Here is a 111,601-nt window from a genome sequence, read left to right as displayed (position 1 = left end):
CCCGGGGCAGTGGGCCGGCGGCTTCCAGGCCTGGGACCCCCACGGCATCTACACCGCCACCGGGCGCGGGGACTCTGCCGGGCGCCTGCTGAGGGTTCCGTCCGCCCGGCTCCGTGAGCTGGCCGACGCCTGGTTCCCGTTCGGCGTCCACATGATCAGCGGCCTGATGAACACGGTGCGCAGCATCGAGGCGCGCTCACGCGAGCGTGAGGCACTGGTCGCGCTCGGCACCCTGGCCGCGGGCCTGGCCCACGAGATCAACAACCCGGCCTCTGCCGCCACCCGGGCCGTGGACGCCCTCGCCGAGACCTGCGACGCGTTGCTGTCGTCGCTGACCGCACTGGCGAAGGGGTCGATCACCGCCGAGCAGTTCGTGCACCTCGACGACCTGCGCCGACAGATCGAGCCGCCGGCCGCGGCCATCGCTCCGCTGGAGCTGGCGGACCGGGAGGACGAGCTGTCCGACTGGCTGGTGGCGCACGGGGTCGCGCGGGAGTGGGAGGTGGCCTCGCACCTGGCCGCAGCGGGTGTGGACACCGCGTGGTGCGAGCGGGCGCTCGCCGTGCTCGGCGAGGCTCCGCTGGCCGCTGGTCTCGAGTGGATCGCCAGCTCGCTCTCGACCGCGGCGCTGCTCGCGGAGGTCAAGGAGTCGACCCGTCGCATCTCCGAGCTGGTCGCGGCGGTGCGGACCTATTCACAGCTCGACCGTGCCTCCGTGCAGCGGGTGGACCTCACCGACGGCCTCGACAGCACGTTGGTGATGCTCGGTCACAAGCTCAGCGAGGTCACGGTGGTGCGCGACTACGGCGCCGACGTGCCCGAGGTCGAGGCCACCGCCGGCGAGCTCAACCAGGTGTGGACGAACCTGATCGACAACGCCGTGGACGCGATGGCCGGCGTCGGGACGCTGCAGGTCTCCACCCGGGCGGTGGGCGACTCCGTGGTGGTCGAGATCGCCGACAGCGGCGCCGGGATGCCCGAGGAGGTGCGGGCCCACGCCTTCGAGCCGTTCTTCACCACCAAGGACGTCGGCCAGGGCACCGGCCTGGGGCTCGACCTCTCCCGTCGGATCGTGGTCGAGCGACACGGTGGCGAGATAACGGTCGAGTCCGAGCCCGGGCACACGGTGTTCCGCGTGGTGCTGCCGGTGCACCCGCCCACGACCTGACGCGCCCGGCGTACGGGCCCTCGGCCAGGAAGTCTCGGCTAGGACTGCGCCGGCACGGCGGCGAGCGCGCCGACACGTGCGAGCGTGTCGGGGCGCACGCGGTAGTAGACCCAGGTGCCGCGGCGTTCGGCATCGACCAGGCCGGACTGCTTGAGGGACTTGAGGTGGTGGGAGATCGTGGGTCCGGACAGGTCGAACGCGCCGGTCAGGTCGCACACGCAGGCCTCACCGCCCTCGTGGGAGGCGATCAAGGAGAAGAGCCTCAGACGCACCGGGTCACCCAGCGCCTTGAAGAGCGGGGCGAACTCGACGGCCTCGGCCTCGCCCAGTGGTGCGCTCACCAGCGGGCTGCAACACATCTCTTGTTTCGACATGCATCTATCTTGACAAACTTCGAAACAATGGGCAAGAGTGGTCATCTGGTTAGATGAACTTCAAAGCAAGGAGCTGTGATGTCACGAGTACAACTGGCCCTCCGCGTGGCTGACCTCGAGGGGTCCATCGCGTTCTACTCGGCACTCTTCGGCGTCGAGCCGGCCAAGCGCCGTCCCGGCTACGCCAACTTCGCGATCGCGGAGCCGCCGCTCAAGCTGGTGCTCCTCGAGGGTGAGGCCGGCAAGGACACGGTGATGGACCACCTCGGGGTCGAGGTCTCGTCGACGACCGAGGTCACCGACGCCCGCGACCGCTTCGTGGAAGCCGGCCTGGCGACGTTCGAGGAGAACGACACGGAGTGCTGCTACGCCCTGCAGGACAAGGTCTGGGTGCACGGTCCCGGTGCCGAGCCGTGGGAGGTGTACGTCGTCAAGGGTGACGCCGGCGCGATCGGCTCGTCGGCCGCTGCCCCTGCCCCCGAAGCCGGGGCGTGCTGCGGTCCCAAGTCCGCATGACCCCATCGCGGTCCACCGGCACCGAAGCTGCCCCCGCGCCGGTCGAGGAAGCCGTCGTCCAACGGATGTCGACCCTCGACCGGCTCCTGCCGGTCTGGATCCTGGCGGCGATGGCTGCCGGCCTGGCCCTCGGCGCGCTGGTCCCGGGCCTCGACTCCGCGCTGGCCTCGGTCGAGGTCGCGGGGGTGAGCCTGCCGATCGCCGTCGGCCTGTTGCTGATGATGTATCCGGTGCTGGCGAAGGTCCGCTACGCCGAGATGGGCCGGGTCACCGCCGACCGGCGGCTGATGGTCGCCTCGTTGGTGCTGAACTGGGTCGTCGGTCCGGCCTTCATGTTCACCCTGGCCTGGCTGCTGCTGCCCGACCTGCCGGCGTACCGGACCGGCCTGATCATCGTCGGCCTGGCGCGCTGCATCGCCATGGTCTTCATCTGGAACGACCTCGCCTGCGGTGACCGCGAGGCCGCGGCCGTGCTGGTGGCGGTCAACTCGGTCTTCCAGATCCTCGCCTTCGCCGCGCTCGGCTGGTTCTATCTCCAGACGTTGCCCGGCTGGCTCGGCCTGGCCACCACGAGCGCTGACTTCTCGGTGGTCGCGATCGTGCTGAGCGTGGCCGTGTTCCTCGGCGTACCCCTGCTCGCCGGCTTCCTCACCCGCCTGATCGCGGAGCGCCGCCGAGGTCGCGACTGGTACGAAGGCACCTTCCTGCCCCGGATCGGGCCGTTCGCCCTCTACGGACTCCTGTTCACGATCGTGATGCTGTTCGCGCTGCAGGGTGACGCGATCACCGGTGCGCCGCTCGACGTGGCCCGCATCGCGCTGCCGCTGCTGGCCTACTTCTTCGGGATGTTCGCGGTGTCCTGGTTCCTCGGGTCGCGACTGGGGCTGGGCTACCCGAAGACCGCCACGCTGGCCTTCACCGCGGCCGGCAACAACTTCGAGCTGGCCATTGCCGTCGCGATCGCCACGTTCGGTGCCACCTCGGGCCAGGCACTGGCCGGGGTCGTCGGGCCGCTCATCGAGGTGCCGGTGCTGGTCGCTCTGGTGTACGTCGCCCTGCGCCTGCGCCCTGCCTCCTCCGAACGAAAGGTCGCCTCGTGACCGCTCCGGAAGTGCTCTTCGTCTGTGTCCACAATGCTGGCCGGTCACAGATGGCGGGCGCCCTGCTCTCTCACCACGGTGGTGATCGTGTGCGGGTTCGCTCGGCCGGATCCGAGCCGGCAGACCGCCTGAATCCTGCAGTGCTCGAAGCGATGAACGAGCTCGGGATCGACCTGTCCGCGGAGGTGCCGAAGCTCTTGAGTGACGATGCCGTGCGTGCGGCCGACGTGGTGATCACGATGGGCTGCGGGGACGCCTGCCCGATCTACCCGGGCAAGCGCTACCTCGACTGGTCGCTGGACGATCCCGCTGGACGACCCCTTGATGAAGTGCGGGTAATCCGAGATGACATCGAACGACGAGTCCTGGACCTGATCGACGAGCTGTCCTCCACAGCCTGACCAGGGTCTGTGATCGAGCAGGGCCCTACGATCGCTGGTCGAGTGCCGGCGAGGAACGAGTCGGTGTATCGAGACTGCCGGCGATCGCAGATCGAGCCGGCCGAGGATCCGTGCAGGGTCCCTGGTCTCGGTGATCGAGCAGGCCGTGAGGGACGAGTGCACCCGTCGGGCCGGCGCAGAAAGGTTTTCAGAAAGTTTTCCCCAGAGCCCCGTTCTGGGCTGTTTCCGGGGGGTGGTTGTCGGTGGCCAGTGCTTGAGTGGTCTGCATGGAGACCTTCGTCGATGGCATGGACCCGGGCGGCACGTTGCTGTTCGTGGAGGATGCGTTGCGGTCTCGTCGTCAGGCGGAGTATGACGATCTGCGGTTGGCTGTCCTGTGGGCGGATTTCCATGCCGATGATCCGCGGGAGTGGCCGGTTGAGCGGCAGTTCCCGGGGATGGCGAGGCTGTGCTGGTCGGGGGTGTCGGCACCCCGCGGGTGCAGGACTTGTGTCTGCATGAGCTGGCGGTCAGCAGGCAGGCGCATCCGATGGCGACGCGGTGGTTGATGGCCGATGCGTTGGACCTGGTGCACCGGCTTCCGAGGTGTTGGGCGGTGGTCGGTGCGCTCGCGTGTGAGGCCTGGGTGGCCCGCAAGGTCGCGAGGCTGACCCGGGACCTGTCCGAGGGCGAGGCGGCGGGTGTCGATGCTGCGGTGGCCGTGGCGTTGGCGGGGGAGCAGCCTTCGGTGGTGTTGGAGGTGGCCGAGGCGAAGGTGATCGAGGCCAACCCGGGGTTGCACGAACGCAAGGTCAAGGAGGCCCGGGAGCGCAGGTTCGTGAGCGTGGGGCGGATGGATGCGGCGGGGTTGCGTCATGTGATTGCCCGGGTCGAGCACGGGGATGCGGTGTGGGTGGATGCGTTGCTGGACCGGGTCGCTGACATCTTGGCGGTCGAGGATGAGGCGGCACGGCTGCCGTTGCGGTCCAAGGACGCCCGCCGGTCGGTGGCGTTCGGGTGGTTGGCGAGGCCGGCGGAGCTTCTGGCGTTGTTGCTGGAGCATGCCGAGGACCCGGACCCCGGTCCCACCGAGCACGACGCCGAGGACGAGGCCCGTGCCGACGAGAGCGACCACGACGCCGCCAGCGCCGACGGTGGCGAGGTCGACGACGTCGGCGGTGACGACGGTGTCGGCGGTGGCGAGGACAAGAACAGCGACGCCGCGAGCGTGGACGGCAGTGGCGCTGGCAACGGTGACGAAAGTGACGACAGCGGTGACGACAGATGACTGCCGCGTAGGCGAACCAGACCCCGAACCAGACCCGGGACCCTGGCCCGACCCGGGTGCTGATGTCGATCCCGGTCCGGGGCCGGACCTGAGTGCCGAGCCCGACGACGAGGTCGAGCCCGACGACGCGTCCGCGCCGCCGGACGAGGCGGGGTCGTGGGCGGGGTCGTGGACCCAGTCGTGGGCCGCAGCCTTCCCGGCCCACCTGCTCGAAGTCTTGAGGAACCTGGATCCGGCGAAGCTGCGCCCGCAGGCGGTGGTCTACGTGCACCTGCACCAGGCCGCGTTGGCATCGAGTCACCCGACCGGGCGAGGGTGCGTGGTGAAGGTCGAGGACGGCGGACCGGTGCTCCCGAAGCACCTCGGGTCGATGTTGAGGTGCGTTGGTGAAGGTCACCGAGGTCGTCGACCTCAACGGCATCACCCCGGTGGCCTCCTACGTGATGCCGCAGTGGCTCAAGGAGCAGGTGCAGCTGATCAGCCCGAGGACGGCGTTCCCGCACTCCACCACGATCAGCCGGGCTGTCGACTACGACCACGTCGAACCCTTCCAGCACCGAAGACCGGGGAGCAGTGCGCCGCCGGGGCAGACCGGGTTGCACAATGCTGCCCCGCTGGGCCGGAGCCAGCACCGGGCCAAGACCCATGCCGGCTACACGGTGCGAATACCCGAGCCGGGCACTGTTGTCTGGCGAACCCCACATCAGCGTTACCGGCTTGTCGATGCCACCGGAACCACGGTCATCAACGAGACACTGGGCCGAGCCCTCTTCGGACCCTCACGCCTCGAACAAGGCCTCGCGCTGACCCTCGCCCACCACGACCCCGCCGCCTGAACCGCTGGCTGAACCATGCGGAGACGGGTCGATGCCGCTGGCAGTCAGGGCCAGGGAGGGCCGTCGAGGCACGCCGACGCCACGAGGAGACGGTGACCGCTGATCCAACCGGCCCCCGTCACGTCAGCCGGGTGATGGCGTGCCTGACGGCACCCAACGGGCTCGACAGCACCGGCACGTCGAGGTCGGTGAGGAGCGGTTCGGCTGCGGCCATGCTGGCCTGGGCGAGTACGACGACATCGACTCGACCGGCCAAGTTCCGTGCAGCTTCGGCGACCCGTCGCAGGTAGGCCTCGGTGTTGCCGGCCTCGAACTCGACCCACGCACCTTCAGCCAGCACCAGCTCGATCAGCGGGTCGCCGCCAGCATCCAGGGCCTCCTCCCGAAGCAGGGCCTCGGTGGATTGCAACGTCGACTCGACGGCGGCCACGACTCCGATGCGAGACCCGGCCGCCGCGCCGGCCGTGACCGCCACGGCGACCGCGACCGCAACCGCCGCGCGAGCCATCGGGCGGTCGACCCGGAACGTCGAGGCATCGCCAGAGACCTGCTCGGCGAGGCCGCCGATCGTGGAGCAGGTGCAGACGATGACATCTGCGCCGCGGTCTCGCAGTTCATCCAGTCGGGCTGCGACATCGGTGGCAACGGAGGCGATGCCGTGCGCGCGAGCCCGGTCGAGCAAGGTCTCGTCGACGACGTGTTGCGTCGCGACCACCGCCGACTCCTGGTGGGTGAGTCGATCGAAGGTCGCCACGTGCACCGCGGCCGTGTGCAAGAACCCGATCGTCATGGCACAGACGCTGCCACAGGCATCGGGACGACAGATCGACGTCTCAGCAGGAAACCGGCGGGGCTGCAGCAGCGATCCGAATGGGGAGCTGTGCGCCGAAGGCGTGCATCTCGGGGTGGCGTGGTCCCCTCGGGAGGTCAGCGGCGCAGCCGCAACCAGACCAGGGCCACGACATAGCTGACTCCGCCGAGCGCTCCGAGCTGATAGTAGGGCGAACCATCCTGACCGCGCGCGATCTCGACCATGAACATCACGATCACGGAGATCAGGATGGACATGCCAGCGAACAGGCTGGCACCAGCGTCGATCCTGTTGATCCGCTCGTCCCTGCGGTCGAGCAGTCCGGCCACCGTCTCGCTGTGCCGACCGGCCCACACGAAGGCAGCGCCCACGGCCAGCATGAGGGCCAGACCGAAGACTCCGAAACCGATCTCGTCGCCGACGATGCCGGCGACCAGGTAGCCGATTCCGATCGCAACGGCGGTCACCGGCACCAACCAGCGAACCAGTGGTGTGCGGGATTGAGTGGGGGCGTCATGAGTCGACATCGAAGACCTCCTCGACGGTCGTCCGGAAGAACTTGGCGAGTGCAATCGCGAGCGGCAGTGAGGGCAGGTAGCGGCCCTTCTCGATCGAGTTGATCGTCTGCCGCGAGACGCCCAGCGCAGTCCCGAGGTCGGCCTGGGAGAGGCCTTCCGCGGATCTGAGCGACTTCACGACGTTGCGCACGTGTCAAGGGTGCTTGACATTCACTGTCATGTCAAGCGTCCTTGACATGACCGCAACCCGACGACAGGCGTAGTCAGCCCGGACCGTTCGGATGGGTGAGGTCATACGCGCGCCACACCTTCTGGGGCACGACCATGCGCCACGCGTCGACCACGAACTCGCGGGCCTCGGTGGGATCGAGGGTGGCCAGGTTGGCGTGCACCCAGTTGAAGCGCAGGTCCGACTCCCGGGGCAGGTGGAACCTGTCGGGTTCGCCCCCGACCAGCGCGTCACGCTCCTCCTTCGGGAACCCGAAGCCCATCACCGTCTCGTCAAGCGAGAACGCGACATACACGATCTGCTTGACCCGGAACTTGAGCTGCCCGCGCACGAAGACCTCCTGGGAACGCTCCAGCTCGGAGCCCAGGTGCCGGACGTCCTCGACCACCGCCATGGCTGACTCGGGCCCCGTCGGTCAGCGCAGTCGCAGCGTGGCGACGCGGCCGTTGCCGCCGGCGGCCCAACACGTGTGACGGACACAGTCGAGCGTGTGGAAACCCGTCTCGGCGAACTGCTCCCAGCTGAGCCCGCCGTCCCGGCTGATGCTGCTGCCCATCACGTCGCCGGACTCACCGACCACCACCAGCGTGTCGCGGTGACCCTGAATCCAGGCAGCATCCTCACCGAGGCGGGCCAGGTCGCCGGCGTTGCTCCACTCGGAAGCATCGGACGTGCGGGCCGTGGCGTCGGCACCGTCGGTCGGGGCGGCGAAGTCGCCACCGACGGCGATGCCCTCGCGCGGCGTACGGAAGGCCAGGCCGAAGACGCCGGCGGCCTCTCCGGCGGGAATCGTGGAGTCGTTCGCCTCCCAGGTGCGTCCGAAGTCCGTCGAGTGGAACACGTGCGACGCGTCACCGCCCGAGCCGAACCAGGCGCTGCGGCCCTTGATCACCAGGCAGTCGCCGCTGGCGGAGTAGTTGAACTCACCGGTGGAGTCGGGCATGCCCTCGTCGGAGAGAACCTCCCATGACTGGCCGCCGTCGTCGGTGGCGAGGATGCGGAACGTGCCGTCGACCGGGTCGCTGACCGCGAGACCTCGCTTGCCGCCGGGGTAGAAGTCCATGCAGTTGTAGAACGCGGTCTCCTCGGTGTTGCGGAAGGTCTCGGTCCACGTCACGCCACCGTCGGTGGTGCGATAGATGCGCGAGGCCTCGCCCGGTCCGATCGCCAGCACCGAGGCGGTGCTGGCGTCCTCGGCCTCGACGTCACGGAACCCCAGGCCCTCGGTGCCGGGAGGGCTGACGTCCTGCCACGAGTCACCGCCGTCGGTGGAACGGAAGATCCTGCCCGGGCCACCCTCGGTCAGGCTGCTCCCGGCGATCCAGGCCGTGTCGGGGCTGACCGCGTCGATCCCACGGAAGCTCTGGTCGGCGTCGACGACGGACTCGTTCCACGTCGGATCGGCCGCGGGTGCGGCAACCGGAGCCGCCGTGGCCGGCGCGCCGAGCGGGAGTGCGGACAGGACGAGGGTGATGGTTCCGAGAAGGATACGCATGCTTGGCACCCTGCCCCCCCGGACGGACCCTGTCCAGAGGGACCGGGCCACGAACCGATGATTCCGGCGGTCCGGCGCGGTCAACCCACCATGGCTGAACTGATGATCGACTACATCACCTCGCTCGACGGCTACGGCGCCGGCGAGGGCTGGCCCGGATTCTGGGGGATGGAGAGCCCTGAGTACCTCGCGTGGCTGGGCGAGCAACCGGAGCACACGCACCTGATGGGCGCCACCACCTATCGACTCATGTCGGGTTTCGCGGAGGCGGGCGAGCCGGGAACGGACGGCATGGCCGACCTGCGCAAGATCGTGTTCTCCTCCACCCTGACCGAACCGCTCACCTGGCCCAACACCACCTTGGTCGCGACCGATCCGGTGCAGGCCGTGCGGGCGATGAAGGCCACCGAGTCCGTGCCGATGGCCACCATCGGCAGCCGCATGCTCTGTCGCACCCTGCTCTCCGCGGGGTTGGTCGACCGGTTCCGGGTCGTGGTCTTCCCGGTCATCACCGGCAGGACCGGACGCGAGCGGATCTATGACGACTATCCCGATGTCGCCCTCGACCTGACCTCGAGTCGCACCTTCGAGGGCGGGCTGCAGCTGCTGGAATACGTGCCGCGGCTCCTGGACGGCCCGCCCGGCGGCTGACGCGCCCGCTCGGCACCACCTAGTCTCTCCCTTGTGGAGCCCATGATTCGCGCTGCCAGCCTGCGTGGGTTCGCGCCGCTCGTCACCGAGCTCGGCGGCAACGTGGACGCGCTCCTCGAGCGGTTCGGCATCAGGCGCGAGGTGCTCCTCGACGAGGACGGGCTGATCTCTATCACCGCCCACGACCGGATGCTCGACGCCGCTGCCGACGAGCTCGAGTGCTGCGACCTCGGCCTGCGCCTCGCCGAGGGACAGGACCTCGGCATCCTGGGCCAGCTTGCGGTGGCGATCGAGGCCTCGCCGACCGCCGTCGACGCGTTGGAGTGCGCCTCACGGTTCATGTTCGTGCACAGCCCGGCGTTGAGCATCAGCCTGGGCGCCGACCCGTGGGGCGATCCCGACGTGGTGGCCCTGACCTATCGCAAGGACCTGCGCGAGTCGCCGTACTCTCCACAGGCGATGGAGCTCGGCATCGGGGTCTTCCACCGGGTCGCCACCAACCTGATCGGGAACGCGGCGGGGCTGCGCACGGTCGAGCTGCCGCACCAGCCGATCTCCCCGGTGAGCCGCTACCTCGACTTCTTCGCGGCCGACGTGAAGTTCGGCCGTCCGGCTGCGGCGCTGCGGGTGGAGGCACGTGCCCTCGACGAGCACTTCGCGAGCGCCAACGACAGCATCCGTCGGATCGCGATGGACCACCTGGCCGCGCAGTATGCCGACCCGTCGCGCCTGGTCTCCGCGCAGGTGCGCGGTGCGCTGGCCGGGAGCCTGCACACCACCGCACCCGCGATCGCGAACGTGGCGCGCCTGCTCGCGATCCACCCCCGGACCCTGCAGCGACAGCTCGCCGCGGAGGGGACGACCTTCGAGCAGGTCCTCGACGACGTACGCCGGAGCGCGGCGCGGCGCTTCATCACCACCACCGAGCTGCCGCTGGGCCAGGTGTCGGCGATGGTCGGCTTCGCCGAGCAGTCGGCCCTCAGCCATGCCGTCCGGCGGTGGTTCGGGATGAGCCCTCGCGAGCTGCGACGCGCGGAGCCTGTCGTCGGCGCGTGAAGTTGTCGCGTTGGGACAAGTTTTTGCCGGGATCGCGCTGCACGCTTGACCGCGCACGGTCCAGTTCTGAGCAGGAGAGCAGCGATGACGAAGACAGCACAGGCCACGTCAGCCCCGGCCGATTCAGCGGATCTCGCCGCCATCGGCGCGCGCACGATCCCGGAGTTCGACGGCGTCCACGACGTCTGGCCACGCGGTGAGCGACTGCGCGCCGTCCGTGAGGCGGCCACCGCCTACAAGGCCCGCTTCAAGGAGCAGGGCCAGGTCCGCGCGGTGAAGTCCGTCGACATCGCCGCTGCGCCCTACCCGGTCAACTACGCCTTCCACGACGCCGTCTCCATCCCGACGCTGCCGCTGATCTCGATGATCAACCGGATGATCGTCGTGCAGTACGACGACTGGAACGGCACGCCGCGCACCCTGGTCTTCGAGCCGACCATGCCGGACGGCTCCGCCGAGGCCCCGTTCTACAGCAACCTGCAGAAGCTGATGGACAAGATCCCCGGCAGCAAGCTCGCCGAGAAGCTCATGCTCAAGTACTACAACGAGCCGAGCGACGTGCTGCGCCAGCTGGGCCTGGCTCCTGAGGACATCGACTTCTGCACCTTCGACCACCTGCACGTGCAGGACCCGCGGATGATCCTCGGCTCGACCGAGGTGATCGAGGGCGAGACCGCGCCGCGCCAACCGCTGTTCGGTGACGCCAAGATGCTCGTGCACTCACGCGAGCTGGCCACCCTGCAGTCGCTGCACCCGATGCAGTGGGCGTGGTACGTCGACGGTGGCCTCGGCGGCGTCGACCCCGACAAGTTCGCCACCTTCGACGGTGACATCGAGCTCGGCCCCGGGATCGCGTTGCTCTGGACGCCCGGGCACACCGACGGCAACCACTCGCTGGTGATCAACACCCCGGACGGCGTGTGGGTCTCCTCCGAGAACGGCATCTCGCTCGACAACTGGCAGCCCGAGCTGTCGAAGATCCCCGGTGTGAAGCGCTACCACGAGCAGTTCGGTCGCGAGATCTGCCCGAACGCCAACACCCTCGAGGACTCCCTCGACCAGTACGACTCCATGATCAAGGAGAAGAAGCTGGCTGATCCCTGCAAGGACGACCCCCGCTGGCTGCAGATCCTGCCCAGCACCGAGATGGTGCCGTGGAAGCGGTTCTGGCCGGTCGTGCCCACCTATCTGCACGGTGGCATCGACTACGGCACGATCACCGCGGACCCGCGTTGAGTGGCGCTGTGAGCAGCGAGCGCAGGGGCGCCGTCGTCACCGGCGCCGGGCGAGGACTCGGCAAGGAGATCGCCCGACTGCTCGTCGACCGCGGCCACCAGGTCCTGGTCACCGACGTCGACGAGGTGGCCGCCAAGGCAGCCGCCGACGAGATCGGTGGCGGTGCCACCTCGCGCGCGGTCGACGTACGCAATCATGCCCAGGTCGAGGCGGCCCGTGACGAGATCGTCGGACGCGCCGGCGGGTTGGACGTCTGGGTGAACAACGCCGGCGTGCTGGTCACCGGCCCGGCCTGGGAGCAGGACGAGGCCGCGCGGAGGCTGATGCTCGAGGTGAACGCGATCGGCACCATCAACGGCACGGTCGCCGCGCTGGAGGCGATGCGCGGCAAGGGCGGCGGTCACATCGTCAACATCGCGTCCCTGGCCGGGATCACCGCAGTGACGGGCGAAGCGGTCTACGCAGCCTCCAAGCACGCGGTGATGGGCTTCAGCCTGAGCACGGTGGCCGACCTCAAGGCGGCCGGCGTCAAGGACGTCGACATCTCCTGCGTGTGTCCCGACGGCATCTGGACGCCGATGCTCCACGACAAGCTCACCGACCCGTCGGCGGCCCTCTCGTTCTCCGGCAAGCTGCTGCAGCCCGACGAGGTCGTCGACGCCGTGCGCAGGACCCTCGACAAGCCGAAGCTGGTCGCGATCGTGCCGAAGTGGCGCGGGCTGGTGGCCCGGGCCGGGGACTTCATCCCGGAGTTCGGTGTCGCCGCCGTGCCGCTGGTCGTCGCGCAGGGGCGTCGTGCGCAGAAGAGGATGCTGGCCAAGCAGGAGCAGGCATGAGCGCCACGGCCCACGAGTGGATCGTGCCGCACTCGGACGAGACCGACGTACGCCGCCCCCTGCTGCCGAGCGAGGACCCCTTCCACGATGCGCCGGGTGACCTGGCCCGGTTGAGCCCGGGCACGATCATCCGCAGCCGCCAGGTGCGGGTGGGCTTCCTCGGCCTGATCCCGCAGCGTGGCCTGACCGCCTGGCAGCTCGCCTACCGCAGCACCGACCTGCACGGTCGACCCGAGGTCGCCGTCAGCACCGTGATCGTGCCCCGTCGTCGTGACGAGGCGCGTCCCCAGGGACTGATCGCCTACCAGTGCGCGATCGACGCGGTCGCCGACCGCTGCTTCCCGTCCTACGCCCTGCGCCCCGGGGCGCGCTCCTGGGGAGCACTGCCACAGCTCGAGCTGATGCTGATGGCCTCGCTCCTCGAGCGCGGCCACGTGTTGACGATCGCCGACCACGAAGGACGTGGCGGCTACTTCGCCGCCCCGCGTGAGCCCGGCTTCCGGACCCTCGACGGGATCCGTGCCGCCCTCGCGTTTCCTGCCCTGGACCTCGACGCGGACACCGACGTGGCCCTGTTCGGCTACTCGGGAGGTGGCATGGCCACGGCCTGGGCCGCCGAGATGGCGCCGACCTATGCCCCGGAGCTCTCCGTCGTGGGTGCCGTCGCGGGTTCCCCCGTGGGTGACCCCGGGCAGGCCTTCATCAAGCTGAACGGTGGGCTCAACGCCGGCCTCCCGGCCCTGGTCGTGGCCGGCCTGCGCCACATCTACCCCGGCCTCGACCGGGTGATCAAGGAGCACGCCAGCGTCGACGGCATCCGTCGCCTCGACGCTCTGGAGGAGCAGACCACGGTCGTCGCGGTCGCCACCCACGCCTTCAACGACTTCGACGACTACCTGGACTCACCTCTCGCCGATGTCCTGGCCACGCCCGAGATCCTGCACGTCTTCGACGACCTCAGGCTGGGCAGCCACGTGCCGCGGTGTCCCTTGCTGGTGGTGCAGTCGGTGAACGACCAGATCATCGACGTCGACGAGGTCGACACCCAGGTTCGTGCGTACCTGGACGAGGGCGCCGACGTCCGCTACGTGCGGGATCGGTTGAGCGAGCACCTCAGCCTGATGGTGCTGGCGATGCCGGTGATGATGGAGTGGATGGAGCAGCGCTTCGAGGGAGCCGACATCGAGAACGGCACGGAGACCGTGACGTCAGTCGCGCTCTCACTGCGCGCGTGGGCCGGCTTCGCGCGGATGCTCGGCGCAGCCGCGAAGACCGTGGTCGGTCGCGCCGGGTGACGCGCGCAACGTCACACCGGGCCCGGTTCTGCTCCGCGAGCTGGGGTGCGGCAGACTGTCCGCGCTCCACAACCACCGACTGCTGGGACACGTGATGAACAACCCTGACGTGCTCGAGGACATCGCCACGTTCGTCGACGAGATGGCACGGCCGACCGACTCTCTCGACCTGACCCCGCCGGGCCCGCGCCTCTGACGCGCAACTGGGTTCCTACCGGTTGACCCGGCTCCACCACTCGACGATGCGGTCGACCACCTGCCTGCTCCCGCGGGCCCAACCGATGTGGTCGTTGCTGTTGTCGGGCAGGACGTCGTCGTTGCGGTAGTGCCACCGGGTCACGGCCTCGCGCTCGAAGAGACGCTGCGCGAAGGCGTCGACCGAGCCGACCGGTGCCATCGTGTCGTCCTCGAGGCTGATCACCAGGGACGGCGTGGTGACCCGCTTGTCCGAGCGGTACGGCGTTCGTCCGGTGAGCACCATCCGGCCCCACTCACGCATCATCGTGCGTGCACCCGGTGCGCCGAACGCCGGCTTGGGCAGGTGGCCGAACAGCGTGGTGAGCACCGGCACGATCAGCCCGCCCATGACCACGAGGTGCGGCCCGCCGAAGGGGTGGTGGCGGTGGTGGGGAAGCGAGGCACCGACCGTGATCACGCCGTCGACCGGAGTGCGGTTGAGCTCGTGGCCGACCACCAGCTGGCCGCCGAGGCTGTGACCCAGCAACTGCACCGGCCGAGCCGGGTGCTCGGCACGCGCCTTCGCGACGGCGTCCTCGATGTCGTCGATCTCGTCGGCATACGACCAGTCGTGCTCGCGCGAGGCGCGTCGGCCGTCGGCCTCGAAGCCGCGTCGGGTCAGGGCCTGCGCCGCCCAGCCTCGTGACTCGAGCTCCTCGACCAGCAGGCGGTAGTAGCCGGAGCCGATCGCCATCGCGGGAGAGATCAGCACCACGGGCGCGGTCACGGATTGTCTCCACTGCTCGACCTGGTCACGAGGCCCAATTGTGCCGGAGGCCGAGGTCACTCGCTGATCGGTGCCGCGAGCTCGGTGAGAACGCCCAGGGCCCGCACCAGCACAGGGCTCTCGTCGCCAGCGCGGGTGGCGGCGACGAGCTCGGAGTCGGGGACGTCGGCCAGGGGCAGGTAGACCACGCCGGGAACCGCCAGTGCTGCCGTGGGCTCGGGCACGACCGCGATGCCCAGTCCGCCGGCCACGAAGGTGACCAGGGTCGAGGTCTCCGCCACCTCGTGCGCGACGACCGCAGTCAGGCCGGCCTCCCGGAACATGTCGTGCACCAGCCCGCTCATCACCGACCGGCCGGCACCCGCGTGCACGATGAGCTCCTCGTCGTGGAGGTCCTCGAGCCGCAGCTCGTCGCGCGCTGCCAACGGGTGGTCGTGGGGGACGGCGGCCCACATCCGCTCCTGCCGGATCGACGTGAGGGAGAGACCGGCCGTGTCGGCCGGACGCCGCATCACGCCGAGGTCGAGACTGCCCTCCCGGAGTGCGTCGACCTGGTCGGGCGAGAGCATCTCTCCCCGGAACGCGAACTCGACGTCGGGCAGCTCGGACCTCATCCGTCGGGCCAGCTGCGGCAGCAGCGAGTAGGTGGTCGACCCGACACAGCCGACGACGAGGCGACCGAGGCGACCTGCCGCCACCCTGGCGGCACGGTCGCCGGCGGTGTCGACCGCGGCCAGGATCTCCTGCGCATCCTCGAGGAAGGCGACCCCTGCCGCAGTCAGCTCCACCCGGCGCGTCGTACGCCGTAGGAGGGCGAAGCCGAGCTCGTGCTCGAGCTGCTTGATCGTCTGCGACAGCGGCGGCTGAGCCATGTGCAGGCGTGCGGCGGCACGGCTGAAGTTCAGCTCCTCGGCGACGGCCACGAAGTAGCGGAGATGACGCAGGTCCATCGACACATACTCCCAGCGTCTAGGTGAGGTCGCAAATAGATACTTCCCCTATGACTCGGCACTGCCTACCGTCGATGTTTCACGTGACCGGAACCACACACGAGCAGGAGACCACGATGGACCTGGCTGAACGCGTCGCGCGCCTGGAGGATCTCCACGAGATCGGCCAGCTCCGCGCCCGCTACTGCCAACTTCTCGATGACGGGCACTGGGACGAGCTCGCCGAGCTCTTCACCGAGGACGGCGCCTTCGTCGGTCTCTCCACCGCCCGTGGTCGCGACGAGCTGCGCACCTTCTTCCCGACCCTCCAGGAGGGTTCGCTCGAGGCGTGGTGGCACTTCAGCAGCAACGAGACCATCGACCTCGACGGCGACGAGGCCACCGGCCAGACCTGGCTCGACCAGCCCTGCGTCGTCGACGGCGTCGCCCACATCGCCGCCGGACGGTACGCCGACCGGATGCGCCGCTGCGACGACGGCCGTTGGCGCTTCGTCGAGCGCAAGGTCACCTTCTTCTTCTGGTCCCCGCTCGCCACGGGCTGGGCCAGCGGTCGCTTCGACCACGAGGCGGCACGTGCTGCCGCCGACCCGCGCACGCTCGAGCGTCGCGCCGACCACTGACCCATCCCTTCACCGGAGAGCCAGATGACCGACATGATCAACGACCGCCTGCCCGAAGGCGTGACCCAGAAGAACCCGGACCGGAAGACCTTGGCCAGGGTGGCCGGAGCCGTGCTCATGGGCTCGGCCCTCGAGTGGTACGACTACTTCCTCTACGGCGCGGCCTCGGCGCTGGTCTTCAGCGTGGTCTTCTTCCCCAGCGAGAACCCGTCGGTGTCGCTGCTGCTGGCGATGGCGACCTTCGGTGCCGGCTTCGTGGCCCGCCCCTTCGGCGCCATCGTCTTCGGCCGCATCGGTGACAAGTACGGGCGTCGTCCCGCCCTGGTTGCCACGCTGCTCCTGATGGGACTGGCGACCGCCTGCATGGCGCTGATCCCGTCGCACTCCGTCATCGGTGTCTGGGCCCCGGTGCTGCTGGTGCTGACCCGCCTGCTCCAGGGCATGGGTTCGGGTGCCGAGTACAGCGGTGCTTCCGTCTTCGCGGTCGAGTACGCGCCCGACAACCGTCGCGGGCTCTACGGTTCCCTCTCCGCGGCCGGCGTCTACCTCGGACTGGTCCTCTCGTCGGCCGCCATCCTGCTGATGACGGCGATCACCACCGAGGCACAGTTCATCTCGTGGGGTTGGCGGGTGCCGTTCCTGGCCAGCCTGGTCCTCGTCGGCCTCGGCCTGTGGATCCGCATGCACCTCGAGGAGACCCCCGAGTTCGAGCGCGAGGTCAGCGACACCGAGCCCGAGGACCGCGCCCCGCTGACCACCCTGTTCCGCAACGAGTGGCGCACCATGGTGCTGGTCGGTGGACTGGTCGCCGCCCCGCTCGCGCTGAGCCACCTCTACCAGGTCTTCGCCCTGTCCTACCTCAAGGAGCGCGGGTACGACGCCTCCGTCGGCAGCTTCGGCCTGATCGTCGCCGGCATCACCGTGATGGTCGTGGCGCCGATCGCCGGACGCGTCTCCGACTCCGTCGGGCGACGTACGGTGCTGATGGTCGGAGCCGGTTTCGCGATCCTCTTCGCCTTCCCGTTCTTCTGGCTGGTCAACACCGACCAGCCGGGATGGGCGATGGTGGCCCTGGCCGTTGCGCAGGGTGGCAGCGTCGGCATCGCCTTCGGCGTCCAGGGTGTGCTCCTGGCCGAGCTGTTCAGCACGAAGTCGCGCTACAGCGGGGCCGCGATCAGCCGCGAGGTGGCCGCGGTGGTGTTCGGCGGGTTCGGACCGTTCATCGCGGTCGCCCTCTCGACTGCGGCCGGTGGCGCCTGGTGGCCGGTGGCGCTCTACGTGATGGGGCTCGGCCTGATCACGATCACCGCCGGTTGGAAGGCGCCCGAGACGGCGCGCACGGCGCTCTCCGACTGATCCGACCGTCGCGCCGCCTCAGCCGCGGGGCAGGTTGCGCATGTTGCTGCGCGCCATGCTGACCGCCTCGCCGGCCCCCTTGTTGAGCACGATCTTGCTCATCGCGGTGGCGAAGCCGAGGACTTGGCCACCCTTGATCCTGGGTGGGATGGACAGGGCCTGGGGGTCGGTGATGACCTCCACCAGGGCCGGCCCGTCGTGGGCGAAGGCCGCCCGGTAGGCGTCCTCCAGGTCCGTCGGCCTGACCACTCGCCGGGCGTGGAATCCCATCGCCTCGGCAACGGCCGCGTAGTTGGTGTCGGGCACGTCGACCCCGAAGTCCGGCAACCCCTCGACCAGCATCTCGAGCTTCACCATGCCGAGGGTGGAGTTGTTGAAGACCACCACCTTCACCGGGATCCTCAACGACGCAGCGGTGACCAGCTCACCGAGCAGCATCGACAGCCCACCGTCACCGGAGACCGAGATGACCTGGCGACCGGGGTGGCTGACCTGGGCCCCGATCGCGTGCGGGAGCGCGTTGGCCATGGAGCCGTGCAGGTAGGAGCCGATCAGGCGGCGGGTGCCCAGGGGCCTGATGTAGCGGGCTGTCCACACGTTGCACATGCCGGTGTCGGCGGTGAAGATCGCGTCCTCGTCGGCGACGTCGTCGAGCACCGAGGCGGCGTGCTCGGGGTGGATGGGGATGATCTTGTCGACCTTGCGGGTGTAGGCGCCGACCGCCTTGTTCATCAGCTTGTCGTGCTTCTTCAGGATCCGGTTGAGGAAGCGGTCGCTCGTCTTCTCCTCGACCAGCGGCATCAGGGCGCGCAGCGTCGGCAGCACGTCGGCGTGGACGGGTACGTCGACCTCGGTGCGGCGTCCGATGTGCTCGGCCGTGCGGTCGACCTGTGCGGTGCGGGTGTCGGGCAGGAACTGGTCGTAGGGGAAGTCGGTGCCGAGCAGGATCAGCAGGTCGGCGTCCTCGATGCCCTCGGCGGCCGCGCCGTAGCCGAGCAGGCCGGTCATGCCGATGTCGTAGGGGTTGTCGTACTGGATGAAGTCCTTGCCGCGCAGGGAGTGGCCGATCGGCGCATTGATCCGTGCGGCCAGCTCGATCACCTCGTCGTGGGCGCCCTCGACACCGATGCCGGCGAAGATCGCCACGCTGTCGGCGTCGTTGATCGCGTCGGCGAGTGCTTGGAGGCTGGCCGGCGACGGGGTGAGCGATCCCGGCTCCAACGGGCGGCACGAGGGTGTCGGGGCGGTGGCCTCGAGGTCGGCGATGTCGCCGGGCAGGGTGACCACCGAGACGCCCCGCCTGGCCACCGCGTGCTGGATCGCTGAGTGCACGACCCGGGGTGCCTGGTCGGTGGTGCTCACCATCTCGGAGTAGACCGAGCACTCGTTGAAGATCCGGTCCGGGTGGGTCTCCTGGAAGAAGCCGCTGCCGATCTGCACGCTCGGGATGTGGGAGGCCAGGGCGAGGACGGGCGCGCCGGAGCGGTTGGCGTCGTACAGGCCGTTGATCAGGTGCAGGTTGCCCGGGCCGCAGGAGCCGGCGCAGACCGCGAGCTTGCCGGTCAGCTGGGCCTCCGCGGAGGCCGCGAACGCGGCGGCCTCCTCGTGGCGCACGTGCACCCAGTCGATGCCGCCACGGTCGGCACCACCACTTCGTCGAACGGCGTCGACGATCGGGTTCAGGCTGTCGCCGACGATCCCGTAGATGCGGCTGACGCCCGCGGACTGCAGTTGTTCCACGAACTGGGTGGCTAGCTCCTTGGCCACGAGGACCTCCTGGTGCTGGGCAGCTGGATTCCCGAGTATGTCCCGTTGTCCGGTGCACCGCGAGGGCGATCGACCGCCGGAAATGGGGAACGGTGCCTATTCCTCGGTCGCGACGGCGCCGATTCACTGGGGGAATGGAGTTGGCCGTGTCGGTGGGGATGCTGTGTGCTGCCATCGGCTTTGCCGTGGGGCTGGCGATCGGACGGGGACGCCAGCCGCGCTGGGTGGAGAAGGGCAGCTTCGTCCACCGGGTCTCGATCGGCTTCGCCACCCTCGACCGCCTCGACGCACAGCTCCTCCGCTTCGAGGTCGAGCCCGGGTCGAGGCTGTCGGGCGTCGAGGTGGGAGAGGTCCGGCTGCCGCCCGGCTCCGCGGTGTCCCTGGTGACGCGCGGGAAGGAGGTGTTCGTGCCGACTTGGCGCGACACCCTGCGCACCGGCGACCACGTCCTCGTGGTCGCCGCCCGCGACCAGGTGGGAGAGGTCGAGGACCGGCTGAAGTCGGTGAGTCGCTTCGGCCGGCTGGCGCACTGGTACGCAGCCATGGAGCCCACCAACTCGGCCGAGGCACTGGGCGTGCCGAGGAGAACCGCGTGATCCTGACCAGCGCCGCGCTCTCCATCTTCATCGTCACCTACGCGCTGATCGCCACCGAGCGGGTGCACCGTGTCGCCGCCGCACTCGGCGGCGTCGCAGCGATGACGACGATCGGCCTGATCGACGCCAACTCGGCCTTCTTCAACCACGAGACCGGGATCGACTGGAACGTCATCTTCCTGCTCTTCGGCATGATGGTCATCGTCGGTGTGCTGAAGCAGACCGGTCTCTTCGAGTTCCTCGCCCTGTGGGCGGCGTACAAGTCGGGCGGCGAGCCCTACAAGCTGCTCGTCCTGCTGGTGCTGGTCTCCGCGACCGTCGCGCCGATCCTCGACAACGTCACCTGCGTGCTGCTGGTCGCACCGGTCACGCTCTCCGTCTGCCGGCAGCTGGGGCTGCCCTCGGCGCCGTACCTCATCTCGCTGATCCTGGCCTCCAACATCGGGGGCACGGCGACCCTGATCGGTGACCCGCCGAACATCATCATCGGCAGTCGCGCGGGCCTGAGCTTCGACGACTTCCTGGTGCACTCGCTGCCGCTGACCGTCATCCTGCTGGCCGGGTTCATCGTGATGGCGCGCTGGTTGTTCCGCAAGGACCTGAGCGCTCCGGTCGACGTCAACGGCGCGCTCGGGGACCTGCGCCCACGGGACGCGATCACCAACATGCGGATGCTGGTGCGGTGCCTGGTCGTGCTCGGCGTGGTGATGGTGGCCTTCAGCCTGCACACGGTGCTGCACATGGATCCCTCGACCGTCGCGATGATGGGCGCCGGTGCCACGGTCCTGGTCTCGCGCACCGAGCCGGAGGAGTTCCTCGAGGAGGTGGAGTGGGGGACCCTGGCCTTCTTCATGGCGCTGTTCGTGCTGGTCGGCTCACTGGTGCAGGTCGGTGTGATCGGCCGGGTCGGTGAGATCGCCGCCGAGGCGATGGGTGACCGGGAGCTGCTCGCCTCGACGGTGCTGCTGTTCGGCTCGGGGATCGTCGGCGCGTTCGTCGACAACATTCCCTACACGACCGCGATGGTGCCGATCGTCGAGGACATGGTCGCCAGCGGTCCGCACGAAGGCGCGGAGAGTCCGCTGTGGTGGGCGTTCGTCTTCGGGGCCGACCTCGGCGGCAACGCCACCGCCGTGGCCGCTGGTGCCAACGTGGTGGTTCTCGGCATCGCCGCCAAGGCCGGGGAGCCGATCACCTTCTGGCAGTTCACCAAGTACGGCATCGTCACCACGGTGGCCACGCTCCTGGTGGCCTGGGTCTACGTCTATCTCCGCTACTTCGCGCTGGCCTGACGGCCCGCGCGGGCGAGCCTCACGGCCGGCGCGTCAGGACAGGACTTCGTAGTCGTCGGCGACGAAGCGGGCCTGCCTCTTGTACTCGACGCCGAGGAGGGGCCAGTTGGTGGTGATCCGTCCGTCGGCCTGGCGGTACCACGACGTGCACCCTGCCCACACCGAGCCGGACAGCTCGCGCTGCACGCGGTCGTCGTACTCCTGCTCCACGGAGGGTTTGACGCTCAGCGGGGCGCCGACGGCGACCATCCGGTCGACGTAGTCGCGCAGGTGGCGCGCCTGCGCCTCCAGGAAGTAGATCACCGAGCCACCACCGGTGTTGGTGTTGGGGCCGTACATGATCACCAGGTTGGGGAACCCCGGCACGGACAGGCCGTAGTAGGCACGGGCGCCCGCGGACCAGGTCTTGTGCAGGTCGGCACCGTCGACGCCGGTGAAGGTGATCGGCGCGAGGAACTCGGTGGCCTTGAAGCCGGTGCCCCAGATGAGCACGTCGGCGGGATGGTGCGCGCCGTCGGCGGTGACCACGCCGTCGGGCACGATCTCGCTGATCCCGTCGGTGACCAGGTCGACGTTCGGCTGCGCCAGGGCGGGGAGGTAGTTGTTGGAGAACAGGATCCGCTTGCAGCCGATCGGGTAGTCGGGCCACACCTTCTCGAACAGACCCGGCCTCGACCTCGTCTGCCGCTTCATGTGCAGCCGGCTGGCCTTCTCGATCACCTTGGCCAAGGGCTTGGAGTAGACCCAGGCGACGCTGAGGGTCTCGACCACGCCGTACCAGGTGCCCCGCTCGGCGAGCTGGGTGAGGGGGAGCTTGGTGAACACCCTGTGGTGGCGCTCGCTGAACTTCCGGTCCGGCCTCGGGATGATGTACGGCGCGGAGCGCTGGAAGACGTCGAGGTGGGCGACGTCGGGCTGGATCGCCGGGATGAACTGGACTGCGCTGGCGCCGGTCCCGATGACGGCCACGCGCTTGCCGGCGAGGTCGACGTCGTGGTTCCACTCGGCGGAGTGGAACGACTCGCCGGCGAACGACTCGCGCCCGGGGATCTTCGCGAAGCCTGGGCGGGAGAGCTGCCCGACGGCGGGCACCAGGACGTCGCACTCGAGGCTCGAGCCGTCGTCCACCGTGACGGTCCAGGTGCGACCGCCCTCGTCGTAGGCCGCAGCGGTGACCTCGACGCCGGTGCGCAGGTGGCGGCGCAGGTCGTGCTTGTCGGCGACGTCGCGGATGTAGTCGAGGATCGCGGGCTGGCGCGAGAAGCGGTGCGGCCAGCGCGGGTTGGGCTCCCACGAGTAGGAGTAGAACGGCGACGGCACGTCGCAGGCCGCGCCCGGGTAGGTGTTCTCACGCCACACGCCGCCGACGTCGTCGCCCTTCTCGAGGATGACGAGGTCGTCGTACCCGGCCTTCTTCAGCTCGACTGCGGCGGCGAGCCCACCGAAGCCGGCTCCGATGATGACAATTCGTGGTGACACGCGTGGCTCCTGGCTCGATTCGCTGCTCTCCCCGGGTCAAGTACGCCTGCTGGCGGCGCGCGCGTCAACTTGCTCGAATGTGATGCGCGCGACACCGGCTGTGGTCATGATGGTGTCCATGCTGAGCACGATGCAGGACGAGCCCCTGTCCCTGGCCACGATCCTCCGCCACGCGATGACGGCGAAGGCCGACTCGGAGGTGGCCACCTGGACCGGCTCCGGGGTGCGCCGGATGACCTACGGCGAGATGGGCAGGCAGGCCGGGCGACTCGCCAACGGCCTGCGTGACCTGGGCGTCGAGCAGACCGATCGGGTCGCCACGTTCATGTGGAACAACAACGAGCACTTCGTCGCCTACAACGCGGTCCCGGCCATGGGTTCGGTGCTGCACGCGCTGAACATCCGGTTGTTCCCGGAGCAGCTGACCTTCGTGGCCAACCACGCCGAGGACAAGGTGGTCATCGTCGACGGCTCGCTGCTGCCCCTCTTCGGACCGCTGCTGCCCGGGCTGAAGTCCGTCGAGCACGTGATCGTGGCCAACGGCGACGCCAGCGCCCTGGAGGTGCCGGCCGGGGTCACCGTCCATGCGTACGACGAGCTGCTGGCCGCGCAGTCCGAGGAGTTCGACTTCCCGGTCGTCGACGAGCGCATGGCGGCGGCGATGTGCTACACCTCCGGCACCACCGGGGAGCCCAAGGGCGTGGCCTACTCGCACCGCTCGAGCGTGCTGCACTCGATGCAGGTCTGCACCACCGACGGCATGGCGCTCTCCGAGCGGGACGACGTGCTGGCGATCGTGCCGATGTTCCACGCCAACGCCTGGGGCATTCCGTACGCCGCCCTGATGTGCGGTGCGTCGCTGCTGATGCCCGACCGGTTCCTCCAGCCCGAGCCGCTCCTCGCGATGATGGCGGCGGAGAGGCCGACCTTCGCGGCGGCTGTGCCGACCATCTGGACCGGGGTCCTCGGCCAGCTCGCCGCGCATCCGCAGGACATCACGCACCTGCGGGAGGTGATCGTCGGTGGCTCGGCGGTCCCGCCGTCGATGATGAAGGCGTTCGACGACGAGCACGGAGTCCGCGTCCTCCACGCCTGGGGGATGACCGAGACCTCGCCGCTGGGCTCGGTGGCCCATCCTCCGGCCGGGGCGACCGACGAGGAGGCCTGGGACTTCCGGATCAGCCAGGGGCAGTTCGCGGCGTCGGTCCAGGCCCGGCTCATCGACGACGACGGCAACGTCGTGCCCCACGACGGTGAGTCACTCGGTGAGCTCGAGGTGAAGGGGCCGTGGATCGCCGGGTCCTACTACTCACCGGACGACACGGTCGTGGAGCCGGAGAAGTTCCACGACGGCTGGCTGCGCACCGGTGACGTCGGGAAGATCACCGCGAACGGCTACCTGACCCTCGTCGACCGCTCGAAGGACGTGATCAAGTCGGGTGGGGAGTGGATCTCGTCCGTCGACCTGGAGAACGCGGTGATGTCCCACCCGGACGTGGTGGAGGCGGCGGTCGTCGGTGTGCCGGACGAGGCCTGGGACGAGCGTCCGTTGGTGGCGGTCGTGCTCAGCGAGGGCGCCAGCGCCGACGCCGAGGGCCTGCGCGCCTCGCTCGCGGACCGGTTCGCGAAGTGGCAGCTCCCCGAGCACTGGGCCTTCATCGACGAAGTGCCCAAGACGAGTGTCGGCAAGTTCGACAAGAAGGTGATCCGGGCGCGCTACGCCGACGGTGAGCTCGAGGTGGTCGAGCTCGACGGCCCGACCCCCAGCTCTCAGACCGCGGCGACCAGCTGAGCCTCGGCGGCGTCGAAGTAGTCCAGCAGGGCCGCGACAGCGCCCTCGTGGTCTCCGGCGGTGAGCAGCTCGAGGATCGCCCGGTTGTCCTCGAGGTAGGGCTGGTGGAACTCCTTCGGAGCGGCCATCGCGTGGAACACGAGGCGCAGCTCGGCCAGCAGGTGCCGCATCGTCTCGTCGACGCGGGGGCTGTCCGACAGCGCGGACACCGCTTGGTGAAAGGCCATGTTCGCGGTTCCGACACCGTTCCAGTCATCGGCCCGGGCGGCCTGCTCACCCGAGACGACGGCTCGGCGGACGGCCTCGAGCGGGGCGCCACCGAGCCGGCCGAGCACAGCGCCTCGGCGGATCGCGCCGCACTCGATGATGCGGCGGAAGGCATAGAGGTCGCGCACGTCGTCGGCGTCGAGCCTGCGGACGAACACGCCGCGGTTGAACTCGTGGGTCAGCAGGCGCTCATGGGTGAGCAGCCGGAACGCCTCGCGCAAGGTGTTGCGGGAGACGCCGAGGGCGGCCCCGATCTCCTCCTCGGACAACCGGGTGCCGGGCAGGAGCCGGCCCTGGGTGACGTGGGACCGCAGCACGTCGGCGACGCGCGCGGCCGTGCTCGCACGCCCCAGTGAGGCGCGCTCGGCGCCGAGCTCCTCCATCCATCCTGCGGTCATGCGAGCAGTCTAGATCAAAATGGGTATTGACGAATTGTTGAACAATCCCTCATTCTGGTGTGACCCCGGTCTCTTCCGACCGGCTACCGTCGAAGGTGAGGAACCCGCAATGAACGACACCACGACAAACGAACCCACCGGCCGTCCGGTCGCGGGCGGCGCCCGCGCCGCTGCCGGCAAGGGCGCCCTCCTCGGCGCCATGTTCCTGATGGCGACCAGCGCGATCGGTCCCGGCTTCATCACGCAGACCACGGTCTTCACCGAGCAGATGGGCGCGGCCTTCGCCTTCGCCATCCTGCTCTCGATCCTCGTCGACATCGCGGTCCAGCTGAACGTGTGGCGCGTGATCGGTCTCGCCGGGATGCACGCCCAGGACCTGGCCAACAAGGTCATCCCGGGCGCCGGCTGGTTCCTGGCAGTCCTGGTGTTCCTCGGCGGCCTGGTCTTCAACATCGGCAACATCGGCGGCACCGCGCTCGGCATGAACGCGATGTTCGGCCTCGACGTGAAGGCCGGTGGCGCGATCTCCGCGGTCATCGCGATCGGGGTCTTCCTCAGCAAGCGGGCCGGCGTCGCGATGGACCGCATCGTCGTGGTCCTGGGCGCGGTGATGATCGGCATGGTGCTCTTCGCCGCGATCGCCTCCGACCCGCCTGCCGGAGATGCGCTGAAGCAGACCGTGCTCCCCGACGACGTCGACTTCCTGATCATCACCACCCTCATCGGTGGCACCGTCGGCGGCTACATCACCTACGCCGGCGCGCACCGACTCGTCGACTCCGGCATCACCGGCCCCGAGCAGGTCAAGATGATCAGCCGAGGGTCGATCACCGGCATCCTGGTCACCGGTGTCATGCGTGCGCTGCTCTTCCTGGCGATCCTCGGCGTGGTCGCCGGCGGCGTGGCCCTGGGTGACGACAACCCCACCGCGACTGCCTTCGAGCACGTGATGGGCGACGCCGGCGTGCGGATCTTCGGTGTCATCCTCTGGGCGGCCAGCATCACCTCCGTCGTCGGTGCGTCCTACACCTCGGTGTCGTTCTTCTCCGGCGCGCTGAAGGGCTCGGACCGCAAGCGCAACTACGCCGTGGTCGCCTTCATCGCGGTGTGTGCGGTGGCGTTCCTGGCACTCGGCAAGGCGCCGGTCACCCTGCTCGTGCTCGCCGGGGCCCTCAACGGCCTGATCCTGCCGGTCGGCCTGGCCGTGATCCTGTGGGTCGCGTTCCGGCGCTCGGGCGACCTGCTGCACGGCTACCGTTACCCCCAGTGGCTCCTGGTCGTCGGCGTCCTGGTCTGGGCCCTGACGATCTACCTGGGCTGGGAGAGCCTGGGTGGCATCAAGGAACTGTGGTGATGAGCATGCAGACGATCGACGTCAACGCTGACCTCGGCGAGAGCTTCGGCCGCTGGACCCTCGGCGACGACGACGCCCTGCTCGAGATGGTCACCAGCGCCAACGTGGCCTGTGGCTTCCACGCCGGCGACCCCTCGGTGCTGCGGCACTCCTGCCAACGCGCCGCCGAGCGCGGTGTCGCGATCGGGGCACAGGTGGGCTACCGCGACCTCGCCGGTTTCGGTCGCCGCTTCATCGACATGGAGCCGGCCGCGCTGACCGACGACGTCCTCTACCAGATCGGTGCGCTCGAGGCCTTCGCCCGCGTCGCCGGCAGCCGGGTGCGCTACGTCAAGCCGCACGGCGCGCTCTACAACGCGATCGTGCACCACGAGGAGCAGGCCGCCGCGGTCGTCGAGGCGGTACGCCGCTACGACCCGACGCTGCCTGTGCTCGGGCTCCCGGGGTCGGCCTGGCTCCGGTTGGCGGAGGAGGAGGGCCTGACGGTCGTCCGGGAGGCGTTCGCCGACCGGGCCTACAACCCCGACGGGACGCTGGTCTCGCGCCGCGAGCCGGGGGCCGTGCTCCACGACTCGGACCAGATCGCCGAGCGGTGCGTGCGGATGGCCACCCAGCACGAGGTGGAGGCGGTCGACGGATCGATCATCGAGGTCACCCCCGACTCCCTGTGCGTCCACGGCGACAACGCCGAAGCCGTTGCGACCGCTGAGCGGGTGCGACAACGCCTCGACGAGGCGGGCGTGGCGGTCCGCCCCTTCGTCGACCCGGGCGAGGAAACGCCATGAAGCTGTTCCCCTGCGCCGACCAAGGACTGCTGGTCGAGCTCGACGACCTCGAGCAGGTGCTCGCCCTCTACGCCGAGCTGGTCGACACCCCGCCCGAGGGCGTCGTCGACCTGGTGCCGGCAGCCAACACGCTGCTGCTCCGGACGGACCCGGCGCGCACCGACCTCCAGCGCGTGGCGAAGGCCGTCCTCGAGGCCGAGCCACGACCCGGCACCCGACCTGACGTCGGCCACATCGAGATCCCGGTGACCTACGACGGCGAGGACCTGGCGGACGTGGGTCGACTGACCGGCTTGGGCGAACGCGAGGTCATCGAGGCCCACACCGGACAGGAGTGGACGGTCGCCTTCTGCGGGTTCGCCCCGGGCTTCGGCTACCTGGTCGGCACCGACGACCGGCTCCACGTGCCGCGCCGCGACAACCCTCGGACGAAGGTGCCGGCCGGCGCGGTCGCGCTGGCCGGGGAGTTCACCGGCGTCTACCCGCGGGAGTCCCCGGGAGGCTGGCAGCTGATCGGGCACACGACGGCCACCGCCTGGGACCTCGACCGTGATCCGCCGGCACTGCTGGTCCCCGGCATCCGTGTGCGCTTCGTGGAAGCCTAGGACCATGTGCACTCTCAAGGTCGTCGCCGCGGGGCCCCTGTCCACCGTCCAGGACCGGGGTCGGCCGGGCCTGGCTGCCCTGGGGGTCGGCCAGTCGGGTGCTGCCGACCGTCCCTCCCATCGACTGGCCAATCGACTGGTCGGCAACGACGAGGACGCGGCCGTGATCGAGGTGACCTTCGGTGGCCTGGAGCTCCGCGCGGAGGGAGGCGTCTACGTCGCCCTGACCGGGGCGCCGTGCCCGATGGTGGTCCGAGCGCCCGACGAGCAACCGCGCACGTTCGCGGCGTACTCCGCGGTCTGGGTGCCGGACGGTGCGACACTGAGCCTCGGCGTACCGTCCAGCGGGCTGCGCAGCTATCTGGCGGTGCGCGGAGGCATCGCCGTCCCCGAGGTGCTGCAGTCGCGCTCCACCGACATGATGGCCGGCATCGGTCCCGACCCCCTGGCCGCGGGCATGCGGCTGCCCGTCGGGGCTCCGGCCGGCAACCTGCCCGAGACCGACCTGGCGCCGGTCTGCCCGCCCGAGGCCGCCGACATCGTGCTGCGTGTCGTCGACGGTCCGCGCGCGGACTGGTTCACCGAGGACGCGCTGGATGCGCTGGTCGGCGACAGCTACAAGGTGACCACCGACAGCAACCGGGTGGGCATGCGGTTGTCCGGGCCCGAGCTGACGCGCTCACGGACCGACGAGCTCTCCAGCGAGGGGATGGTGTGCGGTGCCTTGCAGGTGCCGCCGACCGGGCAACCGACGCTGTTCCTGGCCGACCACCCGGTCACCGGCGGCTACCCGGTGGTGGCGGTGGTGCTGTCCGCCGACATCCCCAAGGCCGCCCAGGCTCGTCCCGGACAACGGATCCGGTTCGTGCGCGTCGCGACACCGGGAGGCGATCTCGATGACTGAGCCCCGGGCCCCCCGCGACCCCGCGACGCTCTCGCCGACCGCGGCGCGCGGGCTGTTCCGCGCCGGGTTGCGAGTGCCCACGTCGGGCTGGAGCGCCGGCTTCACCCAGGCCAACCTGATCGCGCTGCCGCGCGACCTGGCCTACGACTTCCTGCTGTTCGCCCAGCGCAACCCGAAACCCTGCCCGGTGCTCGAGGTGACCGAGCCCGGCGAGGTCGGTGCCGCGATCTTCGACGGCGACCTGCGCACCGACCTGCCGGCGTACGTCATCTATGAGCACGGTCGGCCGGTCGCCGAGGTCGCCGATGCGACCGCCTTCTGGCGCGACGACCTGGTCGCGTTCCTGATCGGTTGCTCGTTCACCTTCGAGGCCGCGCTGCTCGAGGCCGGCGTTCCGGTGCGACACCTCGAGCAGGGTCGCAACGTGCCGATGTTCCGGACGTCGATCGACTGTCGACCGGCGGGCTCGTTGACCGGACCGCTCGTGGTCTCGATGCGACCGGTGCCGGCGGCCCAGGTGGCCACCGCGGTTCGGGTGACCTCGCGCTACCCGGCCGTGCACGGGGCGCCGGTGCATGTCGGCGACCCGGCCGCACTCGGCATCAGTGACCTCGCGACGCCCGACTTCGGCGACGCCGTCGACGTCCGCCCCGGCGAGGTCCCGGTGTTCTGGGCCTGCGGCGTCACGCCCCAGGCCGCGGTGATGGCGTCGCGCCCTGCCTTCGCGATCGGGCACGCGCCCGGACACATGGCGATCACGGACGCGCGCGACAGCGACCACCTCGTCCCCTGACCGCTTCGGGCCGTGGTGCAACACTGGGCGGGTGGCTGGCCAGAAGCAGACCACCCGGAATCAGACCACAGAGTCGTCCGGGTCCTTGCTCACCGTGATCGTCGCGCTGGTGGCCAACGCCCTGGTCGCGGTGGCCAAGTCGGTGGCCGCCACCGTGACCGGATCGGCAGCGATGCTCGCGGAGGCGGCGCACTCGTGGGCTGACACCGGCAACGAGGTGTTCCTGCTGTTCGCCGAGCGGGCCGGTCGGCGCCGGGCCGACGAGAGCCACCCGCGCGGATACGGCAGGGCGACGTACGTCTGGTCGTTGGTGGCTGCCTTCGGCCTCTTCGCCGCAGGCTCCGTGGTCTCGTTGTGGCACGGCATCACCGAGCTCACCGGCGAGGCCGAGGCCCCCGACTACGTGATCAACTACGTCGTCCTCGGCGTGGCCTTCCTGTTTGAGGGGACCTCGCTGGTCCAGGCCACCCGACAGGTGGTGGGGGAGGCGAGCAGCTGGGGCATGCGGCCACTGAAGTTCGTGGACCGAACCTCGGACTCCACGCTGCGCGCGGTGTTCATGGAGGACTCCGCCGCGATCCTCGGCCTGCTGCTCGCCGCCGGCGGCATCGGGATGCACCAGCTGACCGGCGACCCGGTCTACGACGCCATCGGCTCCATCGCGGTCGGTCTGCTGCTCGGCGTGGTGGCGATCTTCCTGATGCGCCGCAACATGGACTACCTGCTCGGGCAGGAGATCTCGCCCGAGCTCGAGGCGCGGATCCTGGCCACCCTCAAACGGCGCCCGGAGATCAACCGGGTCAGCTACCTCCACGTGGAGTACGTCGGCCCGCACCGGTTCTTCATCGTGGCCGCGGTCGATCTCACCGGAGATGACCGGGAGACCGAGCTCGCGATCCGGCTGCGGGCCCTGGAGGCCGAGCTGGAGCAGGAGACCATGATCGAGGATGCCGTGCTCACCCTTGCCGTCCCGAGCGAGCCGACGCTGTAGTCCGCGACGCGGACTCAGCGCCAGCCGAGCTCGGTAGCGACGTGGCGCATGATGTTGTCGAGCACCTGGGCGTTGTAGTCGACGCCGAGCTGGTTGGGCAGGGTCAGCAGCAACGTGTCGGCCGCGGCGATGGCCTCGTCCTCGGCCAGGTCCTTGACGAGCTGGTCCGGCTCTGCGGCGTACGACTTGCCGAAGCGGGCCCGGCCGCCCTCGAGGTGGCCGACCTGGTCGTGGCTGGTCGCGTCGCCCCCGAAGTACGCACGGTCCATCGCGCTGACGAGGGGGAAGATGCTGCGGCTGACCGACACCCGGGGCTCGCGCTGGTGGCCGGCGGCCCGCCAGGCGTCGCGGAACATCTGGATCTGCTCGGCCTGCAGCTGGTGGAACGGCACTCCGGTGTCCTCGGTGAGCAGCGTCGAGCTCATCAGGTTCATCCCCTGCTGCGCGGTCCACACGGCGGTGGCCCGGGAGCCGGCGCCCCACCAGATCCGGTCGCGCAGGCCCGGTGCATGTGGCTCGAGACGCAGCAGGCCGGGTGGGTTCGGGAACATCGGTCGCGGGTTGGGCTGGGCGAAGCCCTTGCCCTCGAGCTGCTCCAGGAACACGCGGGTGTGCTCCCGGGCCATCGCGGCGTGGTCATCGCCCGCCGGCTCGTGACCGAAGTGCCGGAAGCCGTCGATCACCTGCTCCGGTGATCCGCGGCTGATGCCGAGCTGCAACCGGCCACCGGAGATCAGGTCCGCGGCGCCGGCGTCCTCGGTCATGTACATCGGGTTCTCGTAACGCATGTCGATCACGCCGGTGCCGATCTCGATCCGGCTGGTGCGGGCGCCGATCGCGGCCAGCAGGGGGAACGGCGAGGCGAGCTGGCGGGCGAAGTGGTGCACCCGGAAGTACGCACCATCCGCGCCGACCTCCTCGGCCGCCACGGCCAGGTCGATCGACTGCAGCAGTGCGTCGGAGGCCGTACGCACCTGGGACTGGGGTGAGGGGGTCCAGTGTCCGAACGAGAGGAAGCCGATGTTCTTCATGTCAGGCACAACAATCTGCGGCGCTCGTTCTTCCCGCCCTCAGAGACCAGGACGCCGGTAGGTCAGGTGGGTGACGTGCGGTGTGTGGCGCACGGAGGTCGCCTCCAGCGCGATCTGCGGCACCCCGGCGAAGACCCGGGACCCCTGGTCTCCGGCGGTGAACGGCACGACGTGCAGCCGCAGCTCGTCGACCAGGCCGAGGGCCAGGCACTGGTTGAGCGTCTCGGCACCTCCGGTGACCGACACGTTGCGACCACCGGCGGCCGCCTTCGCCTGCGCCATCGCCGACTCGACGCCGTCGGTGACGAAGTGGAACGTCGTGCCGCCCTCCATGGGCAGCGGTTCCCGCGCGTGGTGCGTCACCACGAAGACCGGGCCGTGGTACGGCGGGTTGTCACCCCACCAGCCCCTCCACTCGGGGTCGTGCTCCCCCCTGGTCGGGCTGAACATGTTGCGACCCATCACGAACGCGCCGGCGTCGGTGATCGCCGCGACCTCGTCCGCATTCTCCTCGGCGTGCTCGAACATCCAGGTGTGCAGGTGCTCGACGGGGAAGTCGCCGAACGGCTTCTCGAGACGCTGGTTGGGCCCGGACGCATAGCCGTCCAGGGTGACACCGATGTCTGCGTGGACGATGCCCATGCCTGCTCCTCGGGTTGATGATCCGTTGGGGATGAGACCAGTGTGCCGCCCAGGAATCATCGGCCACCCGGCATGCGGCACGCTTGTCCCATGAGCGCGTGTGGCTGCAACAGCTGTGGTGACCCGGGGACGGACCCGGCCGGTCAGGCACTGGGTGACCGGTTGGCCGACTGGTTGAGCGACCTCCAGCTGGGTGAGCACCTGGCCGAGGCCGGGTTGCCGACCTACGTGCGTGATGCTGAAGGACATGCCCGCTGGACCGACCCGGCCACCGGCAAGGCGATGACGACTGCCCAGCTCGAGGGGCTCGACCGGCAGCTGCACAGCGACGGCAGCGACCCCGAGCACGCGGTGCCGGTGGCGTTGCTGCAGCTCCGACGTCGCGCGCAGGTGCGCGCAGAGCTCGTGGCCAGCGAGTGGTTCACCTACGAGGGTCTGGCCGAGGTGCGTGGGGCGACGGTGAACGCGACCCGCTTCGCGGTGCACAGGGCGAACGCCGACCACACGTTGCTGATCGTCGCCAACGACGAACGCACCCTGGTCCCCGCTTTCCAGCTCACCTCGGAGGGCGAGGTCCGGCCCGAGGTCGTGCCCCTGCTCCGGCCGTTGCTCGCCGCCGGGATGGACGCGTGGAACGCCTGGGCCTGGCTGACCCAGCCCGCCGCACTGCTCGGCGGCCTGGTCCCGGAGCGGGCTGCCGCGGACCCCGAGGAGGCCGAGCTGGCCGCGCACGCCGCCGTACGCCTCGCCGAACGGGTCGCCGCCGACACCTGAGGTGGCGCGCCGTGGCGCACCTTGCGCGGTGCAAGAATGCCGACATGGCCGCGACTGGTGAGTCCCTCTACGGCAGGCTGGTGCACGCCGAGGGTGACGTCGACGCCGGCATCGACGAGACCGCGCGCCCGCACGTCGCCCGCAACGGCCTGCGCCAGATGGGTGGCCAGGCCATGCAGGGCATCGGCGACCAGGTGGTCAACGCCAAGACCGTGCTGCCCTGGCTGATGGCGACCGTGGGTGCCCCCGGCGTCCTGCTCGCCTTCCTGGTGCCGGTGCGCGAGGCCGGGTCGATGCTCCCGCAGGCGGCGATCACTCCGTGGGTGCGCCGCCTGCGCTCGCGCAAGTGGGCCTGGGTGGCCGGAGCCGCGGCCCAGGCATTCGGTGCGTCGGGGTTGGCCCTCGTGGCGCTGAACCTCGAGGGCTGGCCGGCGGGCCTGGCCGTCATCGTGGCGCTGTCGGTCTTCGCGGTGGGCCGCGCGCTCTGCTCGTTGGCCAGCAAGGACGTGCTCGGCCGCACCGTCCCCAAGGGTCAACGAGGCCAGATCAACGGCGTGGTCACGATCCTGTCTGGTGCCTTCGCGCTGGCGCTCGGGCTCGGCCTGGAGCTGTGGGGAGGAGACGTCGGGGCCGGCCTGCTCGCCGCGCTGCTGCTCGGAGCCGCCCTGGCCTGGGTGGTCGGCCTGGTCGTCTACGCAGGCGTCCACGAGCCCGAGTCGACCCCCGACGAGACCGACCAGCGATCCGGCTGGGCGGCCCAGGCGTGGCAGCTGCTCCGGGACGACGCGACCTTCCGCCGGTTCGTGCTGGTCCGCGCCCTGCTCCTGGTGTCGGCGCTCAGCCCGCCGTTCGTGGTGGCCATCGGGGTCGCCAACCAGGGCAGCTCCCTCTCCGGCCTCGGCCTCTTCGTGATCGCGCAGGGTGTCGCGAACCTGATCGGTGGCCGGATCTTCGGGCGGCTGGCCGACAAGTCGTCACGGTTGTTGATGGTGTGGTGCGCGGTGGCCGCCTGCGCGCTCACCACCGGGTTCCTCCTGCTGTTGCTGGTGCCTGCCGCCAAGGAGTCGTCGTGGCTCCACCCGGCGACGTACCTGCTGCTGGCGCTGGTGCACCTCGGCACCAGGCTCGGCCGCAAGACCTACGTCGTGGACATGGCCGAAGGCGACCGGCGCACCGAGTACGTCGCCGTGTCGAACTCCGCGATGGGCGTGCTGCTCCTGGTGGCCGGCGCGCTGACCGCGGTGCTGTCGATCTGGGGCAACGTGCCGGCGCTGGTGCTGCTCGTCGTCCTCGGCGTGATCGGCGCGCTGCTGGGGCGCTCCCTTCCCGAGGTCAGCGCCCGCTGAGACCCGGGATCGAGCCGGTCACTCCTCCTCAGCCTCGGCGTGCCGCTCGCGCAGGCGGGCGCGGACCTGGTCGGGCGTGTAGGAGCGCCGCTCCCGCTCCTGGCGGGCGATCACCGCGCCGGTCGCCGCAACGCCGGCCAGCCCGGCCATGCCGAGCCACTTCACCCATCGCTTCGCCATGCCGGGAACGATAACCGGGATGCAGACCGGGCACACTGGTGCCGTGCTCGACATCGACGAAGCCGTCAACCTGACCCGCACCGGAGACCTGTGGCTGTTCCGTGGGCGTACGGCGACCGATCGCGCCATCCGGACGCTGACCAATGCGCCGGTCAACCACGTCGGCGTGGCGATCGTCATCGACGACCTGCCGCCGTTGATGTGGCACGCCGAGCTGAGCAAGAAGCTGCTCGACCAGTGGAGCGGTGGCCACCACCGCGGCGTACAGCTGCACGACCTCAAGCAGGCGCTCACCCAGTGGCGCGACGTCTACGGCCAGGCCTCGTGGCTGCGACAGCTGGCTCCCGAGGTCGGACGTGCCGAGGAGAACGCTGCGCTGCGCACCGTCGCCCGCCTCGACGGGGTCTCCTTCCCGAGCACGGCGAAGCTGGCCAGCCGTTGGCTGCGTGGTCGCGACGCCTACGTGCCGCGCAGGAAGCGTGGCCACCGGGTGCGTCCCGAGGCCGCGTTCTGTGCCGAGGTGGTTGCCGAGACCCTCATGGAGATGGGCATCCTGCTCGACGACCGCAAGGCGACCTGGTTCGACCCCGGCACGTTCTGGAGCGGTGCCTACCTCCCGGTTGCCGAGCCCTGGTCGTACGGCGGCGAGGTGCAGGTCGGACCGGAGCCGGAGGGGGCGGCGCCGAGCAGCCGGACCCGGTGGCGCTGATCCGGGCCCGGATCGTCCGGAACCGGCCCTAGCCTCGTCGGCATGACCACGAACGACATCCCGTGGGAGCCCCCGCTCGCCGGCACCGAGACAGACCACCTGCTCGGCGCCCTCGACCGGCTCCGTGCCACGTTCCGCTGGAAGACCGACGGCCTCGATGCCGCCGGACTGGCGCAGCGGATCCCCTCGTCGACCCTCACCCTCGGCGGGCTGCTGAAGCACCTGGCCGCCGTGGAGTACTTCTACTTCAGCACCCGGATGACGGGTGGCCCGATGGCCGGGCCGTGGGACCCCGCTGACTGGGAGGGTGGTGACGACTGGGCCTTCACCTCGGCTGCGGATGACGCTCCGGCGCAGCTCTACGCGTTGTGGGACGGCGCCGTGGAGCGCTCCCGCGCTGCGGTCGCCTCGATCCTCGAGCACGGGGACATGGACCAACCCGTGCACATGGGCACGCCGGACGGCGCGCGGGCCAACCTGCGTCGTCTGGTGTGCGACCTGGTCGAGGAATACGGCCGCCACACCGGCCACGCCGACCTGCTCCGGGAGGCGGTCGACGGTCGTGTGGGCGAGGACCCGACTCCGGGTTGGTCCCCCCAACCGTGATCCGCAGGCCCTAGCCTGACCGGCATGACCGACGACGCACTCCTCGACTTCGACCAGGAAACCTTCACCGACGGGGGTACGACGCACTCGGTCCACCGCTCGGGCAGCGGCCCCGCGGTGCTCGTGATCGCCGAGATCCCGGGCATCACGCCGAAGGTCCTCGAGTTCGCCCGCACGGTGCGCGCCGAGGGCTTCACGGTGGTGCTGCCCCACCTGTTCGGTGCCCCCGGGCGTGATCCGAACCCTCCGGCGCACGGGTGGACCGGCACGGTGGCGACGGGCGTGCGGGCCCTCGGCCGGGTCTGCATCAGCCGGGAGTTCAGCCTCTTCGCCCCGGGGCGGACGTCGCCGGTGGTGACGTGGCTGCGGGCGCTCGCCGCCCGGGAGCACGAGAGGTGCGGCGGACCGGGCGTCGGCGCGATCGGCATGTGCCTGACCGGTGGCTTCGCGCTGGCGATGGCCACCGACGAGCGGATGCTGGCGCCCGTGCTCTCCCAGCCGTCACTGCCGTTGACCCTGCTGCCCGGACGCAAGCGGGGGACCGACATCTCGCCCGAGGACCTGGCCGTGGTCAAGCAGCGTTGCCTGGCCGGTGACCTGCAGGTGATGGGCCTGCGGTTCCGTGGCGACAAGCTGGTCTCCGACGAGCGCTTCGCCTGGCTGCGCGACCAGCTCGGTGACGCGTTCGTCGCGGTCGAGCTCGATGACGAGGACGCCAACCCCGAGGGGTTGCTGCCGCCGCACTCGGTGGTGACCGAGCACCTCATCGACGAGCCGGGCTCGCGCACGCGGGCCGCGCTGGACGACGTGCTCGACCTGTTCCGGAAGAAGCTGCTGGCCTGAGTCAGGAGTAGCGGTGGCTCTTCTCCGCGTGGCCGTGGGGGCGGGTGCAGGTGCGTCCGCCCATGTTGCGGTGGCCGCAGAGCTCGCCGGCGGCCGCTGGGTCGGAGGCCGTGGTGGCGGGCGCAGCCTTCTTGGCGGGCTTGGCCTTGGCCTTCCCGGCCGGCTTCGGCGCGGCCGCATCCGGTGCTACGGGCGCGCGGGTCGGCGTCCTGGTCGCGCCACCGGCCCCCTTGGCCCGCGCCTGGGCGGCTTCGTAGCGGGCCTCGCGCATGGCGCGAAGGTTGTCCATCTTGCTCATCGTCGGATCACGCTGGAGATGGTAGTCCCCGTCACCGACAGGCCCCACAGCGCTGGGAGCGGATTGGCTAGGCTCCGGCGTCATGAGTGTCGCCTTCCCCGAGCACGTCGACCTGCTGGACCTGCACGGTCGGGCCGCGGTGGCGAGCCTGGGCCAGCTGCACCCCGGTGACCGGGTACCGCCGCGCGACGCGAGCGCCCGTGAGGTCGGCGACGACCACTGGGCCACGCTCGAGGTGTGGGCGTGGTCGTTGGAGAATCCGACCGGGCACTGGAGCGCCCGCGACGCGCCCGACACCCCACCTGACCTGGCCGCCCTGGTGGCCAGCATCGCGACCCAGCTCGACCGACTGGAGTCGGTGCTGTCGGCATCGGGGCCGGACGCTGCGATCGACTACTTCGGGGAGCCAGGCACCTTCGCCCAGGTGGCCAGGCTGCTGGCCCACGAGGCGATCACCGTAGCACGGGCGGTGAGCATCGCCGCGGGTCGCCAGTCGCCGGCACTCTCCGCCGCGGTGGCGGCCGACGGCGTCGACCAGGCGCTCGGGCACTGGGAGTCACCCGAGGCGAGGGCGACCTGGCTTCCCGCGACCGTCGCCGTGCGCGCCACGGACATCGAGGAGGCCTGGCACCTGCAGGCGAGCCGGGCGCGCGTGGGCACGGACCCCGAGATCCGACTGGTGCCGGCGGTGCCGGCCGACGCCGTGGTCGAGGGCCGCGCCAGTGACCTGCTCCGCTGGTTGCACGGATTCACCGACGTCGGCGAGGCGGTGACCATGTCCGGCGACCGCGAGGCGCTCGTCGTGGTCCGATCGGCGCTGATGCATCCGGCACCGCAGGCGCCCAGGCGGCGTCGTCGCTGGTTCCGCTGAGCCGTCAGGAGTCCGTGCGGGCCAGGAACTCCAGCACCCGTTCGGTGAGCAGGGCTGCCGCCTCCGCGTCGTACGACGACAGCGAGCTGTCCGCGAACAGGTGCGCGGAGCCGGGGTAGAGGAAGTAGTCGGCACCCAGGGCCTCGAGCTCCTTGGCGGCGGCGCGGTCGAAGTCCTCGAACCAGGGGTCGTCGGTCATCGCGTGCACCTGCGCGGCCAGGCCGTCCGGCCAGGCCCCGAACTCGGCCGGTGGGATGGCGCCGTGGAGACTGAGCAGGCCGCGCACGCCCTGCCGGGACTGCGCCAGCCTCTGGGCCGGCGGGACGCCGAGGGAGAAGCCGCCGTAGACGGCCGCAGCGGGCAGCGCCTCGGCAGCCGCGAGGGCTCGATCGGCGACGACCTGGAACCCGGTCTCCCGGGCGAAGCCCACCCCCTCCTCGATGTCGTCGAAGGTGTGGCCGTCGTAGGAGTCGGGGGTGTGCACGGTGTGGCCGGCCTCGCGGAGCGTCTCGGCGAAGGAGAGGACGCCGTCGGTCAGGCCCTGGGCGTGGTGGAAGAGAACGATCATGCGACCACTGTGCACCCGGTTGCGGACGATCAGCGTCCGGTTGCCGCCAACATGCGCTCGGCGACCTCGCGAGCGACCGCGCGCACGTCGTCGCACCCCACGATGCGGTAGGGCACCGGGAGGGTGGCCAAGGACTCGGCATACATCCACGGGTTGCTGGTCGACCCGGTGAGGCGGGTGTGGGAGTCGTCGACGGCCTCGAGCCGGCCCAGGGCGCGCGGGAACCAGAAGGAGCCGACCGGTGCGTCGACGACGACCTCGACCTCGTGCTCCCAGCCGGCCGACAGGTGCTCCTCGAGGAGGCCGACCGGGTCCAGGTCATCGGGGGGCACGAAGCCCTTCTCGAGGGTGGTGACCGAGCCGACCCGGTCGACCCGGTAGGCGCGCAACGCGTTGGCGCGGTGGTTGTGGCAGAGCAGGTACCACCGCCCGTGGCGCACGACCACGGCCCACGGATCGACCGTCGCCTCCCAGGCGGCGCCGGCCTCGGACCGGTAGTCGATGCACACCTGTCGTCGGTCGGCGCAGGCCTGCACCAGCACGGTCACCGTCTCGGGGTCGGGTCGCGCGGCGCCACGGTCGGGCGCGGCCGCGGCAGTGCGTCGTACCGCCTCGGCCTGGGCAGCCACCGCAGCGGGCAGCGAGCGGATGATCGTGCCGAGTGCGCTGCCGACGAGGTCGTCGGGGTCGCTGGCCTGGTGGTGCCCGTCCAGGACCGCCATCACCAGGCCGAGCGCCTGGGCCGACGAGAACCGCAACGGCGGAAGCCGAAGCCCTCGGCCCACCCGGTAGCCGCCGTAGGGTCCGCGCTCGGACTCGATCGGGATGCCGGCCTCACGCAGCAGCGCGACGTAGCGCCGGGCCGCGCGCGAGGAGACCCCGAGCTCGTCGCCGAGGCGGTCCGCGGTGATGCCGGGATGGTCCTGGAGCACGTCGAGGCAGCGCAGGGCCCGGGACGTGGGGCTGGCGTCGGATGCCATGCGCGGCCTCGATTCCGGCTGAGTCAATGGGGAAGGCAGATGTCCGGAATCGACCCTAGTCTCGCTTCATGACGACCGACACCGTCCGAGACGACATCACGATCCGCCCCGCCCATGGCCTCGCCCCGAGCGTGCTCATGCGCAAGGACCTGCCCGGATGATCCACGAGCTGACTCGGGAGCAGGCCCGGCGCATCGCCGTACGAGCCCAGTTGTTGACCGAGCCCCGGCCGGTCGACCTGCTCGAGGTGGTGCGCCACCTCGCTCTCGTGCAGTCCGACCCGGTCAAGGTGGTCGCCCCGAGTGCGGACCTGGTGGCCTGGAGCCGTCTCGGGTCGTCCTACGTGATGGGCGACCTGGAGGCACTGCGCGTCGCGGGGAGCCTGGTCGAGCTCGACATGATGCTGCGCCCGGCGGAGGACATCGCGTTGTTCCGGGCGGAGATGGCGGCCTGGCCCGGCCCGGGGCCGTTGAAGGAGTGGCAGGAGGGCATCCGCGACTGGATGCTGGCCAACGACGAGTGCCGTCGCGACGTGCTCGGGGCTCTCGCCGCTGACGGGCCGCTGCCGGCCAGCAAGCTGCCCGACACCACGATCGCTCCGTGGGAGTCGAGCGGGTGGAACAACGACCGCAGCATGCGCAAGCTCCTCGACCTGATGGTGGGGCGCGGGGAGATCGCGATGGCCGGCACCGAGGGTCGCGAACGGCTGTGGGACCTGGCCGAGCGGGTCCACCCGGCCACGGGGACGGTGCCGCTCGAGCAGGCTGTCGCCGAGCGCGACGTACGCCGCCTGCGCGCCCTGGGCATCGCCCGACCGAAGTCGGCGAGGACGCCGAACGAGCCGAACCACGTGGGTGGAGCGGGGGCGCCAGCGGCGATCGAGGGAGTGAAGGGAAGGTGGCGGGTCGAGCCCGAGCTGCTCGACGGCGACTTCGCCGGGCGGACCGCGCTGCTCTCGCCGATCGACCGGTTGGTGATCGATCGCAGACGGATGGGAGAGATCTTCGGGTTCGACTACCAGCTGGAGATGTTCAAGCCCGCGGCCGAGCGACGGTGGGGCTACTGGGCCATGCCGATCCTGCACGGCGACCGGTTGGTCGGAAAGCTCGATGCCACCGCAGACCACGAGGCTGGTGTGCTGCGCGTCGACGCGGTGCACGAGGACGGCGCCTGGACCCGCAGGATGCGTTCGGCGGTCGACGACGAGATCTCAGCCCTGGCCACCTGGTTGGCCCTCTCGGTGATGCGCGGAGTCCTACCCGGGGAGCGACAAGGCAGGTGAAGGCCGCCATGATGGTTGGCTGACTTGCCAGGAGATCAGCCCCGCCGCAGCTCTGCCGGACTGAGCTCCTTGGTGAACCGGTGGCAAGGCGTCGCGATCGGCCCGTCCGGCCCCCGTGACCCGTGGTCGAAGATGCCCTCGTCGATCCAGCCCTGCCCACGGTAGAAGGCCTGGGCCCGGTCGTTGCCGGGAACCACCGCCAACCACGCCTTCGCGTGGCCCGCAGCGGCGATGCGCCGCTCGGCGTCGTTGAGCAGGGCGACCGCGATGCCGCTGCCACGCTGGTCGGGGTCGACGTAGATCTGGTCGACGGCGTCGTCCGCGGTCATCACGAACCCGACGACCTGCTGGTCGACCACGGCGACCGTGGTGTGCGGGATCCGCTCGGCGGCAACCTGGCTGAAGTACTCGCTGGGCCGGGCCGTGAGCAGCTCGTCCGGCACCCGGTCGACATGGGCCTCGGCCCAGCCGGGTTCCCAGATCGCGGCGATCGCGGCCACGTCGGTGGGCGTCGCAGCGCGGAGCTCCAGGGTCGACAGGTCGGGGTGGAGCACCGAGTCGGGGTCGACGATCTCGACACTCACGCCGTCGCCGCGCAGTCGTCGGACGACCTCCTCGAGCATCACCCGGGACACGTCGTCGGCGTCACTGACCATGCTCAGGTCGAAGCGCACCCGATCGGTCTCCACGTGGGCCTCGCTGACGGCGCGCACCACGGTCTCCGTCCCCGCAAAGCGCAACGGGCCCTGCAGCCGGTAGACCGTCGTGCCCCCGTCGTCGGTGACGAAGTGGCGCCGCAGCGTGGCCGCGTGGTGTGCCGCGACGTCCATCATGTGCAGTCCCATGTCGGCCGAGAGCCGCTCGAAGACCTCGACGCCGCGCACGCTGTGGCCGTGCTCGTCGAGGCGCGGCGAGAACGCCGCGAGGCCGACCTGCCCGGGCAAGGATCCGAGGATCCCGCCGCTGACGCCGCTCTTGGCGGGGATGCCCACGGTGGTCACCCAGTCGCCGGCGGCGTCGTACATCCCGCAGGTGGTCATCACGCTGAGCACCTGACGGATCACGTCCCGTGAGAAGACCTCCTCGCCGGTGATCGGTTGCACGCCGCCTCCGGCGAGGGTGGCGGCCATCAACGACAGGTCGCGACAGCTCACCCGGATCGCGCACTGGCGCACGTAGCCGCGCACGGCATCGACGGGGTCACCGTCCATCACCCCGACCGCCTTGAGCATGTGACCCATCGCCAGGTTGCGGTGGGAGGTCGACCACTCGGAGGTGAACACCTGCTCGTCGATGCTGAGCTGTCGGCCGGCCAGGCGGCTGAAGAGCTCGAGGATCCGGTCGACGCGCTCGTCGGAGTCGACGCCGGGCACCAGCGAGTGGGTCAGGATCGCGCCGGCGTTGATCATCGGATTCTCGGGGCGCCCGGTGTGCTCCTCGAGGGAGATCGCGTTGAAGGCCTCCCCGGAGGGCTCCACGTCGACCTTCTCCAGCACCGCTGGCAGCCCGATCGAGGCGATCGCCAAGGCATAGACGAAGGGCTTCGACATCGACTGCACGGTGAACTCGGAGTCGGAGTCGCCTGCGCTGTAGACCATTCCGTCGGGGGTGGCCACGCAGGCGCCGAGCCGGTCCGGGTTCGCCGCCGCGAGCTCGGGGATGTAGTCGGCGACCTGTCCGGCGTCTGCACGGCACGTGCTGAGCACCTCGGCCAGGTAGTCAGGAATCGGGGAGCGCATGCCCCCACCGTACGGACGGTGGTCGGCGTACGGTCGAGGCATGGACATCCGGATCAAGCGTGCGTACGACGACCCGGCCACCAACGACGGCACCCGTGTGCTGGTCGACCGGGTCTGGCCGCGCGGTGTGGCCAAGGCCGATCTCGACCTCGACGACTGGAACAAGGACGTCGCGCCGTCGACCTCGTTGCGCAGGTGGTACTCCCATGACGCGGAGAAGTTCGAGGAGTTCGCGCAGCGCTACCGCAAGGAGCTGGACACCCAGGACGGCCGGGCGGCGTTGCAGGCGTTGAAGGCCTCGGTGACCGGCAAGCGGCTGACCCTGGTCACCGCCACGAAGGACGTCGAGCACAGCCAGGCGGCCGTGCTGGCCGAGCTGCTGGGTGCTTGACTCCTGCGCATGACTCCCGAGCTCCTGCGCGGTTCGCGCGCGCACCTGGCGCCGGTTGCGGTCGCGCTGCTCGTCATCGGGTTGGCTGCCGGGTGCGGCTCCGCGGAGACCTCGCCACCGGACTCCGGTTCGTCGGCCTCCGTCGCGTCCGCGCCGACCTCGTCCTCGACTCCCTCGGTGGTTGAGGAGGGCGAGGCGGTGGTTGAGGAGGGCGAGGCGGTGGTTGAGGAGGGCGAGGCGGTGGTTGAGGAGGGCGAGGAACGAGCCCGTCTCGAAACCAGAGCCCGTCCCGAAACCAGAGCGCCGTCGGCCGGCACGCTCCAGGGCATCGACGTCTCCCACCACCAGGGTGCGATCGACTGGGACCGGGTGGCCGGGGACGGCATCGACTTCGCCTACCTGAAGGCCACCGAGGGCGGCGGCTTCACCGACGACCGCTTCGTCTCCAACGCATCGTCCGCGCACCGGGCCGGGCTCAGGGTGGGCGGCTACCACTACTACACGTTGTGCTCACCGCCCGAGCCCCAGGCGGCGCACTTCGTCGACGTGCTTGCGCAGGCCCGGACGGACCTGCCGCCGGTGGTCGACCTCGAGCTGATCGGCAACTGTGACCCGCCACCCGACAGGGCCACGCTCCGAGCGGACGTGGAGACCTTCGTCGACCGGGTCGAGGACGCCACCGGCACGGAGGTCGTCGTCTACTTCCACCCCGACTTCGAGGTGCACTACGCGATGGTCGACGACCTCGACCGCCGGCTGTGGGTGCGCCGCGTGGGAAGCACGCCACCACCGGGGGACTGGTTCATCTGGCAGCGCGACGACGCCGGGTCGGTGGACGGGGTCAGCACGCCGGTCGACCGCGACGTGATGCGCCCCTGAGTGGCCCGCCCGCGAGCGAGGGCGTACGACGGCACAGGTGTCGGGCTCCGAAAATGGCTCGCCCCGTGTCAGCGTCGACCGGCAGAATGGGGCAGTGACTTCCCCGGACTCCCTGACGATCCGGTCGTTCTGGGCCGCGTTGCCCACCTCGGGCCGGTGGCTGCTGAGCTCCACCGTCTTCCAGGTGCTCGGTCGCGGCCTGACCCTGCCCTTCACGGTGATCTACCTGCACGAGGTGCGGGGGCTCTCGCTCGACGTCGCTGGGGCGATGATGGCGCTGGCCTTCGCGGTGGCGCTGCTGCTGACCCCGGTCGCCGGCGACCTCACCGACCGGCTCGGTGCCCGCGTCATGGTGATCATCGGCAGTGCCGCGCAGAGCATCGGCATGGCGATCCTGGCCTTCGCCGACGACGTCCCGCAGGTCGTCCTGGCGATGGTCTTCGTCGGCATCTGCAACGCCGGCGGCTGGTCGGCGTTCAACGTGTTGATCTCGTCCATCGTCGACGGCCCGGTCCGGGTGCAGTACTTCGGCATCAACTTCGCCCTGGTCAACCTGGGCATCGGGTTGGGCGGTGTGGTCGGTGGTGTCTTCATCGACGTCAACCGGCCGGAGACGTTCACCACGATCTTCCTGGTCGATGCGGCGTGCATGCTGATCCCGATCGCCCTCATGCTCGGGCCGTTGCGCCACGTGCACGGGCGCAGCGAGATCCCCGAGGCCGAGGTCGGCGTCAGGGTCAGCTACCTCAGCCTGCTGCGCCGTCCGGGAGTGCTCCACCTGTTCCTGATCGGGCTGGTCTTCGCGTTCATCGGCTACGGCCAGATGGAGGCCGGCTTCCCGGCCTTCGCGCGTCAGGTCAGCGAGGTCTCGACGCGGGTCATCGGCTGGGCGTTCGCGGTGAACACCGTGGTGATCGTGGCCTTCCAGTTCCTGGTGCTCCGCAAGATCGCCGGCCACCGACGCACCCGTGTGGTGATGGTGATGGCGGCCATCTGGGCGGCCTCGTGGCTGCTGCTCGGCGCCACCGGAGCGTTCGCCGGCACCCTCACCGCGGCCACCATGGTGCTGGTGTTCCACGCCCTCTTCGCCAGTGGCGAGACGTTGCTGCAGCCGACCCTGCCGGCGATCACCAACGACCTGGCGCCGGCGCACCTGCGCGGCCGCTACAACGCGCTGTCCTCCGCGTCGTTCCAGCTCGGTGCCATCCTGGCGCCGCTGCTGGCCGGGTTCCTGCTGCGCCACCACCTCGGCAGTGTCTTCATCGGGGTGCTGGTGGCAGGGTGCGCGGGCCTGGCCGTGGTCGCCCTGCGCCTGGAGAAGCAGATCTCGCCCGAGGTCAACGGCATCACCGAGCCGGTGCCGCCACCGGTCGCTGCGCCCCTGCAGGCCGACGGACCCCTGGCCTGATCGAGGGTCGCCGGACGCTGACCACCGCCCTGCTCCGGCGAACTGCGTCATGGCCGGCGGGTTCACCCGTCCCATGGGCATGACTCAGAAGATTCGGGAGAGCCATGTCCTCGCCGTGCTCCAGCGCGAGCGCCTGATCCTGGCCGGCGCGGCCGCCAACCTGGGAGCCATCGCGATGGTGGTCCTCCACCACGGCTGAGCCCACCTTTCCGGCGGCGTTATCGTGGCGGCATGCCCACCACGACTGCACTGCAAGCCGCCTCCGCCGGCGCCCCGTTCGAGATCACCGAAGTCCCGGTCCGCGACCTGCGCGACGACGACATCCTCATCGACATCCAGTTCGCCGGCATCTGCCACTCCGACATCCACCAGGTGCGGGAGGAGTGGGGGAAGGCGATCTTCCCGATGGTCCCCGGCCACGAGATCGCCGGTGTCGTCGCAGCCGTCGGAGACGGTGTCACCAAGCACAAGGTGGGCGCCCGGGTGGGCGTCGGCTGCATGGTCGACTCGTGCGGCGAGTGCGAGTACTGCAAGGACGGTGAGGAGCAGTTCTGCACCAAGGGTGCCGTGATGACCTACAACGGTCGCGGCTACGACGGTGAGGAGACCAAGGGCGGCTATGCCCAACAGGTCGCCGTCGCCGAGCGCTTCGTCTGCTCGATCCCCGAGGGCATCGGTCTCGACGAGGCCGCCCCGCTGCTGTGCGCCGGCATCACCACGTGGGCGCCCCTGAAGCGCTGGGGCGTCGGCCCCGGCAGCAAGGTCGCCGTGGTGGGCCTGGGCGGGCTCGGCCACATGGGTGTGAAGTTCGCGGTGGCACTCGGCGCCGAGGTGACCGTGCTCTCCCGCACCGACGCGAAGGCCGACGACAGCCTGGCGCTCGGTGCGACCGTGCACGTCGCGACAGCCGACCCGCTGAAGCTGAAGAAGCTGCGCGGCACCTTCGACGTCGTCCTCAACACGGTCTCGGCCGACCTCGACCTCAACCACTACGTCGCACTGCTCAAGCCGATGGGCACGCTGGCCAACGTCGGGATGCCGCCGTCACCCTTCTCGATCCGTCCGAGCTCCGTCATCCAGGGTTCGCGCGTGGTCGCCGGCTCCAACATCGGTGGCATCCAGGACACCCAGGAGATGCTCGACTTCTGCGCGGAGAAGGGCATCGGTGCCTCGATCGAGACGATCGGTGCCAGCGAGGTCGGTGCGGCCTACGAGCGCGTGGTGGCGGGCGACGTGCGCTACCGGTTCGTGATCGACACCTCCACGATCACGGCCTGAGGAATCCGGCCTGAGGAATTCGGCCTGAGGAATTCGGCCTGAGGAATCAGGCGCCTCAGAGGTGGTCGGGGACGATGAAGGCGTCCGGGTCCTGACGGATCGGCATCGCCTTCACCCCGGCCTCGACCATCGACGCGGTGCCCTTGGTCAGCGCCTGCTGCTTGCGTCGCGACAGGCCGTCCCACGCCCCCGGCTGCCGGTGGTCCATCAGCTTCCGGGTGCCCTCGACCGACGCCTCGGCGTACTCCTCGGCAGTGAACTGCGGCGTGGCCCCGACCGTGGGTCGCTCCGGCAGCGCGATCAGCGCGGTCAGGATCATCTCGCCGGCGGCCGCGCGGTGGTGGTACTTGTCGATCTTCGGCAGGTCGCGCCAGGCCTCGTCGTGGTTGCGCTTCAGCGGTCGTGACGCCCGGAACAGCAGCTGCCCGACGGCGTCGACGGCTGCCGTCATCTCGCGTTCGGTGAACTTCATGGGGACCAGTCAACCAGCCCACGGATGTGGGACGGTTCCCTATCATCGGCAGTGTGAGCCTCGAATCCCTCGGCAGCCTCTCCGAGCTGCAGGACATCCAGCGGTTGCACGCCCAGCTCACCCGGATGCTGATGGAGTACAAGTTCGGCATCGACGAGATCACCACCAAGATCGAGATCCTCCAGGAGGAGTTCACCCACCTCCACGACTACAACCCGATCGAGCACGTGTCGTCGCGGGTCAAGTCGCCGGAGAGCATCTACGCCAAGGTCCAGAAGCGGGGCTTCGACCCGTCCCTGGAGTCGATCCGGGAGAACGTCACCGACATCGCCGGGGTCCGGGTCTCCTGCAGCTTCACCTCCGACGTCTATCGGGTCTTCTCGATGCTCAGCTCCCAGTCGGACATCACCCTCCTGGAGGTCGAGGACTACATCGCGCACCCGAAGCCGAACGGCTACCGGAGCCTGCATGCCCTGGTCACCATCCCGGTGCACCTCTCGGACCGGGTGGTCGACGTGGTCGTCGAGCTGCAGCTGCGCACCGTGGCGATGGACTTCTGGGCCAGCCTCGAGCACAAGATCTACTACAAGTACCAGACAGCCGTGCCCGTGCAGCTGCTCGACGAGCTGAAGAGTGCCGCGGAGACCGCGGCCAGCCTCGACGCGCAGATGGAGCGCCTGCACAAGCAGACCCACCAGCTCGACGTCTAGGGCTGCTGCCACTCCTCGCGCAGGACCGCGTAGAGCAGTCCGTCCATCCACTCACCCGAGCGGTGCAACGAGTCCTTGCGGGTGTGCGCCTCGCGGCGCATGCCGAGCCGCTCCATGAGTCGCCACGACGCGGTGTTGTCGGCGAAGCACTCGGCCGTGATCCGACGGAGCCCGAGCTGCTCGAAGCTGGCGGTGATCAGGGCGGCGACCGCCTCGGTGGCACAGCCCTTCCCACCATGGTCGGGGTGCAGGCACCAGCCCAGCTCGGCCTGGGTGGCGGCGGCCTGCTCCCGGACCTCCACCTGGGCCCACGGATCGTTGACGTGCAGCATCAGGTCGCCGATCACCTCGAGGTCGCGCTCGATGACCAACGTGAGGTCCAGGGAGGACGGACGCCGGAACAGGTCGACGTACTCGTCGTGGTCGGCTGGTGCCCGGGTGATCCAGTGGTTGACCTCCGGCAGCCTGCGGAAGGGCCACGTGGTCTCGGCGTCCTCCCACTCCGCCGGCCGGATCAGCAGACGCTCGGTGTGCAGCGGCCACCGCATGCGGTCGAGAACGCGTTCCATGCCAGCCATCATGCCGAGCCGCACAACTCATTTCCGGTTGCTGTCATGATCAGGACTGTCATGATCAGGACCATGCGCACCCTCGCTGCTCTCGGAAGCTCGCTGTTGTTGCTCGTGCCGGCCGCCTGCTCCCTGGGCGGTGAGGACGAGGACGCCCGGACGACGGCGGATGCGCTGGCCGCGGGGCTCACCGCGAAGAAGCTGGACGACGTGCCGTTCCGCGACACCGACCCCACCGACGCCTATGCCGCGGTGATCGACGGGCTCGGTGACGCACCGGTGGAGGTCAGCGCCGCCGACCCCGAGCTCGACGGAGACGCGGGGAGCGTCTCGCTGACGTGGACCTGGGACATCTCCGGCAACGAGTGGACCTACCGCTCGAGGGCGCAGCTGGCCAAGGACGGCGAGGACTGGCAGGTGGTCTGGGACCCGTCCGTCGTCGAGCCGTCGCTCGAGGACGGTGAGGTGATCGAGGTCGACACCTTGTACCCCGAGCGCGGTGCCATCGTCGGACCGCACGACACCCCGATCGTGGTCCGCCGCGATGTCGTGAAGCTGGGCCTCGACAAGTCGACGTTGACCAAGGAGCAGGAGCTGGTCAGCGCCCGAGCCATCGCGAAGGTGCTCGACATCGACGTCGCCTCCTTCGTGGAGCGGGTCAGGGCAACGGGCGAGAAGGCCTTCGTCCAGGCCTTGGTGCTGCGCCGGCAGGACGCGGCGAACCTGCCCCCGACGTACGGCGAGAACAAGGGCGCCGTGGCCATCCCTGCCACCCTGCCCCTGGCCCCGACCAAGGAGTTCGCCGCGCCGATCCTCGGCTCGGTCGGCGAAGCCACGGCGGAGCTGATCGAGAAGTCCGAGGGACGGCTGCGGGCCGGTGACCTGACCGGCCTCTCCGGGCTCCAGTCGCGCTACGACGAACAGCTGGCCGGCACGTCCGGCGTCCAGGTCGAAGCGGTGAAGGGCAAGGGGACCGAGCGGGAGCTCTTCTCCACCGAGCCGGTCAACGCCGAAGACCTCCACCTCACCCTCGACACCGACCTGCAGCTGAAGGCGGAGCAGATCCTCTCGCAGACCACGCCGGCCAGCGCGATCGTGGCGCTCGACCCGCAGACGGGCAAGATCCTTGCGGCGGCCAGCGGGCCGGGATCGAAGGGACTCAACACCGCCACCTATGGGCAGTACGCACCCGGGTCCACGTTCAAGGTGGTCACCGCGCTCGCCCTGCTCCGCAACGGACTGACCCCCGACTCGACGGTCCCGTGCACCGCCACGCTGTCCGTCGACGGCAAGTCGTTCAAGAACTACGACGACTACCCGGCCTCACACGTGGGCGACATCCCCTTCCGCGACGCGTTCGCGCAGTCCTGCAACACCGCCTTCATCGCCGAGCGGGAACGGCTCGGCAAGGACGACCTCGCGGAGGCCGCTGCCGCGCTCGGCCTCGGTGCCGACCACGACCTGGGCTTCCCGGCGTACTTCGGGCAGGTGCCGGAGGCAGCCACCGAGACCGAGAAGGCGGCCGACCAGATCGGGCAGGGCAAGGTGCTGGCCTCGCCGATGGCGATGGCCGCGGTCGCCGCGTCGGTGAGGTCGGGGCACACGGTGCTGCCGAAGCTGATCGTCGGTCACGACGTCGACCAGGTCGAGCCCGAGGTGCCCCTGACCGACGCCGAAGCGGGCCAGCTGCGGGCGTTGATGCGTGGCGTGGTCACCGACGGGTCGGGCTCGTTCCTGGCCGGGATCCCCGGCGAGGTGATGGCCAAGACCGGCACGGCGGAGTACGGCACGGGTGACCCGTTGCCCACCCACACCTGGATGATCGCCTCCACCGACGAGCTCGCCGTCGCGGTGTTCGTCGAGACCGGTCAGTCCGGATCTGCCACCGCCGGCCCGCTGCTCGAGCGCCTCCTGACCGAGCGCTGACCTGCCCCGGGTGCAGCGCCGACCCTCCGGGTCAGCGGGCCCGGAAGTGCTGGAAGTCGGGCTCACTGAAGTCGCCGCCCCACTCCCAGCCGACCCGGCTGAACGCGCGGTGCACCACGTCGTTGCGGGTCACCACGCCGGGCGGCACCCGCGCACCCTGTGACCGGTCGAGAGCCGCGAACTCGCGACCTGCGGCCGGCTGGACCGACCCCGGCCTCAGGTAGGGGTTCTGCTTCGGGTTGATGTCGATCGCCGCCCCGTAGGCGTGGTCCGACCACGCCGCCTGGCCGTCCACCCGTCGGCAGTTGTAGCCCGAGGTGTTGTTGGCCGCCATCGATGCCGCGTCGCTGCCGCCGAAGGCAGGCACGGGCCGCATCCGCTCGATCGGGAACCGAGCGGCGTACAGCTCACGGAACACACCGACCACGTCGCGAGCGAGGGCTTGGTGGATGATCAGGTTGCCGTGCCGCGAGATCCCGTCGAAGTCGACGTAGGACACCCGAACGCGGCGCAGCTCGGACAGCGCGACCGGGCAGCCGGGCGCCTGGTCGGCGCGCATCCGGCCCAGCAGGGCGCCGTCGACGCGATCGATCGTGGCGGTGTAGGGCGTGAGGTCCTCGTCCGACCCGGGCGGCGCGGCCAGACCCGTGCAGGAACGCAGGGCGCGCCAGGACGCCACGGCGCTGGCCTCACGGGCGCCGGCCAGGGGCGCAGGTTGCCCGCCCTGGTCCGGGACTCGGGCGGCGGTCCAGTCGTCGCCGACCACCTTGCCGTCGCGGACCTGCACCTGCAGGACACCGGTGAGCGGTTGTCCGGCGTTGTACCAGTGGAAGTTGCCCAGCCCGAAGGCCACGTAGGTCGAGCCGAGCATGCCGGCGCCCTGGAGGGTGTGGGTGTGGGTGCCGACGATGATGTCGGCGCCGGCGCGTGACAGCGACTCGGCCAGGGCCAGCTGTCGGGGGTCGGGGCAGCTGGCGTACTCAGTGCCCCAGTGCAGGTAGACCACCACCACGTCCCCGCGCCCACCGGCTCGTCGGACGGCCTCGAGAAGTGCTGCGGGTCGGTCGGCGCGGGCGTCGGCGACGCCCGGGCCGGTGCCGGCTGCCCAGACGGGGTTCGCCCCCTCGCGGGTCGAGGCGTCGGCGCCGAAGAACGAGAAACCGGTGCCGCGAACCGTGACGCGGTGTGGTGTGAGTGCCCGGTCCAGGTCCTTGCCGACGCCGACGACTGCGACCGGGGCGCGACGGGCCGCACGCAGGGTCTGCCGCAGCCCGGCGGCACCGCGGTCGGCACCGTGGTTGTTGGCCACCGTCACCACGTCGACGCCGGAGCGATCGAGCAGGTCGAGCGCCGCCGGCGAGGTGGAGAACCAGTAGCGGCGGTCCGCGCGCTCGAGCTCCTTGGGGTCCGGCGCCGGATTGCCGGTGACGATCGCACTCTCGAGGTTGACCATCGCCACGTCGGCCAGGGTGAGCTGTTCGCTCATCGCGCCGAGAGTGGAGCCGGGGTCGTCGAGCAGCCGGGCCAGGTCGCCGGGGAAGTGCACGTCGCCCGCGAAGGCGAGCGTGACGAGGCCGGAGGTGTCGTCGGTGAGCGCCACGGAAGGGGTGTCCTGCTCGGAGGCGTCGAGGTTCCCGCCGTCACACCCGGTTGCTGTGCTCAGCACGGCCAGGCCGACGACGGCAGCAGCCCATCGCACCACGCTCTTCATCGGATCGTCCTCATCACCAGTGTCCTCCTGCTGACCTGACGCTGGCGAGGGGCAGAAGGTTGCCGATCAGCGACCGTTGGCGCTGAAGTGCTGGTAGTCCTTCAACGTGTTCCAGCCGCCGCCCCAACCCCACCCGATCCGGGCGAACGCCCGCACGACGGGACCGTCGGCGCTGATCATCCCGGGGCGCAGGTCGCCGCGGTCGAGGTAGGACGAAGCGAGCTCGGGAAGCACCAGGTCCCCCTTCAGGTAGGGGTTCTGGAACGGGTTCAGGTCGATCGCCAGGCCGTAGGCGTGCTGGCTGTACGACGTCCCGCCGGTCGTGGCGCGACAGTTGAAGGCACCCGTCCCGTTGCCGTCCCCGGTCGGCTCGGCATCACGCTCGGCGACCGTCGTGACGGTCATCTGCTCCAGCGGGAAGTCGGCGTCCCACAGGTCGTGGAAGACCTGCACCAGGTCGTCGTCGACGGCGCTGTTCACCAACAGCTCACCGGTGTGCCGCGCGCCGTCGAAGCCACGGAAGGTCAGGCGGACCCAGGACAGCTCGTCCGCTGCCACGGGGCACCCCGCAGCCCACGTCGAGCGGTCGATCACCCGAGCCGGCGCGGGATCCGTGACCACGGCCCTGAAGCCGGTGCCCGGCAACATCGGCACCGAGTCGGGCAGCGTGAACCGGCGATGGCGCAGCACCCGGGGCGTGGGCCGTTGCTCACCGAACCCGGCGGTGGTGGTCGGAAGGACTCTCCTGCCGAGCCACGGTGGGGGCACGGTGCCGGGGGCGGGCGCTGCGGGCGCCCCGGGGGCGGCCGTGGGTGTCGTCGAGATCGACGAGGTCGGTCGCCCCAGTGGGGTCCCGTTCGGTGCGTCGTTCGAACATCCGGCCAGCGATCCGGCCGTCGCAGCGGCCAGGAACGCTGCCGCGAGGACCCGCCCGGGATGCATGCATCCAGACTACGACCGCGGACGATGGCACCACGCTGGGATGATGGCGCCATGGATGCCGCCGGACGACCCTCGCAAGGTGACCTGGTGGCCAGGCTGCGCGCTGCCGGGTGCGTGTACGCCGAGGAGGAGGCAGCGGTCCTCCTCGAGGCGGCGGACGAGGGTGGCGACCTCGAGGCCCTGGTCGGGCGGCGGGTGGCGGGTGACCCACTGGAGCACGTGGTGGGCTGGGCCGAGTTCTGCGGCCTGCGGGTCGGCGTCTCCGACGGGGTCTTCGTGCCTCGTCGACGCACCGAGGAGCTCGTCGATCGCGCCGTCCTCCTGGCGCCACGAGCCGGGGTGGTCGTCGACCTGTGCTGCGGTACCGGAGCGTTGGGGCTGGCGTTCGCGGCGCGGGTGGAGATCGACGAGCTGCACGCGGTCGACGTGGAGCCGCGGGCCGTCGCGTGCGCACGGCGCAACTTCGAGGCGTGGTCCCGACCTGCCGGGTCCGTGCACGAGGGTGACCTGTTCGAGGCGCTGCCCGACGACCTGCGTGGGCGGGTCGACGTGCTCCTGGCCAACACGCCGTACGTCCCGACCGAGGAGATCGCCCTGCTCCCGGGAGAGGCCCGCGACCACGAGCCGACCGTGACGCTCGACGGGGGTGAGGACGGGCTGGACGTCGCCCGACGGGTCGTCGACGGTGCGCGGGAGTGGTTGGCACCCGGCGGCTGGGTGTTCATCGAGGCCAGCGACCGCCAGTCCTCGACGTTGCGGGAGCACATGGAGCGGCGGGGACTGACCGCCAGCATCCGTGACTCAGTGGTGGCCGGGAACCGGCGCCCGGCCGGGCCATTGTGACCGCGGGCACCGCGCTCTAGTCTCCGAGAGGTGGAGACCTTCGACTACGTCATCGTCGGTGCCGGCAGCGCCGGCGCCGTGCTCGCGAACCGGCTGACCGAGGACCCCGGCACCACGGTCCTCCTGCTCGAGGCCGGCCCGCCCGCCGATGCGGACGAGATCTCGGTCCCGGCCGCGTTCGCCACCCTGATCAAGACGCGTTGGGACTGGAACTACCGCACCGCCGAGCAGAAGCAGCTCCACGGGCGACGCACCGACTGGCCGCGGATGAAGGCGCTCGGCGGCTGTTCGTCGATGAACGCGATGATCTACATCCGCGGCAACCGGCTCGACTACGACACCTGGCGTGACGAGTACGGCGCCACCGGCTGGGGGCACGACGACGTGCTGCCCTACTTCGTCAGGGCCGAGAACAACGCACGCCTCGGCGGGCCGCTGCACGGACAGGACGGTCCGCTCCACGTCGAGGACCGCCGCTACACCCACGAGCTCACCGAGGCGTGGGTCGACTCCGCGGTGGCGAGCGGCTTCAAGCCCACCGACGACTTCAACGGGCCCGAGCAGGAGGGGGCGGGGCTCTACCAGGTCACCCAGCACAAGGGGCGCCGCTGCTCGACCGCGCGGGCCTATCTCGACCCGGCCGCCGACCGCCCGAACCTGACCATCCGCACCGGAGCCCTCGCCGAGCGGGTGCTGATCGAGGGCGGCCGGGCGAAGGGCGTCGCCTACCTGACCGCGCAGGGGGCGCAGACGGCCTTCGTCGACGGCGAGGTCATCCTGAGCGGCGGGGCGATCAACTCGCCGCAGCTGCTGATGCTCTCCGGCGTCGGCCCGGCCGCGCACCTGCGCGAGCTCGGCATCGACGTGGTGGCCGACCTGGCCATGGTGGGCGAGAACCTGCATGACCATCCTGCGGTTCCGTTGGTCTTCCACACCACCGGCACCACCGACCTGGCCGACTTCAACAACCTGTCCAACTTCGTGCGGGCCAAGGCGCGCGGCACCGGACCACTGGTCTCCAACGTCGGCGAGGGCGGAGGCTTCTGGAAGAGCCGCGACGACCTGGCCGCCCCGGACCTGCAGGCCCACGTCGCACCGTGCGGATTCTGGGACAACGGCCTGCACGAGGCCACCACCCGCAAGGTCACCGTCGCGCCGACGCTGGTCAACGTGGCCAGCCGGGGCCACGTCCGGCTCCGCTCGGCCAATCCCCGGTGGCACCCCGAGATCGATCCGAAGTACTTCGACGACCAGGCCGACCTCGACGCCATGGTGGCCGGGGCCAAGCGACTGCTCGAGACCACGCGCACCGGTCCACTGGCCTCGTTCATCGCGGGTCCGGCGATGCCGGGGACCGACGACCCCGACAACACGCAGCTGGTGGAGCACATCCGCACGCTGGGGCAGACGCTCTACCACCCGGTCGGCACGTGCGCGATGGGAGACGACGAGCGCTCCGTCGTGGACCCGGAGCTCCGGGTGCGCGGGGTCGACGGCCTCCGGGTGGTCGACGCCAGCGTGATGCCGATGGTGCCGCGCGGCAACACCAACGCCCCCACCATCATGATCGGCGAGAAGGCTGCCGACCTGATCCGCAACCAGGAGGACCGATGACCGACAAGCTCGAATCACTCAACCCGATCACCGGCGACGTGGTCGGCACCTACCCCATCGACGACGCGGAGTCGATCGCGGTCGCCGTCGACCGGGCCCGGGCGCTCCTCCCGTGGTGGGTCTCCATCGGGTACGACGGCCGCAAGGACGTGCTGGCCCAGTGGCGCGGCGTCATCACGCGACGGATGGCGCAGCTGGCCCAGGTCGTGCACGAGGAGACCGGCAAGCCGCACGCCGACGCGATCCTCGAGATCGGTCTGGCCATCGACCACCTGGCCTGGGCGGCCGGCCACGCCAGGAAGACGCTGGGTCGCCGCAAGGTCAACCCCGGGCTGCTGATGTCGAACCAGATTGCCGAGAAGGAGTACAAGCCGCTCGGTGTCATCGGGGTGATCGGCCCGTGGAACTACCCCGTCTTCACCCCGATGGGCTCGATCGTCTATGCTCTCGCGGCCGGCAACGCGGTGGTCTTCAAGCCCAGTGAGCACACGCCCGGGGTCGGCCAGTGGCTGGCCGACAGCCTCTCGGAGGTGCTGCCCGACCAGAGCCTGCTCACCTGCGTCCACGGCGTCGGTCCGACCGGGGCGGAGCTGTGCCGCGCCGACATCGACAAGCTCGCCTTCACCGGCTCGGCCGCGACCGGGAAGAAGGTGATGGCCACGTGTGCGGAGAACCTCACGCCCGTGGTCATCGAGGCCGGCGGCAAGGACGCCATGCTGGTCGACTCCGACGCCGACCTGGTGGCGGCGGCCGATGCCGCCGCCTGGGGAGCGTTCTCCAACGCGGGCCAGACCTGTGTCGGCGTGGAGCGGGTCTACGTCCACGAGCAGGCGTACGACGAGTTCCTGGCCGAGCTGACCAAGGCCAGCACGGGGGTGCGAGCCGATGTCGGGGCCCAGCTCGGGCCGATGACGATGGAGAGCCAGGTCGGTGTCGTGCGCAGCCACATCGAGGATGCGTTGTCCCGCGGTGGCCGTGCGGTGATCGGTGGCGCGGCAGCGGTGGGCGACCGGTTCATCCAGCCGACGATCCTGGTCGACGTGCCCGAGGACTCGCTGGCGATCACGGAGGAGACCTTCGGTCCGACGGTCACCGTGACCCGGGTCAAGGACATGGACGAGGCCGTCGAGCTGGCCAACGGCGGCAGGTACGGCCTCGGTGGAGCGGTCTACAGCAAGAAGCGCGGCGCCGAGCTGGCCCGACGGCTCCGCTCCGGGATGACCTCGGTGAACTCCGTGATCGCCTTCGCCGGCGTGCCGTCGCTGCCGTTCGGTGGTGTCGGTGAGTCCGGCTTCGGTCGGATCCACGGGGAGGACGGCCTCAGGGAGTTCACCTACACCCACTCCACCACCCGCCAGCGGATGAAGCCGCTGCTCAACCTGACCAGCTTCACCCGGGGTGAGAAGGAGGAGACCGCGTTCGCCACGCTGCTGACCGCGCTCCACGGACGCGCCTCCCAGGTCCGCGGAATGTCCGACTGAACCGACCGTCGCTCCACACACGACCACCGGTTCTGGCAGTCTGTGGGGCATGTCCAGGAAGCCACGGCACCGCGGCCGCACGCCAGCAGCCTCTGCTGCCGTGCAGAAGTACGCCGCGCAGCAGCCGGGCCTGCAGGCGATCACCAAGCAGTATGTCGGCCTGATCACCCACATGCTCGACGACGCCGGCATCAACTACCTGAGCGTCACCGGACGCACCAAGTCGGTCGCGTCCTACGCCGGCAAGGCCGAGCGGCTGGCCGACGACGAGGACCCGCTCACCGAGATCACCGACATGATCGGGGTCCGGGTGATCACCTACGTGCACGCCGACGTGGCGGCCGTGGCCGACGTGCTCGGCGACGAGCTGGTGGTCCTCGACGACCGTGACCTGGGCCAGGAGACGGCCAACGAGGGGCGGTTCGGCTACTCGAGCCGCCACGTCCTGGCCACCGTGCCGGACGACGGCCCGGGTCGGCTGCGGGGCCACAACGCGTCGGTCCAGATCCGCACGGTGCTGCAGCACGCCTGGGCCGAGTTCGAGCACGACATCCGCTACAAGGGCAAGATCCCCGAGGAGCACGCCCCCGACCTCGACCGCCGCTTCACCCTGGCCGCCGGGCTGATCGAGCTGGCGGACAAGGAGTTCTCCCGGATCCGCGACGTCCTCCGGGCCACGGTCACCGAGGAGCGCGACGAGACCGACGAGCAGGACCCGCGCATCGACGCCAAGGAGCTGGCCACCTTCCTCGGCACCCAGTACGCCGACGTGGGTTGGTCCCGCACCGACCACTACGCGTGGATCTCGGGGCTGCTGCTGGAGCTGGGCATCGCCTCGCTCGACGAGCTCTCCGGGCTGCTCACCTCCATCGACACCGAGTCGATCGACGCCCGGATGGGCTACAAGTATCCCGCCGGCGCCGTGCGCCGACTCGACGACGCGCTGCTCGCCGTCTTCGGTGCGCGCTACGTCGGCCTGCACGGCAATGCCCACCGCGTCGAGCTGTTGCGCGCTCGCCTGGAGAAGCTGCGCGCCGACCTCCCCGACCTGCCCGACCCCTCCGACCACCCCGTCCCGAGCCCCGACCCCGAGTAACGCCGTGTCCACGTCACTCCGCGGGTGTCCGGTTGCGTGCGAAGTGACAACAGCCCCGCGGACGTGAGCTCACCAGGGGCTGGGCTTGAAGTCCTTCACGAAGCAGCCGTAGATGTCCTCGCCGGCCTCACCCATCACGATCGGGTCGTAGACCCGGGCCGCGCCGTCGACCAGGTCGAGCGGTGCGTGCCACCCCTCGGCGGCGATGCGCAGCTTGTCCTGGTGGGGGCGCTCGTCGGTGATCCAACCGGTGTCGACGGCGGTCATCAGGATCTGGTCGGTCTCGAACATCTCGCCGGCACTGGTGCGGGTCATCATGTTCAGCGCGGCCTTCGCCATGTTGGTGTGCGGGTGGCCGGCGCCCTTGTAGCGCCGGGAGAACTGGCCCTCCATCGCCGACACGTTGACGACGTACGCCCGGCGGGCTCCGGCGGCCACGGCGGCCCGCATTGCCGGGCGCAGGTTGGAGACCAGCAGGAACGGTGCGATCGAGTTGCAGAACTGCACCTCGAGCAGCTCCAGGGGGTCGACCTCGTCGACGACCTGGGTCCACGAGTTGTTGGTCTGGGTGTCGGGCAGCAGTCCGCCCGCGTCGACGGCGGTCCCGGCCAGGTGCGCCTCGAGCGAGGCGTTCCCGGCGGAGAGCGCCAACGCGGTCAACGAGGCCGCGGTGTGCGCGGCCCGCGCGTGCTCGATCGACTCACCTTCGTGCTGGGCGACCGCATCACGCTCGAGAGCGCCGGCGATCGCGGCCGGGTGGGCCTCGGAGATCCGGTCGAAGGAGACCATCTCCGGGAGCTCGCGGTCGCTCGGCAGGGGAGCCGACTCCATCTCGACGAGCTGGCTGTAGGCGCCCGGTGACCGGCGCACGGTCTGGCAGGCGTTGTTGATCAGGATGTCGAGCGGCCCGGAGGCGGCCACGTCCTCGGCGAGCGACACGACCTGGGTGGGGTCGCGCAGGTCGATGCCGACGATCTTGAGCCGGTGCAGCCACTCGTCACTGTCCTCGAGTGCGGAGAACCGGCGTACGGCGTCCTTCGGGAAGCGCGTCGTGATGGTGGTGTGCGCGCCGTCGCGCAACAGCCGCAACGCGATGTACATGCCGATCTTGGCGCGGCCGCCGGTGAGCAGCGCGCGCTTGCCGGACAGGTCGGTGCGCTGGTCGCGCTTGGTGTGGGAGAACGCGGCGCAGTCGGGGCACAGCCAGTGGTAGAAGGCGTCGACCAGGGTGTAGTCGCGCTTGCAGATGTAGCAGCCACGCGGCTTGAGCAGCTCGCCGGCGAAGTCACCCGTGGTGTTCGAGACCAGCGGGATGCCTTGGGTCTCGTCGTCGATCCGCATGCGTGAACCGGTCGCGGTGGACTCGATGACGGCCCGGTCGGCGGCCGCCTCGGCAGCCCGCTTGCGCAGCCGGCGGGTCTGCTTGAGCGCCTTGTACATGTGGGAGGCCGCGTGCTTGACCGTGGTCACGTCCGGGTGGTCGCTGGGCAGCTCGTGCAGCTGGTCGAGCACCCTGACCGCGATCGCCAGCTCGTCGGGGTCGATCGCCTCGCGCGTGGGGGAGGCGTCTTCGGCTGGCTTGGTCACCGCCAGATTGTAGGCCCCCGTCCAGTAGCGTCCTACTTCGTGCTGAGAGCCCTGGTCGCCGACACCGAGCCGCTGCGCAACGACCACTTCCGGCGGCTGTGGGTCGCGAACATCATCACGGTCATCGGCGCCCAGCTCACGGTGGTCGTCGTGCCGGCCCAGATCTACGCGATCACCGGCTCCTCGGCGTACGTCGGTCTCACCGGCGTCTTCGGCCTGGTCCCGCTGGTGGTGTTCGGCCTGTGGGGCGGTGCGCTCGCCGATGCCGTGGACCGGCGGCGGCTGCTGATGATCACCACGGTCGGCCTGATCGTGACCAGTGGGTTGTTCTGCCTGCAGGCCGCCGTCGGCAACCGCGACGTGTGGCTGCTGCTCGGGTTGTTCTCCCTGCAGCAAGCGTTCTTCGCGGTCAACCAGCCGACTCGGAGCGCGGTGCTGCCCAAGATCCTGCCGGCACGGCTGCTCCCCGCGGCCAACTCGCTCAACATGACGGTCTTCATGGCCGGCGCGATCGCCGGACCGATGGTCGGCGGCGCGCTGATCCCGGTGCTCGGCTTCGCCTGGCTCTACCTGGTCGACACGGTGACCCTGTTCGCCACCCTGTTCGCCGTGCTGGCGCTGCCCGCGCTGCCGATCGAGGGCGTCGTCCAGGCACCCGGGCTGCGGTCGGTGATCGACGGGTTCAGGTACCTTCGCGGTCACAAGGTGCTGATGATGAGCTTCGTCGTCGACATCATCGCGATGGTGTTCGGCATGCCCCGCGCCCTCTTCCCCGAGATGGCCAACACCGACTTCGGTGGTCCTGCCGACGGTGGGCTCGCCTTCGCGTTGCTCTTCGCGGCGATCCCGGCCGGCGCCGTTCTCGGGGGCGTGTTCTCCGGTTGGGTCTCGCGCGTGGAGCGCCAGGGACGTGCCGTGATCATCGCGATCCTGGTCTGGGGTGCCGCGATCGCCCTCTTCGGGATCTTCGTGGGTCTCGCGAACGGCAGTGGCGGCCTCATGCTGGCTGGTGCGGTGGCGATGCTGATGGTCGGCGGCGCGGCCGACATGGTCTCGGCGGCGTTCCGGCAGAGCATGCTGCAGAGCGCGGCCTCCGACGAGGTGCGCGGCCGGCTCCAGGGAGTCTTCATCGTGGTGGTCGCCGGCGGCCCACGCATCGCCGACGTCGCCCACGGAGGCGCCGCAGCCATGGCCGGTACGGCGACCGCGGCCGCCGGCGGAGGCATCCTCGTGGTGGTGCTGACGATCGGGGCAGCGCTGGCGGCACCTGCGTTCGTCCGTTATCGGCTGGCCCGCCCCGATCCCGTGTGACGCGGTGTCCCTCGACATGGGTGCCACATGCAACTAACGTGACCCCACCTGACCAGGAGGTGTGATGGCCGACACACGATGCGACATGACGCACCGTGCCTACGAGTTCGCCCTCGGTCAGGGCCTGGGATTCTGGGAGCGCAGTGCCACCGTGGTCCGGCCGTCGTCGTCGACCCCCGGTCGCGCCGGTCTGCGGTCCCGGTTGGTCGGTGGACGCAAGCAGAAGTCGGGCGACCTGGTGCTGCACACCTTCGACGGTGGCCTCGTCGTCGAGAGGCGCAAGGGCGGCGTGCTCGGCGCCGCCTACGACGCGGTCACCGCAGGACTCCTCGACATCGACCCCAGTGGTGTGGCGTCCTCGCCGGCGCTGGCGCTCAACCTCACCTTCGACGGGAGCCGGACGCTGCTTCTCACGGAGTCCGCGACCTGCCCGGTCGACGAGCTCCTGGAGCTGGCGGGGCGTTGCCGCGCCTGCTCACGGGCACGGGTGGAGCACCGGCAGGTCATCCAGGCGTTCGGTGAGCCGGACTGGATCTGACCGGTCGGGTTGCGCGTCGGACCTCCCGCGGCCGGGGGCGGCCGGTCTCGTAGGCTCCGGGCATGCGGATCTGGTCGCTCCACCCCGATCAGCTGGACGTGCGGGGCCTGGTCGCGTGCTGGCGCGAGACCCTGTTGGCGCAGAAGGTGCTGCGCGGCCTGACCCAGGGCTATCGCAACCACCCCCAGCTGGTCCGGTTCCGTGCCACCGACGATCCGGTCACGGCCGTGGCGACCTACCTGCACGGTGTCGCCGACGAGGCCGACGCGCGGGGCTACGGCTTCGACCGCGGGCGGGTGGTGGCCCCGCGCGACGACGCGCTGCGGATGCCGGTCACCGACGGCCAGGTCGCGCACGAGTGGCAGCACCTGCTCGCCAAGCTCGAGGTGCGTGACCCGGCACGCCACCGGGCCCTGCTCGCGCGCACCCCTCGGGTGCACCCGGTCTTCGACGTACGCCGGGGGCCGGTGGAGCCGTGGGAAGTGGTCCGGTGACTCACTCCTCCGGAGGAATCACCGCACGGACCCGCGTGACGAACTCACCGAAGTTGGCCATGAACCCGCGGAGGAACTCCTCGGTCTCGGCGTCGGTGACCGTGCCGTCATCGGTGATGAGTCCGTCGGTGAACTTGATGTAGGCCTCGGGAGCGTTCATCTGCGGGGAGTCGCAGAAGCTCAGCACGCTGCGCAGGTTCTGCTGGGCGACGGCGGTGCCGATGTTGCCGGGTGAGGCGCCGATGACCGCCGACGGCTTGCGGGAGAAGGAGTTCTGGCCCCACGGACGGCTGGCCCAGTCGATGGCGTTCTTCAGCCCACCGGGGATGTCGCGGTTGTACTCGGGCGTGACGAACAGCAGGGCGTCCACTCCGGCGACCTGCTCCTTGAGCGCTCGCGCGGGCGGTGGGTAGTCGCCGTCGAGGTCACGGTTGTAGAGAGGGAGGTCCTTGATCGGGATCTCCTCGAACGAGAGGTTGTCGGGGGCCAGCGGGATCAAGGCGTTGGCGAGCCGCCGGTTGATCGAGTCCTTCGAGAGGCTGCCGACCAAGAAGCCGACCTTGTGCACTGTCATTCCAGTTCCTCCATCAGTCGCTTTGTCCGCTCCGAACAGTCCTCACCATGCCGAAGAGGCGGGATGAGCACAATGTCCCGCATGTCGGCATGGACGCGCGGAGGCCCGTGGGCCTCGGGTCACTCGGTCGGCTCGAGCGTCGGCTCCACGGATCCGGACGGGTCGACCTCGTCGCTGGGCACGTCTCCGGCGGCCTCGTCGGGCGTGTCGAAGCCACACTGGCGGGTCTCCTGCTTGACCTGCTTGGTCAACCGGGACTTGCCGGCCTCGTGTGCTTCGGCCACGGTGCCCTCGAAGATCCGGCCGTCCTTCGATTCCAGGTTGACCGCGGAGGCGTCCGCGCAGAGGTGGAAGACCTCGCCCGACTTGGTCCAGTAGACGAGGTTCTCGCCGGTGATCTGCTCGACCTGGTTGGTCTCCTCGGTGTACTGCTCGACCGACGGCGCGTCCCACTCGACCCCGAACAGGGTGGCCACCACCATCACCGCGATGCCGATGCCGCCGGCGACGGCCTTGTCCTTCTTGTCCAGGTCGCCGTTGAGGAAGATCATCACGATCAGCGGCAGGAACGCGACGACGGTGACGATCGCGCCGAGCTGGTTCTGCACGAAGAACCGCACGGTCTCCTGACGTGAGGCCGGGTCGAGCCGGTTGGCCTTCTTCCACAGGAAGGAGCCGCCCATGGCCAGGGCACCGATCACCACGATCAGCCCGATCAGGACGATCATGTTGACGTCGTCCTGCTTCAGCACCCAGAAGATGCCGAGGAGCTCGCCGGCGATCGCCAGCGCCCACAGGGCTGCGGCCACCAGCCGGAACGTGGTCGCCTTCTTCCTCGCCCCGGCCGACGGCTTCCAGCTGGGGTCGATCTCCGGGACATCGGCCTCCCCGCGGTGATCGGAGCCACCCGGGGAACGCGGAGCGCCGGTCGACGGGGCCTTCTTCTCGGCCCGGACGATCTTCTTGCCGGACGACGACTTCTTGACCATGGGGGCTCCCGGGATTGCGGCGAGGGCGATTTCGCCCAAATATCCCACGACTACAGGTCGATGGCGCGGTTCACCCACGTCGACGTGACCACCATGCCCACCTTCTCGTAGAGGGACAGTGCCCCGGTGCGCGAGTCGGTGCTCAGCTCGCACCGGTCTGCGCCGTGGGCGCGGGCCTGGGTGAACGAGTCGGCCAGCAGTGCCTGGGCGAGTCCGCGCCCGCGCACGTCCCGGCGTACGGCGAGGCGCTCGACGAACGCGCACTGCTGCGCCATGACCAGCGAGGAGACCCCGACCACCGAGCCGGCCGGGTCCACCGCGACCCGCAGGTGCCAGGGTCGGAAGCCCGGTCGCTGCACCACCTTGGCCAGGAAGTCCTCGAACGGGTCGCGCTCCCGGTCCGACCACTCGAGGAAGGCGTCCTCGACGACGGTCCACGCGGCCCGGTGGTCCTCGTCGGTGGCCGCGCGGATGGTGTGGCCCTCCGGCAGTGGCCGCGGTGGGATCGCGGAGCCGGTGGGGAGCTCGAGGATCCACGAGCTCCAGCGCACCCGGAAGCCGAGGGTGGCCAGGAGGGTGTCTGCGGTCGACCCCTGCGGGACCGGCATGCCCACCACCGACGCACCTCGCGATCGGGCGGTGGCCACGACCCAGTGCGCCAACCAGGTGCCGACCCCGCGGCCGTGGTGGTCGGGGTGCACTGCGGCGTCAGCCCGGTCGTGGCCGCCGAGCTCGGCATAGCCGAGGAGTCGGCCCGACTCGAAGACGCCGATCGTGCTGGTGGCCAGGTCGAAGCTGGGGCGCCGCCAGTCGCTGACGATGTCAGCCAGCTCGATCGCCGCCTCCCCGGTCGCGGCGACCTCGTCGGCCGCCATCGCATCGGTGACCGACTGCGCATCGTCGAAGGACAGGGCTCTGGTGGTCAGGCCCGGGGGAAGTTCCATGCCCGGATTGAAGCCCTTTCGGGCCGGGTGCCGCATCCCATTTTGTCGGTATCCGTCCCAGGTGCGAGACATCAGGTGCACCTCGGCCCGGCGAAATGCCGAACCGGCCGACTCCGAGACGGGTCGGCCGGTTCTGCGCGATGGTCACCGTGCGTCAGTGACGCACGGTTCGGATCACGCGTTCTTGATCGCGGAGACGTCGAACTTGAGCTTGACCTTCTCGGAGACGAGCACGCCGCCGGTCTCGAGCGCGGCGTTCCAGGAGAGGTTCCAGTCCTTGCGGTTGACGGCGACCTCGCCCTCGAAGCCCACGCGCACGTTGCCGAACGGGTCCTGGGCGGAGCCGGTGAACTCGAAGGGCACGGTGACGGGCTTGGTGACGTCCTTGATGGTCAGGTCGCCGGTGACGTTCCAGTCGTCGCCGTCGGCCTCGACCTTGGTGGAGACGAAGGTGATGTTCGGGTACTGCTCGACGTCGAAGAAGTCGCCCGAGGCGAGGTGGCCGTCGCGGTCGGCGACGCCGGTGTCGAGGCTGTTCACCGCGATGGTCAGCTCGACCTTGGAGTTGGCCGGGTTGGCGGCGTCGACGACGGCCTTGCCCTCGAAGTCCTTGAACGCACCGCGGACGGTGGTGACCATCGCGTGCCGGGCTTGGAAGCCGATGTAGGTGTGGCTGGCGTCGATCGTGTAGTCGCCGGAGATGTCGGACAGTGCGCTGGTGCCGGCGTCGAAGACGGGCTCGGCGACGGCGGTGGACTTGTTGCGGCTGAAGATGCTCATGGTGGTGGGCTCCTGAAGATGGTGATGGTTGGGGCTTTCATTGAATCTTCAACTACAACACTGCCGGACTCATTCCTGAATGGCAACGAATGTGAGCCACTTCACACGATGGGGTGCTCGAGCCATCGGCTTCAGCGCAAATGCGTGACTTGGGCCATACCGGCGTCGTAAGGTCGCCGAACGCTTGATGGTTGTCAAGATTTTGATCGATTCCGAGAAGCGGGCGGCACGGCGACAGGAGATCTCCGATGATCGAGGTGCACCAGCGCGACAGCCTGCGCTCGGTCGTCGTCGGAACGGCGGCGAAGGCGGTGGCCCGACCGTTCATGCGCTGGTTCCCGGTCAGCGGCCCGATCGCCCCCCTGCGCCACAGCATCGACCTCGGAGCCCGGCTCGCCCCGCGCCATCGCGACACCCGTCACGAGACGATCTCCGGCGAGGGCTGGACGGGCGAGCTCGTGGCGCCCAGGGGCGCCTCCTCCGGCCCCGGGGCGATCGTCTACTTCCACGGCGGCGCCTTCGTGTTCTGCGGACTCGCCACCCATCGCCGCATCGTGGAGCACCTCGCCCTGCGCACCGGCCTGCCCGTGCTCAGCGTGGCCTACCGGCAGCACGACAAGGCGCTGGTCGACCAGAGCATCGCCGACTGTGTCGACGCCACCAACTGGATGGTGGAGCGGGGCTTCGACCCGGACCAGCTCGTGCTCGCGGGTGACTCGGCCGGCGGTCACCTGGCCTTCGCCGTCGCGCTCGAGGCGGCTGGCCAAGGCATCGCGCTCGCCGGTGTGGTCGGCCTGTCGCCGTGGTTGGAGTTCGACAACACCGAGCGCCGCAACCACGAGAACGCGCGGCGTGACCACTACATCCCCTCGCGTCGCCTCGACGCCATCGCCCGCCTGGTCACGGGCAAGCCGATCCACGACCCCGCCATGTCGCCGGTGAACCGCGACCTCGCCAAGCTGCCGCCGACGATGATCATCTGCGCTGCCGACGAGATCCTTCGCTACGACGCGGAGCTGATGACGCAGCGACTGCAGCGTGCCGGGGTGTCGGTCACCACCCACATCTGGGAGGGCCAGGTGCACGCCTTCCCGGTGCTGGGTGACCTCCTCCCCGAGAGCAGTGGGGCGATCGACCTCGTTGCCGACTTCGTGCAGCAGCGGATCGGCTCCCGTCCGCGCCTGCGCGCAGTGGCCGACCTCGCGGTCTGAGGTCTTCGCGTCCTCGACCGGCGACCTCCTCAGCCGGCGGCGGTCCAGTCGGCCCGGGAGAGGAAGACGAACTGCGCCTTCTTCTCCGGCATGGCGACCTGGGGGCCGACCTGCATGTCCAGCCTGCCCAGGATGTTGAGCGACTTCTCGTTGCGCACGTCAGGCTCGAGCACCACGCGCTGCACCTTCGGGTCGGAGAACACCCAGGTCGTGAGGTGTGCGAAGAGGGCGTCGGTGAAGCCTTCCGGGCGCTTGCCGGGGCCGATCAGCAGGTGGACGCCGATGTCACCGGGCAGGCGGTCATAGAACTGGCCGATCTCGTCGACGGCCGGGTCGTAGGTCTGGAACAGTGCCCACGGTTCGTCGTCCCAGCAGACGAGGTGTGCCGCCAGGTGGTCCTGCTCGTCGATGTAGGCGTAGATCTCCTCGACCTCGGCCACGGAGCGGTCGAGCATGCCCCAGAACCGGGCGCGCTCCTCGGTGACCCACCGGTGCAGCAGGGCGCTGTCGGTGGCCGGGTCGACGGGCCGAAGGACAATCCGGGCGTTGAGAGTGGTCGTCATCGGTCCTGTTCCGTGGTGGTTCTCGAACGACGGGCGGCGTCCTCGCGGAGCACCTTCCAGTCGGTGGTGACGGGGAGCAGCGTGCCGCTGGCCCAGGCCTCGAACTGGTCGGCCTCGTGGGGGCTGCCGGGGACGCCGCTGCTGCCGAGGGGGACCGCCCAGCGGCTCCGGTCGCGATCAGCCAGGTCCCAGACATATCGAGCCACCGGCCCACGGACCGCCGTGTCGGTGCCGGGGATCCAGCCGTTGGCGGCGACCGAGCTGGCGTCGCCGGGCAACGGCACCCCGGCCACGGGCACGGCTTCGTCGTCGAGGCCGAACTGAGCCAGGCCGGTCAACGGCCCGAAGCCATGGCGCTCGCCCCACGGGCGGACGTCCGTGGCAGCCGCCTCGAGCGAGGCGCGCAGCAGTGCCGGCACGTCGATGTCGAGCTCATGCCCGTGCACGAGGAGTTGTGGGATGGACTGACCGACCCGGGAGGCAGTCGAGAGCCACGGCCGGTGCATCACGCCGTGGACATCGACGTCGGCCAGCCTCTGCAGCGGCCCGGTGCCGCACAGATGGTGCACGAACTGCTCGCGCACAGCGTTGAAGACCGCGGCGCCGGGGCTGTCGACGGCCATCTCGAGGTCCCAGGCCGCCAGGGTCCCGCGCAGCAGCTCCGCGGTCGGTGAGACCTCCGGGAGCGCGGCCAGGGCCTCCAGCAGGGCCTCGGCCCCGAGCTGGCGGACGTCGGTCAACGGCCGGATCGCGTCGTCGGCGCTCCAGTCGTCGCGCTCGTCCAGCAGCTGGCTGATCCGGTCGGCTCGCCAGGGCTCGGCGAAGTGACTGCTGATCGCGTCGTACGCCGGCGTGGTGCGCTCGTTGGCGGTGACCACCCGGCCCTGGTCGCCGGGGTCGACCACGGGCATCTCGTCGACCCAGCCGGTCCACACGTGGCGGGGCTCGGCTGCGGGCACGATGCCGAAGCGGTTCGCGAGGTCGCGCTCGGGCACCCTGCCGGCCACGCGGTGCCGCACGACGCCGGCCGTGTCGGCGACCACCCAGTTGTTCAGTGGCTCCACCCAGTGCTCGAGGGCCGCCTCGACCTCGGTGACGCTGCGGGAGCGGAGCAGGGGCAGCAGGGCGCCGAAGCCGAGGTCGCCCAGGGCGTACGACGCCGTGCGCAACGCGACCGGCTGGTCGTCGAAGACGATCGGTCCGCGCTCGGTGACCACGACCTCGATCACCTCGGGCTCGTCGTCGAGGACGTCGATGGTCTCCTCACGCACCTCGACCGGTGCCCAGCCGTCCGGGCCCAGGGCCGACAGGACGCCGTCGCGGACCTCGAGCTGCTCGGCGTACAGGTCCTGGTAGTCGCCCATCGCGTTGGTCAGGCCCCAGGCCACGGAGCCGGTGTGGCCGAAGTGCTGGATGCCCGGGACACCGGGGAAGGTGAACCCGACGACGTCGAAGTCGGGGCAGGCCAGGTGGGTCTGGAGGTAGACGTTGGGCGCCTCGAAGACCCGGTGCGGGTCGCCGGCCACGATCGGTGAGCCGGTGGCCGTGCGTGCACCGGTCAGCGCGAACGCGTTGGATCCTGCGGCCGCCGGCGGCTCGACCGACAGGGCGCGCAGACCGGCGGGGCCGAGTCGCCGCGCGACGCGGTCGCGCCACAGCTTCGAGGGGTAGGAACCGAACTGCACCTGCTGCACGAGGAAGACGCCGAGCGGGGTCCACGGCATCCAGCGCCGGTCGCGGAACGCCACGTTGATGCCGTCGGTGAAGGCGACCAGGAAGTCACGGGTCTCGTCGTCGACGGTGTCGAACGCGCGCTGGGCCAGCGCGTCGATCCCCGCACGACGCGAGAAGCGGTCCCACTCGAGCCCGGCCGGACCGAGGTGGGCCGCGGTCCCACCCTCGCTGCGCAACCTCTCGAGCTCGATCTGGGCCGCCCGGGCCCGGGCCATCTCGTGCCCCTGCGCGAAGGCCAGCTCCTCGAGCGAGTCGGCCCTGATGTGCGGGATGCCGAAGGCGTCGTGGATCACCTCGGAGCTCATGAGCCGGGCCTGCACAGCGGTGGGGTGTTCACGTCCCAACCCTTCCAGCACCCACGGGATTGGCCAACTCTCCAGCGAACATCAGGGATGCCGCCTGGTCGGCCAGGTCCACCATCTGCAGGGTGTTGCGCAGCTGCAGCCGGTTCAGGCAGCTGTGCCGGAACGTGGCCCGGGTGAGGTCGTGCCTCGCGGCCGCGTCAGCCAGCTCGGGGTGGTCGGCGAGGTGCCGGTCGAGGCAGGCCCGCACCTCGGACCAGAAGGCGGACCCGGGGAGGACACCGTCCTCGTCGAGGATCGTGGCCAGGTGTCGGAAGAAGCCGTCGAAGACGTCGGTGTGGATGGCCAGCGACTGCTCGTCGACGGGGACCGAGGCCCGGATCCGCTCGACCTCGGGCGGCAGGGCCAGGTCTCCCATCACGGCGACCTCCTCCCCGATGTCCTTCATGAACATCGCCACCGGTGTGTGGTCGCGGATCACCATGACCAGGTTCTCCCCGTGGGGCATGAACGCCAGGTCGTAGCGCAGGAGGCAGTGCACCAGGGGACGCAGGTAGGCGTCGAGATAGCTGCCCAGCCACTCCTGGGGACTGCGCCCGGACGCGGCGACCATCGCCGACGCCAACGACGACCCCTTGGCGTCGCGGTGCAGCAGCGAGGCCATCGTGGCCAGGCGTTCGCCATCGGCCAGCTTGGGCAGTGGGCTCTCGCGCCACAGGGCGGCCAGCATCTTCTGGTAGGGCGAGGTGGCACCCAGGGCGTGGAACGCGTCGCCCGTGTAGCCGATCGCAGCGCACTCACGCAGCACCCGGAAGCCCCGTGCCCGCAGCTCCTCGTCGCCCGCGACCAGGTCGTGCACCCAGTCGTTGATGGCCGGCGTGACCGCCATGTACTTCGGGGAGAGCCCTCGCAGGAAGCCCATGTTCTGGATCGCCAGTGCGGTCTTCACGTAGTGCCGCTCGGGCGCGCTGGTGTTGAAGAACGTGCGGATCGACTGCTGGGCGCGGTAGTCGTCGTCACCTTCGCCGAGGAACACGATGTCGCGCCGGGCCACGTCGGGCGCGAACGTGATCGTCACGCGGTTGATCCACTGCCAGGGGTGCAGCGGGAGGTAGAGGTAGTCCGCCGCGGCGAGACCGAGGTCGGCCAGGGCAGTCGCGAAGCGACGCAGCGTCCCCGCACCCAGCTCGTCGCGGTAGAGGTCGTCCTCGGTGAGCCCGCTGCCCAGCGACAGGGCGGCCAGCGAGCGGCGTACGGCCACCCAGACCAGTCGCACCGCGCTGCCCGTCTCCGGGGCGTACGCCGCGTAGTCGTCGCTGCCGTAGCCGATCCGGCCGTTGTTGGCCACGAATGCGGGATGCCCTTCGGTCATCGCCGCCTCGATCTCCTGGTGGTCGGCGTGCAGCAGCTCCTCGACGGTGGTCGTGGAGTGCTCGAGCTTCCACGCGCACGACGCCAACGTGCTGGCCACCTCCTCGAGATAGGTCGGCAGCAGCGCGTCGGGGATCCCCAGCACCGGCGCGAACTCGACGAGGAACTGCTGGACGTCGAGCGGACGCTCCTCGTCGTCGACGGTGCGGACGAGAGAGTCGCGGTCGATGCTCCAGTGCTCCAGCTCGTGCCGTCGCGCGACGAAGCCGTAGCGCACCGAGCCGTCCGGGGAGTCGAGGGAGAACGTGGTTCCACGTGGAACCGGCGTCAGCAGCCGTTCGTGGGAGAACTCCGCAATCGCCTTGCAGACGAGGGATCTCTGCGCCGCTGCGAGGTTCTCGGGGGTCAGGTGGGAGACGTCGACGTTCATGCGGGGGCTCCCAGGCGTGCGGCGGCGTAGGCGGAGCGGGTGCAGGAGGACAGTGCCGCGGTCTTGTGGCCGAGGTCCACCTCGCGCTCGACCACGAAGCCCGCGCCGGCGTTGATCGTTGCGATCTTCTCGTTGCGCACGTCGGGCTCGACGACCACGCGCTGCACGGCGGGGTCGTCGAAGCAGAAGTCCATCACTGCGCGGAAGACGTCGGTGGTGAACCCCGGCCGGTGGGCCGACGGAGGTGCCACCAGCACGTGCATGCCCAGGTCTCCTGCGACGACCTCGGGCAGGCCGGCGAGGGGTCCGTGGCGCGGGTCGTAGGTCTCGGCGAGGAACTGGGGCACCCCGTCGGCCCGTCCCAGCCAGGCGTGGTGGTGTGGATCCGCGGTGATCGCGTCGTACTCGCGGGCCACCTCCTCGAGGGTGGCGCCCTGCATCTCCCAGAAGACGGAGCGCGGATGGGTCACCCACGCGTGCAGCAGCGGGAGGTCCCGCTCGACGGCCAGTGGTTCGAGGGTGAGCCTCATCGGGTGCCTCCGGGGTGTCCGCCGCGCAGGTGGTCGGGGACGCCGAACTCCTGGAACGCGATCCGCTTCTCCACCGGGTAGACCTCGCGGCCGAGCATCGCTGCGATGATCACCGAGTTGCGGTGCGCACCCATCCCGAGGTCCGGTGCGACGAAGCCGTGCGTGTGCTCCTCGGCGTTCTGCACGAAGATCTCGTCGCCGGCGCTGTCGATCGCATGGGTCGACGAGGCCAGGAAACGACCGTGGTCGTCCCAGCGGATCCGGTCGCGGACGGGGGAGAGGAACGCCGGCACCTCGCGGCCGTAGCCGGTGGCGAGGACCAGCCCCTGCGTCTCGAGCGAGAAGTGCTCGTCCTGCTCGACGTGGTGGAGCTCGAGGCGGGTGCCGCCGGCCACGTGCTCGGCGCCGGTGACGGCGGTGTTGGTGACCAGGGTGGTGCGCGTGCCGCCCTGCACCTCACGGCGGTAGAGCTCGTCGTAGATCGCGTCGATCGTCTCGGAGCTGATGCCCTTGTAGAGCGAGCGTTGCTCCCGCAACAACGTGTCGCGGACACCGGGCGGGAGGTCCTGGAAGTACGCCGAGTACTCCGGTGACGTCAGCTCCAGGGTCAGTTTGGTGTACTCCATCGGGAAGAAGCGGGGCGATCGGGTGACCCAGTTCAACGTGTAGCCGTGCTCGTCGATTCCGGCCAGCAGGTCGGCGTACACCTCGGCGGCGCTCTGGCCGCTGCCCACGACGGTGATCGACTCGAGCCGCTGCAGCTCTGCCCTGCGGTGGAGGTAGTCGGCCGAGTGGCAGGTGACCGTGCGCTCCTCGTTGGTCGAGCGGCCCGCGAGGAACGAGCGGGTTGTGTCGAGACCCAGGACCCCGCGCGCCACCTCCGGGACGTAGGGCTGGGTGCCGGTGCCCAGCACCAGCCGGCGGCCACGGTGGACCTCTCCGCCGGCGGTCGTGACGACGTACGCCGTGCCGTCGTGCTCGACCCGGGTGACCGGGGAATCGAAGCGCACGGAGTCGAGGCGTTCGGCGGCCCAGCGGCAGTAGTCGCTGAACTCGCGGCGCAAGGGGTGGAACGACTCGCGGATGTAGAACGGGTAGAGCCGCCCGACCTCCTTGAGGTGGTTGAGGAACGAGAAGCGCGAGGTCGGGTCGGCCATCGTGACCAAGTCGGCCATGAAGGGCACCTGGAGGGTGGCGTCGTCGAGCAGCATCCCCGGGTGCCAGTCGAAGTGGGAGCGGGCCTCGAGGAAGATCCCGTCGAGGTCGTCGATCGGGTCGGTGAGAGCAGCCAGGCCGAGGTTGAAGGGACCCAGGCCGATCGCGACGAAGTCCTTCATCGGTCCGCCCCCATCAGCATCTCGGCGCCCGCGGCGCGTACCTGGTCGACGATCCCGAGGATGTCGAGGGCGGTGGCCAGCGGGTTCAGCAGGGTGAACTTGAGCCAGACCTCGCCGTTGACCTTGGTCGAGGCGACCATCGAGCGACCGCTGGCGAAGAGCGCCGAGCGGATCCGGGTGTTCAGCTCGTCGACGCGGGTGGGATCCAGGTGGTGGGGGCGGTAGCGGAAGACCACCGTGCTCAGGGTGGGCTCGGCGGCCACCTCGACGTCGGCGCAGCGCACCAGCGCGGCGTGCACCTCGCCGGCCAGGTCGATCACGGTGTCGAAGTAGTCCCCGATCGTGTCTGGGCCCATGATCCGCAGGGTCAGCCACAGCTTCAGGGCATCGAAGCGCCGCGTGGTCTGCAGGGACTTGTCGACCTGGTTGGGGTGCGCTGCGTCCTTGGGGTTGAGGTAGTCGGCGTGCCAGGTGACCGGGTGCAGCGTCGCGGCGTCGCGCACGATGATCGCGCTCGCGGAGACCGGCTGGAACCACGTCTTGTGGTAGTCCACGGTCACCGATTCGGCCCGCTCGATCCCGCCGAGCAGGTGCCGGCGCCGTTGCGAGGCGAGCAGCCCGCCGCCGTAGGCCGCGTCGACGTGGAACCACGTGGCGTAGGCGTGGCACAGGTCGGCGACGTCGTCCAGTGGGTCGATCGCACCGAAGTCGGTGGTGCCCCCGGTGGCCACCACGGCCATCGGCACGAGGTCGTCGGCCACGCAGCCGGCCAGGGCGTCGGCCAGTGCCGAGGCCTGCATCCGGTGCTGGGCATCGACCGGGATGCAGACCACGGCGTCGTCGCCGAGGCCCAGCAGCCGTGCTGCCTTCTGCACGCTGAAGTGGCCGTCGGTCGAGGTGAAGATGCGCAGCCGGTCGAGGCCGTGCGAGGCGGCACGGTCACGGGCCAGGTGGAGGGCCTGCAGGTTGGACTGGGTGCCGCCGCTGGTGAAGATGCCGTCGGCGGAGCCCTCCGGGAACCCGATGCGGTTCGCCGTCCAGTCGACCAGGTGGCGTTCCATGAAGGTGCCGCCGATGCTCTGGTCGTAGGTGTCGAGGGAGGAGTTCACCGACGAGACGAACAGCTCGGCGACCAGTGCGGGGATCACGATCGGGCAGTTCAGGTGGGCGGCGTACCCGGTCTCGTGGAACCAGACGGCGTCGTCGAGGTAGAGCTTCGACATCTCCGCCAGGGCGGCGGCGGTGTCGCCCAACGGTGCGTCGAGGTCGACGTCGGCCACCAGCTTGGCGGCGAGCTCGGGGGCCGTGCCGTTCGACGGGCCGGTGACGGAGCGCAGCTGGCGGGACAGGTGGTCGATGCCGGTGAGCAGCGAGGTCGCCCAGGCGTCGGAGTTGATCGGGTGGAACAGGTGGTGCGCGGAGGCTGATGGGGTCACCGCGAACTCCTTCCGAGAATAAGGTTAGGCTTACCTTAGTGACCCGGACGGGGCGTTTGTCGAGGGGGTGGGCATGTGACGTGGATCGCATCGAGGCCGCTCGACGGTCGCGCCATACTGGCGCCATGACGGCGTCGCGGCTCTCCACCTTCAGCCATGCGGGACTCACCTTCGACGTGATCGACGAGGGCCCGATCGACGGCCCGGTGGCAGTCCTGCTGCACGGCTTCCCGCAGCGCGCCTCCTCGTGGAACGGTGTCGCCGGACTGCTCCACGGCCAGGGCATCCGCACCGTCGCCCCCGACCAGCGTGGCTACTCGCCGCGGGCCCGCCCACGCGGCCGGTCGGCGTACCGGCTGGGCCACCTGGCCGCCGACGTCAACCAGCTGATCGACACCCTCGACGCCGGGCCGGTGCACCTGGTCGGCCACGACTGGGGCGCGGTCGTGGCCTGGGCCGTGGCCACGGACCCGGCCCGGGTGCGCTCGCTGACCGCGGTCTCGGTCGCGCACCCGACCGCGTTCCTGCGCTCGATGCTGGGCGCCCAGGCCGCGAAGAGCTGGTACATCGGTGCCTTCCAGCTGCCGCGCCTTCCGGAGAAGCTGCTCTCCGACCCGCGCCGGGCCGGACGGTTCCTCGGCGGCTCCGGGATGACCCGTGGGATGACCGAGACCTACCAGCGCGACATCGTCGACCACGGCGCCCTGCCCGGGGCGTTGAACTGGTACCGCGCCCTGCCGCTGACCGACCCGCGCGCGGCGACGGGCCGGATCAGCGTGCCCACGACGATGGTGTGGAGCGACCGGGACGTGGCGCTGGGTCGCAGGGGCATCGACCTCACCGAGGAGTACGTCGACGCGCCCTACTCACTGCACGTGCTCGGGGGCGTGTCGCACTGGATCCCCGACGAGGCTCCCGACGTGCTGGCCGAGATCGTGTGTGAGCGGATCGACTCGGTCGAGAATGGCGGCTCCTGAGCCGCGGGGCACTACCTTGGTCACATGACTGACCCTGAAATCGATGCTGTCCCGACCTTCGACGAACTCGGGCTCGATGAACGGGTGCTCAAGGCGCTCAAGAAGATCGGCTACGAGTCACCGTCCCCCATCCAGGCGGCCACGATCCCGCCGCTGCTCGAGGGGCGCCACGTCGTCGGCCTCGCGCAGACCGGGACCGGCAAGACCGCGGCCTTCGCGCTGCCGATCCTCTCCCAGCTCGACCTGAAGCAGAAGACCCCGCAGGCGCTGGTGCTCGCACCGACCCGCGAGCTGGCGCTGCAGGTCTCCGAGGCCTTCGGCCAGTACGCCGCCAACCTGAACGGCGTGCACGTGCTCCCTGTCTACGGCGGCCAGGGATACGGCGTCCAGCTCTCGGCCCTGCGCCGCGGAGTGCACATCGTGGTCGGCACCCCCGGCCGCATCATGGACCACCTCGAGAAGGGCACGCTCGACCTGTCCGAGCTGCGCTTCCTGGTGCTCGACGAGGCCGACGAGATGCTCAAGATGGGCTTCGCCGAAGACGTCGAGACGATCCTCAAGGACACCCCCGACACCAAGCAGGTGGCGCTGTTCTCGGCCACCATGCCGTCGCAGATCCGTCGGATCTCCAAGAAGTACCTCACCGACCCGGTCGAGGTGACGGTCAAGAACAAGACCACCACCGCGGCCAACATCACCCAGCGCTACATGACGGTGTCGTGGCCGCAGAAGGTCGACGCGCTCACCCGCATCCTCGAGATCGAGAACTTCGAGGCGATGATCATCTTCGCCCGGACGAAGTCGGCCACCGAGGAGCTGGCCGAGAAGCTGCGCGCCCGTGGCTTCTCCGCGATCGCGATCAACGGTGACGTCGCCCAGAACCAGCGCGAGCGCACGATCAACCAGCTCAAGGCCGGCAAGCTCGACATCTTGGTCGCCACCGACGTCGCCGCCCGTGGCCTCGACGTCGAGCGGATCAGCCACGTCGTCAACTTCGACATCCCGACCGACACGGAGTCCTACGTCCACCGCATCGGCCGCACCGGCCGCGCGGGACGCTCCGGCGACGCGATCTCGTTCATCACGCCGCGTGAGCGCTACCTGCTCAAGGCGATCGAGAAGGCCACCCGCCAGACGCTGACGCAGATGCAGATGCCGACGGTCGAGGACATCAACACCACGCGCCTCTCGCGCTTCGACGACTCGATCACCGAGGCCCTGGCCTCGGAGAACGTCGACTTCTTCCGCGATGTCGTCAACCACTACGTCAAGGAGCACGACGTCCCGGAGATCGACGTCGCTGCCGCCCTGGCCGCGGTGATGCACGCCAACACCCCGCTGCTGCTCGACCCGGAGCCCGTGCGCCCGGCCCGCGAGTTCAAGGAACGCCCCGAGCGCACCGAGCGTCCTGACCGCGGACCGCGCAAGGAGCGCTCGTTCAGCCGACGCAGTGACGTCCCGCTGTCGACGTACCGGATCTCGGTCGGCAAGCGGCACAAGGTCGAGCCGCGCCAGATCGTGGGCGCCCTGGCCAACGAGGGTGGCCTGCAGCGCAGCGACTTCGGCAAGATCGACATCCGCGCCGACCACTCCATCGTCGAGCTGCCCACCGACCTGCCCTCCTCCGCGTGGGACTCCCTGCGTGGCACCCGCATCTCGGGCAAGCTCATCGAGCTGAGCAGGGCCGAGGGTGAGGTCGCCGGCGGTCGCCCCAAGCGTTCCTACGACGACCGCGGTCCGAAGAAGTTCGACAAGAAGCCGCGCCACAAGCACCGCGACTGACCCTGCGGCGCGCTGCCCGGCTGGGTCAGCGCTTCAGGCCGAACATCCGGCTCGTGATCCTCTCCACCACGCCACGGGGCGCGAGCCGGCGCAGCGCGAAGACCGCCGGCGCCATGCTGCCGCGCGCGTAGAGAGACCTCGGCTCGTCCTCCTCGACCGCGGCGACGATCGTCTCGGCGACCGCCTCGGCGCTGATGCCCCTGGACTCCTTGGCGTCGAGCACGTCGATGACCGTGTCGCACTCCGCCCTGAAGGGCGAGTCGTCGGCGACGTACTTCGTGCGTCGCTGGCTGATGCCGGTGTTGATCGATCCGGGCTCCACGGTCGTCAGCCACACGCCGTGGGGCGACAGCTCCGGGCGGGCGGCCGTGGCGAACGCCCTGATCGCGGCCTTCGTCGCGGCGTACGACGACCGGTAGGGCAGCGGGAAGCTGGCGATCATCGACCCGACCATCACCACCCGGCCGTGGCCGCGCTCGCGCATGCCGGGAAGCACGAGCTGGGTGAGCTGGACCGGGCCCAGGACGTTGAGCTGGAACAGTCGGTCGAGCGCATCGAGGGGCAGCTCCTCGAAGGCGCCCGACTGGGACTCACCGGCGTTGTTGACCAGCACGTCGACCGTCCCGGCTGCTTGCGCGCAGGCCACGATCGACTCCCGCGACTCGAGGTCGAGGGCCAACCACTCGATGCCGTTGACCTCAGGCGCGGTTGCCGGATTGCGGCTGGTGCCGATGACCCGGAATCCCCTGTCCCGCAAGGCGGTTGCCGTCGCCTTCCCGATGCCGGAGGAGGCGCCGGTGACCAGGGCGGTGGGCGCCATCACAGGTCCCGAGCCAGCGCCAGGCCGGCCGCCCGGCCCGAGAAGATGCAGCCGCCGAGGAAGGTGCCCTCGAGGGCGTTGTGGCCGTGCACGCCGCCACCGCCGAAGCCGGCCACCTCGCCCGCGGCGTAGAGGCCGGCGATCGGCGAACCGTCGGCGCCGACCACCTGGGAGTCGAGGTTGGTCTGGATGCCGCCCAAGGTCTTGCGGGAGAGGATGTTGAGCCGCACCGCGATCAGCGGACCGTTGGCCGGATCGAGGATCTCGTGCGGCGGCGCGACCCGGATCAGCTTGTCGGTGCGAGAGTGGCGCGCGTTGCGGATCGCCATCAGCTGCATGTCCTTGGAGAAGGCGTTGCCGAGCTGGCGGTCGCGCTCGACGACCTGCTTCTCGAGGTGTGCGGCGTCGATCTCGGCGCCGTCGCGACCGAGCCGGTTCATCCCCGCGACGAGCTCCTCGATCGTGTCGGCGACGACGAAGTCCTCGCCGTGCTCCTTGAACTTCTCGACCGGACCCGGCGCACCCTTGGCCAGGCGCGACTGCAGCATGAACTTGAGGTCGCGCCGCGTGATGTCGGGGTTCTGCTCGGAGCCCGAGAGCGCGAACTCCTTCTCGATGATCTTCTGGGTCAGCACGAACCAGGAGTAGTCGTGGCCGGTGGCCAGGATCTCCTTCATCGTGCCGATCGAGTCGAAGCCCGGGAAGTTGGGCGAGGGCAGCCGGTTGCCGAGGGCGTCGAACCACAGCGACGACGGGCCGGGGATGATGCGGATCGCGTGGTCGGGCCAGATCGGGTCCCAGTTGTGGATGCCCTCGGTGTAGGCCCACATCCGGTCCTTGTTCACCAGCTGGGCGCCGGCCTGCTCCGAGATCGCCAGCATCCGGCCGTCGACGTGGGCGGGCACACCCGCGATCATGTGCTTGGGCGCCGGGCCGAGTCGATCGGTGGGCCAGTTCTTGCGCATCAGCTCGAAGTTGTGGCCGATGCCGCCGGAGGTCACCACGACCGCAGCCGCACGGTGCTCGAAGTCGCCAACCACCTCGCGCGACGACCTCACACCACGCTCGGCAGTGCTCGGCTCGAGCACCGAGCCGCGTACGCCGACCACCGCACCGTCCTCGGTGATGATCTCGTCCACCTGGTGCCGGAACGCGAACCGGACCAGGCCGTTGGCCTCGGCAGCCACGACGGGCTTCTCGAAGATCTCCACCACCGCCGGGCCGGTGCCCCACGACAGGTGGAAGCGCGGGACCGAGTTGCCGTGGCCGCTGGCCGAGCCGGAACCGCGCTCCGCCCAGCCGACGAACGGGAGGAACTTCAGGCCCAGCTCGCGCACGTAGTCGCGCTTGCCGGACGCCGCCCACGCGACGTACGCCTCCGCCCATCGGCGGCCCCACACGTCCTCGTCGTCCGGGCGGTCGAAGGCCGCCGACCCGAGCCAGTCCTGCATCGCCAGCTCGGGTGAGTCCTTGATGCCCATGCGTCGCTGCTCGGGCGAGTCGACGAAGAACAGCCCGCCCAGCGACCAGAACGCCTGGCCCCCGAGGTTGTGGCGGTTCTCCTGCTCGACGACGAGCACCTTCCTGCCGGCGCGGGTCAGCTCGTGGGTCGCGACCAGGCCGGCCAGCCCGGCGCCCACGACGATGACGTCGGGCGTGAAGTCGGTCGAGGCCGAGGGGACGGGGTCAACAGCTGCGGAGTCGCTCACGATGCCCGAATCTAGCCGATTCTCTACTGGCCGGTAGGCAACGGGGGCCGACGATCGCGGGACCTGCGCACGCATCTGGCCGACAAAGTCGTCCAACTGCATGTTCAATGGCCACGTGACCCTTCCCGTTCTGCTGGTCCTCGGTGCCGGACCCGGTGTCGGCGCAGCCGTGGCCAGCCGCTTCCACGACGACGGGTACCGCGTGGTGCTGGCCGCCCGGAACATCGTCCGCCTCGCGGCGCTGGCCGACGAGCTGCGGGGCGCCGGCGCCAAGATCGAGACCGTCCGGGTGGACCTCACCGACGAGGCCGGCGTACGCCGCGTGGTCGAGGAGGTCGGACGCAGCCACGGCCACATCGACGTGCTGCACTTCAACCCGAGCGCCTGGCGGCAGCAGGATCCTCTCGGGCTCGGGGTCGAGGAGCTGATCGGGGACCTCCGGCTCGGCGTGGCCCCGTTGCTTCCCGCGGTCCAGGCGGCCCGGCCCTGGATGCCGGCGGGGGCCAGGATCGTGACCACCGGGAGCGCCGCCGCCGACAAGCCGTGGCACGAAGCGGCCGCGCTCGGTGTGCAGAAGGCGGCGCTGCGCAACCTGGTCACCAGCCTCGACACCACGCTGGCCCCGGACGGGATCCGGGCGGTGAACGTGCAGGTGGACGGCGTGCTCTCTTCCACGGGCACCTTCACGCCGAAGAACGTGGCGGCCGCCATCCACTCCGCGGTTCGTCGGGAGGGCGCCTGGACGTCCTTGGTCCACTACCCGGCCTGACCGCACCGCTCGCGAGTCGCTGGGCAGGAGTGCCTCCTTCGTCCTACTGTGACCTGGGCCACGTGTGGGGAACACGTCAAGGAGTCACTGCATGAAGTGGAAGTCCACGGGCGGCCTTGCGCTGTCCGCATCGGTCCTGGCCCTGGTCGGCAGCCTGCTCACCGCCCCACCGGGCAGCGCGGCCGCTGCTCCGTCGTACGTCGCCCTCGGTGACTCGTACGCGTCCGGCACCGGCACCCGCAGCTACATCGCCGACGGCACCAGCTGCAAGCGGTCGACGTACGCCTATCCGTCGTTGATCGCGGCCGCCCGCGGCTACAGCCTGAACTTCCGGGCCTGCTCGGGGGCGCGGATCCCCGACGTCACCACCAACCAGCTGGGCGCGCTCTCGTCGACCACGCGCTACGTCACGATCTCGATCGGCGGCAACGACGCCGGGTTCGCCGACGTGCTCACCGAGTGTGCGATGCCCGGCTGGATGAGCGACTGCAACGGCGCCATCGACGGTGCGCAGGCCTACATCAACAACACGCTGCCGGGGAAGCTCTCGTCGCTCTACGCCTCGATCCGGAGCAGGGCTCCCTACGCGAAGGTGGTCGTGGTCGGCTATCCGCGCATCTTCATGGGCGAGGACTGCAACGCCTTCACCTGGTTCTCGCCGGCGGAGGAGACCCGGCTCAACGCCACCGCCGACCTGCTGAACAGCCGGACCTCCGCGCAGGCGTCGGCCAAGGGCTTCTCGTTCGCGAACCCGACGAGTCGGTTCATCGGGCATGCGGTGTGCGACGACCCGGAGTGGATCAACGGGCTCTCGGACCCATCGACGAGTCCTACCACCCCAACAAGGCAGGCCATGCCTCCGGCTACACGCCGACGGTGAGCCCGGTCCTGACCGGGAACTCGCTGACCGTCACCTCCGCGGTCAAGGCGCGGGCCCGAGCCGGTGCCGACGAGCAGGCCGCACTGCAGCGGGAGTACGCCGAGGCGGACGCCACGATCGAGCCCGAGTCGGTGGTCGCACCCGACCTGACCTCGCCCCGGGCGAAGGCGGCGGCCGAGCGGGCCGGGATCGACCTCGATCGGTGGATCGCCCGGCACTGACCCCCGCCCGGACATGGAGGGAGCCCCGCAGCCGACGACGGCTGCGGGGCTTCCTGTCCTGTCGGTTCAGGTGGGTCCTGTGGGTTCAGGTCACGCGGGGGTCAGAGGCGCCAGCAGCTCGAGAGCGCGGGCAGGCCGGCGAATCGCGCTTCCAGGAAGGCGAACGACTCGGGATAGCTGTGCAGGGCACCACCGATGTGGGTGGGTGCCATGTTGGTGGAGAAGCGCACCGTCGCGCCACGGTTGCACCAGCGCACCGCGGCGCCGCGCCCGACGGCGTAAGGGATCACGTCGTCGAGGAGGCTCTGGGTGACGAGCACCGGTGCGCTGGGCCTGCGGTTGCCGATCAGCTGCTCGCCGACGGCCGTGCGGAAGGGCTCCGCGGCCAGGTAGTCGGTCAGTGGTCGCCCGTCCTTGGTGAGCGTCCTGGACTGGGTGAAGCCGAACTCCCCGATGGAGGCGAAGAGGCACTGCCCGGCGAGGTCCTGCATCGCGTCGAGGCCCTTGGCGTTGAGGTAGGACGGCAGGTCGATGCCGTAGGTCTCGGCCAGCCCGCCCACGGCGTAGCCGAGGAAGCCGAAGTAGAGGGAGCCGTCGAGGTTGTCGGCAACAGCACCGAGGTCGGCGGGGATCGCGCCGGCGACGGTGCCCTTGACGTCGAGCTCCGGGGCGTAGGTCGCCTCGAGCTCGGCGGCCGAGGCCGCGGCGCCACCACCTTGCGAGTAGCCGGTGATGGCCACCGGGCCGCTGTCAGGAAGGTTGGCGGCAGGCAGTCGCTGGGCTGCCCGGATGCTGTCGAGCACAGCTCGGCCCTGCACCTCGCGACTCATGTAGGTGTGCACTCCCTCGGTGCCCAGGCCCTGGTAGTCGGTGACGACGACGCCGTAGCCACGCGCCACCAGGCCGGCGATGAAGGCGCCCTCGTACTCACTGCCCCCCGACAGCTGCCGCGAGGGGGCGCACTGGTCGCCGAGGCCCTGGGTGCCGACCGCATAGGCGACGAGCGGGCGCTGTCCCGGGCCGGACCAGGCGGAGCTGGGGGTGATCACGGTGCCGGTCACCGCGATCGGGGTGTTGTTCCGATCGGTGCTGCGGTACATGATCCGCTGGACCGAGGCGTCGACCTTGATCGCGTGCAGCGGGTCGAGGTAGAACGTGGACGGCTCCGAGCGGACCACGTCCCCGTTGCCCGCCGGCAGGGTGGACGGGGTGTCGTAGAACGAAGGGCTCTCGTCGGCGTTGGCCGTCGGAGCGGCCAGCTGCATCGGGGCGGCGATGGTGGCCGCCGCGATGGTGGCGGTGAGGAGTCTTCTCCAGTGCATGCTTCCTTCTCTCCGGCTACCGGGCACCCCCCACGAGTCCCTCCCGCTGCCCGGCAGCCGGGAATCACAATGACGCCTGCGGCCCGTGAGCGGAACTGGAGTTCCTGACACAACTCGCCTTTCCCGCACTGTGACGCGTCACAAGGCCGCTCGCCTCCTGGGCTCGCCTCCCTCGACGAACCGGCGGACCACCAACGCCGCGCGGATCAGTTGGCGACCCTCGGGGGCGTTCGGATCGAGGCCGGTGAGCTCCCGGACTCGTCGTAGGCGGTAGTCGAGGGTGTTGGGGTGCACGTGGAGCCTGCTGGCAGTCGGCGCGCGGCGGTGCGACTCCTCGACGTACGTCGTCAGGGTCTGCAGCAGCTCCCGGTTCTCCGAGATGGGTGCGAGCAGGTCGAGGAGGGCCGAGCGGGCGGGGCCGGGCCGGGTGACCTGGACCTCCAGGAGCATCGCCGACGGGTACCACCCGACCCGCAACGGTTATGCGAAGGGCATGGCGGCCGCCGTCCGGAGTGTCATCGGCTGACGGCCGGACGACGTGCGGGCCGGGGGAAAGCATGAGAGACTGAAGATGAACAGAAAGTGAACACGAGGTGTCTCATGCGCAGCAACAACCTGAACGGCCGCCCCACCATGACCTGGGTCGAGGTCAAGGACGCTGACGGCAGCACGCACCTGGAGGCTCGCTGGAGCGTCGTCAGCCAGACGCCCGCAGTCGCCCCGCACGCCGCCTGACGCAGTCTTCGTCTCCAGAGCCGGCCCGCCACCCAGTGGCGGGCCGGCTCTGCGCGGGGGGCAGGATGCCTCGCATGCGCGCCCACCTGCGGGATCTCTCCGAGAGACTCGGCCCCGGCACGCTGCGCGACATCCTGCTGGTGAACCTGGCCGTCGGCATCGTCGGTGTCTCCTACGGCGCGATAACGGTCGGTGAAGGGCTGCCGTTGTGGGCTCCCAACCTGATGTCGGTCGTCGTGCTCGGTGGTGCCAGCCAGTTCCTGTTCACCGGCATCGTCGCCTCCGGGGGCAGTCCCGTCGCCGCCGTGCTGGCCGGCCTGCTGGTCAATGCCCGACACCTGCCGTTCGGCTTCGCGCTGGCCGACAGCGTGCGCAACAGGCCCTTGCTGGGCTCCTACCTGATGATCGACGAAGTGGTTGCCTTCGCCCTGGTGGAGCGAGATGCCGAGCGACGCCGCCTGGTTTTCTTCACCTGCGGCACCTGCCTGTGGATCTTCTGGAACATCGGTTCCCTGATCGGCGGGTTGCTCGGCAACGCCATCGACAACACCGACGCCTTCGGCCTCGACACAGCGTTCCCCGCGGTGCTCATCGCCCTGGTCATGCCGGCGCTGCGCGATCGGCGTACCCGGGTCGTGGCGGTCGTCGGCGCCCTCGTCGCGGTCGGCGCCACCCCCTTCGTGCCGACCGGGGTCGCGGTGCTCCTCGCCCTCACGGCCCTGGTGCTGATGCCGGTGCTGCGCACGTCCGACGGCCCCGTCCCCGGGCGTCGGGACCTGCCGGGGGGTGGGGCGGGATGATCTCGACGCCGGTGCTGATCGGCTCCGCCGTCCTGCTCGGCCTGGGCACCTTCGCGTTCCGCGCGGCCGGGCCGCTCCTGCATGCGCGCGTGCAGGTCAGCCCTCCGGTGCAGGCGCTGATGTCCATGTCGGCGACTGTCCTCCTGGTCGCCCTGGCCGTCACCGCGGCCGTCTTCGACGGTTCCGCTCCGGGTGGATGGGCCCGTGTCGCCGGGGTCACCGTCGCCGTCCTCCTGGCCTGGCGTCGAGCCCCCTTCGTCCTGGTCGTGCTGCTCGCCGCCGGTACCACCGCGGCCCTGCGCCTGCTCGGCCTGCCCTGACCCGCGACCTGCGCAGCAAGAATCCACGGTTCGCGGGGGCGGGCTAGGGTCGGAAGCATGAGTGCCGACACAGCCACCTTCGATGTCCTTGACCCCGTCGACGGATCGGTGCTCGGCCAGGTGCCCGACGCCACGGCCGAGGAAGCGCTCGCCGCGCTGGACCGGGCGGTTGCCGCGCAGGCCGGGTGGGCCGCCACGCCACCACGCGAGCGCAGTGAGATCCTGCGCCGTGCCTTCGACCTGGTCACCGAGCGGGCCGACGACTTCGCCCGCACGATCAGCCTCGAGATGGGGAAGCCGACCGCCGAGGGCAAGGCCGAGGTGACCTACGGCGCGGAGTTCCTGCGCTGGTTCTCCGAGGAGGCGGTCCGGATCCGCGGCAGCTGGCTGGACGCCCCGGCCGGTGGGTCGAAGCTGTTGACGCTGAAGAAGCCGGTCGGCCCGTGCCTGTTCGTGACGCCGTGGAACTTCCCGCTGGCGATGGGCACCCGCAAGATCGGGCCTGCCCTGGCCGCAGGGTGCACGGTGATCATCAAGCCCGCCTCGGCGACCCCGCTGACCATGGTCAAGCTGGCCGAGGTCTTCGACGAGGCGGGTCTCCCGAAGGACGTGCTCCAGGTGGTCACCTCGACGTCCTCGAAGGAGATCACCGCAGCCCTGATGGGTGACGACCGGCTGCGCAAGATCTCCTTCACCGGGTCCACGGCCGTCGGCAAGGGACTGGTCGAGCAGTCGGCCGGGAACCTGCAGCGGGTCTCGATGGAGCTCGGCGGCAATGCGCCCTTCCTGGTCTTCGACGACGCGGACGTCGATGCCGCGATCGAGGGTGCGATGGTCGCCAAGATGCGCAACATGGGGGAGGCCTGCACCTCGGCCAACCGGTTCCTCGTGCAGCGCGGAGTGGCCGAGGAGTTCAGCACCAAGCTCGCCGAGCGGATGGGCGCCCTCACGGTGGGGCGCGGCCAGGACGACGGCGTCGACGTCGGCCCACTGATCGACGAGAAGGCTGTCGCCGGCGTCAAGGAGCTCGTCGACGAGGCGGTCGAGGCCGGCGCCACCAAGGTCGTCGGTGGAGAGGTCGACGGCAACTTCTTCCCGCCGACCGTGCTGACCGACGTCCCCGCCGAAGCCCGCATCAACCGCGAGGAGATCTTCGGTCCGGTGGCCCCGATCAGCGTCTTCGACAAGGAGGAGGAGGCGATCGCGATGGCCAACGACACCGAGTACGGCCTCTCGTCCTACGTCTACACCCGCGACCTCGACCGCACGCTGAGGGTCGTGGAGTCCCTCGACTTCGGCATGGTCGGCGTGAACACCGGGCTGGTCTCCAACCCGGCGGCCCCCTTCGGCGGGGTCAAGGCGAGTGGCTTCGGACGCGAGGGCGGCTTCGAGGGCATCGAGGAGTACCTCAACACCACCTACGTGGGGATCTCCCACAAGGATTGAGGTGCGTGGCAGGCTGGGGCCATGGCAGACAATCCGCAGGGCACACCCGGACCTCCCACCACCATCGTTCTCTTCGGGGCCACCGGCGACCTGGCGCGGCGCAAGCTGCTGCCGGGCATGCTGCACCTGTGGCGCTCCGGGCTGCTGCCCCACATGCAGGTCGTCGGCACGTCGCTCGACGAGCACACCCGCGACTCGTTCATCGACTTCGCCCGCACGTCGATCGAGGAGTTCAGCGACGACGAGCAGGACAAGGACGAGTTCGAGGAGTTCGCCAAGCGGCTCTTCTGGGCCAACGACGGCCTCGACAACCTCCTGGCCGGGGTCGCGGAGGCGGAGGCCGACTGCGAGGACCCGCAGGCGCGGCTGCACTACCTGTCCGTGCCGCCGAAGGCCGCGCTGGCCGTCGTACGCCGTCTCGACGAGGCCGAGCTCGTCGAGAACAGCCGCATCGTCATGGAGAAGCCGTTCGGCACCGACCTCGCGTCGGCGAGGTCGCTGAACGACTCGATCCACGAGGTGTTCGCCGAGGACCAGATCTTCCGCATCGACCACTTCCTCGGCAAGGAGCCGGCGCTCAACATCCTCGCCCTGCGCTTCGCCAACGGACTCTTCGAGCCGATCTGGCACCGCAACCACATCGACCACATCCAGATCGACATCCCCGAGACGCTCGGCGTCGAGGGGCGTGCCGGCTTCTACGAGGGCACCGGCGCCTACCGCGACATGGTGGTCACCCACCTCTTCCAGGTGCTGGCCTTCATCGCGATGGAGCCGCCGGTGACCCTCGACGCGATGTCGATCAGCGAGGAGAAGCACAAGGTCTTCCGCTCGATGCTGCCGCTCGATCCGCACGACGTCGTGCGCGGGCAGTACGACGGCTACCGCGAGGAGGAGGGGGTCGACCCGCGATCCGACACCGAGACCTTCATCGCGCTGAAGTGCTTCGTCGACAACTGGCGGTGGGCCGACGTGCCGTTCTACCTGCGCACCGGCAAGAAGCTCGCCCAGGGCCAGCGGATCATCTCGATCGCCTTCAAGGAGCCACCCAAGTCGATGTTCCCCGAGGGGTCCGGCATCGGGGACCACGGCCCCGACCACCTGACCTTCGACCTGGCCGACACCTCCAAGCTGTCCTTGTCCTTCTACGGCAAGCGACCGGGGCCCGGCTTCGCGCTCAACAAGCTCTCGATGCAGTTCACCATGGAGGACTCCGGGTGGGCAGGCTCGCTGCTCGAGGCCTACGAGCGGTTGATCCTCGAGGCGGTCAAGGGCAACCGCACGCTGTTCACCACGGCCGAGGGCGTCGAGCGCCTGTGGGAGATCTCCGAGCCGGTGCTGAAGAACATGCCGCCGGTGCGGGCCTACCCGCAGGGCTCCTGGGGGCCGAACCAGATCCACCAGCTGATCGCTCCCGCGTCCTGGCGCCTGCCCTTCGAGCGCAAGTGGCGCGACGGCTGAGTCCTCGCTGATGGAGCCCTACGCCGAGGTCGTCGAGTCCTACTCGACCTTCGCCCTCGAGGCGAAGGACTCGGCGTGCTTCGTCGAGTGGTCGCTGGGGGTGGCCGACGACCGGGAGGTCCAGGACCTGATCCGCACCCTGCCCCCGGTCAAGCAGCAGCCCAACCTGGTCTTCGCTGCCGCCCGCTGGCACGGGGCTCCCGCCCCCGGCCCGTACGCCGGCTTCCGCCGCACGCTGCTGGAGCTCTGGGATGCCGTCCGTGCCACGATCCTGGTCCGTTCGACGCAGACCAACGAGGTCGGACGACTGGCCACCCTGCTGCCGGCGTTCGCCGGGATCGACGGGTTCAGCAAGCCGTTGGCGCTGATCGAGGTGGGCGCCTCTGCCGGGCTGAACCTGTTCCCCGACCGCTTCCGCTTCACGTGGGCGAGGCCCGACGGAACCACGCACCAGCTCGGTGACGGACCGGAGCTGGCCTGCCGGTTGCGCGCCGATGCGCCGTTGCCGGAGCGGCTGCCCCAGGTGGTGGCTCGGGCCGGCATCGACCTCAACCCGCTCGACGTCTCGGACCCAGATGCGATGGCCTGGTTGACGAACCTCGTCTTTCCCGAGCAGGAAGAACGGCGTGCACGCCTTCGACGTGCGATCGCGATCGCGGCCGCCGAGCCACCCGACCTGGTGCGTGGAAACCTGCTCGAGGAGCTTCCGGCGATGCTCGACGCCATGCCGGCGGAGGCCACCGCAGTGGTGTTTCACTCCGCGGTGATCGCCTACCTCGAGGAGGGCGACCGCCGGCGGTTCGCCGCGATGATGGCCGACCTCGTGGCCACCGGTCGGTGCCGCTGGGTGAGCAACGAGGGAGGCAACGTGCTGCCCGAGATCACCTCGACCGGGCCCTCACCCACGGAGCCCTGCTTCGTGCTCGGGATCGACGGCCGGTCGGTGGCATTCACCCACGGGCACGGCGCCTGGCTCGACTGGCACTGACCTGGATCACCCGGGTCAAGCGCCACGGTGCCATTCCTCGCTGCTGCGCCCCAAGTGGGCCAGCAACCGTTCGGCCGGATCGCCGCCGGCGACGGGCACTGCGGCGGCGAACCGCACACCCCGGTCCGCCGGGAGACCGCCGACTCGGCCACGGCGAGCAGGTCGCCGGCCAGCCCCGGGGGGAGTGGAGACCCGAGGCCGGTGGCCTGTCCGACGTCCCAGCCGTGGGCCGCGATCTCGAGCGCGCCCACGCGCAACAACAGTCCACTGTCGAGCCGGAGGGCTCCCAGTCGTGCGGTGACCGCCGCCGGCGAGGTCCATGCCCCGAGCAGCGTGCACGCCTTCTCCTTGAGTACGCCGACCGTGGTCGCCGCGGCGGGGGCCGGGTCGACGTGGACGTGGCCACGGCTGGCCTCGGTGAACGCGTCGAGGCCGTCGGACATGTGGGCCAACAGGTCGGTCAGGTCCCAGGCGGCACAGGGTGTCGGGAGGTGCAGGGCGTCGTGGGAAACCCCGGCAAGGGCCCCGCGGGTGTAGCCGATGGCGCGCTCGAGCAGCTCCACCGGATCGGTGGCGGTGGGCACGGTGATCAACCGGCCGTCGCGAACCGCTCCGGGAGGTCGGCCTCGGTGAGGACTGCCGGCAGTCCGAAGCGGGTGAACATGTCCACGTCGAAGAAGGCGGCGACCCGGGCCACCCGGTTCCCCTCGAGCTGCAGCACCTGCAGGTGGAACGGGGTGAAGGTGCCGTCGGGCTGGCGCATGTAGAGGCCGTACGCCGGCTGGCCGTTGGCCGTCGTCGAGACCATCGGCATGTCGTGGGTGCCTCCGGGGCACTGCGTGGCGATCAGCTCGCCGATGTTCTCGTTGCCGACGTACCAACCGGTGAAGGGCGGCATCTCCCAGATCGCGTCGCGCTTGAGCATGCTCACGATCGCCTCGATGTCCTTGCGCCAGAACGCGTCGACGTAGGCGTCGAGCATCGCCTGCTGCTCGGGCGCGACGCTGGCCCGGGCGTCGTCGGCGGAGAGGTGGGCGTCGGCCATCTGGGCGTGGGCGCGCTGGAGCGCGGAGTTCACCGCGGCCGGCGAGGTGTCCAGGGCCTCGGCCACCTCCTTGGCCGACCAGCGCAGCACGTCGCGCAGGATCAGCACGGCCCGCTGGCGAGCGGGGAGGTGCTGCAGCGCCGCGATGAAGGCCAGTCGGATCGTGTCGCGCTCGGTCACCACGACCGCGGCGTCGGGCACCGGCTCCAGCCAGGGGATCTCCTGGTCCTCGATGAGCTCGTCGCCCGCCTTGGCGTCACCGCTGCCGAGACCGGTGGGCAACGGCCGGCGCGAGCGGCCCTCGAGGTTGGTCAGGCACACGTTCGTGGCGATCCGGTAGAGCCACGTGCGCACCGACGAACGACCCTCGAACTGGTGGTAGGCCTTCCAGGCGCGCAGGTAGGTCTCCTGGACCAGGTCCTCGGCCTCGTGCACCGAGCCGGTCATCCGGTAGCAGTGCGCAATCAGCTCGCGACGGTAGCCGTTGGCCACGTCCTGGAAGTCGGTCTCGTTCTCGGCTGTGGTGGTCACGCCTGCCTCCATGGAATCAGTTTGCCTGACAGGGAGACCGGCGTACACAGGAAAAGTCATCGCACCCGCACCGATGACTTCAGGGAGTGGTCGCGGTCGAACCCTGCAGACAACCTCGATGAAGCGGAGAAACCCCATGGGACGCATGATCTTTCCGAACCTGCCGGTCAAGGACGTCGCGAGCACGCGGGACTTCTGGACCGGCCTCGGCTTCGACTTCAACGAGGGCTTCAGCAGCCCCGAGGCCGCGTGCCTGGTGATCAACGACCAGGCCAGCGTGATGCTGCTGGCCGCCGACTTCTTCCACGGCTTCCACGACACGACGCCGCACACAGGCACCGAGATGTTGCTCTGCCTCGGGGTCGAGAGCCGTGAGGAGGTGGACCGGCTGTGCGAGGCTGCGGGTGCCGCCGGCGCGACCGATGCCGATGCCCGGGTCGACCAGGGGCCGATGTACGGCGGCTCGTTCCGCGACCTCGACGGTCACATCTGGGAAGTCATGTGGATGGCGGCCAGCTGAAGCGCCCGCTCCGCGGCGGGGACGGCTAGCTCGCGGTCGGCGGGCACGAGACCGACGCGGGTACGCCGGTCCAGGAGGTCGTCGACGTCGACCGCGCCCTCGTGCGTGACGCCGAAGACCAGCTCGGCCAGGGTGACCGGCACCGTGTCGGCGATCGGCGCCAGCAGCTCGTCGTCGGCCAGGCCGGTGACGGTGCGGGCGTTCTGCAGCACGAGTGCCGCCTCGGTGCCGAAGCGTCGGACCAGGCGGGCCGGCTCCTCGAGGGCGGCGAGCCGGCCGCGGTCGGCGGCGCCGAGCAGGGGCAGCTCGCGGGTGCGGCAACGCCCGTCGGCCAGGCCGGTGGCATCCACGGCGTCCTCGGCCATCTGGCGATAGGTGGTCAGCTTGCCGCCGACGATCGTGATCACGCCGGTCTCCGACACGAGCACCGCGTGCTCGCGGGACAGGTCGGAGGTGCTGCCGTCACTGCGCAGCAGCGGCCGCAGCCCGGCGTACGCCCCGATCACGTCGGAGCGGTGCAGCGGGCGGTCGAACGCGGCGGCCACGACGTCGAGCAGGAAGCCGATCTCGGCCTCGGAGGGCTCGGGCACGTCGGGGATCTCGCCCTCGACCTCTTCGTCGGTGAGGCCGACGTAGAGGGTGCCGTCGGGCTGGGGCAGGACCAGCGCGAACCGGTTCGTGCTGCCGGGGATGGGGGCGGTCACGGCCGTGGTCAGGCCGGGAAGAGTGCTCGCCCGCAGCACCAGGTGCGTGCCACGGCTGGGCTTGAGGTCGACGTCGACGATGCTGGCGGCCCAGACTCCCGTGGCGTTGATGACCTTCTTCGCCCGGATGGTGGTCTCCGCGCCGGTGCGCTCGTCGCGCAGCACCGCGCCGCTGCCGGTCGCGCTGACCACCCGCGCGTGGTTGCGTACGTCGGCGCCGTGGGCGACCGCCGTACGCGCGATGCAGGTGACCAGCCGGGCGTCGTCCTCAAGCTGGCCGTCCCAGGACAGCAGTCCCCCACGGAGCCCGGCACGGCGCAGGGTCGGCGCCAGGGCCAGCGCCTCCGTGCGTGAGATGCGCCGTGGACGCGGCAGCGTCTCCCGACTGGTGTGCGCCCCCCGTCGGAGCATGTCGCCGGCCACGAACCCGGTTGCTGCGAGGGCCGCCTGCGTGTGCTTGACGCTCGACATCAGCGGCAGCAGCATCGGCATCGCGTGGGTCAGGTGGGGGGCGGTGCGCTCCATCAGGATGCCGCGCTCGACCGCGCTCTCGTGGGCCACGCCGAGCTGCAGCCTGGCGAGGTAGCGCAGGCCGCCGTGGACCAGCTTGGAGGACCAGCGGGACGTGCCGAAGGCGAGGTCGAACGCGTCGACGGCGACCACGCGCTGGCCGCGCGAGGCGGCGTCGAGGGCGACGCCGGCCCCGGTGATGCCCAGGCCGATGACGAGGACGTCGGTCTCCTCCGGGAGGCCCGCGGTGCCGGAGCGGATGCGGGCAGCGTCGGAGTCGAGGGGGTGGCTCGTGACTGCGGCAGTCATGGGGTGAGGCCTCCGGTGATCAGCTCGGCGAAGGTGGTGCTGAGGTCCTGCTCGGTGATCGCGCCGTCTGCCATGGTCTGCGCCGACAGGGCCAGGCCGTGCGCGGCCAGCACCAGGGTGCGGGCCAGCACGACCGGATCGCCGCCCCGGATGGTTCCGGCCTCCTGGCCGGCAATGATCTGGGGGAGCAGGAAGTCGAGGATCGCCTCCTGCGAGCGGCCCCGACGGTCGACCAGGTAGGGGAGCAGCAGCTCGGGGTCGAGCTCGATGATGCGGCGCAGCAAGGGGTTCTGCCGCAGTGCGCCGAGGGCAGCGATCATTCCGTCCGCGATCCGCCGCGGCGTCGGTACCTGGTCGGTCGAGCTCTGGACGGCGCCGAGCATGACGAGCCACTCCTGGGTCATCAGGTCGGCGAGCAGCGTGGCCATGTCGGGCCAGGCGCGATAGATCGTCATCCGGGAGACGCCGGCGCGTCGGGCCACGTCGGTCAGGGTGGTGCGCTTCCAGCCCACGTCGAGGATGCACTCGCGGGCTGCTTCGAGATACGCCTTGTGACGGATTGACGTCATGTGTAACACTGTAACACATGACCACAGAGATGCACCCGAACCGTTGGGGCGACCCGGCCCAGGCCGCGCCCCTTCCCGAGTCCACCCGCGGCCTGGTCGAGCTGGCCCTCGGTGTCCGTGACACCCCCGCGGTCGAGGAGGTCGCGCTGCCGGCCGTCGGCCTCCCCGACGAGGTGCTGGCCGAGCTGCGCCGGCTCCTCGGTGACGACCACGTGCTGACCGACGACGAGCACCGCCGTCTCCGCACCCGTGGCAAGTCCACGCCGGACCTCCTCAAGGCGCGCTCCGGCGACCTGGCCGACGCCCCTGACGCGGTGGTCCGACCGGGCTCCCACGACGACGTCGTCGCCCTGATCGACCTCGCTGTGCGGCACCACGTCGCGCTGGTCCCGTTCGGTGGGGGCACCTCGGTGACCGGCGGCCTCGTTGCCCGTCGTGAGGGGTACGCCGGTGTGCTCTCGGTCGACCTGGGCCGGATGAAGGCGGTGCGCGAGGTCGACAAGGTCTCCATGACCGTCGTCCTCGAGCCCGGTCTGCGCGGGCCCGAGGCGGAGGCGCTGCTCGCCGCAGAGGGCCTGATGCTCGGCCACTACCCCCAGTCCTTCGAGTTCGCAACCATCGGCGGCTTCGCCGCGACCCGCTCCAGCGGCCAGTCCAGCGCCGGCTACGGACGCTTCGACGCCATGGTGATGGGCCTGACCCTGGCCACCCCGCAGGGCACGCTCGAGGTGGGCACCTCACCGGCCAACGCAGCGGGTCCCGACCTGCGCCAGCTCGCGCTCGGCTCGGAGGGTGCCTTCGGCATCATCACCGCCGTGCGGGTGCGGGTGAAGAAGCTCCCCGAGACCAAGGCCTACGAGGCCTGGCAGTTTCCGTCCTTCGACGCCGGTGCCGATGCGATGCGCCACCTGGCCCAGAACGGGCTCATGCCGACCGTGCTGCGCCTCTCCGACGAGGCGGAGACGATGCTCAACCTCGCCTCCCAGTCCGACGTGGGGGGTGACTCCAGCGGCGGGTGCCTGATGATCGTCGGCTTCGAGGACTCCATCAACCGTCGCGAGCCGATCACCGCAGCGCTCGAGGAGCTCGGCGGCACCTCGTTGGGCGAGGAACGCGGTGCGGCCTGGGCCGAGGGCCGCTTCCACGCGCCCTACCTGCGCGACTCGCTGCTCGACGTCGGCGTGCTCGTCGAGACCGTCGAGACCGCGACGTTCTGGTCGAACCGCGACGCTCTCTACGCAGCCGTCAAGGGCGCGCTGACCGAGGCCCTGGGCGAGAAGTCCTTGGTGCTGTGCCACATCTCCCACGTCTACGAGACCGGCTGCTCGCTCTACTTCACGGTCGCGGCACCCGCCGACGACGCTCCGCTGGAGCAGTGGGCCGCGGCCAAGGCGAGGGCCAGCCAGGCGATGATCGACGCCGGTGCCACGATCACCCACCACCACGCGGTCGGCACCGACCACAAGCAGTGGTTGGCGCAGGAGGTCGGCGAGGTCGGCGTGCGCATCCTGCGCGCGGTCAAGGCCGAGCTCGACCCGACCTCGATCCTGAACCCAGGGGTGCTGATCCCGTGAGGGCCTTCACGTTCCTGGTCAACCCCATCTCCGGTGGTGGCGCGGCCCCCGCGGCCGTCGTGCCGGTCGCACGGATCCTGCGCGAGGCCGGCGCCGAGGTCGAGGTGACCTACTCGCCGGGGCCGCGGGCAACCGTGGACCTCGTCGCGACCGCGGTCGCCCGCGGTGACGTGGTGGTCTCGGTCGGGGGTGACGGCATGCTCTCCTCGATCGCCGGCGAGGTGGCCGCGGCCGGGGGCGTGCTCGGCATCGTCCCTGCCGGGCGCGGCAACGACTTCGCCCGGATGCTCGGCCTGCCCGACGACCCCGCCTCCGTGGCACGGATCCTCCTCGACGCGGAGCCGACGCCGACCGACCTGATCCGGGCGACGCTCGCCGACGGCTCGGCCCGGGTGGTGGCCGGATCGGTCTACGCCGGCGTCGACGCGAGCACTGCCGAGCTGGTGAACCGGGTCCGGTGGCTGCCGAAGAAGCTCCAGTACCCCGCTTCCGCCGTACGCTCCCTGGCGACCTTCAGGCCGAGCTCCTACACGGTGCGGATCGACGGGCTGACCCGCACGTTCACGGCGGCCACGGTGGTCGTGGCCAACTCCGGCTACTACGGGTCCGGGATGCTGATCGCGCCTCCGGCGTCGGTCGACGACGGTGAGCTCGACATCGTCGTGATCGAGGCGGCCGGCCGGTTCGACATGATCCGATCGTTCCCCAAGGTCTACGACGGCGGGCACGTCGAGCTCGACCCGGTGCACGTCTTCCGGGGGCGCTCCGTCACGTTCACGGCATCTCCCGACACCGCGATGGGCGGCGACGGAGAGCCGCTGGGCGTGCTCGGTGCCGCAGAGGTGACCCTCGAGGTGGTCCCCGGAGCGGTCTCCGTCCTCCGCTGACCCGCCCCGCCCCGCCGCGCCGCGAGAGCCGCGGGACTCAGAAGGGTCGGTGCTCCCGGTGCAGCTGGACCACGATGCGGTCCTTGTCGTCGGGCGCGGCCGGGTCGTACCAGAGCTGGGTCCTCTGGCCGTTCTCGATCGGGTCCTGCTGCGTGATCTGCAGCCGCTTGTCGATGCGGTGCGTGGCACCGGAGGCATCGGTGAACTCGAACCAGACCCGCGTGTTGACCATGGTGCTCTCGCCGAAAGCGCCGTACCCGCGGTCGACGACCGTCGCCATCGTGTGCGTTCCGTCGGCGATCAGCTGCTCCTCGCGGCTGGGACCGCCGGGCTTGGTGACCACGAGGGCCAGCCCAGCGACGACGAACAACAGGAAGCCCGCCGCCAACCCGACCAGGCTGAGCTGGACCGGGCCCGCATTCGTGCTCAGGACCTGCGGTGTGCCCCACTCCTGGGTGACGTTCCAGTCGTGCGTGATGCCCCAGACCCCCACCGCGACCAGGACCACCCCGATCAGCAGGAGTGCCCACGCGATGGGTCGGAAGGCGGCGTTCTGGTGCTGGCTCACGGGGTCATTGTGGCAAACGTCCAGAGCAGCATCTCCGTCGGCATGGTCGCGACGACGCGGGCCCCTTCGCCGCTCAGCCGTACGGCGTCGGAGGCCACGAGGGCAGCGTCGCCGCTGCCGGTGATGCCGGCTGCTCCGGAGGCCAGGAACAGGTGCGCGTGCGGCACCTCGGGCACCTCGACCGACTCGCCCGCGCGCAGCCGCGCCGCCCAGAGGGTGGCGGCGCCGGCGCCGATCCGTGCCGCGGAATCGGGGTGGCTCCCCGAGGCGAGCGGCGTCCACTCAGCCCCCGGCTCGACGGCCCCCGAGGAGTACGACGCGGCGCCGCCGGGCTGGTCCGGAAGCAGCCAGGTCTGGAGGAAGCGGGTCGGGCCCGAGGCGACGTCGACGGTCTCGGCATGCACCACGCCGGCGCCGGCCGACATGGCCTGGACCCGACCCGGCTCGACCACGCCGCCGTTGCCCTGCGAGTCCTGGTGCCGCAGGGACCCGCCGAGCACCCAGGTCACGATCTCGAGGTTGCTGTGCGGGTGGTCGGGATAGCCGCTGCCGGGCTGGACCAGCTCGTCGTTGTGGCAGACCAGCAGTCCGAAGCGCAGGTTGGCCGGGTCGTAGTGGGAGCCGAAGGAGAACGAGTGTCGTGTCTCCCGACCCTCGCCCGCGGTGACGAAGCGGTCGCCGGCCCGATGGATCTCCACGGGGTCCACTGTATTTGCCGGCGGAAACCTCTAGGTTCGACGGTGTGAGCATCGACCTCCCGCCCACCTTCCGCTTCGGTGCCAGCACGGCGGCGTACCAGATCGAGGGCGCGGTGACCGCGGGCGGACGTGGACCCAGCATCTGGGACACCTTCTGCGCCGAACCCGGCCGGATCGTCGACGGTTCGTCGGGGGAGCAGGCCTGCGACCACTACCACCGGTACGCCGAGGACGTCGCCCTCCTCAAGGGCCTCGGTGTCGACGGTTATCGGCTCTCGATCGCCTGGCCACGGATCCGCCCGACGGGTTCCGGTGCCGTCAATGCCGAGGGCGTCGCGTTCTACGACCGCGTCCTCGACGAGCTCCTCGAGGCCGGCATCGAGCCGATGGCCACGCTCTACCACTGGGACCTCCCGCAGGCCCTGGAGGACGCAGGCGGCTGGCTCGCCCGCGAGACCGCCGAGCGCTTCGGGGAGTACGCCGCGATCTGCGCCGAGCGCTTCGGTGACCGGGTGGCCCAGTGGGTCCCGGTCAACGAGCCCAACGTAGCCAGCCTGATGGGCTATGCCCTCGGCATCGATGCGCCGGGCAAGGCGCTGATGTTCGACGCACTCCCTGCGGCCCACCACCTGTTGCTGGCCCACGGACGGGGTGCCCAGGCACTCCGTGCGGGTGGTGCGAAACAGGTCGGCTGCGCCAACAACCACGCCCCGATGTGGACCGCGAGCGACTCCGACGGCGACCTGGCCGCGACCGGCCTCTTCGACGACCTGTGGAACAACCTCTTCGCCGACCCGATGCTCACCGGAGCCCATCCCGAGGACCTCGCCCCGTTCTTCGCCGACCAACCCGAAGACGACCTGGCGGTGATCAACCAGCCGCTCGACTTCTACGGCGTCAACTACTACAACCCGTACCTCGTGGCGGCTGCCGCCGAGGGCTCGGAGATGCCCTTCGACCACCGCGACATCGAGGGCTACCCGACGACCGACCTCAACTGGCCGGTGGTCCCCGACGGCCTCCGGGAGCAGCTGGTCACCCTGGACAGGCGCTACGACGACCTGCCGCCGGTCGTCATCACGGAGTCCGGCTGCTCCTACAACGTCGGTCCCGACGTGGACGGCGTGGTCGACGACCAACCACGCATCGACTACCTCGACTCCCACCTGCGGGCCGTGGCCGCCGCGATCGACGAGGGCGTCGACGTGCGTGGCTACTTCACGTGGTCGCTGATCGACAACTTCGAGTGGTCGGAGGGCTACACCCAGCGCTTCGGGCTGGTGCACGTCGACTACGAGACCCAGAAGCGCACGACGAAGAAGTCCTACGACTGGTTCGCGGCGGTGATCGCCGCGAACCGGAAGGCTCGACCGTGATCCGACCAGACAGCAGCGCACCGGGTCGGGAGTAGTGTCCCGAGCATGGTCGGATCAATCCTCGGCAACCACGTCCGCCGGGTCGAGGACCCGGAACTCCTGGAGGGGCGCGGCACCTACGTCGACGACCTGAGGATCCCGGGCACCGCGCAGGCCGTCTTCGTGCGCAGCCCGTTCGCCCACGCCCGCATCGTCGACGTCGACACCACCGAGGCCGAGCGTGCTCCCGGTGTCCTCGCGGTGCACACGGTCGCCACGCTGGGCTCCGCGTGGGTGCCGCCGTTCGCAAAGGTCAACGACAGGGTCGGCCATCCGCCGCTGGCCGACGGAGTCGTGCGCTACGTCGGCGACCCGGTGGCGCTGGTGGTCGCCGAGACACGGGCGCAGGCGGTCGACGGCGCGGAGCTGGTCGACGTCGACTACGACGAGCTGCCCGCGGCCGTCGACATGGAGGCGGCGCTGGCACCCGAGGCGGCGCTCCAGTTTCCCGAGCTGGGCTCGAACATCGCCCAGTCCGTGCACGCGATCCACCCCGAGGACGCGGGCGACGTGCTCGCCGGGGCCGACGTCGTGGTGCGCGCCCGGATCGAGAACCAACGCATCGCCACCGCACCGATCGAGGGCAACGCGATCCTGGCCGACCCGCGGCAGGTCGACGGCGTCGAGCTGACGGCGTACGTCGCGACCCAGCACCCGCACCTGGCCCGCGACCTGCTGGTGGAGTTCACCGGCCTGGAGAAGGGCCAGGTCCGCGTCGTCACGCCGCACGTCGGGGGTGCCTTCGGCGGCAAGGCCGGGATCTCGTGGACCCACGCAGCCGTCGTCGCCGCCGCCCGGCAGCTCGGTCGCCCGGTCGCCTGGTCGGAGACCCGCAGCGAGGCGATGCAGTCGATGCAGGGCCGTGGCCAGGTGCAGTTCGCCGAGCTCGGCCTGACCCACGACGGTCGGATCGTCGGGCTGCGGGCCCGCAACATCGGCGACTGCGGGGCGTACGCCGGCTTCGGCGGCTCGCTGGTGATCGGCCCGACGCACATCATGGCGCAGGGGCCCTACGAGATCCCGAGGATCGACTACGCCGGCATCGCCGCGCTGACCAACACCGCGCCGATGGGCGCCTTCCGGGGAGCAGGCCGTCCTGAGGCGGCGGCGATGCTGGAGCGCCTGATGGACCTGGCCGCGCTCGAGCTCGACCTGTCGCCGGAGGAGGTTCGCCGCCGCAACCTGATCCCGAAGGACGCGTTCCCCTATGCGACGCGCACCGGCCTGACCTACGACAGCGGTGACTACGACCTGGCGCTGACCGAGGCGTTGCGGCTGGCCGACGTCGACGTGCTGCGCGCCGAGCAGCGTCGACGCCGGGCAGCCGATGAGACCAGGCTGCTCGGCATCGGGGTGTCGACCTACGTCGAGATCACCGGGTTCGGCGGCACCGAGCTCGGCAGCGTCCGCATCGAGCCCGACGGGTCCGTGGTCGTCATGTCGGGGACCTCGGCCCACGGGCAGGGCCACGCGACGTCGTTCGCGATGCTGGTGGCCGACCGGCTCGGGGTGCCGATCGAGTCGATCAGCTACGTCCAGTCCGACACGGCGGCCGTCGCCAGCGGCGGTGGCACCGGTGGCTCGCGGTCGTTGCAGCTCGGCGGCAGTGCCGTCTCGGCCGCGGCTCGCGCCGTCCGGGAGCAGGCGGTCGCGTTCGCGGCCGAGCTGCTCGAGGCCTCTCCCGATGACATCGAGGTGAGCGACGAGGGCCTGCGGGTCGCGGGCGTCCCCACCCCGACGTACACCTGGCGCGAGCTCGGGGCCGAGGCGGCCGAGCGCGGCGTCACCCTGCGCGCCGACCTGGACGTGCCGCAGCACGGCGCCACGTTCCCCTTCGGCGCCCACGTCTCGGTCGTGGAGGTCGACGCGGAGACCGGGCACGTCGTGCCGCTGCGGCACGTCGCCGTCGACGACTGCGGCCGGGTCCTCAACCCGACGATCGTCAGGGGCCAGCAGCACGGCGGCATCGCGCAGGGCATGTCGCAGGCGTTGTGGGAGCAGTTCGTCAACGACGAGCAGGGACAACCGATCACCTCGACCTTCGCCGACTACCAGATGCCGACGGCGGCCGACACGATCAGCTTCGAGGCCTCCAGCACGGAGACCACCACCGATCTCAACGAGCTCGGCGCCAAGGGCATCGGTGAGTCCGGCTCGCTCGGTTCCACCCCGGCCGTGCAGAGCGCGGTCATCGATGCGGTCAGCCACCTGGGGGTGCGCCACATCGACATCCCGTGCACCCCGGAGCGGGTGTGGCGCGCGATCGAGGCGGCCCGGTCGGGCAACCCGGCAGATCCCTGGCGCGAGCCGCCCGCGGCCTTCGGCTCGCTCGACGTCAGTCGCGGTCCGGCGGACGGTGGCGTCGAGGTCTGACCCCGAGCCCGCCGAGCACGCTGAGTCGGCACGTGTTGACGGTGATGGACGCTGAGTCGGCACGTGTTGACGGTGATGGACGCTGAGTCGGCACGTGTTGACGCGTTGTCGTGAGGCTTGCTGCCCCTAGGATCCTCGGAACACTGACGAATCGGGGGAACCTTGGACGACTCACGTGCACTCCGTTCGAGCAGCGCGGTCCAGCTGGCCAGGGTGCTGGCCTGGCTCTTCACCATCGGGGCTGCCGTGCAGTGCCTGTTGGAGTTGGTCGACAGTCGAACCGAGATCGTCATGCCGGTCAGCGAGTTCTGGCCCCGGCTCCCTCGCGGAACGGAGATCGACGGTGTCGAGGCCGAGGTCGTGGGCGGGGGCTTCAGCCAGGCGGAGGTCGTCCTGGAGGGACTCTCCGGCAAGGCACAAGCGCTGAATGCTCTGGGGATTCTCTTGTTCGGCGCGGTCTCCGTCGTGCTCGGCTTGTTGGCTGTGGCGCTGTGCACCCGGCTCCTGCGCGGACCGCGCCAGGACACGTCGCTGGTCCGGAACCTGCGCATCGGTGCCGGTTTCGTGTTGATCGCTGGCTTCGTCGCGCAGTACTTCCAGATCGTCGCCGGGCACCTGGCCTCGGCCCAGGCCCTGGACTACGAGGGTGCGTCGTGGTCGAGCGGCAGGGGTGGTGACTTCCGGGACCTGAACGACATCCTGGGTCTGCCGATGTCGGACACCGCCAGCATGACCATCGACATCTGGCCCCTGTTCCTGGCCTTGGGGCTGCTGGTGGTCGCCGCCTCGCTGCAGCCGCCAGCGCCTGACGAAGCTTGAGCTGCACGCCGAGTCGGCACGCGTTGACGCGATGGAGCGTCGAGTCGGCACCTGTTGACGCGACGGAGCGTCGAGTCGGCACGTGTTGACGCGATGGAGCGTCGAGTCGGCACCTGTTGACGCGAGCCGACCCGACGTCAGAGGTCGGCGACGGTGCGGGTGCCCTGAGCGATCGCGCGCTTGGCATCGAGCTCGGCGGCAACGTCGGCGCCACCGATCAGGTGCAGCCGAGGCACGTCAACACGCGCCGACTCGGCGCCCACCACCGTCAACACGCGCCGACTCGGCGCGGAAATCGGTGAACTCGTGCCGGGTCGGCGGGGTGTGCGGGCGGCCGACAACTCGTCGTACAGGCCCCGGACCGATTCCTGGCCGGCACACAGCACCACGTGGTCGACGTCGAGCACCTGCCGGGAGACCTTGCCGTCCTTGTCGGTGACGGTGATGTGCAGGCCGGCGTCGTCGACCTCGTCGTAGGAGACGCCCGGCACCAGGTGCACGCCGGAGTCCTTGAGCACGGCGCGGTGCGCCCAGCCCGAGGTCTTGGCCAGGCCCTTGCCGATCGGGGTGGTCTTGCGCTGCAGCAGCCACACCTCGCGCGGCGACGTGCGCGGCTTCTTCTCGGTCAGTCCGCCGCGGTGGATCGCCGGGTCCCCGACGCCCCAGTGCGCCATCCAGTCGTCCAGGTCTTCGATGCTGCCGTCGCTCGACTGATCACTGAGGAAGTGGCTGACGTCGACGCCGATGCCGCCGGCGCCGATCACGGCGACGCGGCGGCCGACCTCGACGGACCCGTCGAGCACCTCGTCGTAGCGGACCACCTTGGCGTGGTCGACGCCCGGGAACGACGGGATGCGCGGGGTGACACCGGTCGCCAGGACCACCTCGTCGAAGCCGGCCAGGTCCTCGGGCGTTGCCTCCGTCGAGAGGCGTACGTCGACTCCGAGGACCTCGAGGCGTCGGGTGTAGTGGCGCAGCGTCTCCTCGAAGTCCTCCTTGCCGGGCACCTGCATGGCCAGGCGGAACTGGCCGCCGAGCGAGGCCGACTTCTCGAACAGTGTCGTCGCGAAGCCACGCTCGGCCGCCGAGACTGCGGCGGACAGGCCGGCGGGTCCGGCACCGACCACGGCGACCTGCTTCGTCGTACGTGTGGGACCGAGGACCAGCGTGGTCTCGTGGCAGGCCCGCGGGTTGACCAGGCAGGAGGCCCGCTTGTTCGCGAAGGTGTGGTCGAGGCAGGCCTGGTTGCAGGCGATGCAGGTGTTGATCTCGTCGGCACGCCCCTCGGCGGCCTTGTTCACGAGCTCGGGGTCAGCCAGGAACGGGCGTGCCATCGAGACGAGGTCGGCACCGCCGCCGGCGATGATCTCCTCGCCCAGCTCGGGGCTGTTGATCCGGTTGGACGCGCAGACCGGCACGCCCACCTCCGGCCGCAGGCGGGCGGGGTATTCACGCCAGGCCCCTTGGGGCACCTGGGTGATGATCGTGGGCACGCGCGCCTCGTGCCACCCGATGCCGGTGTTGAACAGGTCGACGCCGGCGGCCTCGAGCGACTTGGCCAGCGTGACCGTCTCCTCCCAGGTCTGCCCGCCCTCGACCAGGTCGAGCAGGGAGATGCGGTAGCCGATCATGAAGTCGGGGCCGACCAGCTCGCGGGTGCGACGCACGACCTCGATCGGGAACCGCATCCGCTTCTCGGCCGAGCCGCCCCACGTGTCCGTGCGGTCGTTGGTCCGCGAGGCGAGGAACTGGTTGATCAAGTAGCCCTCGGAGCCCATGATCTCGACGCCGTCGTACCCAGCCTTCTGTGCGAGTCGGGCCGACCTGGCGAAGTCGGTGGCGGTGCGGTCGACGCCCCTGGTCGACAGTGCGGTCGGCTTGAACGGAGTGATCGGCGACTGCTTGTTGGACGCCGAGACGCTGTACGGCGTGTAGCCGTAGCGCCCTGCGTGCAGGATCTGCAGCGCGATCTTCCCGTCGTGCTCGTGCACGGCGTCGGTGGCCTGGCGGTGCCGCATCGCGTGCATCCGGGTCGACATCGTGGAGGCCAGCGGCTTCAGGTGGCCGCGAAGGTTGGGGGAGTAGCCGCCGGTGATGATCAGGCCGGCGCCGCCCTTGGCGCGCTCGGCGAAGAACGCCGCGAGCTTCGGCACGTTCCAGAAGGCGTCCTCGAGGCCGGTGTGCATCGAACCCATCACGACCCGGTTGCGCAGGGTGGTGGTGCCGATGGTGATCGGCTCGAGCAGGTGCGGGTAGTCGCTCATCGGGAGTCTCCCTTGTCGGTGGTCGAGGAGGTCGCGCAGCGACCGTCTCGAGACCAGGCATCGATGTATTCGGTCAGCCAGTCGATCCAGAACTGCTCGAGGCGCACGCCGCCGCGGAGCACGAGGTAGACGTCGAGCTCGTGGCCCTCGAGCGACGAGGGGTCGGGGTGGTCGCGGCTCTCCATGAACTCGTAGAGCGCGAGTCGTTGGACGTGGTCCTCGAGCTGAGCGCGGGCCTGGTCGAGCAGGGCCGCGCGATCGCCGTACGACGCACCGCGGAACTTCACCATCAGCGACGAGCGCAACGGGTCTGCGGCGGTGGGTTCGGCCAGCCACCGTTCGAGCTCGAGCCGGCCGGGCTCGGTGACCTCGTAGACCTTCTTGTCGGGGCGGCCCTGCTGGGCGACCACGGTGGAGGCGACCCAGCCGTCCTTCTCCATCCGTCCGAGCACCCTGTAGATCTGCTGGTGGCTGGCGGTCCAGAAGTGGCCGATCGACCTGTCGAAGCGGCGGGTCAGCTCGAGTCCCGAGGCCGCGCGCTCGCTCAGGGAGACGAGCAGGGCGTGTTCGAGGGCCATGCGGACATCCTGCGCCACCTATGCAACGAGTTGCAAGCCACGGTGACCGGGATCACCGAGCGACCGTGACAGTGGATCTGTCACAATCGCGGCATGACTATCGAGCTCGGTCAGGGAACCGGTCCGCTGCGTGGTGTGAAGGTCGTCGAGATCGCCGGCATCGGGCCCAGCCCGCATGCCTGCATGATCCTCGCCGACCTCGGCGCCGACGTGATCCGCATCGAGCGACCGGGTGGCCAGCTGCTGACCGGCGGGTCGCACGACCTCCTGAACCGCGGTCGGCCCAGCGTCGCGCTGAACCTGAAGGACCCGGCAGCCGTGGAGACCGTCCTGACGCTGGTCGAGGACGCCGACGTGCTGGTCGAGGGGATGCGCCCGGGTGTCACCGAGCGGATGGGCATCGGCCCCGACCAGTGCCTGGCCCGCAACCCGAGGCTGGTCTACGGCCGGATGACCGGCTGGGGCCAGACCGGTCCCTTCGCCCAGGTCGCCGGCCACGACATGAACTACATCGCGATCACCGGGACCCTGCACGGCCTCGGCCAGGACCCGGCTCGTCCGCACTTCCCGACGAACCTGGTCGGCGACTTCGGCGGCGGGTCGACCTACCTGGTGATGGGCATCCTGGCTGCACTGCTCGAGTCGCGCACCGGCGGTCAGGGTCAGGTCGTCGACGCGGCGATCGTCGACGGCACCGCCCACCTGAACGCGATGACCGCCGCCTTCCTCGCCGGTGGGAACTTCCAGGAGAAGCGCGCCGCCAACATGCTCGACGGCGGCATGCCGTTCTACGACATCTATGAGACCTCCGACGGCAAGCACATGTCGGTCGGTGCGCTCGAGCCGCAGTTCTACGACGTGTTCGTGGAGCTGCTCGAGATCAAGGACTCCGCGCCCGACCGCTTCGACTTCTCGAGGTCCGACGAGTTGCGGGCCGTGATCGCCGAGCGGTTCGCCACCCGCACCCAGGCCGAGTGGATCGAGGTCTTCGAGGGCACCGAGGCGTGCGTCGCCGGGATCATCCCGATGAGCGAGGCGATCGAGCACCCGCACATGAAGGCGCGGGGTGTCTTCGTCGAGCACGAGGGGCTCACCCAGCCGGCGCCCGCCCCGCGCTTCTCGCGCACGGAGGCCTCGCTCTCGCTGCCGCCCGCGGAGAAGGCCGGGGCCCAGACGCGTGAGGCCCTGACTGCGTGGGGCGTGGCCGATGTCGACGCCCTGCTCGAGAGCGGTGCCGCGGTCCAGGTCTGACGGCTCGTGCCTGGCGGGCCCGGGTGGGATGGGTCACGCCCTGCCGCTGGAGAGGGGTCCGTCGCCGAGCGACGGGGCGGGAAAAATATCCGTTCCGGGTTAGGTTGTGCCGCAGCCCTGCCCACGTCCACGACGGAGAGACCGCCCATGCCTGCCATCGACCGCGAGGCAATCCTGCCTGCAGCCATCGGCGCCGTTCCCAGTGGCGTGGCGCTGCTGGCCGGTCGTCCCCGCCTGGCCGCCGGGCTCCTCGCCCTTCCCGCGGGGCTGGTCGTCTTCTTCCGTGACCCCGAGCGCACGGCCGACCTCATCCCTCCCGACGAGGACACCGTGCTGGCGCCGGCCGACGGCAAGGTGATGTACGTCGGCCCCGGCCAGGAGGGCGTGGCCCCTCCCGCCGATCCGGTGCAGGGGGAGTGGCAGCAGGTCAGCATCTTCCTGTCGATCTTCGACGTGCACATCAACCGGGCGCCGTACGCCGGCACCGTCGAGTCGGTGACCTACCGCCCCGGGAAGTGGCACGCGGCCTACAAGTTCGAGAGTGCCTTCGAGAACGAGCGCAGCGACATCGTCGTCAACCGCGTCGTGCGCGGCGAGAAGCGCACCTACGTGTTCCGCCAGATCGTCGGTCTCGTGGCGCGCCGCGTCGTCACCCGGATCAAGGCCGGCGACGAGATCGCCAGTGGCCAGCGCATCGGGCTGATGAAGTTCGGCTCGCGCATGGACATCTTCCTTCCCCGCGAGGTCGAGCTGCACATCAACGAGGGTGACCGCACCGTGGCGGGTGAGACCGTGATCGGCCGCTGGCCGTCGAGCTCGATCGGCGCCTGATGGCCCGGGTCCACGTCCCGGTCCGCCGTCGGGTGCTGGCCCGGTGGCGTCTCGAGTCGCACTCCGGTGCGGACGTCGTCTCGCTGCGCCAGCTGAGTGCGCGTGAGCAGCTGCGGGTCACTGCCCCGAGCCTGTTCACCACGGCCAACCTGGCCTGTGGCTTCTCCTCGGCGCTGCTGGCCACGTCGGGCCACTTCCAGCTGGCCGCGATCCTGATCGCGGTGGCCATCGTGATGGACATCGCCGACGGTGCCGTGGCCCGGTTGGTCGGCGCCACCTCGCCGTTCGGCATCCAGCTCGACTCGCTCGCGGACCTGATCTCGTTCGGCGTGGCCCCGGCCGTGCTGGTCTACACCTGGGTGCTGCCCGAGTGGCCGGTGCCGGCCTGGATCGCCGCGTTCCTGTGGCTGGCGTGTGCCGCCTTCCGGTTGGCCCGCTTCAACTTCACCATCGACCCGACGGACGAGAAGCGCTACTTCATCGGACTGCCCTCGCCGGCTGCCGCGGCGGTCGTGATGGCCACCGTCTTCGCGCTCGACAACCCCGACGTCACGGGTCCCGACTTCCGGGTCGGTCCGGCGATGCTGCTGCCGGTGCTGATCAGCATCGTGCCCGCCTGGCTGATGGTCAGCACGATCCGGTTCCGTTCCTTCCGGGACCTGGTCACGCCGCGCACCACCCAGGCCCGGGTCACCACGGGTCTCGTGCTGCTGGCGGTGGCGGTCGGCCTGGCCCTGGTCCCGGCGTCCACCGCCCTGACCGTGGCCTACTGCTACGTGCTCACCGCACCGCTCGGGTTCCTCACCGCTCCCGCGCGGCGTCGCTGGCTGGGTCCGGAGTCGGTGGCCCCGCCGCGCAGGCGCCAGCAGTCGGTGTTCCTCCCGCTGGCCGGCGACGACGACAGCGCCCTCGCCGAGGCCTGACCCGCGCTGCTCGCCTGTGGTGCGGAGGCCGTCAGAACTCCCAGAGCCGCTGGGCGTAGGACTCGTCGAGGTCGGCCTGCACCTCATCGCCAGTGCGCTGCGGACCTGGATCCGCTCGCGCTCGACCGGACCGGGCTGCGCCATGTGGTCGGCGATGACCGCACCCATCCGGGGACGCTCGGTCGGGTCGGGCCACGAGTCAGGCTCCCAGAGCCCGGAGCGCTTGAACGCCTTCCCGCAGTGGGAGAACGCCGCATGGACGTCGAGCACGAGAGCGCCCCACGGGAGCCGGCCGTCGATCGCCGTGGCCGCGCGGACCTCGTCGTCCTGGGTCAGGTGGGCAGGCCCTTCGATGCGCAACGTCTCGATCACGCCCGGCACCATCACCAGCAGCGCGGCGTACGGGTTCTCGGCCAGGCTCTCGGCGCCGTCGAGGAGCCGGTTGCCGGGAAGCTCGCCGAGGGCCACCCGGGTTGGCGACAGCATCCGGATGAATCCGGGCGGCCCACCGCGCGGGCTGGCGTCGGTGTGGCCCCGGCCGTCGGCGGTGGCGACGACGGCGAAGGGTGACAACGCGAGGAACCGCTCGCAGTGCGCATCGAGCTCGCGGATCGACTTGTGGCTTGCCGCGTCCCCCGGCTGGCCGAGCTGCTCGCGGAGTGAGTCGCGGTCCAGGGTCATGGATCGAGACTAGCCGCGCAGGCAGCCCGGTCGACTCGTCCGGAAGGTCCGGGTCAGCTCCACGGAGCCGACCTTCACGCGGACGACCGCCTTGGGCCGGCCGTCGAACCTGGCGAGTGCCCCGGCCCTGCGCGTGACGCGGTACGGCGCCTGCTTGTCCGCCTTCATCGCGTGGCGTCCGACCTTGAACACCACGCGGTTGACCAGGTGCTGCCCGCGACGGACCCGGAGGGTGGCCTCGCCCGCCTTGCAGGTGGCCCTGAAGCCGACGGTGTTCATCGCGGACCTGGCCCGATCCAGCAGCTCGTCGGTCGTGGGTGCCTCCGGTGGCAGCGCGATCCCCGTCACGCCGGCGATCAGCTCGGCGGTGGCGCGCATGCCGGCAGCGGAGGGGTGCAGCATCGCCCCGTCGGTGCCGTCGCCGGTGTTGATGCCGCGGATCCACTGCTCGTCGAACGGGGCGCACACGGTGTGGTCGAGACGCCCCGGAATCTCGCGCTGGTCGGCGAACAGGACTCCCTCGGCGGCGGCGACCTCGCCGATCACGTCGGAGAGGTGGTCGATCAGGCCCTGCAGGTAGTCGGCCTCCTCGGCCGTCAACGGCAGGGTCCCCGGACAGCCGCCGGGCGGCAGGTAGGTGCCGTAGCCCACCATCACGATGGTCGCACCCGGTGCGGCCGCCTTGGCGTCCTCGACACCTTGGGACATGACGGCCCGGGTGGCCTCGACCTTCTGGTGGTTGGCGTCGTCGGGCGTGCCGGCGCAGTCGCCGAGGACGCACTGCGTGGCCAGGCCGACCAGCCCGACGTCGTTGCCGCCCAGGGTGCCGAAGGTGATCAGCGTCGTGTCGGGCGTGATCGCCTCGAGCTGGGGCGGTGCCTCGCCCTGCGGCTGCCACAGGTCGGTCAGCTTGGCACCGCTGCAGGTGGCGTCGACGAAGGTCGCTGCGTCGAGGCCGGTCGACAGGACGGACGCGAAGTTCTTCGTGCTGCGGGCGCAGGTGACGGGCCCCGTCGTCTGCATGGGGAGGATCTGCGGGCCGGCCGCGAACGAGTCGCCGAGGGCGACGTACTCGCCGGCGGGCGCTGGTGTCTCGTCGGCCACGGCCGACGGCATGGTGGCCAGCAACGGGCCGGCCAGCACGGTCAGCAGTGAGCCGGTCAGGGCGCGGCGAAGCATGGGCGCAGACGGCATGGAGCATCCCCTCAGGAGTGCGGGCGACCCTCCCGGCGCCCGCGATCCGCGCACGCTAACACGTGATCGGCATCACGGTCAGCGCATTGCGGGCGGACGGTGCGCCGCGCGCCTCATGCGAGGGCGACCGTCGCCTCGCGGACGAACTCGGGATCGGCCAGGCGGTCGCCGTAGAGCTCGCGCAGCCGGCCGACCCGGTAGCGCACGGTCTGCGGGTGCACGAAGAGCGCCGCGGCGATGTCGTCGCGACGGCCCTGGTGCAGCAGCCAGGCCAGCAACGTCTCGGTGAGCTTCTCGACGGTGGAGGGGCGCAACCCCTCCATCGGCGCCATCACCCTGGCGCGGAGCTCCTCGCGCGCGGTCGTGTCCGCGCTGAGCACCAGCGGCACGAGGTGGTCGTCGGTGTCGACCGAGGCGTCGCCGTCGACGAGCGCGAGGTCGAGCGCACGCAGGGCTCGTTCGTAGGACGAGCGGGCGGCGTCCCAGGGCCGGGTCGGGCCGATCGAGGCGCTCCGGTCCCGGAGGCGCTGGGCCACCTGTCCGCGGCCACCGCGGTCGAGGTCCGCGACGAGCAGGACCGCCATCGCGTCATGGCCCTCGAGCCCGGCCACGTCGCTGCCGGCACTGATCGACGTGGCGTCCACGATCTGTCGCAGGCTGCCGAGCACGGACTCCGGAGCGATCACCGCGGTCAGCGTGGTCGGCGGTGTCCAGCTCGCCCGGTCGGCCAGCTCCAGCAGGTGCTCGGTGCCCAGGCCGCGCAGGATGGCGGCGGCCAGGCGCTCCAGGTGTCGCTCGCGCACCCGCCCCGACGTGGCCAGCTCGTCGGCGTGCCCGGAGACGCTGACCGCCGACAGCTCGTCGATGTAGTCGAAGACCAGCTCCGCGAAGCGGGCCAGCTCGGCGGCAGGCAGCCCGGCCTCGACCGCGCTGCTGCTCAGGTCGTGCCACGCCGTGCGGGCTCCCACGCGGTACGCCGCCGCCAACGCGTCCATGCTGCGCCCGCTGCGCGCCTCGCCGCGGCCCAGGGAGTACGCCGCCTCGAAGACCGCCTGCACCCGACCGCTCGGGCTGTCACTCTCGGCGGCTGCGGTCATGTCGAGGAAGCCGCCGAGGGCCATCGCCACCGCGCTCTCGATGTTGCGGCCCATCCGGCCACGGAACGGCTCGGAATAGCTCGGCACCTCGCGGATCACCGACGTGACCACCCGCTCGGCGCAACCCGGCAGTTCCCGGCGCATCGCCGCGATCACCGGACCGGGCAGGGTCAGCGCATCGAGCCGGATTCCGCGAGGTTCGCTCATGACCGCTTCTTTCACTCTTGGTGAACAAAAGACTACTCCATATTCACGCAGGCAGGGTCATGAGTTGATCGCCTGGAGCGTTCATCATGGAGTCATGGCACTTCTAGAGGTACCCCACAGCGGTGGACGACTCCGAGACCGCTTGGTGCGTGCAGTCGAAGCCGCCACCACGCCGCTGCTGCCGGCCGACTACCTGGACCTGTTCGCCCCCTTGCGCAGTGGGGCGGACCTCCGGGGTCGCATCGTCTCCGTCCACGCCGAGACCGCCGACGCCGCCACGATCGTGATCCGTCCCGGTGCGGACTGGGCCGGTCACGTGCCCGGGCAGTACATCCGCGTCGGCATCGACGTCGACGGTGTGCGCCAGTGGCGTGCCTACTCGTTGACCCACGGCCCGCGGGCCGACGGCCACATCTCGATCACCGTCAAGGCGGTGCCGGACGGCAAGGTCAGCAACCACCTCGTGCACCACGCGGTGCCCGGCACCCTGGTGCACCTCGAGCAGGCCACCGGTGACTTCGTCCTCCCCGACGACCTGTCCTCGCGCAAGCTCCTCTTCGTCACCGCCGGCTCCGGCGTCACGCCGGTGATCGGCATGCTGCGCAACCTCTTCCCGGTCACCGACGAGGGCGTGCTGATGCGTGGTTTCGAGACGCCTCGTTCCTCGGCTCCTCAACCACCGACGGGGGGGACGCGTGGTTCTGCGGCTCCTCAACCACCGACGGACGAGACGCGTGGTTCCTCGGCTCCTCAACCACTGACGGACGAGACGCGTGGTTCCTCGGCTCCTCAACCACCGACGGAGGGGACGCGTGGTTCTGCGGCTCCTCAACCACCGACGGAGGGCACGGACATCACGGTCGTGCACGTGGCGCCCAGTGAGCCCGACTCGATCTTCATCCGCAACCTGCGCGAGCTCGACGAGGCCGGTGCGATCAACCTGGTCGCCCGCTACGACGACGAGCACGGTGTGCTCGACGTCTCGGACCTGGCCGGCCTGGTTCCCGACCTCGTGGAGCGGACGACGTACGCCTGTGGGCCGGGAGGCCTGCTCGACGCACTCGGCAAGCACCACGAGGAGCGGGGCCTGGAGCTGTTCACCGAGCAGTTCCGACCGGTCACCGTCGCGGCCGGTGAGGGCGGCACGGTCACCCTCGAGAAGTCGGGCGTGAGCGTGGAGCTCGACGGCTCGACGACGATCCTCGACGCGGCCGAGGAGGCCGGTGTCCTGATGCCGAGCGGCTGCCGGATGGGCATCTGCATGGGCTGCGTGCTGCCGATGCGCGAAGGCGCCGTGCGCGACCTGCGCAACGGCGAGATCACCACGGCCACCCCCGGTGAGACCAACGCCGGTGGGGTGTCGATCCAGACCTGCATCAGCGCGCCCGCCGGGCCGTGCCACATCGACCACTGATGTCGATGGTCTCGATGCGCCGGCTCATCCCTCGCCGGCACTCGACCACCGACACCCACTCGATCACCGAACCTCGACACACCGACTCGTTCCTCGTCGGCACTCGATCACCGAAAGGCATCTGATGACCACCATCACCCGCAAGCCCGAGAACCCCACCGCCCACCTGACGCCGGAGGACATCGAGCAGATCGGAATCGAGCTCGACGCCATCCGCCAGGACGTCATCGACTCGCGCGGTGCCAGCGATGCGGCGTACATCCGCAAGGTCGTCGACGTGCAGCGCAAGCTCGAGCTCGGCTCGCGTGCGGTGCTGCTGGCCAGTGTCTTCCCGCCAGCCTGGGTGGCCGGGACCCTCGGCCTGAGCGTCGCCAAGATCCTCGAGAA

General features: G+C 70.2%; 112 protein-coding genes (2 of these 112 running past the window's edge). 66 read left to right on the top strand and 46 right to left on the bottom strand.

Annotation, left to right across the window (positions count from 1 at the left end):
• Positions 1-1,168 carry the 3' portion of an ATP-binding protein gene (locus ncot_RS18960; RefSeq protein ID WP_168619007.1) on the top strand. Its footprint begins 221 nt before the window's first position, so 1,168 of the gene's 1,389 nt are visible here — the last part of the coding sequence; its start codon lies off the left edge, out of view; it ends in the stop codon at positions 1,166-1,168.
• Between the two features lie 38 nt (positions 1,169-1,206).
• On the opposite strand, the gene ncot_RS18955 is transcribed toward ncot_RS18960, so the two are convergent.
• Positions 1,207-1,542, bottom strand: coding sequence for a metalloregulator ArsR/SmtB family transcription factor (locus ncot_RS18955; protein WP_168619006.1), 336 nt, complete (start codon positions 1,540-1,542; stop codon positions 1,207-1,209).
• A 78-nt stretch (positions 1,543-1,620) separates the two neighbouring features.
• On the opposite strand from ncot_RS18955, the gene ncot_RS18950 reads away from it, so the two are divergent.
• The 5 genes from ncot_RS18950 (at position 1,621) to ncot_RS18930 (ending at position 5,662) form a co-directional block, all read left to right on the top strand.
• On the top strand, positions 1,621-2,058 hold the full coding sequence (locus tag ncot_RS18950) for an ArsI/CadI family heavy metal resistance metalloenzyme (RefSeq protein WP_168619005.1): 438 nt from the start codon (positions 1,621-1,623) through the stop codon (positions 2,056-2,058).
• Positions 2,055-3,158 carry an ACR3 family arsenite efflux transporter gene (arsB, locus tag ncot_RS18945; RefSeq protein ID WP_168619004.1) on the top strand — a complete coding sequence of 368 codons (1,104 nt, stop codon included), beginning with the start codon at positions 2,055-2,057 and terminating at the stop codon, positions 3,156-3,158. Before ncot_RS18950 ends, arsB begins: the two co-directional genes overlap by 4 nt.
• Positions 3,155-3,559 carry an arsenate reductase ArsC gene (locus ncot_RS18940; protein ID WP_168619003.1) on the top strand — a complete coding sequence of 135 codons (405 nt, stop codon included), beginning with the start codon at positions 3,155-3,157 and terminating at the stop codon, positions 3,557-3,559. The genes arsB and ncot_RS18940 overlap by 4 nt, the downstream gene beginning before the upstream one ends.
• A 529-nt stretch (positions 3,560-4,088) precedes the next feature.
• Positions 4,089-4,826 (top strand): hypothetical protein, encoded by a 738-nt coding sequence (locus ncot_RS18935; protein ID WP_168619002.1) that lies wholly within the window; start codon positions 4,089-4,091, stop codon positions 4,824-4,826.
• Positions 4,827-5,212: 386 nt separating this feature from the next.
• The gene (locus ncot_RS18930) at positions 5,213-5,662 is read left to right on the top strand and encodes a hypothetical protein (RefSeq protein ID WP_168619001.1); all 450 of its coding nucleotides are present in this window, start codon (positions 5,213-5,215) and stop codon (positions 5,660-5,662) included.
• A 118-nt stretch (positions 5,663-5,780) separates the two neighbouring features.
• On the opposite strand, the gene ncot_RS18925 is transcribed toward ncot_RS18930, so the two are convergent.
• From ncot_RS18925 to ncot_RS18905, 5 genes are all read right to left on the bottom strand, one after another.
• Positions 5,781-6,452 carry an arylsulfatase gene (locus ncot_RS18925; RefSeq protein WP_168619000.1) on the bottom strand — a complete coding sequence of 224 codons (672 nt, stop codon included), beginning with the start codon at positions 6,450-6,452 and terminating at the stop codon, positions 5,781-5,783.
• 137 nt (positions 6,453-6,589) lie between these two features.
• Positions 6,590-6,940, bottom strand: coding sequence for a hypothetical protein (locus ncot_RS18920; protein ID WP_168618999.1), 351 nt, complete (start codon positions 6,938-6,940; stop codon positions 6,590-6,592).
• Between the two features lie 46 nt (positions 6,941-6,986).
• Positions 6,987-7,181, bottom strand: coding sequence for a helix-turn-helix transcriptional regulator (locus ncot_RS18915; protein ID WP_168618998.1), 195 nt, complete (start codon positions 7,179-7,181; stop codon positions 6,987-6,989).
• A 73-nt stretch (positions 7,182-7,254) separates the two neighbouring features.
• Positions 7,255-7,614, bottom strand: a complete 360-nt coding sequence (locus ncot_RS18910; RefSeq protein ID WP_168618997.1) for a hypothetical protein — start codon at positions 7,612-7,614, stop codon at positions 7,255-7,257.
• 21 nt (positions 7,615-7,635) lie between these two features.
• Complete coding sequence (locus ncot_RS18905; RefSeq protein WP_168618996.1) at positions 7,636-8,715, bottom strand: oxidoreductase; 1,080 nt, start codon at positions 8,713-8,715, stop codon at positions 7,636-7,638.
• A gap of 102 nt (positions 8,716-8,817) precedes the next feature.
• Between ncot_RS18905 and ncot_RS18900 the strand changes: the two genes are divergently transcribed.
• From ncot_RS18900 to ncot_RS18880, 5 genes are all read left to right on the top strand, one after another.
• The gene (locus tag ncot_RS18900) at positions 8,818-9,366 is read left to right on the top strand and encodes a dihydrofolate reductase family protein (RefSeq protein ID WP_206065047.1); all 549 of its coding nucleotides are present in this window, start codon (positions 8,818-8,820) and stop codon (positions 9,364-9,366) included.
• Positions 9,367-9,408: 42 nt separating this feature from the next.
• On the top strand, positions 9,409-10,422 hold the full coding sequence (locus ncot_RS18895; RefSeq protein ID WP_168619467.1) for an AraC family transcriptional regulator: 1,014 nt from the start codon (positions 9,409-9,411) through the stop codon (positions 10,420-10,422).
• A gap of 84 nt (positions 10,423-10,506) precedes the next feature.
• On the top strand, positions 10,507-11,658 hold the full coding sequence (locus tag ncot_RS18890) for a hypothetical protein (RefSeq protein WP_168618994.1): 1,152 nt from the start codon (positions 10,507-10,509) through the stop codon (positions 11,656-11,658).
• Positions 11,659-11,666: 8 nt separating this feature from the next.
• Positions 11,667-12,494 (top strand): SDR family oxidoreductase, encoded by an 828-nt coding sequence (locus ncot_RS18885; protein WP_168618993.1) that lies wholly within the window; start codon positions 11,667-11,669, stop codon positions 12,492-12,494.
• Entirely contained in the window at positions 12,491-13,789 is a 1,299-nt protein-coding gene (locus ncot_RS18880) for a lipase family protein (protein ID WP_168618992.1), read from the top strand. The genes ncot_RS18885 and ncot_RS18880 overlap by 4 nt, the downstream gene beginning before the upstream one ends.
• Positions 13,790-14,000: 211 nt before the next feature.
• On the opposite strand, the gene ncot_RS18875 is transcribed toward ncot_RS18880, so the two are convergent.
• Positions 14,001-14,753 carry an alpha/beta fold hydrolase gene (locus ncot_RS18875; protein WP_168618991.1) on the bottom strand — a complete coding sequence of 251 codons (753 nt, stop codon included), beginning with the start codon at positions 14,751-14,753 and terminating at the stop codon, positions 14,001-14,003.
• 56 nt (positions 14,754-14,809) lie between these two features.
• Positions 14,810-15,703 (bottom strand): LysR substrate-binding domain-containing protein, encoded by an 894-nt coding sequence (locus tag ncot_RS18870; RefSeq protein WP_168618990.1) that lies wholly within the window; start codon positions 15,701-15,703, stop codon positions 14,810-14,812.
• Positions 15,704-15,786: 83 nt separating this feature from the next.
• Between ncot_RS18870 and ncot_RS18865 the strand changes: the two genes are divergently transcribed.
• Positions 15,787-16,323 carry a nuclear transport factor 2 family protein gene (locus tag ncot_RS18865; protein WP_206065045.1) on the top strand — a complete coding sequence of 179 codons (537 nt, stop codon included), beginning with the start codon at positions 15,787-15,789 and terminating at the stop codon, positions 16,321-16,323.
• Positions 16,324-16,347: 24 nt separating this feature from the next.
• Entirely contained in the window at positions 16,348-17,679 is a 1,332-nt protein-coding gene (locus tag ncot_RS18860) for an MFS transporter (protein ID WP_168618989.1), read from the top strand.
• An 18-nt stretch (positions 17,680-17,697) separates the two neighbouring features.
• Here ncot_RS18860 and ncot_RS18855 read toward each other — a convergent pair whose 3' ends face one another.
• Entirely contained in the window at positions 17,698-19,446 is a 1,749-nt protein-coding gene (locus ncot_RS18855; protein ID WP_168618988.1) for a pyruvate dehydrogenase, read from the bottom strand.
• A gap of 134 nt (positions 19,447-19,580) precedes the next feature.
• Between ncot_RS18855 and ncot_RS18850 the strand changes: the two genes are divergently transcribed.
• On the top strand, positions 19,581-20,042 hold the full coding sequence (locus ncot_RS18850) for a TrkA C-terminal domain-containing protein (protein ID WP_168618987.1): 462 nt from the start codon (positions 19,581-19,583) through the stop codon (positions 20,040-20,042).
• Complete coding sequence (locus ncot_RS18845; RefSeq protein ID WP_346766628.1) at positions 20,039-21,334, top strand: ArsB/NhaD family transporter; 1,296 nt, start codon at positions 20,039-20,041, stop codon at positions 21,332-21,334. The genes ncot_RS18850 and ncot_RS18845 overlap by 4 nt, the downstream gene beginning before the upstream one ends.
• Positions 21,335-21,367: 33 nt before the next feature.
• Here the strand turns inward: ncot_RS18845 and ncot_RS18840 are convergent, their stop codons facing one another.
• Positions 21,368-22,813, bottom strand: coding sequence for an NAD(P)/FAD-dependent oxidoreductase (locus ncot_RS18840; RefSeq protein WP_168618986.1), 1,446 nt, complete (start codon positions 22,811-22,813; stop codon positions 21,368-21,370).
• Positions 22,814-22,931: 118 nt separating this feature from the next.
• On the opposite strand from ncot_RS18840, the gene ncot_RS18835 reads away from it, so the two are divergent.
• The gene (locus ncot_RS18835) at positions 22,932-24,605 is read left to right on the top strand and encodes a long-chain fatty acid--CoA ligase (RefSeq protein WP_168618985.1); all 1,674 of its coding nucleotides are present in this window, start codon (positions 22,932-22,934) and stop codon (positions 24,603-24,605) included.
• Here ncot_RS18835 and ncot_RS18830 read toward each other — a convergent pair.
• Positions 24,584-25,270 carry a GntR family transcriptional regulator gene (locus tag ncot_RS18830; protein WP_168618984.1) on the bottom strand — a complete coding sequence of 229 codons (687 nt, stop codon included), beginning with the start codon at positions 25,268-25,270 and terminating at the stop codon, positions 24,584-24,586. The genes ncot_RS18835 and ncot_RS18830 overlap by 22 nt on opposite strands.
• A gap of 109 nt (positions 25,271-25,379) precedes the next feature.
• Between ncot_RS18830 and ncot_RS18825 the strand changes: the two genes are divergently transcribed.
• The 6 genes from ncot_RS18825 to ncot_RS18800 are packed head-to-tail and all read left to right on the top strand — an operon-like array spanning position 25,380 to position 30,702.
• Positions 25,380-26,624 (top strand): NRAMP family divalent metal transporter, encoded by a 1,245-nt coding sequence (locus ncot_RS18825; protein WP_168618983.1) that lies wholly within the window; start codon positions 25,380-25,382, stop codon positions 26,622-26,624.
• A 5-nt stretch (positions 26,625-26,629) separates the two neighbouring features.
• Positions 26,630-27,409, top strand: a complete 780-nt coding sequence (locus tag ncot_RS18820; RefSeq protein WP_168619464.1) for a 5-oxoprolinase subunit PxpA — start codon at positions 26,630-26,632, stop codon at positions 27,407-27,409.
• Complete coding sequence (gene pxpB, locus ncot_RS18815; protein ID WP_168618982.1) at positions 27,406-28,014, top strand: 5-oxoprolinase subunit PxpB; 609 nt, start codon at positions 27,406-27,408, stop codon at positions 28,012-28,014. The genes ncot_RS18820 and pxpB overlap by 4 nt, the downstream gene beginning before the upstream one ends.
• A 4-nt stretch (positions 28,015-28,018) precedes the next feature.
• A complete protein-coding gene (locus ncot_RS18810; protein WP_168618981.1) occupies positions 28,019-28,918 on the top strand; it encodes a biotin-dependent carboxyltransferase family protein in 900 nt (299 codons plus the stop codon).
• Positions 28,911-29,711 carry a putative hydro-lyase gene (locus ncot_RS18805; RefSeq protein ID WP_168618980.1) on the top strand — a complete coding sequence of 267 codons (801 nt, stop codon included), beginning with the start codon at positions 28,911-28,913 and terminating at the stop codon, positions 29,709-29,711. Before ncot_RS18810 ends, ncot_RS18805 begins: the two co-directional genes overlap by 8 nt.
• Before the next feature lie 31 nt (positions 29,712-29,742).
• A complete protein-coding gene (locus tag ncot_RS18800; protein ID WP_206065044.1) occupies positions 29,743-30,702 on the top strand; it encodes a cation diffusion facilitator family transporter in 960 nt (319 codons plus the stop codon).
• A 14-nt stretch (positions 30,703-30,716) separates the two neighbouring features.
• Here ncot_RS18800 and ncot_RS18795 read toward each other — a convergent pair whose 3' ends face one another.
• Both ncot_RS18795 and ncot_RS18790 read right to left on the bottom strand, forming a co-directional pair.
• Positions 30,717-31,733: an LLM class flavin-dependent oxidoreductase gene (locus ncot_RS18795; RefSeq protein WP_168618979.1), complete on the bottom strand. Its 1,017-nt coding sequence runs from the start codon at positions 31,731-31,733 to the stop codon at positions 30,717-30,719.
• A 39-nt stretch (positions 31,734-31,772) separates the two neighbouring features.
• The gene (locus tag ncot_RS18790; protein ID WP_168618978.1) at positions 31,773-32,375 is read right to left on the bottom strand and encodes a dihydrofolate reductase family protein; all 603 of its coding nucleotides are present in this window, start codon (positions 32,373-32,375) and stop codon (positions 31,773-31,775) included.
• 90 nt (positions 32,376-32,465) lie between these two features.
• Between ncot_RS18790 and ncot_RS18785 the strand changes: the two genes are divergently transcribed.
• Positions 32,466-33,149: a hypothetical protein gene (locus ncot_RS18785; RefSeq protein WP_168618977.1), complete on the top strand. Its 684-nt coding sequence runs from the start codon at positions 32,466-32,468 to the stop codon at positions 33,147-33,149.
• Positions 33,150-33,193: 44 nt separating this feature from the next.
• Positions 33,194-34,495, top strand: coding sequence for an MFS transporter (locus ncot_RS18780; protein ID WP_168618976.1), 1,302 nt, complete (start codon positions 33,194-33,196; stop codon positions 34,493-34,495).
• Between the two features lie 18 nt (positions 34,496-34,513).
• On the opposite strand, the gene ncot_RS18775 is transcribed toward ncot_RS18780, so the two are convergent.
• Entirely contained in the window at positions 34,514-34,675 is a 162-nt protein-coding gene (locus tag ncot_RS18775) for a hypothetical protein (protein ID WP_168618975.1), read from the bottom strand.
• A 19-nt stretch (positions 34,676-34,694) separates the two neighbouring features.
• Here ncot_RS18775 and ncot_RS18770 point away from each other — a divergent pair, with 19 nt between their 5' ends.
• From ncot_RS18770 to ncot_RS18760, 3 genes are read left to right on the top strand one after another with little or no spacing between them, the layout of a single operon-like run.
• A complete protein-coding gene (locus ncot_RS18770) occupies positions 34,695-35,384 on the top strand; it encodes a hypothetical protein (protein WP_168618974.1) in 690 nt (229 codons plus the stop codon).
• Positions 35,385-35,426: 42 nt separating this feature from the next.
• Complete coding sequence (locus tag ncot_RS18765) at positions 35,427-35,990, top strand: DinB family protein (protein ID WP_168618973.1); 564 nt, start codon at positions 35,427-35,429, stop codon at positions 35,988-35,990.
• Between the two features lie 24 nt (positions 35,991-36,014).
• On the top strand, positions 36,015-36,833 hold the full coding sequence (locus ncot_RS18760; protein ID WP_168618972.1) for a dienelactone hydrolase family protein: 819 nt from the start codon (positions 36,015-36,017) through the stop codon (positions 36,831-36,833).
• Between the two features lies 1 nt (position 36,834).
• On the opposite strand, the gene ncot_RS18755 is transcribed toward ncot_RS18760, so the two are convergent.
• Complete coding sequence (locus ncot_RS18755) at positions 36,835-37,131, bottom strand: hypothetical protein (RefSeq protein WP_168618971.1); 297 nt, start codon at positions 37,129-37,131, stop codon at positions 36,835-36,837.
• Positions 37,132-37,213: 82 nt separating this feature from the next.
• Between ncot_RS18755 and ncot_RS18750 the strand changes: the two genes are divergently transcribed.
• The gene (locus ncot_RS18750) at positions 37,214-38,002 is read left to right on the top strand and encodes a hypothetical protein (RefSeq protein ID WP_168618970.1); all 789 of its coding nucleotides are present in this window, start codon (positions 37,214-37,216) and stop codon (positions 38,000-38,002) included.
• Positions 38,003-38,006: 4 nt separating this feature from the next.
• Here ncot_RS18750 and ncot_RS18745 read toward each other — a convergent pair whose 3' ends face one another.
• Together ncot_RS18745 and ncot_RS18740 are read right to left on the bottom strand one after the other, a co-directional pair.
• Entirely contained in the window at positions 38,007-38,570 is a 564-nt protein-coding gene (locus ncot_RS18745) for a dienelactone hydrolase family protein (protein WP_168618969.1), read from the bottom strand.
• A gap of 29 nt (positions 38,571-38,599) precedes the next feature.
• Positions 38,600-39,550, bottom strand: coding sequence for a WYL domain-containing protein (locus ncot_RS18740; RefSeq protein WP_168618968.1), 951 nt, complete (start codon positions 39,548-39,550; stop codon positions 38,600-38,602).
• Between the two features lie 157 nt (positions 39,551-39,707).
• Between ncot_RS18740 and ncot_RS18735 the strand changes: the two genes are divergently transcribed.
• A complete protein-coding gene (locus ncot_RS18735; RefSeq protein WP_168618967.1) occupies positions 39,708-40,832 on the top strand; it encodes a crosslink repair DNA glycosylase YcaQ family protein in 1,125 nt (374 codons plus the stop codon).
• 35 nt (positions 40,833-40,867) lie between these two features.
• On the opposite strand, the gene ncot_RS18730 is transcribed toward ncot_RS18735, so the two are convergent.
• Positions 40,868-42,571 (bottom strand): glutaminase, encoded by a 1,704-nt coding sequence (locus ncot_RS18730; RefSeq protein WP_168618966.1) that lies wholly within the window; start codon positions 42,569-42,571, stop codon positions 40,868-40,870.
• A gap of 40 nt (positions 42,572-42,611) precedes the next feature.
• Here ncot_RS18730 and ncot_RS18725 point away from each other — a divergent pair, with 40 nt between their 5' ends.
• The 4 genes from ncot_RS18725 (at position 42,612) to ncot_RS18710 (ending at position 46,527) form a co-directional block, all read left to right on the top strand.
• Complete coding sequence (locus tag ncot_RS18725; protein WP_168618965.1) at positions 42,612-42,962, top strand: DUF488 family protein; 351 nt, start codon at positions 42,612-42,614, stop codon at positions 42,960-42,962.
• Positions 42,963-42,971: 9 nt separating this feature from the next.
• Positions 42,972-43,841, top strand: a complete 870-nt coding sequence (locus ncot_RS18720; RefSeq protein WP_168618964.1) for a GH25 family lysozyme — start codon at positions 42,972-42,974, stop codon at positions 43,839-43,841.
• 94 nt (positions 43,842-43,935) lie between these two features.
• Positions 43,936-45,249: an MFS transporter gene (locus ncot_RS18715; protein WP_168618963.1), complete on the top strand. Its 1,314-nt coding sequence runs from the start codon at positions 43,936-43,938 to the stop codon at positions 45,247-45,249.
• A gap of 231 nt (positions 45,250-45,480) precedes the next feature.
• Positions 45,481-46,527, top strand: a complete 1,047-nt coding sequence (locus tag ncot_RS18710) for an NAD(P)-dependent alcohol dehydrogenase (RefSeq protein ID WP_168618962.1) — start codon at positions 45,481-45,483, stop codon at positions 46,525-46,527.
• Positions 46,528-46,582: 55 nt separating this feature from the next.
• Here the strand turns inward: ncot_RS18710 and ncot_RS18705 are convergent, their stop codons facing one another.
• Positions 46,583-46,999: a hypothetical protein gene (locus ncot_RS18705; RefSeq protein ID WP_168618961.1), complete on the bottom strand. Its 417-nt coding sequence runs from the start codon at positions 46,997-46,999 to the stop codon at positions 46,583-46,585.
• A 53-nt stretch (positions 47,000-47,052) separates the two neighbouring features.
• Between ncot_RS18705 and ncot_RS18700 the strand changes: the two genes are divergently transcribed.
• A complete protein-coding gene (locus tag ncot_RS18700) occupies positions 47,053-47,709 on the top strand; it encodes a GTP pyrophosphokinase family protein (protein WP_240937979.1) in 657 nt (218 codons plus the stop codon).
• Here the strand turns inward: ncot_RS18700 and ncot_RS18695 are convergent.
• A complete protein-coding gene (locus tag ncot_RS18695; RefSeq protein ID WP_168618960.1) occupies positions 47,706-48,278 on the bottom strand; it encodes a GNAT family N-acetyltransferase in 573 nt (190 codons plus the stop codon). The genes ncot_RS18700 and ncot_RS18695 overlap by 4 nt on opposite strands.
• Positions 48,279-48,323: 45 nt before the next feature.
• Between ncot_RS18695 and ncot_RS18690 the strand changes: the two genes are divergently transcribed.
• Entirely contained in the window at positions 48,324-50,204 is a 1,881-nt protein-coding gene (locus ncot_RS18690; RefSeq protein WP_168618959.1) for a penicillin-binding transpeptidase domain-containing protein, read from the top strand.
• 31 nt (positions 50,205-50,235) lie between these two features.
• On the opposite strand, the gene ncot_RS18685 is transcribed toward ncot_RS18690, so the two are convergent.
• Both ncot_RS18685 and ncot_RS18680 read right to left on the bottom strand, forming a co-directional pair.
• The gene (locus tag ncot_RS18685) at positions 50,236-51,915 is read right to left on the bottom strand and encodes a CapA family protein (protein WP_168618958.1); all 1,680 of its coding nucleotides are present in this window, start codon (positions 51,913-51,915) and stop codon (positions 50,236-50,238) included.
• A gap of 66 nt (positions 51,916-51,981) precedes the next feature.
• Complete coding sequence (locus ncot_RS18680; protein ID WP_168618957.1) at positions 51,982-52,857, bottom strand: M15 family metallopeptidase; 876 nt, start codon at positions 52,855-52,857, stop codon at positions 51,982-51,984.
• Positions 52,858-52,908: 51 nt separating this feature from the next.
• Between ncot_RS18680 and ncot_RS18675 the strand changes: the two genes are divergently transcribed.
• Genes ncot_RS18675 through ncot_RS18660 form a run of 4 tightly spaced genes read left to right on the top strand, consistent with a single transcriptional unit; the run spans position 52,909 to position 57,891 of the window.
• Positions 52,909-53,700 carry a putative protein N(5)-glutamine methyltransferase gene (locus ncot_RS18675; protein WP_168618956.1) on the top strand — a complete coding sequence of 264 codons (792 nt, stop codon included), beginning with the start codon at positions 52,909-52,911 and terminating at the stop codon, positions 53,698-53,700.
• 30 nt (positions 53,701-53,730) lie between these two features.
• Entirely contained in the window at positions 53,731-55,314 is a 1,584-nt protein-coding gene (locus tag ncot_RS18670; RefSeq protein ID WP_168618955.1) for a GMC family oxidoreductase N-terminal domain-containing protein, read from the top strand.
• On the top strand, positions 55,311-56,795 hold the full coding sequence (locus tag ncot_RS18665) for an aldehyde dehydrogenase family protein (protein WP_168618954.1): 1,485 nt from the start codon (positions 55,311-55,313) through the stop codon (positions 56,793-56,795). Before ncot_RS18670 ends, ncot_RS18665 begins: the two co-directional genes overlap by 4 nt.
• Before the next feature lie 49 nt (positions 56,796-56,844).
• Entirely contained in the window at positions 56,845-57,891 is a 1,047-nt protein-coding gene (locus ncot_RS18660; protein ID WP_168618953.1) for a GTP pyrophosphokinase, read from the top strand.
• Between the two features lie 69 nt (positions 57,892-57,960).
• On the opposite strand, the gene ncot_RS18655 is transcribed toward ncot_RS18660, so the two are convergent.
• Entirely contained in the window at positions 57,961-59,478 is a 1,518-nt protein-coding gene (locus ncot_RS18655; RefSeq protein ID WP_168618952.1) for an SDR family NAD(P)-dependent oxidoreductase, read from the bottom strand.
• Positions 59,479-59,517: 39 nt separating this feature from the next.
• Between ncot_RS18655 and ncot_RS18650 the strand changes: the two genes are divergently transcribed.
• The 3 genes from ncot_RS18650 to ncot_RS18640 all read left to right on the top strand — a co-directional run bounded on the left by ncot_RS18650 (position 59,518) and on the right by ncot_RS18640 (position 61,821).
• Complete coding sequence (locus tag ncot_RS18650) at positions 59,518-60,789, top strand: MFS transporter (protein WP_206065043.1); 1,272 nt, start codon at positions 59,518-59,520, stop codon at positions 60,787-60,789.
• 64 nt (positions 60,790-60,853) lie between these two features.
• Positions 60,854-61,327, top strand: a complete 474-nt coding sequence (locus tag ncot_RS18645; RefSeq protein WP_168618951.1) for a hypothetical protein — start codon at positions 60,854-60,856, stop codon at positions 61,325-61,327.
• Between the two features lie 62 nt (positions 61,328-61,389).
• On the top strand, positions 61,390-61,821 hold the full coding sequence (locus ncot_RS18640; RefSeq protein ID WP_168618950.1) for a pyrimidine dimer DNA glycosylase/endonuclease V: 432 nt from the start codon (positions 61,390-61,392) through the stop codon (positions 61,819-61,821).
• 1 nt (position 61,822) lies between these two features.
• Here ncot_RS18640 and ncot_RS18635 read toward each other — a convergent pair whose 3' ends face one another.
• From ncot_RS18635 to ncot_RS18620, 4 genes are all read right to left on the bottom strand, one after another.
• Complete coding sequence (locus ncot_RS18635) at positions 61,823-62,395, bottom strand: NADPH-dependent FMN reductase (protein WP_168618949.1); 573 nt, start codon at positions 62,393-62,395, stop codon at positions 61,823-61,825.
• Between the two features lie 119 nt (positions 62,396-62,514).
• Positions 62,515-63,384 (bottom strand): hypothetical protein, encoded by an 870-nt coding sequence (locus ncot_RS18630; RefSeq protein WP_168618948.1) that lies wholly within the window; start codon positions 63,382-63,384, stop codon positions 62,515-62,517.
• Between the two features lie 50 nt (positions 63,385-63,434).
• Positions 63,435-64,328: a GNAT family N-acetyltransferase gene (locus tag ncot_RS18625; protein ID WP_168618947.1), complete on the bottom strand. Its 894-nt coding sequence runs from the start codon at positions 64,326-64,328 to the stop codon at positions 63,435-63,437.
• A 174-nt stretch (positions 64,329-64,502) separates the two neighbouring features.
• The gene (locus ncot_RS18620) at positions 64,503-65,108 is read right to left on the bottom strand and encodes a YceI family protein (RefSeq protein ID WP_168618946.1); all 606 of its coding nucleotides are present in this window, start codon (positions 65,106-65,108) and stop codon (positions 64,503-64,505) included.
• Positions 65,109-65,356: 248 nt separating this feature from the next.
• Between ncot_RS18620 and ncot_RS18615 the strand changes: the two genes are divergently transcribed.
• Entirely contained in the window at positions 65,357-66,319 is a 963-nt protein-coding gene (locus tag ncot_RS18615) for an alpha/beta hydrolase (RefSeq protein WP_168618945.1), read from the top strand.
• Between the two features lie 29 nt (positions 66,320-66,348).
• Here ncot_RS18615 and ncot_RS18610 read toward each other — a convergent pair whose 3' ends face one another.
• From ncot_RS18610 to ncot_RS18585, 6 genes are read right to left on the bottom strand one after another with little or no spacing between them, the layout of a single operon-like run.
• Complete coding sequence (locus tag ncot_RS18610; protein ID WP_168618944.1) at positions 66,349-66,882, bottom strand: GNAT family N-acetyltransferase; 534 nt, start codon at positions 66,880-66,882, stop codon at positions 66,349-66,351.
• Positions 66,879-68,921, bottom strand: a complete 2,043-nt coding sequence (locus ncot_RS18605; protein ID WP_168618943.1) for a penicillin acylase family protein — start codon at positions 68,919-68,921, stop codon at positions 66,879-66,881. The genes ncot_RS18610 and ncot_RS18605 overlap by 4 nt, the downstream gene beginning before the upstream one ends.
• Positions 68,922-68,949: 28 nt before the next feature.
• Positions 68,950-70,719 (bottom strand): IucA/IucC family protein, encoded by a 1,770-nt coding sequence (locus ncot_RS18600; RefSeq protein WP_168618942.1) that lies wholly within the window; start codon positions 70,717-70,719, stop codon positions 68,950-68,952.
• Entirely contained in the window at positions 70,716-71,249 is a 534-nt protein-coding gene (locus ncot_RS18595; RefSeq protein ID WP_168618941.1) for a GNAT family N-acetyltransferase, read from the bottom strand. Before ncot_RS18595 ends, ncot_RS18600 begins: the two co-directional genes overlap by 4 nt.
• On the bottom strand, positions 71,246-72,586 hold the full coding sequence (locus ncot_RS18590; protein WP_168618940.1) for a SidA/IucD/PvdA family monooxygenase: 1,341 nt from the start codon (positions 72,584-72,586) through the stop codon (positions 71,246-71,248). Before ncot_RS18590 ends, ncot_RS18595 begins: the two co-directional genes overlap by 4 nt.
• A complete protein-coding gene (locus tag ncot_RS18585; protein ID WP_206065042.1) occupies positions 72,583-74,022 on the bottom strand; it encodes an aspartate aminotransferase family protein in 1,440 nt (479 codons plus the stop codon). The genes ncot_RS18590 and ncot_RS18585 overlap by 4 nt, the downstream gene beginning before the upstream one ends.
• 125 nt (positions 74,023-74,147) lie before the next feature.
• On the opposite strand from ncot_RS18585, the gene ncot_RS18580 reads away from it, so the two are divergent.
• Positions 74,148-74,999, top strand: coding sequence for an alpha/beta fold hydrolase (locus ncot_RS18580; RefSeq protein ID WP_168618939.1), 852 nt, complete (start codon positions 74,148-74,150; stop codon positions 74,997-74,999).
• Between the two features lie 24 nt (positions 75,000-75,023).
• Positions 75,024-76,781: a DEAD/DEAH box helicase gene (locus ncot_RS18575; protein WP_168618938.1), complete on the top strand. Its 1,758-nt coding sequence runs from the start codon at positions 75,024-75,026 to the stop codon at positions 76,779-76,781.
• Positions 76,782-76,806: 25 nt separating this feature from the next.
• On the opposite strand, the gene ncot_RS18570 is transcribed toward ncot_RS18575, so the two are convergent.
• Both ncot_RS18570 and ncot_RS18565 read right to left on the bottom strand, forming a co-directional pair.
• The gene (locus ncot_RS18570) at positions 76,807-77,601 is read right to left on the bottom strand and encodes an SDR family NAD(P)-dependent oxidoreductase (RefSeq protein ID WP_168618937.1); all 795 of its coding nucleotides are present in this window, start codon (positions 77,599-77,601) and stop codon (positions 76,807-76,809) included.
• Entirely contained in the window at positions 77,601-79,310 is a 1,710-nt protein-coding gene (locus tag ncot_RS18565) for an FAD-binding dehydrogenase (protein WP_240937978.1), read from the bottom strand. Before ncot_RS18565 ends, ncot_RS18570 begins: the two co-directional genes overlap by 1 nt.
• 115 nt (positions 79,311-79,425) lie before the next feature.
• Between ncot_RS18565 and ncot_RS18560 the strand changes: the two genes are divergently transcribed.
• The 3 genes from ncot_RS18560 to ncot_RS19775 all read left to right on the top strand — a co-directional run bounded on the left by ncot_RS18560 (position 79,426) and on the right by ncot_RS19775 (position 81,180).
• Positions 79,426-80,079, top strand: coding sequence for an SDR family oxidoreductase (locus ncot_RS18560; protein ID WP_206065041.1), 654 nt, complete (start codon positions 79,426-79,428; stop codon positions 80,077-80,079).
• Between the two features lie 91 nt (positions 80,080-80,170).
• Positions 80,171-80,959: an SGNH/GDSL hydrolase family protein gene (locus ncot_RS18555; RefSeq protein ID WP_240937977.1), complete on the top strand. Its 789-nt coding sequence runs from the start codon at positions 80,171-80,173 to the stop codon at positions 80,957-80,959.
• Positions 80,956-81,180 (top strand): hypothetical protein, encoded by a 225-nt coding sequence (locus ncot_RS19775; RefSeq protein WP_240937976.1) that lies wholly within the window; start codon positions 80,956-80,958, stop codon positions 81,178-81,180. Before ncot_RS18555 ends, ncot_RS19775 begins: the two co-directional genes overlap by 4 nt.
• 101 nt (positions 81,181-81,281) lie before the next feature.
• On the opposite strand, the gene ncot_RS18550 is transcribed toward ncot_RS19775, so the two are convergent.
• Both ncot_RS18550 and ncot_RS18545 read right to left on the bottom strand, forming a co-directional pair.
• Complete coding sequence (locus ncot_RS18550; protein WP_168618935.1) at positions 81,282-82,502, bottom strand: lipase family protein; 1,221 nt, start codon at positions 82,500-82,502, stop codon at positions 81,282-81,284.
• A gap of 138 nt (positions 82,503-82,640) precedes the next feature.
• The gene (locus ncot_RS18545) at positions 82,641-82,952 is read right to left on the bottom strand and encodes a helix-turn-helix domain-containing protein (RefSeq protein WP_168618934.1); all 312 of its coding nucleotides are present in this window, start codon (positions 82,950-82,952) and stop codon (positions 82,641-82,643) included.
• Between the two features lie 150 nt (positions 82,953-83,102).
• On the opposite strand from ncot_RS18545, the gene ncot_RS19850 reads away from it, so the two are divergent.
• The 6 genes from ncot_RS19850 (at position 83,103) to ncot_RS18520 (ending at position 88,252) form a co-directional block, all read left to right on the top strand.
• Entirely contained in the window at positions 83,103-83,237 is a 135-nt protein-coding gene (locus ncot_RS19850; protein WP_277345768.1) for a hypothetical protein, read from the top strand.
• A 74-nt stretch (positions 83,238-83,311) separates the two neighbouring features.
• Complete coding sequence (locus tag ncot_RS18540) at positions 83,312-84,037, top strand: AzlC family ABC transporter permease (protein ID WP_168618933.1); 726 nt, start codon at positions 83,312-83,314, stop codon at positions 84,035-84,037.
• Positions 84,034-84,357: an AzlD domain-containing protein gene (locus tag ncot_RS18535; RefSeq protein WP_168618932.1), complete on the top strand. Its 324-nt coding sequence runs from the start codon at positions 84,034-84,036 to the stop codon at positions 84,355-84,357. The genes ncot_RS18540 and ncot_RS18535 overlap by 4 nt, the downstream gene beginning before the upstream one ends.
• A 57-nt stretch (positions 84,358-84,414) precedes the next feature.
• The gene (locus ncot_RS18530) at positions 84,415-85,803 is read left to right on the top strand and encodes an NAD-dependent succinate-semialdehyde dehydrogenase (RefSeq protein ID WP_168618931.1); all 1,389 of its coding nucleotides are present in this window, start codon (positions 84,415-84,417) and stop codon (positions 85,801-85,803) included.
• A gap of 21 nt (positions 85,804-85,824) precedes the next feature.
• Positions 85,825-87,264: a glucose-6-phosphate dehydrogenase gene (zwf, locus tag ncot_RS18525; protein WP_168618930.1), complete on the top strand. Its 1,440-nt coding sequence runs from the start codon at positions 85,825-85,827 to the stop codon at positions 87,262-87,264.
• Between the two features lie 10 nt (positions 87,265-87,274).
• Positions 87,275-88,252: a DUF2332 domain-containing protein gene (locus tag ncot_RS18520; protein WP_168618929.1), complete on the top strand. Its 978-nt coding sequence runs from the start codon at positions 87,275-87,277 to the stop codon at positions 88,250-88,252.
• A gap of 589 nt (positions 88,253-88,841) precedes the next feature.
• On the opposite strand, the gene ncot_RS18515 is transcribed toward ncot_RS18520, so the two are convergent.
• On the bottom strand, positions 88,842-89,840 hold the full coding sequence (locus tag ncot_RS18515; protein ID WP_168618928.1) for a sigma-70 family RNA polymerase sigma factor: 999 nt from the start codon (positions 89,838-89,840) through the stop codon (positions 88,842-88,844).
• Positions 89,841-89,973: 133 nt separating this feature from the next.
• Here ncot_RS18515 and ncot_RS18510 point away from each other — a divergent pair, with 133 nt between their 5' ends.
• Positions 89,974-90,348 (top strand): VOC family protein, encoded by a 375-nt coding sequence (locus tag ncot_RS18510; protein ID WP_206065040.1) that lies wholly within the window; start codon positions 89,974-89,976, stop codon positions 90,346-90,348.
• On the opposite strand, the gene ncot_RS18505 is transcribed toward ncot_RS18510, so the two are convergent.
• Together ncot_RS18505 and ncot_RS18500 are read right to left on the bottom strand one after the other, a co-directional pair.
• Positions 90,312-91,871, bottom strand: a complete 1,560-nt coding sequence (locus ncot_RS18505; protein ID WP_168618926.1) for a glycerol-3-phosphate dehydrogenase/oxidase — start codon at positions 91,869-91,871, stop codon at positions 90,312-90,314. The genes ncot_RS18510 and ncot_RS18505 overlap by 37 nt on opposite strands.
• The gene (locus tag ncot_RS18500) at positions 91,868-92,440 is read right to left on the bottom strand and encodes a TetR/AcrR family transcriptional regulator (protein WP_168618925.1); all 573 of its coding nucleotides are present in this window, start codon (positions 92,438-92,440) and stop codon (positions 91,868-91,870) included. The genes ncot_RS18505 and ncot_RS18500 overlap by 4 nt, the downstream gene beginning before the upstream one ends.
• 17 nt (positions 92,441-92,457) lie before the next feature.
• Here ncot_RS18500 and ncot_RS18495 point away from each other — a divergent pair, with 17 nt between their 5' ends.
• Both ncot_RS18495 and ncot_RS18490 read left to right on the top strand, forming a co-directional pair.
• Positions 92,458-94,014, top strand: coding sequence for an FAD-binding oxidoreductase (locus ncot_RS18495; protein WP_240937974.1), 1,557 nt, complete (start codon positions 92,458-92,460; stop codon positions 94,012-94,014).
• Positions 94,011-94,901, top strand: coding sequence for a diacylglycerol kinase family protein (locus ncot_RS18490; protein ID WP_168618924.1), 891 nt, complete (start codon positions 94,011-94,013; stop codon positions 94,899-94,901). Before ncot_RS18495 ends, ncot_RS18490 begins: the two co-directional genes overlap by 4 nt.
• 37 nt (positions 94,902-94,938) lie before the next feature.
• Here ncot_RS18490 and ncot_RS18485 read toward each other — a convergent pair whose 3' ends face one another.
• Together ncot_RS18485 and ncot_RS18480 are read right to left on the bottom strand one after the other, a co-directional pair.
• Positions 94,939-95,469: a DUF3592 domain-containing protein gene (locus ncot_RS18485; protein ID WP_168618923.1), complete on the bottom strand. Its 531-nt coding sequence runs from the start codon at positions 95,467-95,469 to the stop codon at positions 94,939-94,941.
• Positions 95,466-96,167, bottom strand: coding sequence for a pirin family protein (locus ncot_RS18480; protein WP_168618922.1), 702 nt, complete (start codon positions 96,165-96,167; stop codon positions 95,466-95,468). Before ncot_RS18480 ends, ncot_RS18485 begins: the two co-directional genes overlap by 4 nt.
• Before the next feature lie 44 nt (positions 96,168-96,211).
• Between ncot_RS18480 and ncot_RS18475 the strand changes: the two genes are divergently transcribed.
• From ncot_RS18475 to ncot_RS18465, 3 genes are all read left to right on the top strand, one after another.
• A complete protein-coding gene (locus ncot_RS18475; protein WP_168618921.1) occupies positions 96,212-97,543 on the top strand; it encodes a GH1 family beta-glucosidase in 1,332 nt (443 codons plus the stop codon).
• A 45-nt stretch (positions 97,544-97,588) separates the two neighbouring features.
• On the top strand, positions 97,589-99,955 hold the full coding sequence (locus ncot_RS18470; protein ID WP_168618920.1) for a xanthine dehydrogenase family protein molybdopterin-binding subunit: 2,367 nt from the start codon (positions 97,589-97,591) through the stop codon (positions 99,953-99,955).
• Between the two features lie 162 nt (positions 99,956-100,117).
• Positions 100,118-100,774 (top strand): hypothetical protein, encoded by a 657-nt coding sequence (locus ncot_RS18465; RefSeq protein WP_168618919.1) that lies wholly within the window; start codon positions 100,118-100,120, stop codon positions 100,772-100,774.
• 137 nt (positions 100,775-100,911) lie between these two features.
• Here the strand turns inward: ncot_RS18465 and ncot_RS18460 are convergent, their stop codons facing one another.
• On the bottom strand, positions 100,912-103,038 hold the full coding sequence (locus ncot_RS18460; protein WP_168618918.1) for an NADPH-dependent 2,4-dienoyl-CoA reductase: 2,127 nt from the start codon (positions 103,036-103,038) through the stop codon (positions 100,912-100,914).
• The gene (locus ncot_RS18455) at positions 103,035-103,616 is read right to left on the bottom strand and encodes a PadR family transcriptional regulator (protein WP_168618917.1); all 582 of its coding nucleotides are present in this window, start codon (positions 103,614-103,616) and stop codon (positions 103,035-103,037) included. Before ncot_RS18455 ends, ncot_RS18460 begins: the two co-directional genes overlap by 4 nt.
• Before the next feature lie 93 nt (positions 103,617-103,709).
• Between ncot_RS18455 and ncot_RS18450 the strand changes: the two genes are divergently transcribed.
• The 4 genes from ncot_RS18450 (at position 103,710) to ncot_RS19770 (ending at position 107,191) form a co-directional block, all read left to right on the top strand.
• Positions 103,710-104,867 (top strand): CaiB/BaiF CoA-transferase family protein, encoded by a 1,158-nt coding sequence (locus tag ncot_RS18450; protein WP_168618916.1) that lies wholly within the window; start codon positions 103,710-103,712, stop codon positions 104,865-104,867.
• A 147-nt stretch (positions 104,868-105,014) separates the two neighbouring features.
• A complete protein-coding gene (locus tag ncot_RS18445; protein ID WP_168618915.1) occupies positions 105,015-105,698 on the top strand; it encodes a phosphatidylserine decarboxylase in 684 nt (227 codons plus the stop codon).
• A complete protein-coding gene (gene pssA / locus ncot_RS18440) occupies positions 105,698-106,621 on the top strand; it encodes a CDP-diacylglycerol--serine O-phosphatidyltransferase (RefSeq protein ID WP_168618914.1) in 924 nt (307 codons plus the stop codon). The genes ncot_RS18445 and pssA overlap by 1 nt, the downstream gene beginning before the upstream one ends.
• Before the next feature lie 255 nt (positions 106,622-106,876).
• On the top strand, positions 106,877-107,191 hold the full coding sequence (locus ncot_RS19770) for a hypothetical protein (protein WP_240937973.1): 315 nt from the start codon (positions 106,877-106,879) through the stop codon (positions 107,189-107,191).
• Between the two features lie 120 nt (positions 107,192-107,311).
• On the opposite strand, the gene ncot_RS18430 is transcribed toward ncot_RS19770, so the two are convergent.
• Both ncot_RS18430 and ncot_RS18425 read right to left on the bottom strand, forming a co-directional pair.
• Positions 107,312-108,496: an SGNH/GDSL hydrolase family protein gene (locus ncot_RS18430; protein WP_168618913.1), complete on the bottom strand. Its 1,185-nt coding sequence runs from the start codon at positions 108,494-108,496 to the stop codon at positions 107,312-107,314.
• Positions 108,497-108,609: 113 nt separating this feature from the next.
• On the bottom strand, positions 108,610-109,800 hold the full coding sequence (locus ncot_RS18425; RefSeq protein WP_168618912.1) for a helix-turn-helix domain-containing protein: 1,191 nt from the start codon (positions 109,798-109,800) through the stop codon (positions 108,610-108,612).
• A gap of 145 nt (positions 109,801-109,945) precedes the next feature.
• Between ncot_RS18425 and ncot_RS19765 the strand changes: the two genes are divergently transcribed.
• Positions 109,946-111,214: a ferredoxin reductase gene (locus tag ncot_RS19765; protein WP_240937972.1), complete on the top strand. Its 1,269-nt coding sequence runs from the start codon at positions 109,946-109,948 to the stop codon at positions 111,212-111,214.
• A 124-nt stretch (positions 111,215-111,338) separates the two neighbouring features.
• Positions 111,339-111,601, top strand: partial view of an acyl-CoA desaturase gene (locus tag ncot_RS18415; protein WP_168618911.1) — the 5' portion only. Its footprint extends 979 nt past the window's final position; 263 of the gene's 1,242 nt are visible here — the first part of the coding sequence; its start codon is at positions 111,339-111,341; the stop codon falls past the right edge of the window.

Origin of the sequence: Nocardioides sp. JQ2195 (genome assembly GCF_012272695.1) — a bacterium.
Lineage (GTDB): Bacteria > Actinomycetota > Actinomycetes > Propionibacteriales > Nocardioidaceae > Nocardioides.
Note: the sequence above shows the minus strand (reverse complement) of the source record. Positions and strands in the feature narration are given on the sequence as shown.

Coding starts and splice junctions, on each gene's coding strand:
- ncot_RS18510 (WP_206065040.1), top strand. CDS start 89,974: ATGATCTTTCCGAACCTGCCGGTCAAGGACGTCGCGAGCACGCGGGAC.
- ncot_RS18805 (WP_168618980.1), top strand. CDS start 28,911: ATGACTGAGCCCCGGGCCCCCCGCGACCCCGCGACGCTCTCGCCGACC.
- pxpB (WP_168618982.1), top strand. CDS start 27,406: ATGAAGCTGTTCCCCTGCGCCGACCAAGGACTGCTGGTCGAGCTCGAC.
- ncot_RS18820 (WP_168619464.1), top strand. CDS start 26,630: ATGCAGACGATCGACGTCAACGCTGACCTCGGCGAGAGCTTCGGCCGC.
- ncot_RS18635 (WP_168618949.1), bottom strand. CDS start 62,395: ATGACAGTGCACAAGGTCGGCTTCTTGGTCGGCAGCCTCTCGAAGGAC.
- ncot_RS18770 (WP_168618974.1), top strand. CDS start 34,695: ATGCAGACCGGGCACACTGGTGCCGTGCTCGACATCGACGAAGCCGTC.
- ncot_RS18825 (WP_168618983.1), top strand. CDS start 25,380: ATGAACGACACCACGACAAACGAACCCACCGGCCGTCCGGTCGCGGGC.
- ncot_RS18530 (WP_168618931.1), top strand. CDS start 84,415: ATGAGTGCCGACACAGCCACCTTCGATGTCCTTGACCCCGTCGACGGA.
- ncot_RS18860 (WP_168618989.1), top strand. CDS start 16,348: ATGACCGACATGATCAACGACCGCCTGCCCGAAGGCGTGACCCAGAAG.
- ncot_RS19770 (WP_240937973.1), top strand. CDS start 106,877: ATGGACGTCGAGCACGAGAGCGCCCCACGGGAGCCGGCCGTCGATCGC.
- ncot_RS18750 (WP_168618970.1), top strand. CDS start 37,214: ATGAGTGTCGCCTTCCCCGAGCACGTCGACCTGCTGGACCTGCACGGT.
- ncot_RS18555 (WP_240937977.1), top strand. CDS start 80,171: ATGAAGTGGAAGTCCACGGGCGGCCTTGCGCTGTCCGCATCGGTCCTG.
- ncot_RS18535 (WP_168618932.1), top strand. CDS start 84,034: ATGATCTCGACGCCGGTGCTGATCGGCTCCGCCGTCCTGCTCGGCCTG.
- ncot_RS18615 (WP_168618945.1), top strand. CDS start 65,357: ATGATCGAGGTGCACCAGCGCGACAGCCTGCGCTCGGTCGTCGTCGGA.
- ncot_RS18550 (WP_168618935.1), bottom strand. CDS start 82,502: ATGCACTGGAGAAGACTCCTCACCGCCACCATCGCGGCGGCCACCATC.
- ncot_RS18795 (WP_168618979.1), bottom strand. CDS start 31,733: ATGAAGAACATCGGCTTCCTCTCGTTCGGACACTGGACCCCCTCACCC.
- ncot_RS18620 (WP_168618946.1), bottom strand. CDS start 65,108: ATGAGCATCTTCAGCCGCAACAAGTCCACCGCCGTCGCCGAGCCCGTC.
- ncot_RS18810 (WP_168618981.1), top strand. CDS start 28,019: ATGTGCACTCTCAAGGTCGTCGCCGCGGGGCCCCTGTCCACCGTCCAG.
- ncot_RS18600 (WP_168618942.1), bottom strand. CDS start 70,719: ATGAACGTCGACGTCTCCCACCTGACCCCCGAGAACCTCGCAGCGGCG.
- ncot_RS18540 (WP_168618933.1), top strand. CDS start 83,312: ATGCGCGCCCACCTGCGGGATCTCTCCGAGAGACTCGGCCCCGGCACG.
- zwf (WP_168618930.1), top strand. CDS start 85,825: ATGGCAGACAATCCGCAGGGCACACCCGGACCTCCCACCACCATCGTT.
- ncot_RS18790 (WP_168618978.1), bottom strand. CDS start 32,375: ATGGGCATCGTCCACGCAGACATCGGTGTCACCCTGGACGGCTATGCG.
- ncot_RS18445 (WP_168618915.1), top strand. CDS start 105,015: ATGCCTGCCATCGACCGCGAGGCAATCCTGCCTGCAGCCATCGGCGCC.
- ncot_RS18455 (WP_168618917.1), bottom strand. CDS start 103,616: ATGGCCCTCGAACACGCCCTGCTCGTCTCCCTGAGCGAGCGCGCGGCC.
- ncot_RS18520 (WP_168618929.1), top strand. CDS start 87,275: ATGGAGCCCTACGCCGAGGTCGTCGAGTCCTACTCGACCTTCGCCCTC.
- ncot_RS18955 (WP_168619006.1), bottom strand. CDS start 1,542: ATGTCGAAACAAGAGATGTGTTGCAGCCCGCTGGTGAGCGCACCACTG.
- ncot_RS18910 (WP_168618997.1), bottom strand. CDS start 7,614: ATGGCGGTGGTCGAGGACGTCCGGCACCTGGGCTCCGAGCTGGAGCGT.
- ncot_RS18760 (WP_168618972.1), top strand. CDS start 36,015: ATGACCGACGACGCACTCCTCGACTTCGACCAGGAAACCTTCACCGAC.
- ncot_RS18460 (WP_168618918.1), bottom strand. CDS start 103,038: ATGAGCGACTACCCGCACCTGCTCGAGCCGATCACCATCGGCACCACC.
- ncot_RS18740 (WP_168618968.1), bottom strand. CDS start 39,550: ATGGCATCCGACGCCAGCCCCACGTCCCGGGCCCTGCGCTGCCTCGAC.
- pssA (WP_168618914.1), top strand. CDS start 105,698: ATGGCCCGGGTCCACGTCCCGGTCCGCCGTCGGGTGCTGGCCCGGTGG.
- ncot_RS18505 (WP_168618926.1), bottom strand. CDS start 91,871: ATGACTGCCGCAGTCACGAGCCACCCCCTCGACTCCGACGCTGCCCGC.
- ncot_RS18495 (WP_240937974.1), top strand. CDS start 92,458: ATGACCACAGAGATGCACCCGAACCGTTGGGGCGACCCGGCCCAGGCC.
- ncot_RS18665 (WP_168618954.1), top strand. CDS start 55,311: ATGACCGACAAGCTCGAATCACTCAACCCGATCACCGGCGACGTGGTC.
- ncot_RS18500 (WP_168618925.1), bottom strand. CDS start 92,440: ATGACGTCAATCCGTCACAAGGCGTATCTCGAAGCAGCCCGCGAGTGC.
- ncot_RS18610 (WP_168618944.1), bottom strand. CDS start 66,882: ATGACGACCACTCTCAACGCCCGGATTGTCCTTCGGCCCGTCGACCCG.
- ncot_RS18775 (WP_168618975.1), bottom strand. CDS start 34,675: ATGGCGAAGCGATGGGTGAAGTGGCTCGGCATGGCCGGGCTGGCCGGC.
- ncot_RS18705 (WP_168618961.1), bottom strand. CDS start 46,999: ATGAAGTTCACCGAACGCGAGATGACGGCAGCCGTCGACGCCGTCGGG.
- ncot_RS18835 (WP_168618985.1), top strand. CDS start 22,932: ATGCTGAGCACGATGCAGGACGAGCCCCTGTCCCTGGCCACGATCCTC.
- ncot_RS18890 (WP_168618994.1), top strand. CDS start 10,507: ATGACGAAGACAGCACAGGCCACGTCAGCCCCGGCCGATTCAGCGGAT.
- ncot_RS18470 (WP_168618920.1), top strand. CDS start 97,589: ATGGTCGGATCAATCCTCGGCAACCACGTCCGCCGGGTCGAGGACCCG.
- ncot_RS18870 (WP_168618990.1), bottom strand. CDS start 15,703: ATGGACCTGCGTCATCTCCGCTACTTCGTGGCCGTCGCCGAGGAGCTG.
- ncot_RS18570 (WP_168618937.1), bottom strand. CDS start 77,601: ATGGCGCCCACCGCCCTGGTCACCGGCGCCTCCTCCGGCATCGGGAAG.
- ncot_RS18680 (WP_168618957.1), bottom strand. CDS start 52,857: ATGCATCCCGGGCGGGTCCTCGCGGCAGCGTTCCTGGCCGCTGCGACG.
- ncot_RS18880 (WP_168618992.1), top strand. CDS start 12,491: ATGAGCGCCACGGCCCACGAGTGGATCGTGCCGCACTCGGACGAGACC.
- ncot_RS18850 (WP_168618987.1), top strand. CDS start 19,581: ATGGAGTTGGCCGTGTCGGTGGGGATGCTGTGTGCTGCCATCGGCTTT.
- ncot_RS18725 (WP_168618965.1), top strand. CDS start 42,612: ATGGACATCCGGATCAAGCGTGCGTACGACGACCCGGCCACCAACGAC.
- ncot_RS18625 (WP_168618947.1), bottom strand. CDS start 64,328: ATGGAACTTCCCCCGGGCCTGACCACCAGAGCCCTGTCCTTCGACGAT.
- ncot_RS18645 (WP_168618951.1), top strand. CDS start 60,854: ATGGCCGACACACGATGCGACATGACGCACCGTGCCTACGAGTTCGCC.
- ncot_RS18685 (WP_168618958.1), bottom strand. CDS start 51,915: ATGAAGAGCGTGGTGCGATGGGCTGCTGCCGTCGTCGGCCTGGCCGTG.
- ncot_RS18640 (WP_168618950.1), top strand. CDS start 61,390: ATGCGGATCTGGTCGCTCCACCCCGATCAGCTGGACGTGCGGGGCCTG.
- ncot_RS18675 (WP_168618956.1), top strand. CDS start 52,909: ATGGATGCCGCCGGACGACCCTCGCAAGGTGACCTGGTGGCCAGGCTG.
- ncot_RS18830 (WP_168618984.1), bottom strand. CDS start 25,270: ATGACCGCAGGATGGATGGAGGAGCTCGGCGCCGAGCGCGCCTCACTG.
- ncot_RS18735 (WP_168618967.1), top strand. CDS start 39,708: ATGATCCACGAGCTGACTCGGGAGCAGGCCCGGCGCATCGCCGTACGA.
- ncot_RS18950 (WP_168619005.1), top strand. CDS start 1,621: ATGTCACGAGTACAACTGGCCCTCCGCGTGGCTGACCTCGAGGGGTCC.
- ncot_RS18630 (WP_168618948.1), bottom strand. CDS start 63,384: ATGGTCAAGAAGTCGTCGTCCGGCAAGAAGATCGTCCGGGCCGAGAAG.
- ncot_RS18905 (WP_168618996.1), bottom strand. CDS start 8,715: ATGCGTATCCTTCTCGGAACCATCACCCTCGTCCTGTCCGCACTCCCG.
- ncot_RS18605 (WP_168618943.1), bottom strand. CDS start 68,921: ATGAGCTCCGAGGTGATCCACGACGCCTTCGGCATCCCGCACATCAGG.
- ncot_RS18780 (WP_168618976.1), top strand. CDS start 33,194: ATGGCCGCGACTGGTGAGTCCCTCTACGGCAGGCTGGTGCACGCCGAG.
- ncot_RS18935 (WP_168619002.1), top strand. CDS start 4,089: ATGGCGACGCGGTGGTTGATGGCCGATGCGTTGGACCTGGTGCACCGG.
- ncot_RS18425 (WP_168618912.1), bottom strand. CDS start 109,800: ATGAGCGAACCTCGCGGAATCCGGCTCGATGCGCTGACCCTGCCCGGT.
- ncot_RS18575 (WP_168618938.1), top strand. CDS start 75,024: ATGACTGACCCTGAAATCGATGCTGTCCCGACCTTCGACGAACTCGGG.
- ncot_RS18720 (WP_168618964.1), top strand. CDS start 42,972: ATGACTCCCGAGCTCCTGCGCGGTTCGCGCGCGCACCTGGCGCCGGTT.
- ncot_RS18515 (WP_168618928.1), bottom strand. CDS start 89,840: ATGGAGGCAGGCGTGACCACCACAGCCGAGAACGAGACCGACTTCCAG.
- ncot_RS19850 (WP_277345768.1), top strand. CDS start 83,103: ATGCGCAGCAACAACCTGAACGGCCGCCCCACCATGACCTGGGTCGAG.
- ncot_RS18710 (WP_168618962.1), top strand. CDS start 45,481: ATGCCCACCACGACTGCACTGCAAGCCGCCTCCGCCGGCGCCCCGTTC.
- ncot_RS18690 (WP_168618959.1), top strand. CDS start 48,324: ATGATCAGGACTGTCATGATCAGGACCATGCGCACCCTCGCTGCTCTC.
- ncot_RS18660 (WP_168618953.1), top strand. CDS start 56,845: ATGTCCAGGAAGCCACGGCACCGCGGCCGCACGCCAGCAGCCTCTGCT.
- ncot_RS18695 (WP_168618960.1), bottom strand. CDS start 48,278: ATGGAACGCGTTCTCGACCGCATGCGGTGGCCGCTGCACACCGAGCGT.
- ncot_RS18765 (WP_168618973.1), top strand. CDS start 35,427: ATGACCACGAACGACATCCCGTGGGAGCCCCCGCTCGCCGGCACCGAG.
- ncot_RS18590 (WP_168618940.1), bottom strand. CDS start 72,586: ATGAAGGACTTCGTCGCGATCGGCCTGGGTCCCTTCAACCTCGGCCTG.
- ncot_RS18430 (WP_168618913.1), bottom strand. CDS start 108,496: ATGCCGTCTGCGCCCATGCTTCGCCGCGCCCTGACCGGCTCACTGCTG.
- ncot_RS18730 (WP_168618966.1), bottom strand. CDS start 42,571: ATGCGCTCCCCGATTCCTGACTACCTGGCCGAGGTGCTCAGCACGTGC.
- ncot_RS18450 (WP_168618916.1), top strand. CDS start 103,710: ATGACTATCGAGCTCGGTCAGGGAACCGGTCCGCTGCGTGGTGTGAAG.
- ncot_RS18900 (WP_206065047.1), top strand. CDS start 8,818: ATGATCGACTACATCACCTCGCTCGACGGCTACGGCGCCGGCGAGGGC.
- ncot_RS18895 (WP_168619467.1), top strand. CDS start 9,409: ATGATTCGCGCTGCCAGCCTGCGTGGGTTCGCGCCGCTCGTCACCGAG.
- ncot_RS18745 (WP_168618969.1), bottom strand. CDS start 38,570: ATGATCGTTCTCTTCCACCACGCCCAGGGCCTGACCGACGGCGTCCTC.
- ncot_RS18785 (WP_168618977.1), top strand. CDS start 32,466: ATGAGCGCGTGTGGCTGCAACAGCTGTGGTGACCCGGGGACGGACCCG.
- ncot_RS18545 (WP_168618934.1), bottom strand. CDS start 82,952: ATGCTCCTGGAGGTCCAGGTCACCCGGCCCGGCCCCGCCCGCTCGGCC.
- ncot_RS18595 (WP_168618941.1), bottom strand. CDS start 71,249: ATGAGGCTCACCCTCGAACCACTGGCCGTCGAGCGGGACCTCCCGCTG.
- ncot_RS18755 (WP_168618971.1), bottom strand. CDS start 37,131: ATGAGCAAGATGGACAACCTTCGCGCCATGCGCGAGGCCCGCTACGAA.
- ncot_RS18580 (WP_168618939.1), top strand. CDS start 74,148: ATGACGGCGTCGCGGCTCTCCACCTTCAGCCATGCGGGACTCACCTTC.
- ncot_RS18925 (WP_168619000.1), bottom strand. CDS start 6,452: ATGACGATCGGGTTCTTGCACACGGCCGCGGTGCACGTGGCGACCTTC.
- arsB (WP_168619004.1), top strand. CDS start 2,055: ATGACCCCATCGCGGTCCACCGGCACCGAAGCTGCCCCCGCGCCGGTC.